We start from the raw sequence: 103,312 nt of genomic DNA on the forward strand, positions 1-103,312 counted from the left end.
TTCAAAAACACGATTGTTAATAAAATAAAATCATTGATTGAATGAAAACAATATTTTATGATTCAAAAGAAGATGAAACATCAAACGGGAGGTCATTCGCTTATAAGAATATTACAACACGCTCAACTTTCGTCTGCCAAAAAATTAGACCAAAACTATCAAGTTGTGTATAATTTTTCAAATCAAAAAAGTAATATTATAGAAACAGAAACTATAACTTATAAAAGTGGATCAAAGGGATTGCTAAAAACAAAAATGTTAGAGGGATATTTCATCAATTATTCCTTAGATAATACAATTCACTAACTGTTCTTCTACCACCTATTTATTTTATGAAACCTCCAAAATAAACGAAGTTAGTTAGATCTTTATGTGCTTAGAGAAAGGCGGACAATAAAAGACAATTTTAACTTCTTTTGATTTTTAAAAAATCTAAAAACCTACCATACTAAATTTATTTAATATCAAGCGTAAAAAAGTTTTGTAAATGCTTAAAAAGACAATTACTTTAAGTTAAGCACGCGATATTGATCTGGATGTTCTTGATGTAATTTCATCAAAGTGCTATATAAAGTATGATTTGCTGGAGTAGTATCGTCCATCGGTGTTGCTCCACCAATGACATCATAGTATCCTTTTACACGCAATTGCACTATTTGACCAAAAACATTACTACGATCTTCGTTCGGTCCATCAAAGTAAACTCCACGATAAATTCCTAAAACAAGACTAGGATTATTTGCTTCAAAGAAAGGGCTTCCTGAAGAACCACCACCAACATTCAGATATTGAACCGATTTAGTAACACCAATATGAGCTTCGACTATTGATTGGTCAGTTTTCATGGATTTAGTACCATTTGGATAGTAATCTAAAGTACCAGAAGTATCAGTTCGTTTTCTAGTATTTACAACTGTACTAGTTAATGAATTATGTTGAATCATTTCATCAATTTTATTGATTCTTGTGAACATGTAACCACTACCTATTTGACTATTGTTATCACCAATATAGAATTGCGATTTTGGTGAACCATTATAGTTAAATGACGTTGCTGGATAACCAGCAGTATACCCTAAATGATTTAAATCTGCAGAGGTATGATCTGCTCCATCTACTGGATTGTATGATGTTTGAGCAAATTGTAAATCAGGGAAATTAGCTAACGTATTTTTAGTTAAGTGCTGAATAAATGCAGCGTTTCAAATCCGAATTTTATCTTCATTATGTCCACTCGTAGTCTGGGCATTAGAAATAATGTTATTTGATCATGACTCGATGGAAATATTATTTTGTTTTGCCTTGGCCAAACTGGCTTTTAAATCAGCAGATAAGAAATTAACTTTCATTACGGCAAAATCAACCGCTAATTTTAAGTTGCCCTTTTCGTGATTGATGGTACTAGTAATAGTCGAAGTATTAGTTACCTTGCCTTGAGCATCTTTTGTTCAATGATCAACTTTAGCTGTTAAATCAGTTGCTGAATAAATATAATCAATATCACCTTTAGCGTAGTCAGATCGAGTAGTCCCAATTTGAGTATCGTCTCATTGGCCATCCAAATTTTTCTGCAACATAAAATTTTGTGGCTGATTATATTGCTTAAATGCAGTTCAACTATAATCAATTAAACTACCAGTAACTTGCCGCTGCAAGAAAGCCGTATAAACGTGTAAATTTGTTGCAACATAATACGAATAAAAGTCGGGATTGTACGGATCATCAGTTGCGCTAGCTTTTCCAATTAATCACCCTGTACCACCTACTGATTGAATATTTGGGGCCGTTTCAGTTGATGAACTAGATGAGGAAGCAAATTCTGTTTCTGATGGTTTATTTGATTTGTTTTTAATTTCTTTATTAGAATCGTAATTGACATGTAAAGCAACTACACGATTTGCCATAAAATCAAATGCGGTTTTATCAGGACCGTTATTTTTCAAATCAACATTTGTTGTAATATGCCCCTGAGATTGTGGTGATTGACCAAGTTGAAAATAAGAATACATATTTTGCGAAGGAGATATATTATTTTCTGCAATCGTGTTGGCAAAAGTAATAGTTTTAGGTTTATTTGGATCAATTTTATTAAAGCCAGATAAAGTAATTGTTCGACGTATTATTATTGGATTTTGATTAGTTGAATCACTCTTCAAAAGGACGTTTAATAAGATACTAACAGAGCCAGTCTCTGAATAGTTTGATCTAGGAGATACAGATAATACTGTGTTACGATACACGCCTACTCTAGGGTCAGAAAAAGACAAATTAAAGTATTGTTGATAAATGTTTCCACTAATGGTGGTACTATTTTTAACAAAGGTTTGTACTCCTTTAGGGGTAATCGTTGGTGTGATTGTAACGTTGGTCAAAAGTTGTGAAAGTTGTGTGTCATTTTTAAAATTAGGAATTTTAAAGGTCTTCAAATCCGTTTCTTGCCCTAAACTATTTTTTAATTTGTACTTAAAAGAAATTGTGCTAGTTTTATTGTTTTTCACAAAATCCATATCTAAAAATTCAACACTAGATACCGCTTCATCCACTTCTGGTTTAGGTAAAGTATTTTCTGAAAATTCTAAAGTTTTTTGCAAATCAGAAATGTTAACTTCAGTTGCATATTCTTTGTCAGTAATTAATTTTTTAATACTTTCAGCAGTAAATGTACCTTTGGGATTAAAAGGTCTAAATGCAAGGAAATTTCTAACTGATCCAGTTTTAACTTTTGAAGTAAATCCGTTTTTAGACAAGTTATATTGAAAACTTAAAATTCCATTTTGTTGTTCGGGTTTTAAACTGTCTTCAACAAGAATAAACTTAATATCATCTGGTTTGTTTGTAATAGTTACTTTTGTATTAAAGTTAGCACTATTTACGTTATTAGGTCTCGTTGTTTTATCTGCAGCATTAAAATCTAAATCAATAGAATCTAATTGCATTTGAACTGTTTTGAATCCAGAAACTTCCAATTTATAAATTTGAGACGAAATTTCTTTTGATGAGATATCTTGCAATTTAAACGAAAGAGTCCATGATCCATTAGCATCATTCTGATTAGAAACACTAATTTCAATCATTTCATAGGACTGAGAATCAAAATGAACATCAATGTAAGAATTAAAATTAACGTTTGAGATTGAACTTGGAAAAACATCCTTATTAGTGGCATCAAAAGTTAACGATTCTTGCGAAGGAAATACGACAACTTTAGGTTCTTCTTTTTCTGGAGTAACATCAGGCTTTGGTTCAGGTTGAGGTTCTGGCTTTTTTGGTTCTTCAAGAGCGGGTTTTTGATCTTGATTTGTCGCAGGACCTTTATCGGTTTCTTCTTTAACAGGTGGGTGATCAACAACGGGTTTTTCTTTTTCGGTTTGTTTGTTATCAGGTTCAATATGAGTAGCACTAGCGCATGAAGAAACAATGACAGCTAAAGCAGACATACTACTTAAACTAAGTCATCAATATTTCTTGCGACTTGTTTTTTTATTATTTTTTGTAAACATGAAATTTTAGTAATTTTAAATGAGGGTACACAGTTGCAAGCTGTAACTTGTACATATCTATTTTATTATGTTTTGAATTTTAAAGGCATTTTTGTGAAGAAAACGAGTTTATAATTTTACATTTTTAAGATAATCGTATAAATCTTCTCGAACTGGAGTAATTAATTTGTAATGGATTTTGACAGCCTTTACATTATTGGTATTTGGCATAATAAACTCTTCAAATTTACCGATTGGAACAATTTTTCCTAAGTAATAAAATTCCTTTGAGGAATTTTTGTCTTCTTTGTTCTTACGAATAAATAAATGAATTTGAGTATTATTTTTCGTGGCGTTCTGTATTATTTTGATGTCTTGAGATGTTAGATCTCTTTTCGATTTGGAAATTGCTATTAGATGGTTTGGTGTTATCAAATCGTCTTCATAATTAATGGATGCTTTTAATTCATTATGCTTATCATAATTAATAAATATCGGGAAGGTATTAGTTATTTTGTCATATTTATACCCGCCAATATTTAAGGCAACTTGAGACTGGTTTCAGTCTAATAATCGGGCAACTTCATAATAAGTATATTTCTCATATAATTTAAAAGAAGTTCCTTCATAAAAATCAAAATATTTAGACGAATAACGCATCAATCCAAATTCAATCAAGTCTTTTATTTGATTCTTAAATTCTTGGTCTTCTAAAGATTTCAAAAAAGTTTGAGAAATTCTATAAGTAGAATTTTCTTTTGAAATTAAAACACACTCTTTAAAGGTATCTTTCGATATCCCAGTATCAAATGTATTAGAAAAAATATTAATTAAATTATTAACCGTATTATCTCCAAATTGAACATTAAATCTTTGGAATAATAATTGCTTTAAATCAGAAAAAAGATCTTTAGTCCCATCAATCATAAGTTTTAAAGCTAATAATTCGTGTGGCCTTTTTCCAGATGCAAAACGTTGTGAAATAAAACTTAAAATGTTACTTTTCAAAACATCAAACTTAACATGATAATCTGTTTCGTATTTACTCAAAAAATTATGATAAGAACCTAAAGTCTTATTTTCGAAGATTTTAAGGGGATCAATGGAATTATATGTATCAAAATCTATAATTCTTGGAATTCTACCAATTTTGTTTTTTAGCAAGTTGTAATTATTTTTAATCAAACTAACTTCATTGAAGTTAGCACGATCTATGGACGTTAATATTTGAAATTTGGCTATTTCATCAAATTGAATTGTGGATGATCCCGGAAGAAATTTATAGCCTTCGCAAACGAAATTTCTTAGAAAATCCTTGTTATATGAGCGGTCCCCAGAAAGTGCAAGTGGAATCATAAAATTATTAAGATAATTCCCGACAAAATCTAAAACTACAACATATTCTTTAATTCCATTTTTTGTTTTTCTTAGTCCGCGGCCAAGTTGTTGAACAAATATAATTGGGCTTTGGGTAGGACGAAGCAAAATAATTTGATTAACCTCAGGAATGTCGACACCTTCATTAAAAATATCTACACTAAAAATGTAATCTAAATAATTATTTAAATCATCACTTTCCAATAAATCTATAGCATCGCTTCGTTTTTGATCGCTATCTTCACCACTTAAAGCGACTGTTTTAAATCCAAGCGCATTAAATTTTTTAGATAACTCTTTTGCTTCACTTCGATTTTTGCAAAAGACTAGACCCTTAACTCGGTTACCCCCGTGGCCATAAAATTTTGCTTGCTCTATAATGTGTTTTACTCTTTCATCAGACGCTAATTTCATAAAATCTTTTACGTCATCACCAATATAACTTTTCCCACCTATTTCTAAATCCGTTATTCCAAAATAATGAAAAGTCACCGTCAGGTTTTCTTCAAGGGCTCTTTGTAAAGTGATTTCCAACGATATGTTATTATGAAATAATTTATAAATATCGTATGAATCAGTTCGATCAGGTGTAGCTGACATACCTAATCAAAATTTGGGTTTAAAATATTCCATAATTTTTTCATAACTTTTTGCACCAGCACGATGCACTTCATCAATCACAATAAAATCAAATTGATTTGGAGAAAACTCTTTCAAAACCTCATTTTTAGATAAAGTCTGTATTGTTGAAAAAATATAATCCTTTTTAAAATCTTTAGAAGTTCCGCTCACCAAACCATAACTAAAATTTTGCCCTAAAACATTTTTATAACTTTCTTGAGCATCACGTGCAATACGTTCACGATGAACTACGAACAAAACTTTTTTAAATTGTAATTCTTTTAATGCAAAAGCAGAAGCATATGTTTTCCCTGTGGCTGTAGCTGATATCAAAAGAGCACGTTGTTTTCCTGAATTGATTAATTCCTTTAAATTAGTGATAAATTCAGTCTGCATTTTATTTGGTTTTAAATCTGTCAACAATGGGTATAAAGATAATTTTCTTTGAAATTCAAATTGAGTTTTTGCCAAGTAATCGTTAGTGTAAATTTCAATAAAGTCGCAATATTTTTTTGAATTTGGTGAGTTTCATAGTGACTCAAACTCCTTTTTGACCAAAATGGCAAATTTACCTCTTTTAGACGATGTTATCTTAGCGTTTCACTCTTTGTTTAATGAAAGCGCACTTTCAGTTAAGTTTGAACTACCAATTAAAAATGTAACGGTTTCATCATTATCAAAGATATATCCCTTTGTATGAAACCCAGAAAATTTATTATCAGTTCAAAACATTCTTAATTCAATGTTTTTAAATGAATTTATTTTTTCTAATGCTTTAGGCTGTGTAAAAGTCAAATAGTTGGTTGTCAATATTCTTCCAGGAATTTTTCGTTTTTCAAGATCTTTTAAGATGGTTAACAAGCTTTCTAAACCAGAAGAATTGATAAAAGCAACACTAATGGCAAAACTTTTGCATTTTTTAAGTTCGTCACTTAAAGTTGCCAGAACTTTTTGATTATTTAGAAAATCATTAGAAATTATTTGAAACTGATATTGTGTATCAGAAGATATTTCAGCATCTAATAAAGATGTTTGAATAGATTCAGATAACGATTTTAAAACTTTATTGTTCATCAGATTACCATGCTGTTTTTTTTATTAATTATAACAGCTAGCATTTATATAAGAATATTGGATTGGATTTGAATAAATTTAGTTTATTTTTGATTAATATGATTTATCAGTTTCAAGTCCTCTAATGTTAAACGAATATTCTTTGCTTTTATGTTATTCATAATCCTTAAAGTGTTAACGGATTTAACAATCACTGGTATATTTTGGGAAGTTAAAAAAGATATCAATATACTGGGAATATCTGTACGATATTTCATTGCAATTTGTTTTAATATTGGATTCTGTAAGTTTTTTTCAAGATCACCAAGTGGACTTCAAGCTTGAACTTGAATTCCTAATTCATGATTAAATTTAATTAATTTTGGTCGAAAATAATTTGCAGAAATCTCAATTTGATTAACTCACGGTTTAACACCAGTTCTATTAATCAATAATTTGACATTGTCCTCAGTAAAATTAGACACGCCAATATTTTGTACTAAACCTAATCTTTGACATTCGATTAATTGCCTTCAAGCACTAACATTTACACTATCATCAACATGAGGCACGTGTAAAAGGTAAGATCATAATTGTGTTGTTTTTAAATTTCTTAAAGCTAGTTCTAAAGTTTTTCTCACATTGTGATAATCGCTGCTTCAAATTTTTGATTGAATAGGTAAATCAATATTAATTCCTTGACCTTGCAATTTAAGAATTGCCTCACCTATTAAGTCTTCATTAGAGTAATATGCAGCTGTATCAATATAACTATATCCAGACTTTTGAACAACTGGTAAACACCTAAGAAAATCTTTTAAATTCAAGATTTCTCACGTACCATAACCAAATAAAAATTTCTTGTTCATCATAAGCATCACTTTGCTTTCTTCGCGAGATTATTAAGCAAATCCAATAAAATTTTAGATCAACTTTATTTTATGCGTTATTTATCGCGCTAAAAATTACATCTTCTTTTTTTCTTTATAGCTGTAAAACTTCATTTAATTAATACCTTTTATGCGCAAAAAAGAATTTCAAGATATTAACGAATAATTAATTCCATTCACAATTCAAATAAAATATGAAATCGACAGCTGAGAAAAAATCCCAAAAATAACTCTAACTACAGTATTAATTAACAAAAACTATCGTCGGCTATATAATACAAAGATAAATTCAAAATACTAACCAAAAGATGCTTTATAGTTAAATAAATGGTCAAGTAAGAAACTTCTAATAACTAACGTGATGAATCAAAAAATAGTTTTTTTATTTTTAAATTACGTATCACATTAGTAATATCGACATAAAAAATAATATTTGAATAAACTCATTCCAAAATTCCAGATTTGCAATTCATTATTACTTTTAAAGGTGGCAAACAATAATGCAACTTTTTTGAAAAGTGAAGAGCATAAACTTAATTACATATAATCTGAATTTCAATCTCTTTTCAAAATCCGTTATGGATATTTTGAATTAATTAAAGAAACTCAAAAGCTAATTAAAACAACATACATCTAGTAACTTTGCACTAAAAAGATAAATAAAATGATGTAAGTTATAAGATTTTATCGAATTGACATTCACTAATACAAAATAAAAATCAGGTTCATAAAACCTGACTTCATTTAATTAATTTATTATTCTAGATCAGGTTCAAGCGCGGGATCATAATAAGTCTCAGACGCCTTGTTTGAATACTTATTCAAGACCTTAAGAGATTCGATATCGGTTTTTGTTAGTTTAATTTTAATTGCTTTAGCGTTACTGACTGCCCGTTCGGGTTTTATGGTTTTAACAATTAATGAAATGTTTTGGGAACTTAAAAAAGCAATCAAAATTCCCGCTACATCTGTTTTATACTTTTTGGCCAATTTAATTAATAAGGGATTTTTTAAATTTTCTTTTATTTTTCCCAATGGACTTCAAGCTTGAACAAAAATATCATTATTGTGGTTATAAACAATCCGGTCCTCACGGAAATTATTAACCGATAATTCGATTTGATTACATCACGGTTTTACTCCGGTTCTAGCAATAAGCAAATCCACCATATCTTTATCAAAGTTAGATACACCGATGTTTTCAACTAAACCAAGTTGCTGGCATTTAATCAATTGTTTTCAAGCATTAATATTCACGTTCATATCTAAGTGTGGACGATGAATCAAATAAGATCAAAGTTTTTCTTTTTTTAATTTTTTTAAAGCTTTAACTAAAGCGCCTTTAACGTCGCCAAATTGAGTCACTCAAACTTTTGACTGAATCGGCAAATTAACTGGTTTACCTTTTTTAGCAAGTGTTGCTAAAGCTCTACCTATTTGTGCTTCATTTTTATAAATGTAAGCAGTGTCGATATAATCATATCCAGCTTTTTCAATTACTGCTAAGCAACTAGTTAAATCTTCTGTCGAAAGATTCATTCAAGTTCCATATCCTATACGAATTTTTTTGTTCATTTTAAATCCTTTAGTAATTAGTTATTACTTTATTATATTTTATGAATGTCTGAAAAATACCACAGACCGATTTTCTCACAAAAATGAACACAGAAAAATCAATGATATATCGATAAATTAAATATATCTTCTAATATAAAAGAAACAGATTTTAAACACTTTGTTCAGTTAAATTTTGCACTTCAGGTTGATAATCTAAATTAGGTGTAGTTTTTCAAACCTTGATTGCTACTAACAATGCTGTTATTCCTAGACTTATAGTCCCTAAATTAAGAAGTAGAATTAATTTTTTTGAATTATCGAATTGTTCTTGGTGTTTTTTTAATTCGTCAACTAATTTTAGTTGTAGCAAGAATGCCCATCATGCAAATATATAAACTAACAAAGGAGTTGCGATCACCCCACCAACAAAATCGTCAACAACTGATTTTAAAATACTACTAAAAGACACTATGTTTCCATCCGAATCTTGATACGTAAAATTTCTGTTTGATGGAGCATTATAATTCCCAAATACAACAGGTAATGTAATGATCATTATCAAAAGGGAAACAAAAAGTAAGGGACATACAACCATATAAAGAAGGGTAGTTATTTTGAATTTCTTAAATGATTGAACTATTTGATTACTTTCTAATCCAGAAAAATTGCTATTTGCACCTGAAGAATCAATTGGTTTAAATACTTTTTTTAATATATCGTTAATTTTAATGGCAGCCACTAAAGTCGAAACTCCTAAAGTTAAAAGACCCAACCAACAATACATTGGAAAAAATTTTCCGTTTTCAAAAGAACTTGAGAGTTTATTTGCTTTTGCACCAATAACAAATAATGTAATCAAACAACAAAAACCAAGAGCACCGTAAAGAGAGTATAGTGGTGTTATTGAAGAGTAGCGAATATTTGTACCTCCAACAACATTAAACTCAAATGGCAAAGCAGCAGCAATTGCATAACTTCTGATCGTAGGCACAATCAATGTAAAAAACACTACAATAAAAAATAAAGTGCTAATTGATCATAATACTATGTAGGCCACTGCTGTTTCTTTAAATTGTTTCAATTCATTCTTAGAAGCTATCTTAGAGCCATTTTTAGATTTTGCTCCTTTTCTTGAAGTCGAATTATTTTTTAATGATGATTGCCCATATAAATTTTCAGATGTAGATCTTGCATATGGATTATTATGTACAGCATACGGGTTGTTTTGATTCATAATTTATGTTCCTTCTTAGTTTAATAAAACTTGATTAATTAATAACCTTCAGCATTTAGTCGGTTAACAGTCATGCACGATGCTATAAATGTAAGGAATCCAAGAGTAATAAACAGACCAACTATAGATAAAATAAATCAAGCTGTAGCACCTTTAAATTGATTTCCATATTTATGAATTTTAACTATCTGAACGATGGCAGATACAAATCAAATAAAACCAAAAATGGCTAATATGGCGATTACAACTACTATCCCTCAACTAACATTAAACGCTATTTGCTGCGATAAAGGCAGGTAAATAAGTACAACAACAAAAATAACAGAAAATACAATAGTAATAATTCAAAACGACAAAGCTACTCTAGCTGTAACATTCAAGGTTCTAACTAGTGGCCATGGCGCTTGTTCATCATCATCTACAAAGTTTACTTCTTTATTTTTTTGTGGTTGGTTTGAATTAACTTGAGTGCTATTAACTTGTTTTGGATGGTTGTTGCTAGGAACTCCGTAAAGATTATCTGCTCCTGATCGAGCGTAAGGATTATTCTGATTCATATTCAACTATTTTATTTACCAAATAACTGAAGAGCAAATTCTTTGCTTGCAAAACTTTTTACAGTTTGTTTTTGGAAATGATATTCATTGTACCCTTTTGGCAATAGTGTCCGTGCAAACCAAACTATTGTGTTAGCTTGGGATAATAATTTTTGGATAGTTTTATTATAAATATCAACTTGTCTTTGAACTTCTTCCTTTACTTTTTGCTGTTCATTTATAGCATTCATTTGTTTAGCACGTTGGGCTTTAGAGTATAAACCTAAAGTAAAATTATTTGCCGCATTAAAACCCATCGAAGAAATACCTCTAAGTATATCTGATTTCAATACCTGACCCATTGTTACTTTTCCATCAAATGAATGAAGTTGCTGAAGTTGAAGTGGTAACGGTACATTTAAAATTGCACTATGCAATTGTTCGTACGTTACTTCCAATTCTGTAAGTTTAGATAAATTAGGTAGTTTTAAATCTCTTCTCACTACTAAAGTATATAAAATACTGGGATCATCTGTTGCGGTTGGAATTTTTACACCTATTACCTTTCAGCCAAAACTTGTATAATCTTCGGTTTTCGTTTCATCATATTGACTTGTAACAACAATTTCTCTACTTTCAAAATTTTGAGAATTAATCATGGGTGCGGCAGTGGCATTGGAATTATTCATAATTTTCCTAAAATAAATTGATATCCAACTAATAAAAACCATTTCAAAAAGATATTGTAAAAATCGCTTTCGAAACGAGTTGGCGATTTTATTTTTTTTTTTTTTTTTTTTTTTTTTTTTTTTTTTTTTTTTTTTTTTTTTTTTTTTTTTTTTTTTTTTTTTTTTTTTTTTTTTTGTCAAGGGCTTTTTAAAAATTTTATGATTTTTTATAAAACAAAATTTAAGCAAACAGCTCTAGAAAAAATAATTTTTAATTCATTACAAATAAAAAAGAAGCTTGCGCTTCTTCTTTAGAATACTTAAACATCAATTAACTAACTGGTAACAGCTGTAATCACACCAGCGATAATTAAAGCATCGACGATTGTGTATAACAATGCAATAACCGAAGTAATTCCGATTGTTAAATTCACTCTCGCCAATTTTGTCTGCTTGGCTAATTCCCTCAACTTTAATTTAATAGGTATGGTTGAACCAATAAACTTTTCTGGAGTCAAATTATACTCTTGTACATCATTACGATTTTGCTTATATTTTTTAACAAGTTCAATTGTCCCAATCGAAACATTAAGCAATACGAACAACATCACTCCTCAGGAAATTCCATTAGAAATGGAAATGCTTAGTACTCCAAACATTACAATGAATAAAAGAACTGGTATATCTTCCACTTCTTTTCAGATAAAGTGTCTTAGTTGACCCATCATCATTGATCCAACTAAGACAAGAATTGGACCAGTAATCGGCTGCACCGCACCTGGCGAGGCTACTACCCCAGCCATCTTGCCATCAAGATTACTAGTTAATTGAATAGGAAAAACCACACTAAGAATTGGCCACAAGACAATTGCAATTAAAAAACAAAATCCGGTAACAATTGCACTTAATCCGGTTTTTGCTCCCATTACATGAGCAGTATTAGATTCAATGTAAGCAGTTACTGAAGATTGTAAAAAGAAAGTTGATGTAGTATTAGCAAAACCTTCAGCTCAATTGGCCCGGTTTTGCCAATTCTTCAATCCCTTACGGTTATCACCATCAATTCCTAATGCTTTACCAACCGAAAACATAGTTCCTGAAGCATCAAAGAAATTAACAAATAAGAATGTTAACGACGCAACATAAGCTAACGGATTCTTAAAGGTTGCAGTAAATACTTGTGAAGTTCATACTCCCCTTTGTAGTTGCCCAAATACATTAAAATCTTGGTAAGAGTTCAAATGAAAAATGCGGTCAAATGAACCATATTTACCACCTGATCCACCGTGATCACTGGCAAACACTATTGCCAAGAAAACAATTCCTAAAATAAATCAAATAAAAATTGCAAATGGCACTTTGGCAAGATGCAAGACCATTAACAAAAATATTCCAACAATACCAACGATAACTAAGGGGTTATCAAAAAAAGCACTAAAACCAGTTGGTGCACCGAAAGCACTAGTATTAATGATTCCGATGTTCGAAATTCCAATATATGCAATAAATAATCCAATCATTGTTCCGATTGCAATCTTTATGTTCTCAGGGAATAATTGCATTAACTTCCGACGCAAAGGTGTTAATGCAATTATCATATACAAAATACCAGACAATAATACAGTATAAAGTGCACCTTCAAATCCTAAGCCAAATTGGCCAGCAACAGTAAATGTGAAGAAAACATTAAGTCCCATCCCGGGCGCCATACTAATTGGCACCCGACCAAATAATCCCATAAATACAGTTGCAATAAACGATACTAATGCAACACCTAAAAATAATGCTCCAATTGATTCAGAACCTAACGTTGCGGGTTTACCATTTGAGCCAACTATTCCAGTAGCTGCACTATGAGAAGCTAATTGCAAAAATCCAGGCTGAACAGCAAGGATATATGACATGGCAATGAAAGTCGCTAATCCACCAAAAATTTCTTTTTTAAGGATTGCGTGCTTTGTATCAAATTCGAAATATCGTTTGATATGATTCACTGACTTAGCTCCTATTTTTTAGTAACCTCTTAAAAAGAGTGTTACTGCCAAATTATATATCTAAAAATATGAGAAAAAATTTCAAAATTTAAAGAATTTTAGGGGCCAAAAATCGTTAACTTTTTAAGTAATAATTATTCTATAATTAATTAATTTGTGAATAAAAACCAAACGCTCAATTATCGTTCTATATAACCAAAACCAAGACCAATGCTAACTTCTTTTTGATACTTGATTTTGTTGACTTACCATTGGATAATCTAATCGTTAAAATAATTAAAAAAATTAAAAAAGATAATCAAACCAGAGAATTGACATTTTCACTCGGATTTTTGTGATTCATTATCAAATGGTTTTTTAATATCTAAGTTAAAACAACAGAACTTTTATTGGCCAACCAATTAACTAAATCTATAATTTTAATTCCTTCAAATGAAGATTCACGTGTTCTAGTTCTAGCTAACAAAATTTTAGGATAACCACCTTTTATTTCTAGCAAAGAGCTAAGTTCTCTTTCTTTTGTTTTAAGATCATCAATATTAGCAGCAACTTGAACATAGATGCGTTCGCCGCGTCTTTCGGCTACAAAATCAATCTCTTTGTTATAAAACTTTCCAACATAAATTGAATAACCACGACGTAACAATTCAATCGCTACAATATTTTCGTATATTAACCTGAAATTCCATTTCACTCCAGAAACTGAAAAATTTTAATTTTTCTGGAGTATGTTGCAAAAAGCAACAATCCTACTTTAAAGAAAATTATAACAAGCAATAAAAAGCAAGTTCATAGTGCACTAGCACAAATGAACTTGCTTTTCGTTTTTAAATTGTTGTACTAAAAGGTATAAAAATTACTTTTTAAGTAATAAAGATTTTTCATCCATTTCTTTTGGAGTAACAATTCCCATATAATCTAAAATGGTTGTAGCTACATTACCTAATTTTCCACCAGTCGCAATCTTCACAGTTTTGTCTGTGCAAGAAAAAGGAACTGGATTAACACTATGTTTAGTTACAGGCTTACCATCTTTATCTTTCATAACTTCAGCATTTCCATGATCAGCTGTGAAAAATAAAGTTACTTTATTTTTTTCACAAGCTTCAATAATCCGACCAACTTGGACATCTAAAGCTTCTAAAGCTTTTACGGCAGGTTCATATTTTCCGGTATGACCAACCATATCAGGATTAGCAAAGTTTAAAATAGTGATATCAAATTTACCAAGGGTTGGTAATAATTCATCAGTAATTCCCTTACAAGACATTTCTGGAGCTAAATCATAAGTGGCAACGCTACGGTTAGAAGGAACAAGAATTTTCTTTTCTTTTTTGTATTCAACTTCTTTACCACCATCAAAGAAGAAGGTTACGTGGGCATATTTTTCAGTTTCTGCAATTCTTAATTGCGATAACCCTAAATTAGCAACTACTTCTCCTAATGTGTTTTTAAACATTTCAGGAGGGAAAGCAACGTTACTTGGTTCAATTCCTTCATATTGCATCATTGTTACAAAGAATAAATTCTTACGACGCAATTTTGGGTTAGAATCATAATATTTAGAACCGAAAATATAGTGACTCAATTGACGAGCACGATCAGGACGGAAGTTAGCAAAAACCACAGCATCCTTATCTTGAATGGTAACGTCTTTTAATGGAACGTTTCCGTTAATTGCTGGTTTAAGAAATTCATCTGCTTCTTTGTTTGCGTATGATTGTTTAATGTATTCAACTGGATCTTTGAATTTAGGTCCTGTTCCGTTTAGTAATGTTTCGTATGCTAAATCAATCCGGTCCCAACGTTTGTCACGATCCATCGCATAATAACGACCAGCAATTACACCAACAGTCACATTTAATTTCTTCAATGTTGGCATTAATTTTTTAACATCAGTTAACAATGTTTCAGGAGGGACATCACGACCATCACCAAAAATGTGCAAAACAGTTTTAACACCAGCTTCTGATGCTAATTTCAAAGTTGCAATGATGTGATCTAATAAACTATGAACACCACCATGGGATACTAAACCCATTACATGGAATTTAGTCTTATTTTTCTTGGCGTGAGCAACGGCTTGGTTTAAAGCGACGTTCTTTTTAAATGAGCCATCTGCTATTGCTTTATTAATCAAAGACAATCCAGTATAGATAATTCGCCCAGCACCAATGTTCAAGTGTCCAACTTCAGAATTTCCAATTTGTCCTTTTGGCAAGCCAACAGCTTCTCCAGAAGCTTCAACTAAAACGTTGGGATATGTTTTAGATTGTAGTTTGTTCAAATTTGGGGTTTTTGCATTTAAAACTGCATTCCCTTCTTTAACTTTAGATACGCCATAGCCATCTAAAATCATCAACAATACTTTTTTCTTATTATAAGCCATATAAAACTTATTTAACTCCTAATAAAGCAAGGAAATCCTTTGCTACTAAAGAAGCCCCACCAACTAATGCACCGTCAATGTTTGGTTGTTTCATTAATTCTTCAACATTAGCTGGTTTGACTGATCCACCGTATAAAATTGTAGTCTTTTTCGCTAATTGTGCGTTAGTTAACTTACTTAATTCTTTGCGGATTGTAGCAATTGTGGATTCTGCAATTTCTGGAGTTGCTGTTTTCCCTGTACCAATTGCTCAAATTGGTTCGTAAGCAATGATTAATTTTTCTAATAATTTAACATCAATTCCTGCAATTGCTTTTTTTAATTGGCCAGCAACTACGGTATTAGTTTTTTTAGATTCAAATTCTTTTAATGATTCACCAATACATAGAATTGGTGTCATTTTATTTGATAATAAGACAGCAAGTTTTTTGTTAACAGTTTCATCTGTTTCATTGTAATAAGCTCGACGTTCAGAGTGCCCAATGATAACGTGGTTAATTCCAATATCTTTGAGTTGAGTTCAACTAACAGTTCCAGTATATGCACCTTCTTCAATATAATTAGCATCTTGTGCTGCTACTATCATATTCTTTGATGCTAATGATTTAGCTAAGCCTAAATGAACAAAAACCGGAGCAACCCCATATTTAACAGGTAGTTTTTTGTCTTTTAAGACTTTATTTACTTCTTTGAAAAAAGCTTTTACGTCCGCTTCTTTTTTGTATGTTTTTCAATTTCCGATAATAACTCGTTTTTTCATTTTTAATTCTTCTTTCTTTTTATAAATCTAAAATTTTCTTTAATTGAGTTTGAATTTGTTCAGCTTCTTTTCGTAACCCATCTAAAGAATCACCATATAAATTGTAATACACTTTAAATTTAGGTTCAGTTCCTGACATTCTAAAGCGAAGTCAAGAATCACCATCTAAGATTCAGTCAATACAACCGCCAACATCATTTCACTTAATTTCTTTAATTTCACGGTCACCTATTTTGGTTTCTTTAAAATTAAGCATTTTATCCATCCGGGCTTTTGCTAACTCTTTTCAATTTAATTCTTTAAAGACAAAAGCAACAGTAGCGTTATAGATGTTTCCGAATTCCTTATAAATAATTTTTTCTAAGAAATCAATTAAATCCACGTGATGGAAATTTTTAGCATGATAGAAAATTTCTAATGCTAAAGCAGCTGCTTGAAAACCATCTTTGTCTCGACCAATTAAAGAATTCAAGGCCCCAATTGCTTCTTCAAAACCAACGATGAAATCTTGGCGTTCACCAATTTCATTTACCTTGCCACCAATTAATTTAAATCCAGTTCCGGTTCGGTAAACAACTCCCCCGTATTTTTTAATGATTCGATCGATTAAATTAGTTGATACGTACGAAGAAACAATGAACGGAATTTTTGTCAGTTTTTTCATTTTTAACATATAAAAACTATAAATAATTCCCATTTCATTTCCTGTTAAGAAACGTCATTCTCCTTCATGACGAACTGCAATCGCGAATCGGTCTGCGTCAGGGTCAACTTGAACAATAACATCAGACTTATGGTAATCAGCATATTTTAAAGACAAATCTCAAGCGACACGATTTTCTGGATTGGGCGATTTAGTGTAAGTAAAATTCCCATCATATTGACATTGCTCAACTACCGGAATAATATTTGCATACCCAAGCCGTTTCAAATATTCTGGTAAACGCTTGCTAGCAGTTCCGTGTTGGCCACTGAAAATAATCTTTTCGGTTTTAATTGTTCCAGGTTCTGTATTAATTAAAACCTGGCTCATAGCTTTAAAATATTTTTCAAAAATAGATTCATCTAGGAATGAAATTAAACTATCATTTGGTTTTACTTCTAAATCTAAAATTAAATCGGCTGGTTGCATATATTTAACAATTTCAGCACCATCTTCTTCAGATATTTGACCACCTGTAGAGTTGTACACTTTAAAACCATTATATTCTTTAGGATTATGACTTGCTGTTACAATAACTGCTCCGTGAGCCCCAATTTCCCGAATAGTAAAAGAAACAATTGGTGTTGCTACTAATTGGTTATAGTCATACATAATGACATTAATGCCTAACGATGTTAAAGCATCCACCACGGTGTTTGTAAACAAAACCCCATGATTCCGATTATCGTGCGTTACAACGATGTTGATTCTTTGATTATGGTATTTCTTCTTTAAGAACAATCCGTATCCTAAAGCCATTTGCCGATAGGTAAATTCATTTAGGTATTGCGTACCTGGTCCCATGATATTACGAATTCCAGCAGTCCCAAAAGCCAAAGGCGCCAAATCAAAGGCTCTTTTTCTTTCTTCTTCAGGCATCTTTAAAATAGCCTGTTTTAATTCGTTGCTCACTTTGTTATTATTTAATCAGCGATTTACAATAATTTTATACATCTTAATTTCCTTCTTAAATTTAATAATTATTTCATTGCAGCTTGGTCAAAACCATATGGTAACAAATCACTAACTTTTAAAATTGATTTTTTTCCTTCACTTGAGTAGGTTACAACTTCAGTTGATGCTTTAGCAAATTCACTAATTGCTTGTCGACAAACCCCACAAGCTGTCCCGTTATCTTTTATCGAATCAGTCAAAATTCAAGCTTTAAGAATCTCTTTACCGCCATTAGTTATCATTGCTCCAATCGCATTTCGTTCAGCACATAATGTGACAGGATAAGAAGCATTTTCCACATTAACACCAGAGAACCAACCCTTATCAGTCCATAACAAGCAAGCGACCCGAAATTTAGAATAAGGGGTATATGCGTTTTTAATAATTTCTTTAAGTTTTTGGTAGTAGCGATCTTGGTTATTTGTATTCATAGTTAACTCCCTTAAGAAATTTTGAACATGGTGCTTGCTTTTTTGACAAGAACACTAGAAATTGGTTTAGAACAATACAATGTAAAGACTGGATTATTTTTCTTCACTTTTTCATTGTCTTTAACGTTCAAGTAAATCCCAGCTTGAAAGTCGAGTGGTTGTCCTTTAACTTTACGTCCTGCACCTAAATCAATTCCAAGCTCAGCTAAATCTACGGGGCTATAATAATTCACAATCCCAGACTGTAATGCTTTTATTTCTGCTTTATATTTAGGTTTGAAATAAATGTCTTTTACCAATTTATCAGCGTCTCCGCCTTGACAAGCCACTCACTTGCACAATTGATTAAATGCTTGTTTAGATTTCAAAACTTTATTTAATTGTTCTTTGGCTGTCTGTTCAGTTTTAAACCGCTTGGTTTTAACAAGAATATTCACAACAATTCGTTCCATTAAAGTTTTGAAATCAGTTCCGACTGTAGACTTATTTTGCAAATAATCAGCCGCTTCTTTAAACTCAATGGCATTGCCAATACTACGGCCCAAGACGTGCGACATATCACTTAATTCATAATCCACTTTACGTTTGAATTTTTTTGCAAGTTTAAGCATCAACTCGCCAAGTTCTTGAGCAATTTTTTTGGTCCGACAAAAAGCTCCTTCACCATATTTAATGTCTAAAAAAACGTGGTCTGTTTCAAGAGCAAATTTCTTAGATAAGATTGATGCGGCGATTAATGGTAATGAATCAGTGGTAGCAGTAACGTCGCGAAGCGCATACAAAAATTTATCTGCAGGGGCAATAAAATCAGTTTGACCCATAACAAACATATCGTTCTGAACTAAGATTTTTTTAGCTTGTTCAACTGAAATATTCGTATCAATTTTAAGTGCTTCTAATTTATCTATAGTTCCGCCGGTAAAGCCTAATCCGCGGCCCGATAATTTTGCTACTCCTAAATCAAAACAAGCTAAAATTGGAGCTAAAGCAATTGTTACTTTATCACCGATTCCACCAGTCGAATGCTTATCAACTAAAATTTTTTGGTAAACATCTTTAAACGAAATAATTTTTCCAGAATGCAACATCGCATTAGTTAAAAAATATAATTCGTTGATTGTCATACCATTAAATCAAATGGCCATTAAAAATGCACTGATTTGGTAATCAGGCAATGTTTGAGAAACTACTCCATCCACAAAAAACTGTCATTGTTTTTCTGACAAAACTTTCTTGTGTTTTTTAAGTTCAATTAAATCAATAAAATTCATAATTTCAATTAAGCCTTTCGCAACTTTAATTCTTCCATTAAAGCAACACCACGAGAGGTTCCGATACGATTTGCTCCAGCATTAACTAAAGCAATCATGTCATCTGCTGTTTTAATTCCACCAGCAGCCTTAATTAAAATTTTATCTCCAGCTATCCGTTTCATGATTTTAACGTCTTCTAAACTAGCGCCTCGTGTTGAAAATCCTGTAGATGTTTTAACAAAATCTGCACCAGCTTCAATGACAGTTAGTGTTCCCGCTTCAATTTCTTGCTCAGTCAATAATGCTGTTTCTAAAATTACTTTGAGAATTCGTTTCCCACAAGTTTTTTTAAGTTTACGGATTTCATCTACAACGCAAGCACATTTACTTTTTAATTCAGGAATATTGATAACCATGTCGATTTCATCAGCTCCAGCATGAATGGCACTTCGGGCTTCATAATCTTTTTGTTTAGTAAAAGTTTGTCCTAATGGAAAACCAACTACAGTACAAATTTTAACTGGGGACTTATAAAGTTTTTCTTTAGCTAATGCTATGTAAGAAGGATTAACACATACCGAAAAAAAGTTGTAGCTTAACGCTTCGTTACAAAGTTTTGTAATTTCATCAGGTGAAGCATCTGCGCGTAACAGCGTGTGGTCAATCATTCGATTATATTCAATCATTTTATTTTTTCCCTTTAGCTTTTACAGTCTTTTTAGCTTTTGAAGAAACTTTTTTAGGAGGGCGAATAGCCATTTCTAATGCCAAACTAATCATGTTTCTAAATGATGTTTGCCGTTCTAGTGGACTCATTGAATCTTTAGTTACTAACGAGTCGCTAACAGTTAAAATGGTTAAAGCTTGTTTTTTGTTTCTAATTGCATTAGCATACAAACCAAAGGCTTCCATTTCAACACTAAGAGCATTATGAGCTTTAACCATATCTGCTGCTTTATATATATTTTGATAAAAAGCATCTTCAGAAACAACTGTACCGCTAACAGTTTTTAAATTCAAATTAGCTGCCATTTTTTCTGCGTGGGCAACTCATTCGCTTGAAGCTGGTAATGTATTGTTAGGCGCTTTTACATTGATTAATCGAGCATAAGATGATTCACTATAAGCATCTTTTGCAATTACAACATCACCTAATTTCATTTCTTTTTTTAATGCTGCGCATGATCCAACTCGGATAACAGTATCAACATCATAAAAGCGCATTAATTCATGAGAATAAATTCCAATGGAAGGAATTCCCATTCCGTGTCCCATAACAGTAATTTTTTTTCCTTTGTAGGTTCCTGTAAAACCTAACATTCCACGAACTTCGTTTATACACTTGGCATCTTTTAAAAAGTTTTCAGCAATTCATTTTGCGCGCAGGGGATCGCCTGGCATTAAAACTACTTTAGCGACGTCATTAAGTTTCGCATTAATATGTGGAGTCATTTGTTTTCTTCCTTAAGTTTCTTGTTTCGTATTTAAATCTCAAAATATTATAAAATATTACGTTTTAAATATATTTATATTTATTATACTATCGCACCGCGTTCAAATTAAAACAGGTAACACAATGACCGAAAAAAATAATATTTTGATAATTAGCGAAAATCACCATCTGGTTCCAAAAATTTTACGTGTTATAGAAAATTTAGATGGCAAAAAATCGATCATTTCAGACAAAGACAATCCAGCTTACGAAGGAGCTGAATTAATCAAAACCGATTTTTCTAATCCAGCAGAAATTACACGAGCAGTCACTAATGTCTTCGCACAAACAAAAATCTCCCATGTAATTCTTTCATTAAATCCTCCAAAGCAAACCCCAAATTTAATTAAGGAAGAAGATTTAATGAGCATGCGTGAAGCGATTTTAAGATATAACGATATTATTCAAAGTATCTTACATAATTTTAAAGATAATCAAGTTCACTTAATAGTTAACTTGAACATTGATTTTCAAAACCCATTAACAAATTTAATTTTTAACAATTATGCTTTAGGAATTTTAGAAGGTTTACGAATCGAAATGCATCCGTATAAACCAATAATTAATGCCATCTATGCTAAATTTGATGACTATGATTATGAATACCACCTTAAACGCGTTATAAATTTATCAAAACAATCAAAATTAGTTAATAATCTTTCGAGAAAATTCTATCAACTTCACGTATTAAATAAGAAACCTATAATCAAGAATCGGGATACGAGAGTAACGAGAATCAAATCTCCAGTAGCTATTATTACTGGTGCATCTGGCGGGATTGGAAAAGAAATCGCTTATTTACTAGCAGATAATAATTGAAAAGTTTATTCACTTTCCAGAAAAGCAATTGAAGATTCAAAAATTGTTTTTCTTGAATGTAATGTAAAAGATGCAAACGCAGTAGCTGTAAGGTTTCAAGAAATTTATGAAAAGCATAACTGCATTAATTTAGTTATTAATAATTCTGGATACGGGATTGCTGGATCATTAGAAATGATGAATTCATCTCTCTTTAAAGATATGTTGGATTTAAATACGTTTGCAGCTCTAAGAATTATCAAAATCGCCGTTCCTTACTTATCCAAATGTTCAGGCAGAATTTTTAACATTGGCAGTATTGCTGGTCTTTTTGCAATTCCCTTCCAGGCAGGGTATGCACTAACAAAAACATTAATCGATGCTTATACTGAAATGTTAATGCCAATTTTAAATAAAGAAAACATTCAGATTTGCAATATCATGCCCGGAGATACTAAAACAAACTTTTCAAACACGCGCGCTAAAAATAAATTCTTTAATTTAGAACAAAAGTACGAAGCCAGGGCAAACGCTTCAATCGCCAAAATGGAAAAAGATGAATTACATGGTCATTCACCAGTTAAAGTGGCTAAAACATTATATCGGGAACTTAAAAAACGGAATATGAATATAAAAGTTGCCGTTGGATTAAAATACAAATTATTAGGCTTTTTAGCAACTTTTCTTGATCCAAAAATGATCGAGGATTTATTATATTCAATGTACGCAAAAAATGAATAAATAACAATTCCCGAAAATTTTATTCAGTAACAAATTTTCTGAGATTATTCTCGTTAACTTGAATTTTTACAAAAACAGTTATCACTTATTAAAACCTTCGTTTATTTATTCTTTTCACTATTTAAAATTTAATAAGTCGCTGCAGACTTTAAATACATTTTTAAAATCTAATTTTTTTGAAAGTTTATTATTTGTTTTTGAATACTAATTCATTTGGTATTATTAACGAAAATAAAAAATAAGATAAATAATAACTCGACTAACAACAATGCGCAAAAAATATACTAGGACAAAAAAAACTAACTGATGATGACTTCTAGTCGCTATTTTGATTCTTGGTGCTGCTGCTGGGGTAGCTTATTATTTCATTACAAGAAATAGCCGTGAACAAGATATCCAAAAAGAAATTAGCGAAGATAACAAAATTACCGTGGGTAGTTGAAATACTTTAAATTTTATTGGAGCTACTCCTAACACCATTCGAAATCAAAATAATAATGGAAAAACTAACGCGATAGCAGATATTATCAACTTCTTACAATATGACATCATCGGACTTACTGAAATTAATAAAGATGTTAATGAATCCAATGAACAACTTAACACTTTTATTAACCGCTTAAATTCTAAATCTAAATCATGAATGTTTAATTTAAGTGGAAACCTACCAGCATCGCCAAATACAAATGATGGTCAAATTGAACAAGTTTTATTTCTTTACAATGCTAATAAATTTGAATTTAATACTTCATGAACTTATTCAAACCCCAAAACCCAAGATGGGCTGTATTATGTTCGACCACCATATGGTGCATCATTTACTTATAAACAAGATCGAAGTTTAAAATTAGGGGTAGTTGTTGATCATTTCGATAGTCCTGGAGTATCAGGAAATGGTGCTAATAGGCAAACTCAAGAACAACCAACAGATCTTAATAATCAAGGATCATATGAAGTGAATGATGCCAAAAATATTTTTAATGCAATGAATGAAATGCAAGAACATTTGCAAACAGACAATCTCTTATTTATCGGGGATACAAACATCCGCCTTGGTAACCAAGCACAAGCTTTTAATGAAAACGAACTAACTAATAATGGATATCGTTTTGGTTTTGAAGATAAACCCGAATATCGCTCGACGTTATCTAGTACAATGAATCAATATGCAAACCCATACGATAAAATAATTTATAAAATAAGCAACACTGAATTAACTTCAATAAAGCCGAATAATCAAAACGCAATGAAAGTCATAAATCCAAACTCGCATGCGTTTATATTTGATATTGTTAATGCCAAGAAAAATAATATTATTTCAAGACCAATACAAGACGATAGCGCAAACGATTTTAGCTGGCTAAGACACCGAATTTCAGACCATGCCCCAGTAGGCATTTCCTTTGTTTTCAATTAATTTTATGATTTAATTTTGGCAGCTTATGAAAATAAAATAGATTCCATTATTGCGCTTATAAACATATTTTTCAGTACTCACTATAATTGCACTATAGGTTGCTTTTTTGAGGCCTTCTTTTTTCAATTTTTTTAATAAGTTTTTTAACGTATTTTGTGTCTTCTTCAATTCTTCATCTGAACCTAATTTTATTTCTATTAATCCGTGTCGATTATTATTAGAATGAATAATAACATCACATTCTAATCCATAACAATCTCTCGATAGTAATAAACTTTTCCGTTAAAAGAATCAGCATAAGTTCTTAAATCTCGTACACATAAATTTGCCTCGATAAAGGAACTTAGAAACTTGAAAAAAGATTGGGTTAAAACTGATACCCCTTATAGATCCCAAAATTTTTATAAACGGGGTTTTTGTTGTATTTTGATTTGGTCTATTGTGATTTATTAAAATTTAAAAGTTTGTTATATTGGCGTCGCAAATAAAAATGCCAAGCCAAAGCTTGACATTCAAGAGATATTAAATTTGTGTTTGGGATAATGGTTTATCTTTTTTTCTCCAGAAAGGAACAGGTTTTTGAATCATTTCAAATTTGGTAATCTTTTGGTGAGCTAATTTAGTTTTTAATAAAACGTTATTAACAAACTTGTATATTTCCATTATTGCAGTCGGAATAAATGCAAAACCAATTCCATATCCAAATAAAACTGGATTATTACCTTCATAAATTCTTGGAGTCATATTGAACACTTCAGATAATGGTGGGATTAAAACAACTATCAAAATCATTACAAAACTAAACGTAATTGCAATATATACAAGTTTAAAGTATTTAGGACTACATACAAAGATTGATTTTTCACTCATTAAATTTAGTGAATGAATCGAAGCTGCAATCCCAATTACTAAGAAACCAGGCGTAGAACCAAACTGGTTAATTTGTCTTTGCAATTCACTAATTTCATCTAAGGTTATTCCGGGTTGGTTTTTTACTGCCAAAAAATTTGTAACTTCAATTCCGTAATTCATTCCTAATGAATATGCAAGTAAACCCAAGAATCCAACTAATGCACCTTGTCAAATCAAATCGATTCCCATCCGCCTTGCAAAAATACTTTCATACTTACTGAATGGTCTAACATTCATGACATCATTTTTTGATTTCTGAATTCCTAAAGCAATTGCAGGAAATCCGTGAGTTAATAAATTAATTCACAATAATTGAACTGCACTAAAAACAACAAAACTGTCATTATTAAAATCACGATAGATAGTGTTAAATACAAAGATACCAATTAACACTACTAAAATTTCAGCAACACTGGTAACTAATAAATTTTGGATAACCCGGCGGATTGTTTGATAAATTCTACGGCCACTACTAACAGCCGTAACAATCGTGTTAAAGTTATCGTCCATCAAAATCATATCCGCTGCTTCTTTTGATACGTCTGTCCCAGTGATTCCCATTGCACATCCAATATCTGATGCTTTTAATGCTGGTGCATCATTGACACCATCCCCGGTCATTGCTACAACCTGATGATTTGATTGCCATGCTTTAACAATTCGAATTTTATCAGCTGGACTAACCCGAGCATAAACACTATAATTAGCAATATTAGCATTTAAATCCTGGTCACTGATTTCAGCTAATTGAGCACCTGTTATTGCTAACTCACCATGGTTAAGAATCCCAATCTGTTTAGCAATTGCGCTAGCTGTATCGATGTGATCACCCGTAATCATCACCGGTTTAATTCCAGCACTCTTACATTCTTCGATTGCATTAGCTGATTCGACTCTTGGTGGATCAATCATTGCTAATAACCCGATGAAAGTTAAATTGTTTTCATAATCTTTATGATCTAACGCTGCAGTCGTGCTCGTATCAGTTACTACTTTATATGCTACTGCTAAAGTCCGATAAGCTTGTTTTGCATATCCTTTAATAACAGCAGTAATTGTCTTCTCATCAACATTATTACAGCGACTTAACAAAATATCGGGTGCACCTTTAACAATTAAGATTTCTTGATTACCAATTTTATTTATAACACTCATCATCTTGCGATCTGAATCAAACGGAATACTGTTGATTCTTGGCGAATGCATCATCAACGCATCTTTAAGATAATCATTTTTCAAACCATGAGCGATAATTGCAGTTTCGGTCGGATCACCTACGTGTTCTTCTTTATTATCAACTACATTGACAGAACCTTCAGTACATAAAATTCCGTATTTAAGAAGCTTTTCGTGGCTTTGTTTTAAAACCTCAATGCCTTCACTATCTTGGGGAGTTCAAAGTCCTACAATGGTCATTTTATTTTGGGTTAATGTTCCTGTTTTATCTGAACAAATTACTGCAGTGCTACCAAGGGTTTCAACAGCCGGGAGCTTCTTTATAAGCGCATTCTCTTTTGTCATACTCCAAATTCCGATTGCTAAAATGATTGTTGTAAAAGCAGACAAACCTTCAGGAATAGCAGCTACCGCTAAAGAAATACCCATAACTAAAGAAGTCACTCAAACTGCTTGATCGTTTGCCCGATCTGCAAATCCGCCAAGTAAACCAACTTGAGCAATGAACGAAATAATAAATAAGGCAATTCCAACGTAACCAAATATTTTTGATAACTTATTTAATTTTAATTGCAATGGAGTTAATGTAGCCACTTCATCTGAGATTAATTTAGCAACTTGACCAATTTGACTATTCTTCCCAATGGCATACACTACACCTTGAGCTGTTCCATTAACAACAGCACATCCAGAAAAAATGCGGTTGGCTTGATCAGCAAGTGGAGCGTCTTTAGAAACAATGGCAGATGCGTTCTTTTCAACCGGTAAAGATTCACCAGTTAAAGAGGCTTCAATAACTCGCAAATTTTGAGAGTTTATTAACTTTGCATCGGCTGAAATTTTATCTCCAGATTCTACAAGAATAATATCTCCAAGAACAATATCAGTCGAAGCAATTGATTCAAGTTTTCCATTTCGTAAAACTTTTGAAGTAGAAGCGCTCATAGCTCGCAATGCTTTTACAGACTGTTCTGATTTTATTTCCTGAATGGTTCCCAATAAACTATTTAAAATAACAACAAATAAAATAATGAAAGGCTGAACAAAACTTACCACAAGACTAGTGTGGTTAGCAAAATCCCAATTTAATTGATACCCCTCAATAATAGCAACGACAAAAGAAATAATTGTTGCAACCAACAATAACACAATTAACAAATCTTTAAATTGTGATAAAAAAATCAAAAAAGGATTTTTTGGTTTCCTTTCAGGTAAACGATTAGTTCCGTAAAGTTTGGCACGTTCTTGAACTTGTTCAGTAGTTAATCCTGTACTAGGATTAGTATTTAATAAACTGTCCAAATCTGTCGGATTTGTAGTTTCTTGTTCTATCTGGTTTTTGTTTTTCATTTATTTCCTTAACAAATATAAGTCATACGATATAAGTTTAATTAGTATACTATAAAAAATAATCTAAAATAAATCCACACTAATTCAAACTAATAATTTAAAAGAAAATTATGAGAAGGAAACCAATTAATAGGAAAGTTTCATGAACAAAATAAAAATTAAAAAAGCCGTAATCCCAGCCGCTGGATTAGGAACCCGTTTTTTACCTGCAACTAAAGCAATGCCAAAAGAAATGTTACCAATTGTGGACAAGCCAACAATCCAATATATTGTCGAAGAAGCCGTAGCAAGTGGAATTGAAGAAATTTTGATCATAACATCTTCAAGTAAAAATGCTATTGTTGACCATTTTGACTATTCGTATGAATTAGAAGATCGTTTGCAATCCAAAAACAAAATGAAAGAATTCCAAGAAATTCGCAAAATTGCGGACATGGCTAATATTCAATACATTCGTCAAAAAGAACCAAAGGGTTTGGGACACGCGATTTTATGTGCCAAAAACTTTATTAATTCAGAACCGTTCGCAGTATTGTTAGGTGATGATATTGTTATGACTAACCCTGGAGAAACTCCAGCCTTAAAACAATGTATTGACGCTTTTAATGAAGTTCGTTCAACAATCGTTGGTGTCCAACAAGTTCCACACGAACTCGTTGTGAAATATGGAATTATTAATCCTTCTAAAGACTATAAAAAAGCAATTGAATCAGAAGATATTGTTCCATTAAGAGGGGTTATCGAAAAACCTTTACCAAAAGACGCACCGTCCGACTTTGCTATTTTAGGTCGGTATATTTTGACTCCAGAAATTTTTGATGAATTAGCAAAAACAAAACCCGATATTCGTGATGAAATTGAATTAACAGATGCTATTTTTTCATTGTCAAAATACCAACGTGTTTTTGCCAAAGTGTTTAGCGGGAAACGCTTCGACATTGGTTCAAAAGTTGGTTTCATCCACGCTATTATTGAAGCCGCTTTAAATCATGAAGACATCAAACAAGAAATTGATGTTCTTATCCGCAAATATGCTCATGATTTGGAAAAGAAAAAAGGTTATGACAGTTACATCGCTAAAACAATCAAACAACGCGTAAAAAAATAATAAGAGATATAATTCAAATCAGGTAAAAGCACCTGTAAAGGTGCTTTTTTTGTACAAACAAGAAACAAATTTACACATCTATTAATTTCATAAAAATAGTTTTTTCAAAAAAGCAAGAAAATGACTCAAAAAAAGCACCAAGAGTGGTGCCAAACTACAGTTCAAAAAATCAAACCAAATAAGAACTAACAAGGATATAACAATAAAATATTATTGTTGCATTTGTTGAGTTTATTAAGTACCGTTAAAAACTTTAACATTTGTAAAACCATGAATAACGGAGTTTAATATGAAATTAAAATTAAGTAAAAAGAAATTAACATTAGGCGGATTTGGAATCTTATCTGGACTTGTTATAATTCCAGCAGTTGCTGCTGCTTGTGGAAACAGTGGTACAACAGCACCATCAACTTCCAACCAAGCTAAAATAACAGTTACAATTCCAGCTGTTCAATCAAATACTGCTAAACCAGGATACTTACCAGAAGAATATGGCGCAAATGGGATGCCAGGAAAAGAATCACAAGTTAATAACCCAGAAATTTCTTGAACAGCTGTTGCGGGTGCTCAATCATATGCCTTACTTGTTAGTGACCCCGATTCAATTCCAGTAGTTGGATATGCATTCATTCACTGAGCAGTAGCTAACATTCCTGGAAATATGACTAAAGTCGCTAAGGACAGTTCACACAATCCAGCAGCTCCTGGAACACCAAATCAAAATCCTGGATATAGACAAGCCATCAACGGATTTGCAGCTTTCCCTAGAAGCGCTTCAACTAACGATTCAACTGCGACTAAACCAGAACAAACAGGTGTTTACGGATTTGGATCTGATAATGCTCCAACAAACCCTGATTGAAATACACCTACCGCTTCAAATACACCAGGAGCTACTAACAACGAAAACATCAACAAATCTAATGCAGCTATCTCTATGTACTTTGGACCTGAAGCACCAAATGCTGATCACTCTTATCTTGTTGAAGTTTATGCACTAAATGAAATGTTGCCGCTACTTCCTAACAATGCACCATTCTTCTGAAGCACTGCATTCGATCAAATGCAAGACCACATTATTGGATACGGACGGACAACATTCAAATACGAAAGATGAAATAAAACACCAGCTTCAACTGGTCCATCCACCATGGCAACACAATCATCGGCTGTAACCGCTAAAAAACCTTCATAAATAAAAGTACCATTGTTTGAATATTAAAAATACATTCAATAAAAATTAACTAAAAATATCAACTGCCTATAAAGAGTGACTCTTTAAAAAGTGGTTGGTATTTTTTATGAATCTAAATAGAAAAAAATAATTGATTTTATATTATTGAATAGATTTAATTTGAATTCGATCAAACAATGGAATAGCGTTATTAACTTTGATGTTAATGATTGCTTGGTCATCATTTAAACTTTCTAATGTAGTCACTTCTTTAGAAAAGTTCATTTGTGCATAAGCTTGTTCTGATTTGTTAATAAAAACTGGCTCTAACAAGACAAACACATAGCGAACCGTTTCAGCAGCCAAATACAGGATATTGGCAATTTGTTGTTTATTTCCATCTTTATATAATTGCCATGGTTTTTCATCTTCAATTAACTTGTTAACCCGAATAATAGCTTCAATACAAGCGTTAAATGCAGAATGATATGAATACTCATTAATTTTAGATTCAAACAAACCTGGTAACATTTTAAGCTCGCCTAAAATCCCCTTGTGTTTTTCTGACAAATCTTGTGCTGGTAAGATAATTCCATCTTGATATTTAGTCAACATCCCAATTGTGCGGGATATCAAATTACCAATATTGTTTGCTAAATCGGCATTATAAACACTTTCTAGAAGATTTGATCCACAGCGATTATCTTTAGTCAAATTCATTTCTTTTAAAAGGTAATAACGCATTGCGTCATTTCCGTATTTATCAATTCATTCGTGAGGATTTATAACATTACCAAATGACTTGGACATCTTCGTTCCTTTTTCATCCACAATTCAACCATGTAAAACTAATTGTGAAGGGATTGGAATATCCAAAAATTTTAAAAATAAAGGTCAATAGATACAATGAAAGCGACCAATTTCTTTGGATAATAAATGGATTCTTTCACCACCAGGATTGTTTCAATATTTTTGAAATAAATGATCATCTTCCATCAGTAATCCAATTCCACTGAGATAAGAAAATAACGCATCAAACCAAACATAAATAGTTTGGTTATGATCATTAGGAACGCTAATCCCTCAAGTCATGTTTTCCCGACTAATTGATAAATCTTTTAGTCCGGTTTCAATAAAATTGTTAATTAATTCATTAAAACGATTCTCTGGATAAACATTTAGTTCACGATCATTCAATAACTTACGAACATAATTTTCGTGTTCACTAACTTTAACAAAATAGGTTTTTTCGTGATAATTTTCTAAGAGATGGCCAACCCGACAAAACAATTTTTCATCTTTTTGGATAGCTTGAGTAGAAGTGTAATTTTCTTCACAGTCTACACAATATAATCCTTCTCAATCACCAAGATAAATGTTTCCTTGTTCTTGTAATTTAGCAAAAACTTTTTGAACGACTTTTTCATGTTTGGGATCTGTTGTACGAACGAATCGATCGTAAGCAATTTGCATTTTATCAAATAAATCATGAAAAATTAAATTGTGTTTATCAACAAATTCCTGAGGCATCATATTTGCATTTTGTGCTTTTTGAAATAATTTCTTCCCGTGTTCGTCAGTTCCAGTTAAAAAGAAAACATCATAACCCCGTTGGGTCTTATAACGTTTAATAAAGTCACCTAAAATAGTTGTAAAAGCATGCCCAATATGCGGATTACCTGAAGGATAAAAAATTGGTGTTGTAATAAAACAAGTTTTTTTGGTTGACATAATTAAGTTTTATTCTCCTTGTCTTGTACTGGGCTATCATCTGGACTTTGTGGGCTATCAAGCTGTCCAAATAAACGTTTTCGGGTTTTTTCTAAAAAGCCAGCAGATCTTATTAAAGTATCTGTAATTTCACTAGCCACACTATTAGCGTTGATACTTTCGATCTTGGTTTTTAATTCAGTTAATCGGCTTTCAATATCAGCCCGTTCTTTTGTATCTGCAATTCCTTTAGAAGCATCTAAATAACTTGATAAATCATCTAATAATTCCCGTAATCGGGGTTTAAAGTTTTCGAAATAACCGACCAAAACCTTACGGGTTTTTTTGGTGTCTTCGTTATTATCTTTTAACAACCGATAAAGCGAATAAACAATAGAAGCAGTTAATGCTTTTTTCCAAATAGCCACTTTTATTTAACCCCTTTAATCGAAGATTTCTTAGAAGTGATCATCGGTGGTTTATCTGCTTTTAGTTCATTATCTTCGGACTCATTGTCTTTCTTGGATGATGGCGAACGCAAGAAATCACGAATTTGATTGATGAAAATTAAAATATCATCTTTGTTTTGTGAAACCTTACCCAATAGTTTGCTTCCATCAGCTTTTAAAATGCCATCTAGGGTTTCAATATAATTAGCAAGTTTAATTAACGAATCTAAAGTCGGCGCAAATTTTTCAGATTTATATGATAAATCTTCAACTAAATAGTCTAGTTTTTTAGTAGTAATTCCAATTCTTCTAAAAGCGACAATCATGTAGAGCGCTAAAATAATTACGATAACGACTAAAACGCCTATTAATGCAATCAATCAATCTGGCATATAACGCTCCTTCGCATATTGAATTTTATACTATCAATCATTCACTAAAATATGGCTAATTAGGCCGTTTAAAGATTTACGTGTATGGGTGTAATTATAATTTATATATTATAAAACAAAAACATCTTGAAAAACGGCTACAAATAGCGAATTTTCAAGATGTTGAATTGTCATGGCAAAAATATTATTTAATTTCTAATTCTTTTTTCATAGCCTTTACAAAAGCTTCAACTTCTTCATTTGGACGAACTAACTCTTGAAGTTTCTTGATTTCTTGCTTGTTATAGCGATTAGGAGCCGCATAAGTAACAATAACAATTAAATCTCCGGCACGACTAGATTTAAAAATTCTTCCAGGTTGAGCCGACTTAATTCCTTCTCCAGTTAAAATTATTTGTTCACCATTTCTAGTCCCTGGTTTAATTTCTACTTGTCGCAAGCCATTTAGGGTTGCTACGTAAATTGTTCCGCCAACCATCGCATCCAAAGGATCAATTAAAGCTTTAACCAAAATATCGTTTTGACTTCTTTCAAAGATTCGACTTTCGGCAATATTTGTTCGAACGTATAAATCACCTACTTGATTAAGGAAAGAGTGTCCCTCGCCTTTAACTACGATAACATCTTGATCGTATAGCCCAGGATCAACTTTAACTTTGCTAACTAAAGTTTCACTGATTGTGCGTTGTCCTTTACAAGTTGCACACTTCTCTCGGATAATCTTTCCTTCTCCCCGACAAGAGCCGCAAATCCCTTGTGTTTGGAAGGTTCCAAATGGTGTTCGTTTATTTTGGACGATTACCCCTTCACCGTGACAAGTGCTACATACTTGAATCGCATCAGTAGCCGTGCCTGCTCCAGACCCACTACATGTTGAACAAGTTTTTTGACGGGTATATTCAACGTCTTTAACACATCCTTTTGCAGCTTCGATAAAATTTAAATGCAAATCTACAAGTAAATTAACTTCAAATTGTTGTTCTTGCTGCGCTTGGCGTCGGCCACCGCCGCCAAAAAACGAAGAAAACATATCACCAAAACCGCCACCAAATTCAACACCTTCACTACTAAATCCTGAGAAGCCTTCTCCAAATACACTATTGAAAATATCAAAAGGATTAAATCCTTCTTGGTGAAAGCCGCTTGCATTAAGCCCTTCATGACCATACCGATCATAGACTTTTCGTTTTTCTTCGTCGTTTAAGACTTCATAGGCTTCATTAATTTCTTTAAAACGTTCTTCTGCATCCGGTTCTTTGTTACGATCTGGGTGGTATTTCATAGCCATTTTACGAAATGCCCGTTTAATCTCAGATTGATCAGCACTTTTAGTGATTCCTAAAATTTCGTAGTAATCCCGTTTAGACTGAGCCATAAAAAACCCCCATAATAAATTAGCACTCTTAAGATGAGAGTGACAGCAAATATAATTATATACTATCTTGTCAAAAAATATCTTTTTTTTATTCTAGTAAAACAAACCGCTTTAATTTCTAACGGAAACTAACCTTTACTAGTCTTTTTGGTCTTAACAGATTCAGATAAATTTTTTGTCGGATCTTTATTAGGATCAAACAAATCCACTAAATCATTAATTGATAGCGAAGCCAAAATATTCTTGTCATCATTAATTACTGATTTGCTTAAATGCTTCTTAACATCTTGAATCCGAATAATCCGCTGTTCAATAGAATTATCCACAATGATTCGATAAACTTGAACCGCTTTCTTTTGACCAATTCGGTGAACCCGATCTGTTGCTTGATTTTGAACTGCAATATTTCATCATAAATCATAATGAATTACAACTTCAGCACCTACCAAATTTAAACCAACGCCCCCAGCTCGTAAGGACGCAATAAACACAGGTGTATCATCATTGTTAAAATCGTTCACAGCCGCCATTCTTTCATCCTTTTTGGTTTCGCCACTTAAAACAAAGAAATTAATTTTTCTTTTCTTCAGTTCTTTTTTAAAAAGATCAATCATTCCCAAAAATTGGGTGAAGACCAAAACCTTTTTGTGATTTTCAATGGACTCCTCAATTAATTCTAGACAAGCGTCAAATTTGGTGTTTTCGCCATCAAAATCTGGTTTTTTAATTTTTGGACTACAGCAAATTTGGCGTAGCTCAATAATTAATTTAAGAATTTCAAAACGAATTTGTTTTGTCTTATTGGAATCAATTAAACCTTTAACATATTGGTGTGAAGCGGCTAATCTTTCATCGTATATTTTTCGATGTTCTGGAGATAATTCAACTGTAATATCGGTTTCGGTTTTAGGCGGTAATTCACTTAAAACTTTATCCTTAGTACGGCGCAAAATAAAAGTATTAATTTTTTGTTTTAACCGATCAACAACAGTATTACTATCATCTTTTGTAATTGGTCGTTCATAATCACGAATAAAGTCACGAGAAGAACCAAACAATCCTGGCAAAATAAAATCAAAAATCGATCACAATTCGATGAGTTTATTTTCAATTGGAGTCCCGGTTAAAGCTAAACGATGTTCTGCTTGTAATGTTTTGATAGCTAACGATAAATGGCTGGCGTGATTTTTAATGTTTTGTGCTTCGTCAATAACAACGAACTTATAAATTTTCTTTTGATGCTCTTCAATATCACGACGGAAATATGAATAAGAAGTAATCTCAATTCCTGTTTTGTTTCTTGCTAACAATTGTTGACGTTGCATCGGCAACCCGCGGATTGTCGTTACTTTTAATTTTGGAGCAAATTTTTTAAATTCTGATTGTCAGTTTAGTAATAATGAAGTTGGCACCACTATCAAAGAAGGAATGTCATCGGGAATTGATGCATAAGCTTGAGCAATTACAGAAATTGTTTGAACGGTTTTTCCTAGACCCATATCATCTGCTAAAATTCCACCAAACGAATAACGTTGCAAAGTTCTTAACCAGTAATGACCTTCAGTCTGATATGGTCTAAGCAATTTATCAAAAGGCGGATTAATCGGCATTTTTTCAAATACAAGATCTTTAAATGCTTTAATCAATTCAACCACCGATGGATCTGCATATTGTTCAAATAATTTGCGGTTACCATCAAATGCTAAAAGTAAATCAAAAGCCCTAAATTTTGGAAACTCAAATGTTCCCATGGAATCTGATTTAGCATTATAAAAATCAAATTTTGATCAAAATTTACAGAATAGTTTATTTTCAGGTGTTTGCAATTTATAAAAACAATTTTTTGTGATAATTACATCATTTGTGCCATTAAATTCTTTACAAATATTGCTTATTTCAGAAATTGAAAAATTAACACGATTACAACGAATTAATAAATTGCCTTTTTGGATTGTAATTTTTTTTAAGTCTGAATAATCAAAATTTAAAAAACCTTCATTTAATAAATTATCACTTACTTTATATTGAACCATTTCAGTTTGATAAAAATCACGATAATCTTGATTGATTTTATTCATCAACTCAGAAGTTATTTTCGAACCTGAACTTTTCCTTGCTAACTGTTTAGTTTGAATGGCTGAATCGGCTGCTTCAACGATAAATTGTTCATAAATATATAAACGCTCTTTAGAATGTAAATTCTCTGTGTCTGTTGATAAAACGCTAAATGGCAATCCTTCATTGAAATATAAAAATTTTACCTTTCGTTCAAATGAACGAGTCTTTGGATTATAAGCTAATTCAAATGTGGCCTTGGGCAAAAATTCAAATAGTTTTTTTAACGCATTGTTCTTAGAAAATAAATAATAATCGGTTATCCCCCGGGCATGGTAGAACATATAATTTTCAGCGAATGAAGAACTCGCTATATTAACCACTTCTGAATATTTTCCATGATGTGCAAAATTAGTACTATTCTCTAATAAAAAAAGACGTCTTAAATTATCTGTTCAAGCATCGCGAACAGTCATTCACTCATTATTTACAAAAAACTGGATTTGGGTAATATAAGTATCTAACTTATTATGTTGCAAAACGATCCGCTTGTCGCATTGAGTACTAACAAATCTAAACGCACTAGCTTTTTCATTAACATACTCAATCACAGCTGAAGAAGCATTTTCCAAATTTAGTTCAACTTTAAGAAACTCAAATAATTCGAGAACTAATTTAGGCGAAATTCAAAAAGAATTAGCATCTGTTATTGCATCATAGTCTTTGATTGTTGTAATTTGTTTAGGAGTGTTTTTAAGAAGGAATTTAAGAATTTTTAAATCAACAATATTAAAAGAACTTGCCTTCAATTTGAAACCCGTTCCGTCTAATTCAATCAAATTAATTAAATCAGAACTATTTCCAGAAAAGTTGGCAAACATTTGCAAGCTGGCAGAGACAGGAATTGAGGATTTTTCATCCAAAACAATAGATAAACTAAAACAAGAATAATTCTCTCCTGACAATACTCGATAATTGGTTTTATCAAAAAGTAGACGAGCTTTTTTGCAAGAAATAACTTTAAAATTATCAAGCGATTCTTGTGCTACGCCATCTTTTTTATTTACCTTCTTTTGTTGAGAAGGAAACAATTTGAGTAAACAAGCAGCAAGATGTGAACACTTTTTTTTCTTGTGCGAAAATTCAAAACAATTGCAATTAAATTTTTTTAAATTATTGCTCTCATCAAGTTCAATTGAAACTTTAAAAGATTCAGGACCTCCAAAAACCGTAAACTGTTTAGTTTTGGATGTATCTGACATATTTTTAGTAGAAACCAATTTTCGATTCAATAAATTTAAACCAACTACAAAGATGATTTCATCACCTATAAATTCTTCTATTTCCCGACGCGTCATTATCCCCACACCCTAATAATTAATCGAAAAGACATTATAGCGCATTTTATTTAATGAAAAATATATATTGGCAAACTTTTTAAACATTCTTGGCAACAAAACAAGAAGACGTTTAGAATCCAATTCATTTTTAGATTTCAAAAGTTAAATAAGATAAAAGATTTAAGAAAATAATGCAAATCTTTTTTTATCTGATTATTGAATACAAAAATCTTTTTCGCGTTAAAAATGTAAATGTTTACACAAATTTTTATTAAAAAATATCTTTTATGTTCTAAATAAAAATAATCCGTTATAATTCTAGCGTCAAAAAACTAACCTTTTTCTGCTTTTTTGCTTAATTAACAAAAAAGATCTTTTTCCTAACATACTTAATTTATAAATCAAGAAGGATATCTAATGTTTCAACGCATTAAATTTAATTGGTCTTTTGGACATCACCATAAGCACCATTTTCTGCATTTGCATAGTTTAGGGCACCATCATCATAAGGTTGCCAGTGCTGAATCAAAAAACCCATATTTTTCTGGTGTCATCATGTATACACTATTATTTATAGGGTATTTTGTGTTTGTAATGAGTTGATCTGGAACGCTTTTTGTCCAAAGTTCACATACTACTTTTGACCCACGAAATATTGGTATTACTATTACTGCAAATCAAGCTATCCAACCAGCTGAACCTGTTGGAACATTCAATAACGGATTAATTTATCAAATTTTCCCAAATGGCGTTTCATTAACGATTTCTCGGGCAACTAATTGATCATTAACAATTGGTCGAGGAATTGGAGCAATCTTTTTTGGTTGATTAATTACTAGACTAAATCATAAATATTCTGTTTTGATTGCTCTTGGGTTAATGGTTGCTGCTTTCCCATATTTACTTGCTCCATACGCAATACAAAGAGATGCAAATGGAACAATTACTAATAGTAGTGGTGTTTATGCGATGTTTATTGTTTTCCGAATCTTAATGGCATTAGGAGGAACTACATTAATTTCATACACTAATGGAGTAATTGCTACATACTGCAAAGCAAAAGCTAAAACTTTTTCTAGTTTAAATGTCTTCCCTGCAAATTTAGCATCTATTATTGGTAGCATCTTCTTAACATCATCAACAATTACAGCTGCAATTGGTTTAAATTGACAAGTATTCGGTGGAGTTCTTGAAATTATTATGGGAATTCTATTTGTAAGTTACTCGTTGGTAGGTAAAAAAATTGATTTAACAGCCAAAAAGATCCAGTTAGAACACGATATGAGTCAAAAGAATTTGCGTCCGAAATCTACCAATCCAATGTTAGAAGTGCTACGTAAAAAAGAGGTCTATTTCTTCTTAATTGGAGCTATGTTCTTGAGTTATATTACAGTTGAACCAGGAACAAATATTCTTGCTAACTTCTGAGTATATTCACCTAACAATTCTTTAACCGACAAAAATCTTTCATGAATTTTAGGTGGATTCAACATTGCTTTCTTGGCTGGTGTATTTATTGGCTTATTTACTGTAGGCCGTTGATTAAGAACAAAATATTCTTATAATCATTACACTTCTATTATGTTCTTTTTTGGAACATTATTTATTGCAGCTGGGGTTGCTGTTGGTTATGATGGGTTAGACAGTGTTCATGTCGCATTTGTAATGATTTTGACATTCATTGGTAGTGCAATGTTATTTGGAATAAATGGAATCTTTTATGCGATGCCATACCGCTGGGGTTATACTCCATCACAAATCACTGCTTTAATTGCCTTATTATTTGGGTTTTCGTATGGTGGATACACTATTCTAGATATTATAACTTCAGCTGTTATGGATGCTGGAATCAGTCACGTAAACAGTAACTATCCAAATGAAATTCTACCAGGTAATGGAGTTGGTGCTGTTCCAGCGATTTCAATTATGTTCTTAATGCCATTAATTGGAATTATTGCAGTGGCCTTGATTCCTAAAGAAAAAGATGCCATCAAATTCTCTGTAAAAGATTTCTACCAACGATACATTACTAAAACAATTCAATAATATTTAAACATTATTTAAAGGGTCATAAAATGGCTAATAACATTCAAAAAATTATTAAGAAATACGAAAAAGATTTAGTTTCTTTACGTCATGACTTGCACCAAAATCCTGAAATTGGAATGAAAGAATCAAAAACTGCAGATAAGTTAAAAAAACTTTTGACTTCGTGAGGGTATAGCATTAGCAAAGAAACTTTTGCTAATACAGGGTTTGTAGCAACACTTAAAAATGGAAATTCAAAAAAAGCAATTGGGTTGCGTTGTGAAATGGATGCTTTGCCAATTGAAGAAGTGAACAGTCTACCTTACGCATCAAAAAACAAAGGCATAATGCATGCTTGTGGTCATGACGGCCACATGACTATGGTAATGGGTGCCGCCCGTTATTTGGCGGAAACAAAAAATTGAAATGGAACGCTTCGAATTTTTTGTCAACCAAATGAGGAAGCATCAGGAAATATTAGCGGTGGCTTAAAAATGATCCAAGATGGTGTTTTTAAAAAATATCCAGTTGATCAAATTTTTGCAATTCATAATATGCCAGCTTTCGCAATTCCAAATGGTAAGCCAGGTGGATTGTATTTTTATATGAAAGAAGATGGAATTATGGCAGGCATTGATGTCTATAACATTAAATTAACAGGTAATGGCGGACACGGTTCAGCGCCAGAATTTGCAAAAGACGTAATTACATGTGCTGCAGATATGGTTATGGCTTTACAGTCAATTGTTAGCAGGAATATTCCAGCAAGTGATCGTGCTGTTTTAAATGTGGGATCAATTCATTCTGGAAATGCTGCAAACGTAATTCCTGAAACCGCTGAAATTGCTGTAAGTACTAGAAGTGTTACTCATAAAACACGAGCTAAATTAAAAGAACGAATTTATCAAATTGTTAATTCGATAGCGGCTGCTTATGAAATTAAAGCTGATATTTGAACTGACGGAACAGGACCAACTATTAACGATCCAAAAGCTAATGCATATGCACGAAAAATTGCCGAAAAAGCTTTGGGAAAAGACTTAGTTAATGATGCTATTCAAATGATGGCTTCTGAAGACTTTTCAGCAATGCTAGATGTTATTCCTGGATCATATGCGTTTATTTGTAATGATACTGCAACAATGGTTCATAATGATAAATTTAACTTTGATGACAAAGTTATAGTTAATGGATCGACATACTTTAGCGCCTTAGTTGAAGATTACTTAAAATAAAAATTTTAAGATAAATACAAAGCGTATTGCCTAACGCAAAGCAATACGCTTTTTTTATGGTAGTAATGAAATAACTGTGTAAATTAGACATCGTCTTAAATTCAAATAACTAAAGAAAATTAGCGATGTCTAAAACAAAAAAACTCCAAAATCATCAAAATCTGACAATTACCGATAAACCAATTTAACCAATTTGGTCTTGGATAACCCTGATATTTTTGATCAAAGAAGCGCTTCTAATTTAATTAAGTCAATGACTGAAGTTTTTTCAGAACCATTAAACGCTATTTTAAAAACTAAGATGAAAGAACATTTGGGACGTGATGAACATGAACGATCAAAAGATGCAAATTATCGAAATGGATTTACCAAAAAATAGTGACATCATCAGTAGGTAAAATACAAATCAAGACTCCTCGCGATCAAAATGGTTTATTCAAACCAATCATCATACCAAAAAGACAACGCGATATTCTTGAAATGGAAGAATTGCTAATTCTTTTGTCTTTCTCATAAGAAAAACTTTTTGTTAATTAATTTTTAACAAAAGAGTTCGACACACTTTATACTACACACCCTACTTTTAATAACACGATGTTAATCACTTATTAAAAGTGACGACATTTACACACTTAAATCATTACTTTCTTTTTTATTCATTATATGAATCGCTAAAAGCAAATACTATTTATTGCCAACAAATATTTATAATAGTTTCTATAAATTCTAAGGAAACAAACAATGGGGTTAAGCACAACATTTATATTAATCATTGTGATTACTGCCATCATTATCATTATTCTAAGTCCTTTTACAAAGCGGCTTGCAAATAAATGATGGTTTTGAGCAGTAATTGGTTTAATTGCGTTTGCTTATGCTTTTTTAGGAAGGCAATTACAATACCTGGTTCCCGAATTTAGAGGCCAAATATACGTTGCCTTAGGAAGATTGGAACCACCAAATCAAAATCTTCCCGATCAAATAAGTTTAAATTACAGCCGTTTATTCCTTTTGGATTTATGTCCTTTTTATATTATTTTTGGATCTTTAGCATTAACTTTTAAAAATAAGACGGCCGCTCAAGTAATGGCACCATTTGGATTGTTTGGTGCTGGCATTACATTATTTGGTGAAATTATTCACGATGTAAATAATATTTCGAATCTGCCAAACGGCGTTTGATTTTATATTTTTGTTGGCTCGCCTCAAGGTGAATTGTATTTCATGATTCATTATTTATCGATGATAGTAAGTTTAATGGTTATTTGCTGAACTCGCAATTGAAGAAAAATAATATTTGCATACATGCATGGTTTTGCGCTATTTTATTTTTCTTGAGTTCTAATCATTGTTTCAGTAATTCCACAAATTATAGGAAATAGTACTGGAGTCATTCGTGGTGATTGAATTGGTGGTGAATATGATGCAGTAGGTAAATTTTTAAATATTCCCGACTGACCACGAGTAATGATTGTCGGGTATATAATTTCTTATATAGTAATTAACGCGGTTATTTTAATCCGCATTGGAATTCAAACATGAAGCACAAAATGAAGATTTTTGGTTCATAATAAAATGTTAAAACATAGATGATATGTTTCATCTGCGCAAAAATATTTAAAACACAAAAAACAAACTAAAAAAGTTTTATCTGTAGTTAAAATTAAGATTGTTTATTTTTTAAGACCAAGAAAACAGAAACTAATTTAATGGCAAGTTAAAACGTGAAGCGGACGCTTTAATAATTTCCAAGACCTTAATTTGATTACGAACACATTTTTCATATGAACCGCGATTATACATTTCCTGTATTTCATTCAAACGTTTTTCAATTTCTTCACTTTCGCGCCGATATTTATTTAGAAATAAAAATGTTGAGCGGGCAATTTCTTTTAAAGATGCTAAATCAACTACGGCATATAAGGTGTCAATGAAAGTCTTATTAGCTCGTTTTGAGAATTCATCAAAATTAGCAATAGCAAGATTATAATCAGAATATAAAGCTTTGTCTTTTAAATTAACTTCTTGTTTTACAGTCAAGAATTCGTCTGCAATTAATTGCTCAGGATAAAATTTATTTTGCATCATGATAGTTTCAAGTTGCGAGTATTTTAATTTCAGATTATTTATTCCATGAATTACGCTTTTATAAACATTCATTTTTTCATCCGCAACTTTAATTAGATCTTCTAAGTCATTATGCAAATTAGATATTGAACTAATAATCATTGTTATTTTTTCAAGCAGAACACTATAGTTTTGTTGACGTTGTTCTTTTTCTTCTTGAATAAAATGAATTGCGTTGCGAATATCAGTCAAACTAGTTTGAATTTTTGTAGTTCGATCAGTGATATCTTTATCGCGTCGGAAATTTTCACCAACATTATTGATAGCTTGGATTAATTCTTGGTGCTTCTTTTCAAACATGTCTGCACTCTTAACAAAATTATCAAATCCCAAACTAACAATTTCACGAGCCTCATTTTCATCATATAATCGTTTTTTAAGTGGTAACAAAACATTCAATAAATCTACTAAAGCGTTTTCAGAATCTTTGAACTGTAATAAATGTAATTTTTCGTCCACTCTTTTTACCGAAGTGGATGATTCATCAATAATTCGATAAATTTCATTCAATTGTGAAGGTTGTAAAAGATTAGGATCTTTACGCGAACGTTGATATTGTTGATTAATTTCCTTAATAAGATAACGCACGTAGTCTGCTTTCTTATCTAAAAAATAAAGATTATTAGTACATAATAGCAACGAATGGATAACTTTTCTTAAACTTTCCATATCGTGAATAAAGACATCATTTTTTAATGAATTATAAGAATAATCCGCATCGGCGAAATACTGAGAGATGTTATTTAAAAAATCTTTGAAAACGATACTGTCATACTTTTGTAAAATATGATGTTTTAAAAACAAGGATAATTTATCAATCAAATTTCGATAAGTAATAATTAATCTAGATGCACTATTTTGGTAGATAGAAGAATTAACTGTCAGATCATCAAAATGCTTTTTTAACAAAGACAAAGAAACAAAATAGTTTTCAATTTGTTTAGAAGTGTATTTAGTAAACTTTAAATCAAAATGATTTTTTAAAACTGTCAATTCATTAATCGGGAGCAAAGTTTGATTTAATTGTTTTTTATAATAGGCATCAAACTCTTTCATGTATGCTACTACTGGCTTTAGATATGACTTGTTACGAGATAAAAGTTCAAATGGCTTTACAGCACTAACAAATGAATTAGCTGCAAATTCATTATATCGTTCTTGATTAATATAAATCTGGTTAACACTTTTACGAATTCGTACAAAAATGGTTGCGTATACGATATACGCAACAACTGCAATTAGAAAAAGAATAGCTAAAACAATAACTAAAATTTGTGAGACCGAGAACATCTAATCATTTTCCTTTGTTAGATATTTTAATATACACAGCAAAATAAAGCGATTGTTTTTAGGCATAGTTTGAAAGTAGAAGAAAAAGTAATCCTTATAAATATTTTGATTAATTAATTTCTTGATCTAATAAATCTGCTTGTGATGGTTTCTTCTTTTTTTGCGGGCATAACGAATCAAATATAACAAATACCCAATTGCCATAAAACCAATATAAGCCACAATTATTATTGTCTTTTGAACCTGTCAAGGTTCATTTGTAATTGGTGGAAAAAGAAAAATTAAAAGCGAAATAGCAATTAAAACCATGGAAACAATATAAACGACCTTTTCCAAGAAAGGAATGTGTTCAATTTTTTTAGTTTTTTCTAACACCAAAGCACTCATCATCGTAAAAAAATACTGAACTAAAAAAGCGATTGTGCCTAATTGAATTACATCATTAAAAAATGATTCTAAATGTAATTCCAGCGGAATAACAAAAAAGATAATTAAAGAAATAATTGTGAGCCCACCGGCAAACAAAATGGCATTACGAAGTTCTCCTTTTTTACTTTTCATCCCCAAAGCGCGTGGCAAGAGTCCATCTTCTGCTAATGGTGCAATCGTACGTGCTCCGATAATACTACTTGTAAGACGAGAAGAAATATTGTTAAAAACTAATCCAACAACAAAAATTATTACACCAGTAAGGCCAATTAATCCTTGGTATATTTGGCTAAAGTTTTTTATTTCTGGCGCTATTTTTAGGCCGTTAAGAATGATATATACGACAAAATAAAGAGTAAGAATAAAAGCAAAAGCAAACATTAGTATTTTCCGAAAATTTTTGGTTTTTACGTCAGATGAAATCGCTGCAACACCTTCCATTCCACCAAAAGCAAACATAAAGGAAATAACATTAGAAAAAATCATTAAAGAAGAAACTCGGTTGGCAGATGTGAAATTAGTAGTATATGCTCCTTCGCGAATGGACAAAATCAAAGCAATAACAATTCCAAGAGCCAAAACTAGTCATTTAACTAAAGCAGATAAAAAGATTAAGTGTTTACTGACCCGAATGCCAATAGTCGATATAAAAACAAGAGCTATAAAAAATAAAACTGAGCCAACTCGAATGCCAATTACGGCTTGAGGATTTTCTCGAACTACATCAACAATTGTTAAAGCGCTAGCTAAAAATAAAGGTGCAGTAGCGTCCAATATCGGACCTTGAATAAATTGATTTCAGCCTACAAAAAATGCAGCCTTCCGTCCGTAGGCCTGTTTTGCGTAATGATATGATCCACCATAACTTCCTGGAAACTTAGCAGCTAAACGCGAAAAACATAAAGCGACTCCTAGCGTAATTAAAGACGTTAAAACAATAACAATTAGCCCATATTGACCAAGATTAATAACCCCAGAAATAGTAGCAATAAATCCAAAACCAACAATGTGATTCACAACAAACAATGAAAATTGTTTGCCAGTTAACTTATTGTCTTTAACTTTCTTCATGAAACAATGCTCTTTAGTTTTTCGTAGTAGTAATATTTAATGCTAAAAGTATATTACAAAATTTATCGGTCATAAGAGTAATAATGAAAAATCGATATTACAACTGATGTAAAAATTTAACTAACAAAATAATAATCTGCTCCTTACTAGGTTTGTATGGAATCTAGGGTGCAAATTAAAACAAAAAATATTACGTTGTTTTTATTAAGCCAAATAGAAAAAAAACTCAATAAGATATTTTCAGTTACAACAAACTTACGCACATCATTAAACGTAAGCAAAACAAAACATCAAGATAAGTTTCTAGGAACCTAATCGCTAGAGAAATTCTTGATGTTTTTGTCAATAATTGAATAAATTAAAAGTTCTATTTTATTTAGAAAAAACGTTTAATGAACTTTGAATGTTTACTTGTTTGAAGGTTTTTGCTTTAAGAAAATATTTGAAATCTTTTTATATAAGCTATCTTCGTCAAGCCCAAAGTGTTTCATAACATCTTCAGGTTTTCCTGAAACTCCATATGAATCTAAACCGATTTTGTGTTTAAAGAATTCTCCCCACAAAGAAGATGAACCATTTTCTAATAAAACACTAAATGGAGATAATTTTGAAAACGTTTGTAAGAAAGCAATAGATGAATCTCTGAAAGCAGTCATCGTTGGAATAGATAACACCCCAACTGCAACATTGTCTTTAGCAAATCGATCTGCCAAGTTAAGTGCTGTTCCAACTTCACTACCAGTTGCAAAAATCAAAAATTTCGGTTTACTTGGTTCAAGTACAAAATAGGGTTGAGAAGGGTTCACTTTTGGACCTACTGGATGAGATTGCTTAAATGCTGCTCGTGAAGTAATAATGGCAGTTGGATGGTTACTTGTAAAAGCAGAAACAAAAGCATTACACATTTCAAATAAATTTGCTGGCCGATAAACTTCCATTTTGGGCATTGAACGCAGCATTGTAAGTTGTTCAACTGGTTGGTGGGTTGGGCCATCTTCTCCAACTGATATTGAGTCGTGGCTAAAAACACAAACGGTGGGAATGCCATTAATAGCGGCCAAGCGTAAAGCTGGTTTACAATAATCAGCAAAGCTCATAAACGTTGAAGTTACAGCTAATAATCCTTTATGGGCAATAATTCCAGTTGTAATTGCTGTGGCTGCAAATTCACGAACCCCAACATTAATATTTTGGCCAGTGTAATCATTAACATCAAATTGTTTACCACTAGCTGGTTTAATTTTTGTTGATCCAGATAAATCAATATTAACAACCATAATATTTTTGTTTAAATCGCTAAGAACCTTGAAGACTTCTCCTGCTAAATTTCTTGATGCTTCGAAATCTTTTAGTTTGATTGCTGCAAAAGCTTCTTTGGATAAATTCAACTTATTATTTAATTCATTAACGTAAGTTTTATAAATTTCAGGCTTTTTAGTTTTTAATGAAGCAAGATTTTTTTCGTATTTTTTGAAACTAGATTCGCCACGAGTTCACATTGCTTTAAAGTGACCTTTAAGTTTTTTGGAAATCGTAAATGGTTTTTCTTCATAGTTTAAGTTCTTGCGCAAAATTGCAATATTATCAGATCCAAGTGGAGCACCATGGCAATTATGTGAATCAGCAAATGGGCTTTCATAACCAATTACGGTTTTACATTCAATAAAAGTTGGTTTTTTATTAGTTTTTGCTTTAGCAATTGCTTTGCTAACTGCATTGTAATCCATCCCATCTTCTACACAAATATAATCCCATCCATGAGCTTTCACAAGTTGACTATAATCTGTTATTGTCGAATCTGAAACTTTACCATCTAATTGGATTCGGTTCGAATCAAACAACCAAATTAATTTGTTTAATTTGTAACGTCCTGCAATAGCTAAAGATTCATGGATTACACCTTCTTGCATACAACCATCACCTAATAAACAGTATGTATAGTGATTAATCAAAGACGGATATCTAGCATTCATGTTAGCTTCAGCAATTGCAAAACCAACACTAGTGGCTGCTCCTTGACCTAAAGGTCCTGTTCCGTAATCAACCCCTTTTAATAATTCCATTTCAGGGTGTCCAGAAGTTTTTGAATTAATTTGTCTGAACGCTTTAACATCTTCCATTTTAATTGAAGGATATTCACTCACTAACATTGTTGCGTATAACAGTGCACTTCCATGACCAGCGCTTAATATAAAACGATCGCGATTAACATAATTTAAATCTTTTTGATTAACACTTAAGTGGTTTTTAAACAAGGCATAAATAATTGATGATGCTCCTAAAACAATTCCGGGATGTCCTGAATTTGCTTTTTGAATCATCTCAACACCTAGTACTCTAATAGTATTAACAGCCAATTCATCTAGACTAACTTTTTTACTTGTAATTTCTTTTTTCATACTTAATCCTAAATTAAATCATATGATTAAATTATAGTAGTAGGATTCAAAAAAATTCTTTTTATTTTTAATCTTATACTTTTATAATTTACTTAACAAAAAACAATAAAAGGATTTTTAAAATGATTGAAATATATATCGGTGAAAATAAAACCGGAAAAAGTCTTCACTTAAGCGAAAGAAGGGATGCTTCAAAATTAGCTTTTTATGTCGAATCAGACATGCGTGAAGCAGAATTTTTAAACTATTTTAAAAAAGTTTTGAAATCTGAAGAAGATTTTTATGTTCCTTTTCTTTGTGAATTAGTTAACTTTATTGAAGATTTTTTTAAATTAATAAAAAACAATCTGCAAAACCAACAACCCCTTTCATTAAGATGAAAAGAATTTGTTCATGATTTAAAAATTAAATATGAAAATGAAACAAGTTTTGAAAAGTGCATTATTAATAGCATGGATTGCGATGACAATGGTATTGTTACTTTTAATAACATGAAAGATGTTTTTGGCGAAACTAGTACAGGGACAAGATCATTTACAATTTTAGCCATCCTATCACATTTACTTGAAGTCTTTTTAAAAAATGAAAAGCGCACCGAGATGGCAGTAATCTTAGATATTCCCGAACATATTCTTCACCCAGAATTAATGTATAAAGTGTCTAAATTGATTTGTAAAATTGGCGAAAGAATCAACGTTTACATGGCAACATTTTCACCACTAGTATTAAAATCAATTTATGCTGAAAACGAAAGATATCATTACACCAAAATACATTATTACTACTGTTTTAAACGTGGTGATGATGGATATTTTGAAATGAATTTACACGAAGTTTTGAAACGCAATAATACTCGCCGAGTAAATTTGATAACCCAAATTTTATTTAGCAAGAAAGCTATTTTAGTTGAAGGGATAAACGATACAACTTTCTTTTTAGATATTATTGATCGTTATTTCCCAGAACAATATATTTCAATCATAGATTGTGGCGGAAAAGGTGAAGTTCACTCAGTCTTTAGTGAACTTGAATGTTTGCAAGTTGATAAATATATCAAGATCGTTAAAGTCTTTGATGACGACAAAGCTGGTGAAAATGAAAACCAGGAAGAAAATTCAATTATTTTTTATCCAAACATTGAATCAAGTTTCTTCTTGACATATGGACACGGAAATAAAACCTGAGTAAAAACTAAAAAAGGTAGAATTGGAAAGTCTGAAATCGACTTCCGTGTAGATTTTGTATTAAGTAATGCCACCATCCCAAACGCGCAAGAAAAATTCCAACACATTATTAATCGTTTACATAAATTCTTAGGAATGTAAAAAAATTAAAAACTAGTTTTGAAGTTTATTAACAACCAGCATCAAAATGAAACTAATTTTTATTTTGATGTTCTAATCAGAGCAAATAACAAATATATAAAGAACTCAATTTAACGGCTTTTTCGTCTAAAAGAATTTTACGAAGTTGTTCTTCATTTAATCACACGTTATCTGCAATTTGTTCAAAAAAAGATCCATCTGTTTTTGGAATTTCTTGAGGAACATTAGTAACTTCAAAAAGAAAATGAAAGACCTGTTCATTCATTTGTGTTGAAGCTATTGCTTTAGTACTTGCAATAAAATGGGATTCGTTGACGTGCAATCCACCTTCTTCATACACCTCTCGCATGGCACATTCCAAAGGCGACTCATTACCATCAAAACCTCCAGTTATCGGACATGGGTACATGTCGTCAATATAATGTTTTTCAACAATTTGAGGCATTGGTTGGTAATGAACAAAAAACTCAACAGTTAAATCGGGTTTATAGCGAAAACATAGGGCCGCAATGCTATTAACGTTTTTTCTTTGTGAATAGAAAAAACCTCTAGCAGATTGAAACATATCCAAAAAAGGTGTGTGATACAACAATTTGTTATTTTTTTTATCGTTTATATGATTTTCTGGTTTTTTCATTTTTAAAGCTCAAACTTTCAAATTGACTTCATAAACTTCCCTGTTTTACGCGTTGCTTTGTCATTATAAGAATAACTCATAGAACTACTTCAGTTTTGATTTATTTTTTTATTAGTTGATCTAGAAGCGTAGTATTCAGCGAAAATTTGATCATATTTATCAACTTCTGTTTGCAATTCTTGGCGGTTGTATTTTTCAAAAAAGAGTTTATTCATCTTGGGTTTGATTTCGTTTTTTTCAGCAGCATAGCCAAAAGTCATTCCAATCATTGGGATTGCTCGACCACTAATATTTAATAACTTAATTAACCCCGCTAAGTTAGCACGCACTAAACCAATAAAACAAGTTGATACGTTCAAAGAAAGCGCAACGTCTTGCGCCATTGTTGCTGCTATAAAAGCATCACCGGTGCCAACTAAAAGTTGATCCAAATCATTAGTTACTAAATTTAAATTATTTTTGGTATCAGCATAATCAATCCGATTTCAGTCCGCACAAAATAAAACAAATAAAGGCGCTTGTTTAATTTGTTGCTGGTGAGGTAAATCTCCCGCAATTAAATCTCTTGTAACTTGATCTTTAATAACTATGGCACTAAAATCATGGCCATTACTAAATGTTGGCGCGCTATTGATAATATCCAAAATTGCCTTTTCGTGTTCAGGCTTTAAAGGGGTTTTTTCATAAGAGCGAACAGAAGTTCTTGTAAAAAAATTATGTAGATTTTCGTTTATCATTTTTTGAAGTTTCCTTTTTTTGGTTTCATCTTTCAAGATGTTTTTTTAAATATACTGCAGTATGTGAAACATCAGTTAATTTAATTAATTGCTCGGGTGTTCCGCGAGCAATAATTTTTCCACCTGCATCACCACCATTAGGGCCTAAATCTATTATGTAATCAGCCACTTGAATCAAATCTAAATTATGTTCAATTACAATTACAGTGTCTCCATGGTCGACGATTCGATTTAACACAGCAATCAATTTTTTAATGTCATGACTATGTAATCCGGTTGTTGGTTCATCTAAAACATAAATTGTTTTTCCAGTAGCTCGCTTTTGCAAATGCTTCGCCAGTTTAATTCGCTGAGCTTCCCCACCAGATAAAACTGTTGCATTTGTGCCTAATTGCAAATAATCTAAACCAACATCGCAAATTAATTGTAATTTACGGTTAATATTTGGGACATTTTTGAAGAATTCTAGAGCTTCGCTTGTAGACATTCTCAAGACATCATAAATAGATTTCCCTTTATATTTAATTTCTAAAGTTGCGTCATTATATTTTTTACCATTACATTCTTCACATTTAACATAAACATCAGGCAAAAAATGCATCTCTATTCTTAAAACCCCATCACCACCACAGCGTTCGCAGCGCCCACCTGAGACGTTAAATGAAAATCTACCACGTTCGTAACCACGAGCTTTAGCTTCAGGAATTAGTGAGAATAGATCTCGAATATCATCAAAAACCCCAACATAAGTTGCTGGGTTAGAACGGGGAGTTCGCCCAATAGGATCTTGAGAAATGGTAACAATCTTATCTACATTCATAATTCCATCTAATGTTTTATAGGGTTGCGGCTTAACAAATTTATTAAGGATTAAACGTTCAATAGCAGGAACTAAAGTTTGGTTAACAAGGGTTGATTTCCCGCTTCCCGAAACTCCTGTAACCACAACTAATTTGTTTAACGGAAACTCAACATCAATATTTTTTAAATTATTGCCGGTAGCACCTTTTAAAGCAATTTTTTTGTTGTTTCCACCCCTCCGGGATTTCGGAACTTCAATTGCTTCTTTTCCGCTTAAATATCTTCCGGTAATTGATTTAGAATTATCCGCCACTTCTTGTGGAGTTCCTTGTGCAACTAAGGTACCTCCGTTTTCGCCAGCACCTGGACCAATATCGATTAAATGGTCTGCAGCTCACATTGTATCTTCATCATGTTCAACTACAAGTAAAGTATTACCTAAATCACGCATTGATTTTAAAGTATCAATCAAACGATCATTATCTTTTTGATGCAAACCAATCGATGGTTCATCTAAAACGTACAAAACGCCTGTTAAATGTGATCCAATTTGAGTGGCTAATCTAATCCGTTGGCTTTCGCCCCCAGATAAAGTAGCGGCACTTCGAGCCAACGTTAAGTACTCTAATCCCACGTTTTGTAAAAAACTCAAACGATCAATTATCTCTTTTAAGGCCAGACGAGATATTTGCTTTTGTTCGTTTGTTAATTCTAATGCTAGCAGATATTCAATTGACTTATTGATAGACAATTCAGTGAAGTTAATAATATCTAAATTACCAACCCTTACACTAAGGGCACTAGGTGACAATTTTTTACCTTTACAAGTATCACATTTTTTTTCGGCCATATATTTAGAATAATACTCGCGAGCCATTTGACTGCTAGTTTCAATATGTCTTCTTTTAATTAAAGCAGCCACGCCCTCAACCATTTCAACCTTATCATAACCACGCCCTGATGCAGACAATAAACGAACTTCAATTGGTTCATCACTTCCGTCTAAAATAATTTTTAATTGTTTCTTAGACAAATCTTGTAAAGCAACATCTAAAGGAATGGCATAGTGTTTTAATAAGGCACTAAAGCGTTGTCAATCTAAAGATGTAGTATTAACAATATTTTTGAAATAATCTATCCCACCTTCTAAGATTGATAAAGACTTGTTTGGCATCATTCGTTCTTCATCTGGTTCATAAGTAAACCCTAGTCCTTTACAGTAAGAACACGCTCCGATAGGAGAGTTAAACGAAAATAACCTTGGTTCTAATTCAGGAATATTAAATCCACATTTTTCACACGAGTGATGTTGACTAAAAGTAAACAACTCGTTATCACTCAAAATATTAACATTCCCTTTACCAGCTTGAGCCGCTGTTTCAATGGCATCATTAAGCCGGGTTTTGGTTAAATTATCATGGTGCAAAACTATTCGGTCAATAACAACACTGATATCATGACGGTTATTTTTATCTAATTCTATTTTATCGTCTAAAGAATAGACTGTTCCATCAACAAAAACTCGCAAAAAACCTTTTTGGCGAAGTTTTTCAAATTCATTTTTAAAGGTCCCTTTTTGATTACGGACTATAGGTGCTAATACTTGCAATTTTTTATCTTCATCTTGAGCATAGATTTGGTCGGTAATCTGTTTAATGGTTTGGGTTTTAATAAGCCCATGACCATTGGGACAATAAGGCAATCCAATACGTGCTCATAAAACGCGCAAATAATCATAAATTTCAGTTACAGTACCAACTGTTGAACGAGGATTGTGAGACGTTGATTTCTGGTCAATAGAAATTGCAGGAGACAATCCATCGATTGAATCAACATCAGGTTTTTCATTTCCACCTAAAAATTGCCGGGCATAAGATGATAAAGATTCTAAATAACGTCTTTGACCTTCAGCATAAATAGTGTCAAAGGCTAATGAAGATTTTCCAGATCCTGATAATCCTGTAATTACTACCAATTGATTTTTAGGAATATCTATGTTCAGATTTTTTAAATTATTTTCACGAGCTCCTCTAACACTTATAATTTCGTGACTGTTTAACTTAACTGGTTTATTCATTATTTATTCCTTATTAAAATTTTGGCAAAGTTCAAGTACACACTTTTTTACTTTCGGGCTCTGTAGATTCTAAAAAAATCATCGCAAAACCTTGTTGATTTTGCTCACCTACTAATAATCCCTTAACAAAGTTTTTTTCGTGCTGGCTATTAAGCGGTAAACCACAATAAATAAGAACTTTGGGATTTACCAGAAATTGAATCCCTAGATATAACCTTAAAAAATCAGAATTATCAAACGTTTCGGGAGACGTAAATAAATAAAATTCATTTAGTCCGACATCAATCAATTTTTTACTAACTTCAAATTGATTAAAATACTCTAAACATCTTTGCTGATTGAAAAACCACTTTAGAGAGGTTGCCTTGTTTAAAAACTGCATCAATCACAAATGGCGTTTAAGAATATAAATATTGGTTTCAAACGTCCGAGTAAATTCACTTTCGTTAATCGCTTTTTTGTTCACAACCATATTCGTTTTTAAAGCAACCTGGTTTACAATCTGAATATTTTTCAATAGTTTCATGCTATTTTTTTTAAAAATATTATACAGAAGACGAATCTTACTTATTAAATCTTTAAATTTATTTTTGGCAATATTTTGCTGTAGTCGAATATCCTTTTTATACGATTTAACACGACATTTTAAGTCATTCTTTTGATGAATTAAATTAGTTAATTTTGAGGACAAAAATTCACAGTACATTTTTTTAGATTCGTATTGTTTATATGGATCAAAAGAAATAATATTTTTTGATCAATTATCATCATTTAATTCTTCCAAATTATTATTTTCTGCAAACAACTTAGCAATAAAGTTATCTTTTGAAGAAATTAAGGATGTATTGAAATGTTCACGAATCTTACGGCGTCAACCTAAAGCAATTTTTTTGCGCGTCGTTCGAAGGCTTGGAAAATGAACAATCCCCTTAACAAAAAGTTTCATTTCTTCTAAAGCTACTTGATACCGCTTATTAATAATTTCGTTTACTAAAGTAAAACGACTTGCCATACTAAAATAGGGTTTTGGTAAACCGTTCGCTGTACGTTTTTTAAAATCTAATTCACTATAAGTTAAACTAATTTCTTTTCAATTCAAAATTTTTGTATAAGCAGTTGAAAATACTAAGACGTTGTTCGAACGTAAAAAAAGATTTTGATAGTGTTTAATAAAATATGTTGTTTGACTATGATAAAACTTTTCCAGCAATTGGATTGCTTTAATCATATGAATTGATTTTTCTAATCTTGTTTTTGCAAAAGGTATACAAGCAAATTTAGATTTTGAAATTCTACTTAGATGCTCTTTTTTAAAGTGCTCTTGAAGGTCAATCGAAACGGATATCTGATGTTTAATAACGGCTTCTTCATACAATAACTTACTTACGTTTTTTAAATGTTGGTCATAAATATTTTTTAAAAAAATACTCGCTTTGATTTCTCGATTAAAAATTGATTGTTTCGTCTTATTTCTAAAAACGTTTTCCATATCCTTATAAAAAATAGCCAGTTTTGATGGGTCATCTGTACTTGGAGGATTTGCTATTAAGGCTTCAAGAGAACTATAATGCTGGTCAACTAATTTTTTCGTGTCAGCGATAATCTCGTGACACATTCGCGGAGAACACAATTTAAGCCGATAAATCTTCTTAGCTATTTTTAATTGGTCTTGCCGTTTTCGCAAAGATATTTTTGCATCAATTCGACTCACCTTGTCAGTCATCACAAACTGAACAAAAATATTTCTAAGTTTTCTTGCTTTTAATAAACGGATTCAACTGGCAATAATAACTTTACAATCATGGGTATCTTTTTTCAAACGTTTTTCAAAGTCACTTTGATGAGCACGCAGTTGAAAAGTATTTTTAGCCGCATCATAAGCTGATATCCCATTAACTGAATCGTATTTTGCTGCAGTTATTCTCTCATCAATATTTTTTAATCTTTGCAAATAATTGTTTATTGGCAAAACAACTGGAAAATATAAGTAGTTTTCAATCAATTTTTGTGTCTGCAAAGAAAGCGAAATCAAATCGTTATCAAAAGCACGATTGTTTTCAGAAACCGATAACGATTCACGAATTAGTAATAGTAAATGAGTTAAGTTTACTTGATGGACGTTATAAAATTGGGAATTCAAAGTTTTAAAGGATTGGTTAATAAGTAATAACCTTTTTTCTGCATATGTCCGAACGTTCTTCAATATTTCCAAACTCATATTAAAACGTTCAAATGATTGCAAATTCTTAATTTGATTTAATCGATTTAATAAGAAGTTTTTCTTTATTGGGTTGTTATTAAAATGGCTCAAATGTTTCGCATAAATCTCGTGAGGATTTTGCTTGAAAAATTCAAAATAATTACTATCTATTATTCGTACTCGCTCGTAAGCATTTTTAGATGACAATAGACGTGTTTTACGAGCCGCGACTCACGATTCACCAATTTTAGCAACTCCGGCATAAGGCTTAGTGCTACGTTGCAAAACTGAAGCAATTTCGCGCCACAATCGATCACTTCCATTAGGCGAAAGATAACGGTCATATTCATATAATTTTAAATGCGGAGACAAATGCATAGTCATTGGATCACTATGCAAATCTCCAACGATTGAAAGCAGCAAAAAATCAAACTCAATAATAGGAGATTTTTTTGTATCTTCAGTTAAAAAATCTTTTAAAATTCGTCTCATAATATTTTTGCTTCACAAGTGATTAAATCAAGTATGTAAAATTTTAATTTAACTTTTCTTGGTTGAGTGCTTTAAGTATTTTATTTAACTCGTTATTATCTACATAACAAGACAACCCACGAACTAATTCCTTAGAATTTTTGCTGACCATAACAAAATCACCACGACCATAAAGTTTAGCTAAATAATTTTTGTTCAATAATAATTGGCTTTCTTCAGGTGATTGAGCTTTAAAAGCAAAAATTAAATCAAAATGGTTTTGGGTATCTTCATTAAACAATAAACCATCGATTTCAGTTGCAACAAGAATCAAATGAACACTTAAACGCAAAGCGTATTGATGAACTGTAGATAAAAATTTATAAATATAATCACTATCTGATTCTAACAAATCTTGAAAATCATTAATAACTAAAACAAGCGGCTTTATTGGTTCGCTAATATCGGGTAATTTATTATATTCACTAATTGTATCTACTCCGTATTTACGTAAAAGTTTAACCCGGTATTTCAATTCTACTAAAGCTTCTTCAAATAAATTAAATCCACTATTAACTGTATTAGCAACAGGTGTAACTAAATGAGGAACCTGTCCAAATCTAGATAAGTGTCCTGAACGCGTATCAATGATAGATAACATCAGCTGTGATGGACTATTATTAATAACCAAAGAAAGAACTAACGATGTTAATAACATCCCCTTTCCAGACCCTAAGATTCCGGTTAATAAAACAACTGGATATTTTTGCAAAGGCAAAGTTCAAGATTGATTGTATTGATTTTTGCCAATCGCACAGTGCAAACCAATGGAATTTGCTATTAATTCGTTAATTTCTTTAAAACTTATCTGATTGGTGTTTGGAACCGGAATTTGAACTTCTAAAACGTTGGCCTTAAGGTAAATATCAAATTGTTTAACCTTTAACGCAGCTTGAATTTCATCTTTATATTTAGTAAACTCTTTCACTACTGAAGGATCATCAAGCTCATATCAGATACTAATCATGCTAGGACCACAAGCGAAGTTTTTAGGAAAAACCTTAATTGAGCGAATAACAAAGAAATCAGTCAAATTAAGCATGGCGGTTTTTGCATATTCATAGTTTTTATCGTAATTGTTTATTCCAATATTATTAATTGGACCATCGTAAGTTAAATCGCTATAAATTTTCTGTCGTAAACTGAAAGGGATAATTGTTTGGGTTTGTAATTGTTCTGTTGAATTAAGGTTTTGTTGATGTTGAGTTACCTCTTGTGATGGTATGACAACATCGGTGGCTGATCGAACGATATGCGAAGGTATCTCGTTTGACTTCGATAAGTCTGATGTATCAATTTTGATTGTGTATGGATTGACAAACTCTTCTTCAACAATATTTGCTTTGGTAACGGTTTTCTTATTAAACCCACCAAACCAAACAACAATGCGTTCTTTTAGCCATTGCAACTTTTTTCATTTCAATTTAAAACCAATAATTAAGACAATAATAAGAATTAAAATAATCAATAAAATAAAAAATAAGACAATAGGAACTTGTGCATTAATGGCTACAAGTAAAGTTCATCACAATCCACCATTAACCAAAATATTGTGTGCCCAAACAAAAGAGCCTGTAACAAAAACATCGGCCTTTCAACTATTAAAATAATTTCCTAAAAAAATTCTGATGTTAATTGGGTTAACATTAGCTCAACGTTGGAAATAATTAGCTATTGCAAAAATTAATGCTAAAAAAATCATGACAATAACAAAGCTAATAATCCATCTTTTAGAAATTAATACTCGTCAATAATTTTTTTGAATAATTAAAAAAATCACCCCTGCAGCAATTAACATAACATAGGCGAAATATTTAGCAGTTCCAAAAAATAAAAGATCGAAAAAAACTCCATCAAAGAATTCACCAAAATACGGAACACGTACTAAAAACACAATTGGAAAAACAATTAGTCCAATCCCGGCTAATAACCGTCAGACTAATTGTTTAGTATTTTTATTATCAGCGGTTGTTGTTAACCTTTGAGTAACCAAATTATTTTTTGTCATACAACCAACCCTATTATTGAACAATTATATTAATTATAAATCAATTATCGTGGGCAAAATAATTGGTTTCTTATCAACAGATTTTTCAAATAGTTTGGTAATCCCTTTTTTCATATTAATTTTGAATTCGCGCATCTCACTCATTCCAATTTTGAAATTCTCTGATTTGCTTTTAATTTTTTCTAGATCTGCTATTGAAAGGCGAATGTAATGTTCCATTTTTTCTTCTACTTCAGCCATTTTCTTAGAGTCATCAGAAATTCCTAAAATATTACTTTTAAACTCCTTCAAAAATTTACCGGTTTTTGCATTATAAAATAAAGCAATTGTAATAACTCCATTTTCAGCCATTTGTTCGCGTTCAAATAAGATGCTTGCACCAACATCTTGAATTCCGGCAGAATCAACACATTTTTCTTGTAAAGAAATTTCTTTTGCGCCTTTATTAATGGTGCCGTTTAAAATGCTAATAATTTCCCCATTGTAGAGAATTTTTACCTGCTCTGTACTAATTCCTGTATGTTTAGCAACGGCAGTATACTTTAAAAAGTCTTTATATAACCCGCTGATTGGAATAACGTATTTAGGCTTCAACAAGTTTAGTAAATGTTTGTGATCTTCATCTGAGGCTTGCATTGGGAAAACTTCATTAGTTAATTTAAAGTAATTTACATCATGCCGTGCAACATCATCCAGAATTCTTGCTTCAACAGCTTCATATCCGGCTACCCGAGGGGTAATGAAAACAAATGTATCTTTTTGATTATAATGAATCTTTTCGTCTTCGTTGTTAGCTATCTTACTTAATTTTGCATAAAGTCTATATGGATTAGAAGTAATACAAATAATGGCATTATCAGATTTATCAATCTCACCAATTGGTAAAGTTAATAAATTTCGATTATTAAAAATTTTATTACGAATTGTAGCTACAAAAATATTAATAAACGTGTGTGAATAGATAATAAAAGGACGTTGTTTTTGACGAGCCAATTGCCCTGCTGTCAAGATTGTATAAGCGTTAGAATCATAGCAAGCAATAAATACGCGACCTTTAGCGGAACTTACAATACGCTCCAAAATTGCTTTGGATTTATGGTTTGGGGCAGTAAAACCGGTATTCTTTCCAACTGCTCCAACCGCAACGATCAACAATAAAATATTAGTTCCTATTTTAGCTACAAGATCGTTTAATTGGCTTTCAAAAGCAAAGTTTTTATCATTAATAGTAATGAAGTCATCAATATAAACAACATGACCATCCTTCGTTTTAAAAGCAAAACCATATGATCAAGGCATAGATGAACATACTTTGAATGGTAATACTTCAACATTACCGATTTTGAAATATTCCATAGCATCAAGAACAACAATCTTGATATTTTTCCCTGACATGTTTTGGGTTTTCTTTTCAATAATTGTTTCAATTACTGTTTTTCCGATGATGCTAGTGTAGATTGGAATGCTACCTAAAGCTTGGAAAAGGTATTCAAGAGCACCAATATTATCATAAGTTGGATATCCAATCATGATTCCTCGAATGCGTTTTTTATTTTTTAACAATCAATCAAAATCAGGGATTAATTGTTTAACTCCAAGTAATGACGTTGTTGGTACTAATGTTCCAGAATTAAAAATAAAAAGATCATCGCCAATTTCCAAGACGGAACAGTTTTTACCTCGTTCGTCTTGACCACCTAAAGCGAAAAAGTTGACTTTAGACATTTAATTACTCCTATTAAATTTAGCTACGGTATGCAAAATTTTTGATATTGTGTTTGTTTAAACGCAATCAGAGTAGTTCATATTAATAAACAAAGCACATGCGATTTAGCATGTGCATTGGTAAAAAATTAGCGGCGAATATTTAGACGTTTAATTAAATCACGATATGCTTCAAGATCGCGTTCTTGCAAATAAGCAAGCAATCGCTTTCTTTTTGAAACTTTACTGTACAAACCACGTTTAGAAATAAAATCTTTTTTATTTGAAGCGAGATGTTCGGTAATTTGTTTGATTTCATTAGTTAAAATTGAAACTTGAACAAAAACACTTCCAACATCTTTATCGTTGATTTTGTACTGATTAATTAAATCGGCTTTTTGAGTTTTAGTTAAAGCCATATTGCCTCCACATAATTTATATAAATAAAATTCGTCGTATAAACTACTGCGTTTAAATGCTTTAACATTATACTTAAAAAAGGCGAATTATTTGAAAATAAGTTGCTTTCTGTAAAGATTTTTGAAAATAATATGACTAAAAAATTATTTTAGAATATTCAAATTTGACAGTTTTTATAGATTAATATTTCATGAAATTACTTCTTTTTTAACAAAACTTTTGCTTGACACATCTTAAATCTTAAAGTGAACTCAAAGGAATTGCATAAATATTTTTATCTATGGGATATATGGAGTCAGTAATACATACTAATCCACAATTGCCTATTTGATACTGTTTGGACTGTAAAACATTAAATGCTTTTACATCTTTCAGATCATATTTAATTCCAGCTTTTACTTCAATAAAATGAAGTTTAGCATCTTTTAAGATAATTAAATCTATTTCGTTGAAATTATGATCTCTGTAATAATAAAAATTAGCACTTACCCCATAAGCATTTGTATGGGTTTTAATTATTTCGTTCACAGCAAATGTTTCAATTAAACTACCAAATTGATTCGATTTAAGCAATGTTTTATGATTATCAAATTTATTTAAAAAACAAGCTAGTCCTGTATCTGTAAAATATATTTTTTGTCTTTTTGTTAAACGTTTTATAGCCGAAGAATCTATTCAGGGAGATAAAAGCATAATTAATCCTGAGGCTTCTAAAATTTGAACTCAACTTGAAATGGTTTTTAAATCTACCCCTATCTTCGATGCGATGTTAGCATATACTAATTCATTACCTGTTTGTGCTGCAAGAATTTCAATAAATTTATAAAACAAATTTTCATTTTTAACTTTAGTAATTTCGTGTAAATCCTTACTAATGAAAGTTTCTACATAACTTGTATAAAATTCTTTAGTATTTAATAGGGCATTTTTATGCAGTTCTGGATAAGATCCTTTATAAATAAGTTTAGCTAAACTATCTTGAGATAATGGTAATATTCTTTTAGTGTTTACTATAGGGTTTATCTCAAAGGGAATTTCTTCGCGTTCATTAATTTCGCTAAATGACAAGCCGCTCATTTTTATGATTGCAATTCTTCCCGCAAGAGATTCGCTAACTCCTTTCATCAATGAAAATTGATGCGATCCAGTTAATATAAACATTCCATTTGCATTTTGATTTTTATAACGGTTTTCATTTACTAATGGGGCAATGTATTCGAAAAGTATTGGAGCTTTTTGAATTTCGTCAATAATTAAAGGAAAAGAATTAATTTTTAAAAAAAGTTCTGGGTCCTTAGTTGCTAATTCATAATTTGATCTAATTTCAAGAGAAACATATTTTCACTTTAGAGATTTATTCAATTCTAAACATAATGAAGACTTGCCAACTTGTCTTGGACCAGTAACCAAAACAACAGGGAATGTTTTCGTGCATTCAGTTATTCTCTTAGAAATTGTTCGTTTATACATAGTAATTCCAATCTGACTGAATGGAATAATTATAAATCATATTTGGGAAAATATGGAATTCAATTCCAGATTTTACGGAATTCAATTCCGGATTTTACTGAATAGAATATTTATCGAATATTCAATTAATGTGTTCTAAAAGTATTAGAAAACATTTATTTATTAACAATAAGACTTCTTTTTTTTTATATAGTCCCGAAAACTAAAAAGGCCATAAATCAACTCAAGCGGGACGTGTGAACTCTTTTTTATTTTGGGGGGATTTGTTTTGGGTAGTGTAAAAATACACGGCACACGTTAGGGACCCGAATACGAGGATCACTCTTTTCTGGGAACCACTTCTTCTTATTCTCAAGCTACAATACGGAGCACTTCTGTTTTGCTTGGGGGTAAGGGGGGAGCGGCTCCCAAGCCGAGAATATCTTATTCGAAACTTATAAGAAACTAATTAAACTAGATAACTATTAAATGAAATATCTCCTTATATCAATGTATAAATGTTTCCATCGTTTAGTTCACAGCGTACAGATTAATTATTCAAATATATACCTGTTTCTTACCCATACACCATCATAGTTGATTTTGAAGTTTAGCAACTATGCCTCACAACACAGAGTTTAATTTTCTGTACTTATCTTTTTTCTTTAAAAGGTAGTCTGCTTAATATGTGTTCGCATCTTATGGGTTTATATAATAAACCCCATAAGTATTCGAAACACGATATGATAACGCAGAACGATACCATAATTAATTAAACAAGAATATAGATAACGATAAAGTTACTCTTTATGTTGTGAGGCACTTGTGAGAATATAAGCCACAAGATTCATTAAACGCTTCGGGACTATATTTAGATATATTCCCAAATTCGGTCATTTTGTGCATTGATTTCCAAAACCCAATCGCAAACCCGCTGCCGTAATTCAATCTGTGTATTTATTAAAATTTTTATTCTAGAAAAAAATTATCCCCCTTATTTATTTAATCTATGACCTTAATTCGATTTCAATGAGAAAGACCAACAGATAGTTCTAAAGTGTTAATTTTTAAAAGAACATTTTTTAAATGAATTTATAAGTTGATTTTTAAATTTAACAAAAATCGAGTTTTTGTTTTTCGGCTTAAAGATAAATTCGGAACAGTTTATTGTCTAGCTAAAATTAAAGAAATCAAAAAACATATTATCGAAATGATTTATTGAAATGAATAAAATTCAAAGAAAAAATGCTGCTGATTCAGGAATTTCTCCAAAACTTTTTCGGATATTACGTTTGTTCTATATGCAAGTTTATTACTATTCGAAAATTAGGAAAATAACAATCGGAAATTTTGACAATTCTTTTGATTGAGGAATTGCAGCTGAAATAGAGTTAGAAAACGGTGAAAATCATTTTCACTGATTAGATCATAAAGACGATTGTTTTTCTATTCTTAAATGATGGATTGATGGTGATGCAACAGTTATTACTAAAGTTCGCAAATTTCAAAAAGAACTCAACATGGAAAAAAACTAATATGAATGATAAAGTTAAAAAATTGCTTACTAATTATTCTTTAGGACGTGCTCCTTATATCGGAGCAAACCCAAATGACAATTGAGAATTAATCTACATATCGCTTTATCGTGCTTTTCGAAATGAAAATAAAGAAGGTTCATCCAGAAATTATCATTTGTATATTAGACAAAATTACATAAATTCAAAAATTTCTGATTATTACAAAAGAAAGAGAATATTAGATGATGATTAAAAATATAACGTAAAGTTATTTTCAACCGAACAAGAAGACAACAAGATGAAACTGTTGAAGTACTTTGACAAAGAATTAGCTAATTGCCAAAATAAACAAATTAAAGCTGAAAAAAACTAGCTGAAATAGAAGCAAAAGAAAAATGAATTCAATCAATAATTGTTTCTTTAGAATCTCAAAATAAAAAATAAACATTAATTGATCAATGACAAAAAAAATAAATAAACCACCAAAATTTACTGAAGAAAAACTAGCTGAGATATTGCACTACACAGATTTAGCTGCAAATCCAACTTTTGAAGCTTATAAATCAAAGGCTTTTTTCAAAATTTATTCTGGTGCAAAGGGTGTATCTAAATCTTTTGGAAATGCTGTCGAAACTATTTATCGAATAGTCAATGAAAAAAACTTCTGTTCTGTATGATGTCGAAATCAATATAACCATATTAAAAATACTTTATTGCCTATGTTTGACAAAGTTCTAGATTTTTTAGCTTCGGTTCACGGTCTAGACTTTAATCCATTTTTTGAAAAGTATACGAGTGGATTATATTGAACTTACAACGATGGCGGCCAAGGACGTGCAATCTTTTTCCAAAATTGGGAATCAGTTCAAGCTTTTCAAGGAATTACTTTAAAAAAACAAAATCATATTTTTGGAGAACTTGTAATTGATGAACCTATTGAAGACCCAAGCGATACAAAAACTCATTTATCAAAACTTCTTGAAATCTATGAAATTCAAAAAGATAAATTGCCACTTTTATTAGCTAACACTGTTTTGCGTCTGAAACCACCGGAAGGATTTAAACGTAATGTTAAATTTTTGTACAACATATTTACGACAGACCATTTTTTAATCCAGGAATACCATAACAAAATAATTAATCTAATTGACAAATCTGGTCAAATTAACAAAAAGAATTTGAATGATCTAATTAAAAACAAGTATTTACAAGAGTATGATTCTGAATTTAATAACGGCCAAGGAATTATCGTAACTATGTATTCAAAGATGTTTCTGCCAAATTCAAGTTTAGATGAAATGCAAATTAAAAATTCTGAAATACTAAAGAAAAATAATTTTAGATTGTGAAGTATTACTGTTGCAGGGTTTGCATTTAAAGAGCAAAATGATTATTTTAATTATTACCTACAGAACTTCATTTTTAAACCGAACGGAAAGATAATAGATAGAACGCTTCCTAGAAATACCGATTTTGCAAAAATATATGATTTAGGACAAATTAAATATGTACTAGATGGATTTGATGCTGGAGTCAGTGATAATGCTTCTTGAGTTCGTGTTCTGTTGACAGCAACAGGTTCTATCGTAGTATATGATTTAGTAGAAAATTTGAATTCCAAGAAATTTTCCAAAAAATTTAGACGAACAATAATTAACGAATCGTTACTTAATCACATTCAAGAATCAAATCACAGTTTGAATTTACCTAGTGATTTTGAAACTAACATTTTTACAGATAACGATATTATTGCGGAAAACATAAATCATTTAATGATTGCAAAAAATATTCCAGGAAGATGCTCGCTAGCTATTCGTAAGGATACAAACTCTGATTTTTTCGGAATTATTAATCGGCAAAATTGACAAAAATGAATCTTAGAAAACAATTTACTTTTTTTTAGAAAAGGAACTGAATTATTGCTTCATCATTTAGCGAAACAGGTGATTGTTAAAGGAGAAGAAAAAAGAGATGAAACACTTAATAGAACTATTTACGACTTAATTAATGCTTTTGAAATGGCTTGCAGTAATATTTATAAATTTCAATTTGCAATTAAAAGAAAGGAATTAGCTAATGTCTAATATTCAAGATCAACCAAAAGAGCAAAAACAACCAGATTATAATTTTGCAGCTGCATTTGGAAATGCTGAACAAATTATGAAAGCACAAGAGCAAAATCATTTTGATAATAGAAACAAAGATTTTGCAAAAGATATTGTAAAGCCTAATCTGAAGAAAACTTTTGAAAATTATGCAGCCAGTATTCAGACTTTTTCAATTGCAACTAAACAACCTACTTTTAAAATTGGCGAAATCAATAAACAAAAAGAATTCGAACAGTTTTTATTTGAAAATCAATTTTTAAGAAACTTCCAAAGCTTGGAAACCAATTTATTTAAATTAGGGAAATATGCTTTTGGAATTCGCAAAAACGAAAACGGAACGTTTAAAATTCAATCCGGAATAGTAATTAATTATCAGTATGACTCGAATATGAATTTGTCGAAATTGTTGGTTCAAGTTGATACTGCAACAAACAATAGCATAAATTATGCAATAGTAGAAGATTGAGATTTAACAAGAAAAGACAGCTACGTTCAAAAGTATGCAATTGAGAAAGGAACAAACAATGGTAAAGAATTAAATTCAATAAATTACCGAAATAATTTTTTGGAATTGAATTCTTATAAGCAAATACCGTACATCATTTTTTTCAATCGGTGGAATGATTCAAATGAACTAAATGATATAGATGAGTCTTTTTTTAAAGTCTTAAATTCAAATATGAGATTTTTAGATTTAGATATGAGATTTTCTTCACCGATTTTTTATGCTAATGAAGATGAAAAAGAAGCTTTTAACTTTGCTTTGTTTTCTGATGAAAATCGTGTAGTTTCTCAAACGATGCAATCGCAATTTTTAAGAGGAGCACCAGCAAATCTTTTCCAGGGAAATCCGCAATCGACTTTTTTAGTTCAAAAAATGGATAAACTGTTTGCGTGAATTAAAGATTTTGGATTATTGAAAAAAGACAGCTCATCATTAGGATCTAAAAATTTACAAACGACAGAAGCAATGAGTTTGTCAAGTAACTATGAAGATAACATTGAATCAAAAGCGAATTTGCGTGAGATTGATTTAATTAGATGGGTTTATTTGTGATGCAATTTGAAAAACTACAAAATGAAAATAACTGATATTGATGTAATTGTCGCTGGATCAACAAAGTGATTGCAATCTGAAGCTGTTAAATATCTGGGAACACAAGATGGGAATACCAAAAAACTAGCTAGCGAATCAAAGGAAGAAATTAATGGCACTAACATCAACCAAGAAAAACAAGATGTGAAAGATTAGTGCATTAACAAGTTTGTCTGTAGTTGCTGCTGCAATTATTGCGGTGTTTTATGTAGATTCGTTTTCTGACGACATTAATTGATTTAATACTAAACAAGATGTAGCAATCGCATTTACTGTAGGTCTTGGGTTAGGAATAACATTAATCATTTGATACCCAATAAGAATATTATTAAGATGAAATAAAAAAAGAAAACTTGTAAATAAAAATCTTGATCTAGATATTAAGCTTAAAGAAATTCAGCTTGAACAAACAGAAGCTTTAAATCAACAAAAAAAGGAATAAATGATGAATCAATTAGAAGTAATAAACATAGCGGATATGTATCCAACAAAAGAATCGATGGATAAACTGTATATGTATGAAATTACAAACAGAGATTTGTCTACTTTACAAATTGAAGAATCATCTATTAATTTTTTTGAATTAGGAAACGAAAAAATTATATATGGTCATTTCTCTTCTAATGTTGTTTCAATGAATGTTACTACACCGAGCGACGATCAGATTGTTAGAGCTGCAGAAGTAAACTATAAAACAAGCTTGCAATTTGTTACTAATGATGATTTGGTCGAGTCGAGTAATTTGCATAGATATGTTTTCACAAAAAAACAGTTTACAAAAGATGATATTAAAGAAAATGTTCAACGACAATTCTTTATTTTAGGAAATGATAATGCTGTAATTTTCACACCAGTAAATAATGAAAAAATGTGGACACTGAATTTTATCGAATTTAAAAGCTTGGAGGTTTTTAAAAATTCCAGAAGTGTCTTTATTTCAAAAAACGACAACACTTTTCAAAACTTTCAAAAAGCTATTATTTCTTTTGACAATTCATCTCTAATAAACAGTTTAAATTTATTTGGAATATGAACTAACAATTCAAATGAATTAAAAAAAATTAGGATTCCTATATCAGATACTTCAAATTTTTTTATTAATTTTTTATGTAATCCAATAGAAGTAGAAAATAATAATTTAAGAATATATACACCATGGTTTAATAAAAATTACACATTATTGTTAGGAGAAATTCTGAAAAATATAAATGTCAATAACTCAATTAGAATAACGGATATTCTTAACAAAGAAGCAGAATCGTTAATATTTGATTTGCTGCATGTGACAACTACGCTACTGAGTGGATATTCAAATCTTTCAAATGGCGGACAAATGGATGAAACAATAAAAAAATTTAAAAATGAAGTTTATAACGGAACGGATCCTAAAGATTATTGTGATTTTAAAATAGATAACTATTTAAACACCGAAACAAACGAGGATAAAAAAAGAATATTTAAAAATATTATTTTAGGAAGTAGTCAATATTTATCCAGTAAATATTGTTGAAAAAATGGATTAACTTCAGAACACAAGTTAGGTTTGCCATTTTATATAGATTGAATCCCAAAAGATGGTGATATAAATGGACTAGAAAAAGTAGCACTTTTAAAAAGTTCTTTTTACGATTTGAAAATAAATAATTCTATTCCAGACATTGATTGAAAAGCTAAAGGGTATTTATTTGAAAATATTTTCAACATTGATTTTAATGTTGTAACAATGCCTAAAATACCTAAAATAGTTGAATCGCAAAATATTTCAAACACTCCATTGGATTTTAATGAGAACTCTTATAATTTTAATTATCAAACATATATGTTTTTTAATAGTAAAAAATACATTAATTTACTCTTGGGGAATTATTTAATAGATGACGATAACGAGACAAAAGTATCCTATAATTCTCAATTAAGTTTATCATCCGTGTCACGAGGCAATAAAGGATATTTCTTTACTGCTAGTTGAGAATCAGATATTTATCCAGATAATAATAAAGTTCGAGCTCTTAAAATAAATTTTTGAATACATAAATGAAATGACAAAGGGGACGGTAATAGCATAATTAAAACTTATACGTATTATCATCCTCTTCCAGGAAATTCGGCATTACTAGATGATTACATAAAAGCGGCAGCTCAAGGCGTGACTATAGAAATACCAGATGATTATTTATCTGAGTTAAAAGAAGAAATTAGCAAGCTAATAAATCTAGACTCATTTTTTAGAAAAAATAATCTTTCTATAGGTTCTAATTCGAGATATTCTAATTTCAAAATAAAAAATATTTTTTTTAAATGAGCTTATCGACCAGCATTAAAAAATAACACATCTGGCGTTATGGATATTTATCCAAACTTAGAGGGTGACTATTTAGTTCCAGTTAAAATCACTAAGCAAAATGAATTAAATTTTGTATTTAATTATTACGAATGAAAAAATTTCTTAGAAAAGAACAATTATTTGGAAAAAATAGAATTAAGTTTAATACCTAGCTTGTTAAACGGAAAAATTAAAAAGGTAGAAAAAATGATACTTTCAGGTTTTTTTGTTAAGGATTTAAGTATCAAACTATTTTTTGAAAATTCAGATGAACCTTTAATTTACAAAATAGAAGCTTTTGATAAATCTAATGAATCATATACGCAAACAATAATTAATTTTTAAGCATGAAGCTCGAACTATGCGAGCCTAAATAAAGTTAGATTAAAAATCCCAAACGAATTATCGCGTTTATAAAAAAAGGAAAAAACATGCTTAAAGATTTAGTCAAAAAACTAGCTGATAAATTGGAATTAAAAACAGATGACGTAATGAATAAATTAGGTTTTACTGAAGAAAGCAAAATTGACGACTTTAAAAAGGCTTTTGACATATATTCGATTTTTGAAACAAAAGACGAACATCAAAAATACTTTAACGAAAAAACAGCTAATCAAAATCAAAAGATTGTTGAATTAGAAAATATCAAAAAGTCTTATGAAGAAGAAAAAAACAAGCTATCTGAAGCACTTAAAAATAATTCGGAACGTTTATCAAAAATTGTAAATGGAGAATGAACTTCATTAGGTGGAAAAAAACAGTTAGATCTAAATAATCTTCCGGATGATTTTGATTTTACTGACATTAATAAATCTTTACTTAAATATGCTGATGAAAATCAAATCGGTTTGCCTAAAATGAATTCAATTCCAAAGAATGATAACAAAGAAAACAAAACAACAAGTAATTTAACGGTGTTTGGAAACACTGTAATTTAAAGGAAAAAAAATGGCATTAAATTTTGAAAAAATGGTTTCTATGTTTGCGACTGCCGCAAATGGAACCGACAAGCTTCAATTACCTGATAATCAATTAGGTATATTGATGTCTGATATTGTTGATGGTTCAACACTTAAAACTTTATCATCACGATCTGTAACGAGTTCAGTTGATTCTGGATCTATTACATATTTAAAAATTATCAGAACTGATAAAAAAGAAAAAACAAAAATTGGAATTTCTGATATTCCAGCATCAAGTTACAACCCAATCACTTTGACTTGAGATAAAGCATATTACAATTCTGTAGGATTTACAGCTTCAGATTTAGCAAAAGGGATTCCAAATGCAACTGCTCAATATATGATGCTGTTTGCAGACGATTACGCTAAAGACCTCGAAGTCGATGGATGAAAGAAAATTGAAGAAAACATTTTAACAAACAAAGTGACCCAAGCACCTTATTTGACATTACCAGATAAAAATAAAGTAAATTATATTGTTTCCAAATTGACAAACAAACTTCTTTATCTAGTCGATAAAAAAGAAGGAATTAGATATGTTAATCGAAATTCAATAGTTGTTCACATGAAGCCAGAACTGTTGGATGAATTATCTACTCAAAATATTATTGGAAACCGTGCAGATGTTTCTTTTGCTGGTGGTAGATATTCCATCGGAACTTTCATGGGCTACACAGTAGTAAGCAATCAATTCTTGGATAAATATGACATTGTAGTAGCAACAAATTATTCTATTGGAACTGCTAATCGATTACTAGCTACAAATGTTGGTCCTGTCGGAAATACTAACGATATTCAAGTATATTATGAACATCAGTCACTAATGGGAATTATTTATCCAACAACAATTTTTGGATACTCAATTTCTACTGCAGCAAATAATGCAGATGCTCCTAAATCTAGTCAATAATGATTGTTTTTTCCGCAAGTAAAAAACCTGTACGAAATTTCAACATTATTGATCAAGTTGGCAATGGATTAGTTTACAAAGTTGATTTATTGAAAAAGAAAGAGCAAGCTAAGATTCAAGCAAGTTTGCCTTGATGGGCTAGATTGTTTATATCTATAGGTTCACAATTCGTTTCTTCAGCTATTGTTGGACTTCTAGCGTTTTTTACTGGAGGAATTGCTGCACCACTTGCGTTCTTAATTGAATTTGGAATAAACGCTGGAATCGATTTAGCCATTGACATTGCAACCGGACAAACTGATGGCTTAACAATTGCTTTTGATGTCTTGTTAAATTTCATACCAACTTTTACTAAATATAAAGGCGGAATATTTTCTGGTCTAAATTCGAAAGTTGCAAGAATTGGTAACAGTATTGATGACTTGCACGATTCAACTATTTTTAAGCAATTAAGTGAGCAATTAGATACTTTTGGAAAAAATGGCGTAAACAAAATAAGCCGGAACTATTACCAAACTGATGCTTTAATAGATTCATTAAAATTCGAAGGTTTAGGAAGCAAAGTTCTTTCCTCTTCTCGAAAAGCTACGTATTCAAAAATTTCAAATGGAATCAGAGTTTACAACAAAACTTTAGGACTTGTTTCCAAAGTTTCAGCAATTGTTACTTCACCAAATTACGCAATTAAAAAAGCAACTCAATTCATATTTAAAAAGCCGATTGCTTTTATTAACAAAAAGATTAATGGTCAAATTGATAAGATTGTTGATTTCTTTAAGTCCGGAACAAAACTGACTCGTAAAACTGCAGAAAAATTAAAAAATCGATTTTATTTTAATTCCCGTTGAATTGACTATATTCAATTCATGCCAAGCAGTTATGGAGTTGGTTTTGTAAATGCTGTAGTTAGATTTAAACCCGAAGCTACAAACAATAAAAAGCCTGTTGTTTTATTTAACAAAAACATAAATGACATTGCTCAATTCATTTCTTCACCAAGACCTGGACATCACTATCTTGAGAATTTTTGTTGAGGCTGAAAAATAAGTAGAATTCTAGATTTTAATAAACAACTTGCCACGTTATCTTTCATTCCTTTATTTTCAAATCTAATTACGCCTACAATAACAACGTTTAATACAATTCGCAGAATCCAAAAGCAAATTGAAGAAAAACAAAAAATAGGTTGATTAGATCAAAATATGATAAGAGAAGCTTTGACTGGAGCAGGACAAGCTGTATTAAACGGAATCAGTTTTAAAGGTTTGGGCTGAATTAAAGCTGGAGCAAAAACAATACTGAATAAAGACCCAAGATATTTAGCAAATTATGGTGCAAGAAAAATTACATCATACGCTAAGAAAAAAATAAAAACTGCAAACATTGCAAAGTTAAGGAGAAAATCAAATGGATTCAATAACGGACTTTCTTAAGTCCTATGGAATAAGCAAAGAAGACTATGAAAACAATTTTGGAGGTTTAATAGGAAAGTTTAGTATTCCTAATGCAATCGTACGTTATAACCCGGATTTAGAGAATCAACCTGACAAAGTATTTTATTTAATTGCGAATACTATTTTTGGAGTAATTAATTCAATTGTCAAAAATCGTTTGGTCTTGTATAAGCAAGACAATTATGAGAATTTCAAAATTGTTGTTGGACAAACTCGAGCAGATAACCTAAAAATGGCTGTATATGAAGAATTAAAGCAACGTACGCTCAGTAATTACTTCCCGGAATTAAGTAATCAGTCCACACTAATTTCAAACGCTGTAACACTTAATACAAATCAACCTACAATTGACACAACTGTTCAGCTTGTTAATTCAACAGCTTTGAATTTAGTAATAGATTCGAAATGGGAAGATTTACCGTTAAAACGAGAGAATTTTTATGACAATGCATTAAAGTATTTTGCAACATCTAACTTTGCTAACGTTTCGTTTGGGAAAGAAAATGCTAATAAGTATTTGAAAGTCCAGGACGATGGAATATTAATGCCATCCGAAATAGTTGATCCTGCACTTGTCAACTACGTAACAAACGATAAATTTTCGCAAGCTCAAAGTGAAATTGCAATCAAAGCTAATAAAGCACAGCTGGAAGACTATGTTAGTAGATCTTTACTTGATCAAATTATCAGTGCTAAAGCTGATAAAAATGTAATTGCTGATTTATTAAAAGAAAAATCTACGGTATGAGATGCAAACACAATTTATTTTAAAAACCAAGTTGTATGGAAAATTATTGAAACAAATGGAGATGCATCTAAAAACCAGGATAAAGAGCTTCTTTCTTATATTTCTAAAGTTGATAATAATTTGAACCATGAGCCGGTAAATAAAACTGACAATGAGTTTTGAGACTATATATCGACAATGCCTTACACGATGGATGAAATCAAAGCAGCAATCAAACCGGCATTTGATTCTGATGTAGATGTAAAACTAGCAAATAAATCTGATAAAAACAAAACTATTCTATTTTGAAAAAATGAGATTCGTTTTTTCTCAACACAAACTGAATTCGTATCGTTAGTAACCGAAAACAATTTGAATCTTGTTCAAAATACAGATTATCAAATTTATGATTCCGGAAATTATTTAATTACAGGAAATGATGGAAGTAAAGGTGGGAATAATTTAATCAATAAAAATAATTTACCTACAGAATTATTTATCGGAAAAATGCCTTATTATTACGGAATGATTGCTGGCGGATCTACACAGCCTATTAAAAGCATAGATATAAATCATGGTAAAAAGGCAGACCTATCTAATGAATTAATAGGCAACCAGATTACAACGAGTACTTGTTGGCTAACATATTGAGCTGGAAATAATGTAATTCCTCAACAAGCGAATTTGAAAAATAACGCAACAACAGACTCGTCTATATCGCCAAATGGAACTTTAACATTATATCGTTGATGATCCAGTGACGATTGCAATAAAGTTATTAATTCTCCACGTGGATTTATGACGACATCTGTTTATATGTATTTAAATCCGTCAACTCAAACCGAATTCAAACCAAAATACCAAACTGTTTTTGCTGTCAAATTTTTAAGAAACATAACCCCAACATAGGAGAAACACAATATGACCGGATTTGCTGTATGACTGATTAATTTATTTAATGTTGACCCTAGCAAATGAGCAACAACTGATTGAGCATTATTTTCTGTTCTTGCAATCTTAACACTTGTATTCATTATTGGGCTGTTCTCAACAATCTTTGGATTGTTTAGAAGCTTAATTAAAAAAAATCAAAAAGTTAAGATTAGTAAACAGCAAGAAGACCTGCTGAAATACGGTAAAGGAATTTGTACTTTCACCGTAACTAACAAGAAAGAACAAAAGACTGGAATAGTATTAAATGATGCTCACAAAGTTTGATACTTTAATCCTAAAACAAAACACTATGTAGCAGTAGCTATTGATGATCATGAAAGATTTGATAATTCACCGGACTGAGAAAGAGTCCAAATTAAGGAGGCTACAAATGCAAAACTTTAAAAAGTACGGCTTAAATTTTATTGGAACTTTAATCAATTTGATTACAAATTTAATCTTGCCTTTTTTTCAAATAGCCACAATGATTGTTGCAGTCTTTTCACCAAAAGCTACAAAAGTAATGGAAAAAGCATCTTGCTTTATTAAACTTGCCGGAAAGAAATTTCAAAAGCTTGAATTATCGATTCTAAACATTCCTGATCCCGAACCAGTTGCAAAAACTTATTCAGAAAAAGATGTGAATAAAATTGTTGAACAAAAAATTAAAGAAGCTTTAGGGCAAGTTAAATCTGCTATAAACACTGTTGCAGTAAAACCAAAAGAAGCTAAGCCTGAAAAAGTATCCGAAACAAAATCTGTAGCTTTAGTTAAATTAGAAAATACTGCAAAGGTGACAAAAGTTGATTTAAACGGTCTGACTGTTGAACCTAATGAAGAAGATTCTAAAGTAACTGTTAAAGAAATTGAAAAGCCAAAAGAAACTGAAGAAACAAAACCAAGTTTATAAAAGAAAATCAGCCAATAAAAGGGCTGATTTTTTTGTTTGAATTTCTCCGGACAAAAGATTTAAGACTTTAAGAATCCCGGACTGATTTTAGACAATAAAAAAACCAACATTGGGAGTTGTTGGCTGGTGTCCTATAGGATGGGAATATTATATATTATTTTGTTGCGAATTGTTATTTATTTGTTTAATAATTAAAGATGCCTTTTTTAAGATTTCATTAATCCTATTATCTAACTCATCAGATTTTTTTACGTATATTGGCATGTCTATATTATTTCATTTTTTTTCTAAAGGATAAATTATACACGTGTATATTAACCCAGGAATCGCTCCTAGCAACATCAAAGCAAAAAGAACAATTAAAGAAAATGGATTTTTAGGAACAATTAAATTATTGTACTGTTTAAACAGATTATCTAATTCTTTTTCTAACATTTTAAGATTTTCGTTTTTATTAATATTTTCGTTTTTGTAAAAAACAATACTTTTATTACACGGATATTCGCTAGAATCGCATATTAATTCTTCAATAAATTCTCAACCAAATGTTTTATAAATATTTTTCACAGATTCTAAAGTAATATTTTCATCGTTAAAACTAATTATCTTACTTTCCAAAACTATATCTCCAAAAATTTCTATATTATGATAATATTATAACATTAGGAAAAATGATAAGAGCATTTTTTCGTTACTTAATATCTTTATTAGTAGGAAAAAATTATAAGTCTTTTTTCATAAACGGAAAATGACTTTTTATTTTTCTCTAACACTGTAAAGCACAAAAAAACCACCATGATAAGAGCATGGCGGTTAGATAGGGGACAAAAGTCCGCAAATCTAGCCATAATTATAGCATTTTAAGCCTATATAAGCCATTCTTTTATCTTGGTAGTATCAAGAACTATAGAATGGCTTTTTTGTCGTTCTATAGTCACTAAAACAAAAATAAGGAACATTTATGACTAAGAAACAATTCGCTTTGCAACGGAATGATAAAAAATATTTGAATGATTTTATAATCAAATTTTTAAAAGACATTAACAAAACAAGCAAAAAAAAGATAATGGAAGATAAAAATGACTAACTATAAATACCTCCCACAATTTTGAAAATTGTTCAAAAGTTCAAAAGCATTATCAGATATTGACAAGCTAGAAATTATGCTTGTACTTAAAAAATTAGCTCGTAAAGCTATTGATAACAAAGAAATAAAAATTGAAAACAAATATTTTGAATTTGTTTCAAAAATTGCAAATGGTAAACAACAAATTAATAAAGAAACAAAGCAAGCTTATTTTCAGTTTGCGGACTAGGAATTAAAATGGAATTAAAAGATATAGACTTAAAAACTGAAATTGATTATTACACAAAGTACTTGAATGAAAATGCAAGAAATTCAGCAATCTATCATTTATCAAAACTTCTTGACAAATTCAAAAATCTGCAAGAATTAAAAAACGTTGATGAAATAAGAGCTATAGCAATAAACAAAAATAAATGAAACAACAATACTAAAAATTTATTTTTGCAAATTGTCAAATCATTTTTAAATCACATTTCTAGAAAATTTTCAAATGTATTGGGATCGTATTTCAATACAAAAGTTCCACAATTCAAAAAATTTAACAAGATTAAAAGCTTTCGTTTGGCTTACAGTGAATCAGATTTACAGAAAATTGACATTTGTCTAAATGAGTTTGGAAATGATAAATTTAAATTTCTTTTTAATGTGCAAAAGGAAAATGGATTAAGAATAGCTGAATTTTGTGAACTTAATTGAAACGATTTCAATGAGAAAAACAATTATTCAATTACTATTGTTTCTAAAAAAGGCGGTAATGAAAGACCTGTTGCAATCCCAATTAATTTAATTAATGATTTAAAAAAATATCGAGATTTAAAAATAACTCGTAAAACTTTTTTAAATTTGTTTGGTCTTTTTCAAAAATTTGCAGCTGAAAAATATCCAGAGGAATTCGATCCATCATATAATCCAACGAGTGCTAAAAAAATACATTTTCATGGACTAAGAAGAACATTAATAACTAACATGTATTATGAGTGAGGTTATAACGTTGAAGAAATTTCAAGAATTATTGGTCATTCTAGTGTTTTGATGGTTACTAAAACTTACATCACTACAGATCCTAGAGTTTCAATTCAACTGTTGACAGATTATCAAAAAAACAATCTTGAAACAGTTGTTAAAAGAAATGATGCGGAGTATGTTAAATTACTGCAAAAGAAAATAAGAATATTAGAGTACGTGAACACAAAATTAATTAAACAAGCAAAAGAAATTAATCAAGGAGGTATTTATATTAATGAACTTGAAAGAATCTCTAATCATTCAAATTTCGCGAGAATTGAAACTGACAAATCTAATATGAAAAAGTTGTCCTAAAAATTACAAAGAATGGACTGATATTCTTAAAATAAATGATGTATATAAAACTGTTTCAAATTTTCTTTATTCGAAAAAATACCAGCATTTATTTAAAGATGTATGCGATGTTATTGCATATCAAAACTTTCAAAATTTTAAAAGCGAATTCAGAGCTAAAAAGTATCTTGAGAAAATAGGCTACACCGTAACTAAATCTACAGTATTACTAGATTCGATGTTTTATGTTGATTTATTAGCCGAAAAAGAAGCTACAAGATTAGCAATTCAAGTAAAGAAAGCTAAACATAATGATTTAAACTTAAATAAGTTGATTTCTTGAAGCTACAAGAATAAGTACAAACCGGTTCTTTTGATAGTTTATCCTAACAAAATTATTTGAAAAAATCTATAAAATGAATAAATAAATTGAAATTATACTATTACTATGTAATAGTATTTTTTATTTATATGAGCCTTTTAATTCTATTTTGCAATTATGAATTACAATAAAGGCATAAACAAATTTGAGTTTTTTCTTTGGCTCAATTAGTTATTTCGGGACTATATTTTTATAAATTTTCAAAAATGTTAAGTTAAAAAACCATTAATTTCAAATTTCTTCTAATAACACTTTTATACCTAAAGATTTTGCTTTTTCGACTTTACTAGAAGTAGCATTAACTCCAGCCAAAACAAAATCAGTTTTAGCTGATAACGACCCCATTACTTTAGCATCAAATTTAATTTCTAAATTTTTTTTAATTTCATTTCGACTAATTGAAAATGAACCCGTAATCAAAAAAGATTTTTGATAATATGGAGAATCAGAAATGATTTTTGTGGTATCAATTTTTTCAATAACTGATACATTAGAATTAACTAATTTTTCAAGAATATTCCGGTTGGTTTCTAAAGCAAATCAATCCACAATAGATTGCGCAACAACTGGACCTACGTCATTAATGTTTTGCAAAATCTCTAAATCTGCTTCCTGCAAAGTTTTTAAGTTAATAAATTTCTTTGCCAAAACTTTTGCAGTTGTTGCTCCCACGTGACGGATTCCTAAGGCAAAAATCAGATTTGATAATTGGTTGTTTTTTGAATTTTCGATGGAAGATAAAATATTATTAAGGCTTTTTTGCTTGATTTTAAAATCGCCAGCCAAAATTTCTTGCTGCTTATTTTTTAATTCGTATAAATCAGTAATACTTAATAATAATCTTGCATCATAAAGCTTCTCGATGATTTTTTCAGAAACACCTTCAACATTCATAGCAGCTCGTGAGCAATAATGAATAATGCTTTGTACAACCCGTGATGGACAATTAGTATTTATACAGTACTGATCAACTTCACCATCGCTTTGTTCTAAAACTTGATGGCACTCAGGACAATGGGTGGCCTTTGGGAAAATTCTTATTTTTTTGGAATCCCGTTTAGACAATTCTACACACAAAACTTTTGGAATAATATCTCCAGCTTTATAAATTTGGACATAATCATTAATTTGAATATCTTTTTCTTTAATGTAATCAAAATTATGCAAAGTTGCAGAACTAACAAAAGAACCATCGACATTAACCCGATCTAATTTAGCAACGTAATTAACTCTTCCTGTTCTACCTACGGTTGTTAAAATATCAGTTAACCTTGTAAGTACTTTTGTGGCCGGAAATTTGTAAGCAATTGCTCACCTAGGGAATTTTGAAGTTGCCCCTAATTCATCATATCAACTTAAATCATTCAACTTTAAAACTACTCCGTCAATTGCATACGATAAGTGTTCTCGTTTCTCCCTAAATAAAGAAACTTCTTTTAAAGCTTCGTGAATAGATTTAACTAATTTAATTTCGTTAGCCGTATTAAATCCCCATTTTTTCATTTGCTGTAAAACTTCGTTATGCGTTTTAAACCCTTTATCAATGGCATCTGGAAGATAATATATAAAAGCACTTAGTTTTCGTTTAGCAGCAATTTTAGAATCTAAATTTCTTAAAGATCCAGCGGCTGCATTGCGGGGATTAGCAAAACGCTTTTCCTCAGGTAAGTTATTATTTAACTCTAAAAAATCCGGTTTACTAATAAAGACTTCTCCGCGAACTGTCAAAGTATCAAATTCACAATCAATTTTCAAAGGAATTGTTTTAATGGTTCTTACATTTTGAGTAACGTCTTCTCCAACGACGCCATCACCACGTGTCAATGCTTGAACCAATATTCCTTTTTCATATTTTAAAGAAATACTTAAACCATCTATTTTTGGTTCTACAACATATGAATTTTCCTTTTTTAAAATTACATCACAAATCTGTTTATCAAAATGTAATAAATCATTTTCATCAAAAGCGTTGCCCAATGAAAGCATTGGAAAATCATGAGCGACTTTAGTAAATTTATCAAGAATTACTCCACCAACACGCGTTGATGGAGAGTTAGGGTCTTTATATTGGGGATATTGGGTTTCTAAAGCTATTAATTCCCTTAATGTTTGATCGTAAATTGCATCAGAAACACTAGGATTATCTAAACCATAATACTCGTATTCTCATTGTTCCAATTTAGCAATCAATTCTTGCATCTTCTTTTTAACATCCATAAAAAAAACTCCTAAATTGTATTAAAAAAATAATTTCCAAATCCCAATGCAACATTTAAACCAATCCCAACTAATAGGATCAAAATCGTTAATATCGTTTTAAAAGCTTTCGACTTTGGCAAAGCATAAGTAAACAGTGAAGGGACAATAGCTAAAAAGAATAATCAAGACAAATCAAATGGCAGTCGTGCAGCAATACGGTTCATCAAATTAGTAGATAACGGATTTCAAACCAATAGCATAACTAACAATGAGAAAAGACCATAATAATTTTTGTCTGTCCCGCGTTGTAAATAAGGACTGTCTGATTTATTATAAGAGTTCAATAAATTTCCATGCTCACCGATTTCAATCGTTGTTCGTGTTGGAATAACCCGAATTGTTTTGTGCACAAACGCACGACTTCTTTTTTGAATGAAACCCAAAATCATATTGTAAGTATTAAACTGACGCAATAACGTAGAAGAAAAGTAAAACAAAAAAATAACAATCGTAATCACTCAAAAACCAACGTTTAAAACAATTTGTAAACTTTGATTGAAATTAACAATGTTCGATGTATCTAAAAAAGGATTAGGCAAGATAATTCATGGCCTAGAATCGAATTCAAAACGTCCTCCAGAAAACATTAAAATGACTGAAACAATGTAAATCAAAGAAATAAAAACAATTAAAAATCAACTAATTTTTCGATGCATCCAATTTTCGTAAATAACAACTCGTTCTTTAAACCACAAGCGTGAAATTAAAATAAATCACAAGATATAAAAACAAATCAATAAAACACTAAAGACAATTGAACCAACAATTGAAAAGGATTGAACCACCAGGATTAAGGGAAAAATCACTCCTAAAGAAAAGATGATTGAACTAGTCGTCGTATGAGGCGATTTATTTAAAAAACTTAACAAGACTTTTAAAACCACAATTGTGAAATTAAAAATTATTAACGAAACACTTAAGGTATGACCAGAAATTAACAATACTGCACAAATTAAATCTAGGCGATAGTTTCATGAAGTTGTAATAGAGTCAAACATTAAACGAATTATTAAAATGGACAAAGGCACAATTCAAGCAACTCCATTAACTGGTGTTTTTGTTAATAAAAACATTGGCGCGTTAATAATAATCATGATGGCTCAAATTGAAAATATTCGAAAGAAATCACGACGTAAAATATAGTCATTAAAAACACCAACAACAATAGCACTAGTAATAATTGAATAAATTGCTAATAAACCGTAAGTGGTAAAAATCCCACCAATTAAATTACTAGTTTCACCAATATTTGTTGCATTGATATTGAACATAAAAATTCAAGATAAATTAATTGCATTCCATGCAACATATTGACCTGATTCTGAATCTGTCAGTGGATTAAAAACTATTGAATTTAAAGAAACTGGTTTTTGCAAGTAAGTAATCAAAGAGCTAAATTGATTAATATTTTGACCTTCAACTGTTAAGTTAATTTCCTGGCTTAAATTATTAGACAAAAATCATGTTCCAGTTAAAGTGATCGCCAAAATAACAAAAAAACTAAATGACAATAAATTGAATTCGCTAATTGAAAAACTATATCTTCAGTTTAATGCATAAGCAATTATCAAAAGTCCTTGGGTAATAGCCAACAAAACTAAATAACCCAAAAAATTGACCGGAACAACATATACAGGTAATGTCAAAATAAAAATAATCATCAACATTACAAAAAAACCCAGACCTGTAAGCGTAAAACTAGTTAGCTGGGGATAAAAACGTTTTAAAAAGCGACCGATGAAGTAACTATTAAATAAATAAATCAAGGGAATTACGACAGCACCGATAATAGTCAGCACAATCATACCCCCTTGACTACTTATATAATAATCAGATTTAAATTAAATCTGAGGTAGTAATAATGGAGCAGATGACGAGAATCGGACTCGCGTCTCGACCTTGGCAAGGTCACGTTCTACCATTGAACTACATCTGCATGACGAGGGCTAAAGCCCTGAAAATTTAAGGCTATGGAGCAGATGACGAGAATCGGACTCGCGTGTCAACCTTGGGAAGGTTGCATTCTACCATTGAATTACATCTGCATCTCAAAACGCTTTAATATTATAGCATAGAGAAATTTTTGAAGGTCAATGACTTACCTTAAAATGTAATTATAAAGCCCGTCTTCTGAATTCTTATACTATAGGCCGAGTGTTGAATTCATTATCGAACAAGATAAAAACAAAAATCATTTTTAATTGTTTTTGGTTCTGTCAATTGAATAGGTTTAATCTCTTTTAGTTAAAAAAGATCTTCTGTTTTTTACAATAAGTCTATAATGCACGAATACACAATTAATAAAAGCCGTTTCTTGGCCGAACTTTATGATGTTACAAGTAAGCAAGAAGTAACATCCATTTTAACAGATTTACGTAAACAACATAAAAAAGCAATTCATGTTGTTTACGCTTATATGATTAACTCCAAAGAAACCGGATTCTTGGCTGCATCTAGCGATGATGGAGAACCAAAAGGTACAGCATCAAAACCATTGTTAAACTTATTAAATTTAAAGCAGGTTGTAAATAAACTTTTAGTTGTAATTCGTTACAAAAGTGGGCCTAACCTTGGTGCTGGGTTATTAATGCGGTCTTATTTAAAGGCTGCATCTTTGTGCTTCAAAGATGATTCCAAAAATTAAATCTGAAAAAAGGGATTGAAGCTTAAGAAAATTTTTTAAATAAAATAATAGAAAATAGAAAAATTAAACGTCGTCATCTAAATTCAAGATTTCTTCACTATCATTTACTTCCTCAATAGCAGCTACATCCTCGGAGTCGATCAATCTTATTAATTCAGGATCATCAGGTAATTTATCAACAAAATGATAGCGTTCACTGCAAATACCACATAATACTTTCGTACCCACTTTAGCTTTAATTTTAACTTTGTGTGTCGGACAACTATATGAAAACAAATATTTTTTAGCAGGTGCTGGTGCTGGTTTAGCTCGTGAAAAATTTGGCAGTCTTGCTTCCAAATTTAAGTCCTGAATGATCTTTTTTAAAATATTTTCTAAAGCTTCGGTAGGATCGCTTGAACTCCATCCGTCTTTAGCTGTTTTAGTTGTGCATAAAATTCCCCGATTTTCAGCTAAAAGCTTAAACTTATCATTATGAAAAACCCCATTACGAGAAGTTGTTTCCATATTCAAAAGATGCCCTTCATAATGAACTAATTCGTGGACAATAATACACAACATTTTCAAGACACTATTATAAGAAGCAAAGCTTTCTGCGACTAGAGAAATTTCATTATAAGAATCTTCTTTTATTTTTCAGGCATTTGCTTGAAATCAAGCAAGAACAGTTGATCGTGGGCTTTTCCCTTTTTGAATAACTAAAACATAGTTTTTAAAAATACCATTAAAGACGCGTTCATTAATTTCTTGAACAGCTTGATTTAAAACCGTATAAATATCTTCTAAAGCGTTCACTATTTTATTTTCTTTCATATTATCTCCTTAAATCCAAACCACTAATTCCATTATAAGAAATGAAATTAAATTAAGATGATTTTAAATGTACGTTCTAGAAAAATAGGGGATATTGTTGTGGGCCAGCACCCAGGAAGTTAAAATGAGAATCTAGCACTTTGTATAAATATATCTCTGGAATAAAAGTATTATAAACAAACAAAGTTTAAGATTGCAAATAAATTTTAAGGAACAAACAAAAATTGTGCATTGGGAAAAATTAAATTAGACATTTTTACAAATTTCTTAGATGCAAGTAAAATTAGGAAAATCCTAAAACTGAACTAATAATAATTGGTTTAAATTATTAACTAACTGGTCTTTGATACTATTTTGATAAGAAGTATCAGTAGCAAATTTTGAAATATCTATGGTTAAATTTTGAGTCTTAGATACAGTTCTGATTAAATCAGATCAGTAATATCCACTCGAACTTTGAATTTTGTAATTAACATTTACTGAAATATTATTGTTGCTAAGATTCTTGTTAGCATCGGCTTGGGAAATTGTGAAATCAATTGAAGCAGTTACCACTCCATCAGAAGACTGATGAACTGAAGTACCATAAAGCATGGCATTTGTTAAATTGTATTGATATTGGAAGGAGATTCCGTTTGCAATAGATACAGATGAATTAGATGAAAATACCTTATTCAATGCATCGCGAACATCATTATCGCGCAAAGTAGTTCCGAAAACATTTGTATATTTCTGCCCCAGTAAATAACTAAACGATCAAGCTCGACCTTGACGAGTATGTCAACCATTAATAGCGCTATTAACGACCTGTTGTTGAATAACTCCTTTACTCGTGTTGAAAATGCCATTCAATGCATTTACGCCTTGAGTTAATTTTTCTAGTCGATTATTCTTTAATCCAGTAAATGTAATTTGCTTGCCTGTGGCACCATCAACTAATACTTGACCATCGATACCAATTGATTTTCCATCTGCAACTAAACTGATTCCTAATTGAATTGAACCTGTTGTATCATCGAATGAAAGAACTTGAATATTTAAAGAGAAACCATCTGGAAGTTTAGGCAAATTAGTTGAAGGGCGCAATAAGTTATTAAAGCTATCAACATCGCTTACCGTACCAATAATTCCTTGTACTTGACTAGGCAATTGGGTATTGTCTGCACTTATACCAGATTCAACACCAGCATAGAAATTTTTAACAATGTTTGTAAAACCAGTAATATTGATAGCAACACCAGAATTTGCATTCGTGGATGGTAAACCATCTAGTCCATAAATAATCGAACCATCTGCATTAGTAATGAAAACTCTAGTTGATAAAATTCCCAATAAGTCATTTGCGCTTGCGCTAAATTCAAGTTTAAATTTTGTCGAATCTAAATTAGTTAATAAAGGGATTTGAGTTGAGTTTGTCAAATGTTCATTCAAAGTTGATACTTCAGTAGATTTATTTAAGTTTGTTAAAACTTCACTTGGTAGTTTTGCTGTATCAGTTGTCGTGTAATTAACTTCTTTAGCAAAATCTTTGTAATACGTTTGAATGGCTGCTTGATTATTTGCTTCTTGTTGGGTTAAAAACCCGCCAATAATAATTTGCTTGCCTGCTGCTTGATCATTTGTTATCAAACCATTAACATCGTAGTATTGACCATCCTTAGTTAAAACAACATTAAGTGATAGTGTGCCATCAGAATTCGCTGTTGCTTCAAATTTTAAACCAAAGCCTGGCAATTTATTAGTGTTTGGAACTTGCACAGCTCCCGAATCGATTCCCAACAATTGATTTATTTCAGATACTGAAGTAAGATCATTGATTTGGTCTACCAGAGTTTGCGGTAAAACATTAGTTTTCCCGACAGCAATAACATTTGTCAATGATTGATAATAATCTTTAATAGCATTTTGTGTCTGCCGTTGTGCTTTTGTTTGAAAGCCTTGAATCGTAATTAATTTACCAACTTTAGACTGATTATCTTCAACGTTACCATTAACATCATATAAAGAACTTTCATCTAAATTAGCAACAGTAACATAAATAGAAATTGTGCCAAAAGCGTTATCAAAATTACTCGAAATAACTAATTTGTAATCTTTTAAAGAATTAGGCAGTGACGGAACACTAACTGACTGTGTTAAATTATTAACTTCTTCAACTGATGGGTTAGATGGTAAATTTAATTCACTTGGAAGTTTGTTAGAATTTTCAGTCTTAGCAATTGCATCTTTAAGACTTTGGTAATATGCAGCAATAATTCGCGAATTGTCAACTACTGGTTGAGTTGGGGGATTCTTATCACTTGTATCTGGGGTAGGATTAGTATTTGGAGCAGTGCCTGGTTTTTGTGATGGGTCAGTGTTAGGTGTTTTATCAGATGCGCCATGAGAAGGCTTAGTACCTGGAGTAGTATCTGGTTTATAAGGTGTATCCTGAATAGGCTTAGGAGCAGAAGTTTGATCTGAAGCTTTGTCTTTAGAAGAATCCTTAGCTACATCTTTTTGTGTACCGCCAGGTGATACTTGCTTCTCATTGGATTTGTTATTGTCTGGACTAGTTTGAAAAGAAACTGAAGGAGCAGAACACGCCCCGACAATAATCGGAACAGCAGCTAACAAAGGTGATAAGAGCGTAATTATTTTGCGCTTTCGTGATCATTTTATATTTGCCATAAAAATCCTAACTTTTCACGTAGATGTTTAATATTTAAAAATGATAACAAAATATTTTATAAAGTCAGTGTATTTCTGTTTGTCGACTTAGTTAAAAACAGATGACAAAAAATCCTGACACTAAGAATTATTCAACTATCTATCTTTTTAAAATTCTACTTTTGAATCTATTTAAAATAAACTCTCAAATAACCATTAAATCGTTATATCAATAATCTGCATCAATTTATAAAAAGATTTGTGATTAAATTACTTTTTACAAAAACTAGCGTCTCTTGAAACAGCTATCGTGGCTTCTATCTCTTTATTAGTAAAGCCAAGCGTTTCATAATTTTCTTTAACATGTCCATTAAAAATAAAGCCATCACTACAGATTGTATATAAAGTATTATTATCGCGTAATTGCTCAATTATTTTATGAAGAGATTCTTCTGACTCTAATCCAGAATTAATATTTGAATTTGGACAAATTTCAAAAACTATTTGTGGGTTATACTTCATAACATACTTCAGCTTTTTAGGATTCGTACAAATCTGTACCCCATGACCAATTCGGTCTACTAATCGAATAATGGCTGGATTAAAGAAATCTTCTTCTAGTTGTAGTTCGTTAGTATGTAAAGAAATCCCTAGGCCACCTTCTTTTGCTGTTTTTAAAGCTTCGAAATGCTCCATCAAATTAAATTTCTTTTTGTAACCCGAAATATCCAAGCCAACTATTCCTCGATCTTGAAATTTTAAAGCTTTTTGAGCTAGTACTAAAGACTGCTTGCCTGAAAAAGTTCGATCACTTTCAATAATAATTCCACAACGCACTTTATTAAAAATTGTTTTCGCTTTTTGCAGTCCATCACAAGCTGCTGAAATAATGGAATCTAGATCATAAATTCCTTCCTCATTTCGTAACATTGGATTTAACTTAATTTCCAATAAATCTACTTGACCTTCCAAATAAGCATTTCTAACCGTTTCAAAAACTGACTGATAAATCGCGATTGGAGAAGAAGCAATTTTTTGGATTAAGGTGTAACGACTTAAATAGTTTTTGAATTGTGACTCACGAATTTTTTTATCAACTAAATTTTGATTATCAGATTGAGACAATTCTAAAACACTAGGCTTTTCATTAAAACGAATAAATTTCTCAAATTCTTTATAGTCTTTAGGACTTATTTTCAATCCTCGATCATAAGCAATACTTTTCAAAACTTCAGGTGGTGTACATCCACCTAAATGGCAATGCAAATCTGTAAAGTACATATAAAAACCATCCATTATTTTCTGTATCTTTAAATTAATTATAGAAAGGGAAATGGAGAAGTTACATTATTTATGTACTTTTATTAAAAACGGAAACTATATTTCTTGGATTAAAGTGTTAATTAAAGGATTTCGTTTTTTATTTCTTCAAATGTAATAGTTTGCAACATTTCGTGTTGCCTTACAAATAGCTTCTTCATGAACGCCATTTGAGAAATCGGTTTGGTTTCTTAATTCTTCATTAACTGATTGCTTAATTGCATGACTCATTTTGGTAATTAAAGGACCAGATTCTTTAGCAAAGAAACATCCTCTGGTAACAATAATTGGCAATCCTAAGACTTCGTGCTTAAGTTTATCAATAGCAAGAATTACTGTAAAGACACCATCTTCACTTAAAATCCGCCGTTCTTTTAAAATTTGCGCAGAACTTTTCGAAGTTTTGCGTCCTTCAATATATACAGGATCTGCAAAAAAGCTTTGATCAGTGTAAAATAATTCGCCTTCTACTAAATGCAAAATGTCACCATTTTTGACAATCACAACATTGTCTTTATCAAAACCAATTTCTTCTGCTAGTTTTTGAACAGAACGAAACATTTTAAATTCACCATGAATTGGTAATAAGTATTTAGGTCCTAATAAACGTAACATTAATTGCAATTCTTGTTTGGTTGCATGACCCGAAGCATGTAAACGATTAGATGGTGAATTTTCAAAAATGGTTACACCATGTTTAGAAAGTTCATTAATTAAATATTCAACATTTGCGTAGTTTCCAGGAATAGGATTAGAGGACATAATAATTGTGTCTTCAGGTTTCAACGATACTCAAGGATGTTTACCACGAGACATTACATTTAATGCGGCTAATTCTTCACCTTGAGATCCCGTACAAAAAATCATAATGGTTTCATCTGGATGTTTTTTCAAATCTCTAGCTGCAATCAAATCACTATCTTTAATGTTGATATATCCAACTTTGCGTGATGTAGCAACATTGGCTTCCATTGATTTTCCTAAAAGACAAACCTTCCGACCTAAATTTAAGGCTAATTCTACGACTTCATTAATTCTTGTAGTATTAGATGCAAAAGTGGTCATAATTACTCGGCCTTGGGCTTCTTTAATAATTTTGTTGATATTAGAATAAATTTTTTGCTCACTCGGACTAAATCCAGGAATTTCTGAATTTGTTGTTTCACTCATAAATAGAGCAACACCACGTTTTGCAATTTCAACAACTTTATGCATGTTAAGCTCATCACCCTTAGCTTCAAAATCAAAACGATAATCTCCACTTTCTACAATGTTGCCGTTTGGGGTTTGCACACAAATTCCAAAAGCATCAGGTATCGAGTGATTTACCCGATAAAAATCAACTGTAAAATATTCTGTTTTAACCACAGTATCATCATTATAGACTTCAATTTTAGTTGGCTTAGCATCTTTATGTTCTTGTAGTTTTCGCAAAATGAATTCTGATGCAATTTTTGGTGCATAAATTACTGGAACATCAAATTCTTTTAATAAATAAGGAACTCCACCGATGTGATCTTCGTGACCATGAGTAATAAATACCGCTTTTAATTTATGAGCATTTTCTCGTAGGTAACTAAAATTAGCTACAATTCCATCGATCCCCAATAATTCATTGTTAGCAAATTTAATACCACAGTCAATAATAATTAATTCGTCTTTATACTCAATTCCATACATGTTCTTGCCAATTTCTTCAAGACCACCAAAGGCAAAAATTTTGGTTGGTTCTTTTCCTGGAATTGGCTTTGTTATTTCGCTAATCATAAAATAATGCTCCTGAAAGGTTAAGTGATTAAGTTATCTAAGATAATTCGAATATTTGTGAAATCACAAAATGTAATCATTATTGTATATAAATATCTAAAAATATGTCAACATAATTAATTGAAGTTTGCATTTTTTTACACCATAAATAATAAAATTATTTTAACTAAATATCTTGTTGTTAATTTTGCATTAACATTATCAAATCTCATTTCTTTGTATTTTAAACACGGTATCAAAATTTGAAAAAATCAAGTTTGAATTTCATAAGAATGATTTTTTGCATTAATAATTTTGCTAACTGAGTTTGTTTCAAGTTTTCAAAAATAAAAAATACAAGGTCGTTAAACCTTGTATATTTGTGTGTTTGGCACATGACTATTGTAGTATAAGATTTGGAAAAAAATAAAAACTCCAAACTTAAGATGAATATCACCTGAAAATAATAAAAACAAAAACCGTTAATTAAAACATTAGTATTTAATATAAAATGAAGCCATAACAGTAAATATAAGGAGATACTAAATGAATAATTTAAACAAAAATTCTCCCTGAAGTAATTTTGGTAATGCTGTTAAAAAACCTTGACCAAAAAAGAAAGATATTGTCTTCCATGACAGCGATAATTACCATTACAAAACATTTTATAGAATGAAACTATCCAAGTGAATTTATATTCCAATTTTTGGCGTTTTATTATTTTGGTGATTATGAAAAAATTGCTGCGAATGTAATTTGATTGACCGAACTCGTTCATATTGAATTAGAGTAAAATTTGGAATATCTATATTCTGACCACCACTTTTTTTAGCACTATGTTTAATTTACATATTTATGGGATTATTTTTGTCTGATTGAGCACAACTAAATGGCACAGGAATAGCAATTGCAATCGGATTAACACCATTATATGCTCTACTACTCTTTCAACCTATTTCGACTTGAGCAACCAAAAAATATCTGTTATATAAATTGTTCCAATTAAAAAATAATCCTACTAATACAGATGTAAAAGTTTATTACAATTCTAAAATTACAGACCAAAACAAATACTTTCAAGACTTATCTAAAAAATGTAATAAACCAATCCAAGAAAATTTTTATAGTGACGATATGGAAAGTGTAAATTATCCGGAATTTACAACTAATTATGTGGGCACAAGAATTCAACAGATGAAAGAATACGGCAAAACGCAAGCGGCTCAAGTTCGCAATTATGGATGGTTTATTCCATTCTTTTGACCCTTGGTATTTGGGCAATATTTTGACTACGTCTTTTTTGGTGTTTTACTTTCTCAAAAAGCAAAGTTAGATAAAAAACTAAAATTATCAAAAAAAATCAATTTAGCTTTAGTATTCAGTTGATTATTATCCTTAATAATATGGGCGGGTTTTGTTATTTTTGCTGTATCAATACTAACGTCATTTTCATACATCCCTTCGTTTGAGGAATTTGTAAAACAAAATTCTGCAATTATTGATTTCCGAATTGTTGATGCGTACAAAAACTTAGTTGGACTGCATTATCTTTGATCGTTTATCTATCTTTTTGTTTTTGCATTAATTTCACTAGGAAGGGCTCAAATGATTAAAAAAGTTATAGTGAAATGATGCCAAAAAGATTATTGCAATAACTACTAGTTATTTCCATTTAAATATTTTTCAAGTAATTAGACCAAAAATAACAGCTTCAGCCACTGGAATAATAATTCCTAATCAATCTACTTTTCAATCTATTTGAGAAAAGCCGAAAGTATCTTGCAATATAATATTCTGCGAAAAATAAGCTGCACCACCGACCGGTTCTAAAAATTGTACGTACTTAAACCAAACTCCATTAGGGTCAATTGAAAACGCGGGAATAGAATTACCACTTAAAAATAAAATTGGGTAAAAAACTACGGTTCCGATCAAATTAATTGAACGGTCGGTCTTTCCAAATTGCGAAAGAAACAACGCTAAAAATAGCATTAAAATGAATGCAAATAAATCTAAAAAGAAAATGGAAAAGAAAGTGCTTGCTGATAAATTTAATTCAAATGCAAAATTGGAAATCAATAACTGAACTAAGAAAACAAATAAAAAGACAGAGAAATTGACAATACAATGAGTAAAAATATATTGGGTTCTATTGATGTTTAAAGTTCTGAAAATTTTGACCCGATTATATATTCGATCGGCTGCAATTGTATTGGGAACGTTAGCTAAAGAAATGGAAGTTGCAGCCATTAAAAAATAACCTGGTGCTGTAAAAATAAAAAAATTAGCATTACCAGAAAAACCATTAATGCCTTCTTGAAACCCTCGTCCTCAAGCAAAATAACTAATGATAATTCAAGCAATCGGTCACAAAACACTAAAAACAATATTTAAAGGGTTTTTTACAAACTTATATGAATAAAGTAATAGTAATGGTTTCATATTAAACCCTTCTTTCAAACAAATTATCGATGTCATCAATCTTATTTATTTTTTGGTCTTTAACCAAATAATATTTGTTACATAAGGCTCGAATCTCAACAGGGTCATGAGAAACTAGTAATAAAATACTATGAGGATTAAGTTTTAAATAATCTTCAATTTTATCAACAATATCCATTCTTCATTGATAATCTAATGAAGTCGTTAATTCATCTAAAATAATTAAAGACGGGTTAAACTCCATACATAAAAGCAACTTAAATTTCTGTTTTTCCCCACCAGATAATTGTTTAAAAATTTTATTTTTAACATGTCCTAGTTCATATTTATCAAAAACTGAATTGTCAAACTTTTTAGTTTTCGAAATCATGCCATAAAAATAAAGCAATTCTTTTAAAGTTAATTCAGCATCATATCCAATGTCTTGAAAAACGGCTTTCATATGGGAAGCTAATTCGGGAGCAATTTTAATTGAACCAGAAGTTGGTTTGTTTAATCCCATAATTGTTTCAATGAAAGTTGTTTTGCCAGAACCATTTTTCCCCAGAATGGCAATTCGATCACCATAATCAAATTGCAAATTAACATCATCAAGAATAGTTCGGTGACCAAACTTCACAGTTAAGTTATTAATTTTAATCATGAGCTACTCCTATTTTTTAAATAAATAAATAATATTAATGTATAGATTATAGCAGCATTAAAACCTGTTCAAAAATTAAAATGCGTTATGAACAGATAAAGCTATTAAGTAAGAAGAAAAATACCGTTTCAGATATTTCTATTATATTTTGGGTTTTAGGTATTAATTACGAATTGGTGCTGAGAAAACTTGAAAGGTAGCAATTTGAACCCAGTTACGATGCCCAACAGTCGCCACAATTCGAACGTATTGAGCATTTATCGGACTAGTAAAATTGATAACCATATTGCCTGGTGCTGTTGCATGAATTACAAAATCTTTATCAATGATTGTAGTTGTTGGATTTTCTGAAATAGAAATATTTTTGTTTGTTGTCCAATTACTACCATCAGTTGATGTGTCAACTTTAAAATCATGTCAGAAATCTGTTGTGGTTCGAGTTGATCCGTTGTAAAAATTAATTTTTTCCAGACTTCTGAGACTTCCCATATTAATTCCAAAGAAGTTTCCGGCATCATAACCGCTAGCGCCTCCATTAGGACTATAAAAGACGTATGAACCAGCATCAGTATTATTGAGTACACCTACGTCTCTAGTACTGCCTGGGTTGGTACTGTCATTGAAAAAAACACTTCAGCCATTAGGAACAAGAATATTAGAAGCAGTAACTGCAGTTGCCGTTGCCGGTATTCTAAATCCACTAAGCGTCAAGGTAATACCTGTTTTATCATCTGTTACATTTCCGTTGGCATCAAAGTTTTGGTTATTTCTAGACAATAAAGCATTAATTGTCAAAGTTCCTTTTTCGCGATCTGCAATCCCTTTAGTAAAACTCAGACTAAAACCATTACTTGCCAAAGTATCAGGAACCGAAGGTAACGTCGTTGCTAAGATGTTGTTTAAGTCACTAAATGACAGTGTATCACCAAGTTTAACTTCATCTGAAAAAACATTTTGATTAGCTGTTGAAACAACAACATTAGCAGACAAAAGAGCTTGATAATAACTTTTTATATCTTGATCAAATTTTTTTAAATCCAGTGATATTTAAAGGTAATCCAACCGCAGTTTGAATCGGGGTTCCGTTAATATCAAATTTTTGATCGTTCTTCATAACAATTATGTTCACTATCAATGAACCATTAACAGGGTTTAAAGTTCCTTTAACAAAACTAACACTATAGCCATTAGAAGCTAAACCTTCTGGCAAAGCAGGCAGAGGTGATGACAAAATGTTATTGACGTCTGTCAAAGAAGGAGTGTTTGATAAAGTCGTATTATTAGCAAAAACATTCTGGTTAGCTGCAGATACTGTTAATTGCAATTGTTGAAGGGATTGATAATAATGTTTAATCAAAACCCCAAATTGATTAAACCCAGATAAAACGATATTCTTCCCTGCTTGATCGCTTTGTGTTGTAGCAGATCCATTTTGATTAAACATTTGATCATTGCTTACGATGTTTACATGAAAAGTGATTGTTCCTTCGCCATCATCAGCACTCGCACTAAATTGTAATTGGTAAGCACTGGACAAACCACTTGTTTGTAAATCCGGAATTTGATAACCACTATCTTTTAAAATCTCGTTGACTTTTGCTAAATCAATTGGATTTTGAAAAGATTTGATAACCTCACTAGGAAGAGTTTGTACTTGGGATTTTAGGCTTGGGTTAACATTTAAATTAGAAAAAAATTTGGCAACATTTGTTTGTTGTTCGTTTCGTTGCTTATCTTGCAGTTGTGGAACCGTATTAACTTGATAATTAATAGTCGGGCCAACAAGCAAAACAATTCCAACAGCACCCAAAGTTGCTCAGGTCGCAATTCAGCCTTTAACATTAAATTTCTTTAAACGTTTAGGATCATTCTTTTTGTCAGTTGAATCAGACTGTTGCTTCTTTTTGTTTATTAGATTAGCATTTTCCATGTTGATAACTCCAAAGGATAGAATTTCTATTATTTTACAATGGCAACTACATTTTGCGCAGTTATCTATTGTTTCAAACAAATTTTGATAACTATTAACAAGTTATCAACATAATTAATGTTACTATGAAATAAAAACGAACACCGAAGTGCTCATTATTACAATGTTGGGTATTTACTTGGACACTTGGGGAATAACCACATCTGGGTTTCTAAAATTTCAGTTCTTAAGTGAAAAAGGAGACCAGTTTTTGGTAAATTCACAGAATTGCCCGTTAACATCGTGGTATCCGCTCTTAGGTAAAAAGAAACTAAGGATAGTTGTAGTCAAAAGAGCTAACGTGAATAAAACAATCATCACGATAGTACCGATTGTTTCATTATTTTTAGCAATCGAACTTATCGTACCTGTTACTGGGTTATTACTTGCGTCTAACAAAATCCCTCCATCCGGATTAGTTATCAATAAATTCCCTTGGTCATACAACGAAGCAACATTATCATAGTTTAACCCACCGTTGTTTTGGGCTGCAAACCTTAACGTGTTACCAATTGTAGACACAGAAGCCCCAAACCCGCCAACTGATGTTTTTAGTGGATCAGCATATGAAACAATTAAACTTAGCACTGCTTCGTTAATAGTGTAACCAAAATAGCCAACTCCTCAAATTATTCCTGCAGCAATCCCGATAAAAGCAGGGGAGGATTTTTTTAATTGTTGGGGAACAGTCAAAATAATTGACTGAACCCCTCACAAAAACATTCCTGAAAAGAAAATAAAAATAAACATTAAAACTAAAGCAGCATGATTATCAAATCCAGCAAAATGACCTAACATTAATGCAATTAAAGCAAAGATACTACCTGCTGAAAAACAGAAGGCAATAAAATTATTACGATGAAAAATCGTATTATTAATTACTGGAATAAAATACATGCCTGCAAATAAACCAACCACAAATAAGGATACGAAAAGTGGTCATACCCAATAATATGATGTTTCGCTAATACTTTCTAGTGAGTCAACGCCTGCAACTCCATACAGGGCATCTTGGATGGCAATTACTCTGAAATTTGCTGGTGATTGCTCAATAAACGCTCGAATTGTTCCTGATGTCATAAAAATAGCAGCAATTACTCATGAAGTATATACTCCCGCAATTCTTCAAACTTCTTTATCTTTTAAAACTGTTTTAAATGTAACAGCATTTGGTGCATCCCGTAAATTTTTAATTTTGTTATTAGGTTTTTTAGGAACAACTTCTTTTGCAAAAACTAAATAACCAATTAGCAAAACAAAAACAAGAATTACAAAACCACTCACCACCCCAGTTCAGATTGCTTGATTAACCGCTATATTATTAATTCCTTCATATATTGGAATCACAAAGAAAATATTAGCTAAAAAAGCACCACCATTAAAACCAATGGTATTAGCGGTTAAATGAAGCGGTTTTTTGTTTGCGGGCATGCTTCCAATAATCGAATTGGTATAAGTAATTAAGCAAGTTCCACCAATTCCTAAAAGAATACGAAAAAGAACAAAGCCAGCAAATCCGCCAGCTGCAATCCCATCAGGATCACCGCTGCCACCTGCGATTGATGCACTATTCCAACTTTGATTTTGTCCTAAAATAATGAAAGGGAAAGCACACACCATTAAAGCCATCACAGCAATCACCGCATACTTGTGACCAATTTTTACAATTAATCAGCCCGCTAAAAACGATCCAATTGAACGCCCTAAAGTAATCATCCAATTAGGTACACCAGTAATAAACGGTGGTTGTAAAACCCCCGGCTTAAAAAAGGCCGCACCCCATCCTGATCCAAAGCTCAACATTTGAAAATTTGAAATTGAGTATCATTGGATAACAAACAAAAAATAACCAAATAAAACCATGGCTCATAAAAAAACCAAATGTGGGTATGTAAGTTCAGTTGAAGTGGAAATTCTCTTTTGTTTTTTATTTGTCGTATACAACGGTGTAGTTACGAATCCAGAAGCACTTGTGGCTTGATTAAATGTAGCTTTTAAGCGATTAGTTTTTTTCGAAAATAATTTAGTCATATTCAAATTTACTTTTATTTTAAGGCAGTGATAATCCAGTGTTGAAAATCACTTATATTTTGCAAAATTATAAATAAGAAAACTTTAGTCTGATAACTTATTTTCAAATAAAATTCAAATCTTAACTAGATTGATGTTTATTAAAAAATGGCTATGCAAAGAAAAAATAATAACAAATAGATTTATATAAGTTTCTTTTCTCCGTTTAAAATTTTTACATATTAAACACGAAAAATATTGAAGATATTTTTGCGATTAATCAAGTATTAATTAAATTGCCGAAACTGGGACAATGTAAACATCTTTTTTTATTGGATACAAGTCAAAAGCATTACAAATTAATGCATTCGACCCCATTATGTAATTGGTAGACTTAATTAAGCTAAAGGCTTTTACAGCGCTCGGATTATATCTAGTACCTGATTTTATTTCAATTAGGTTTAATTTCCCATCTTTAACCATAATCAAATCAATTTCATTTTGATTGCCATCGCGATAATAATAAAAACTAGCGGAACCAGATAATGAGTTATTATATGTTTTCAGAATTTCTGTAATTACATAAGTTTCCATTAAAAACCCTTTATTAACATGATTTTTCAAAGTTTGAATGTCTTTAATTCCGTTCAAAAAACAAGCTAAACCAGTATCATTAAAGTAAATTTTAGGCCGTTTTATGATCCGATTCACCACAGAAAATTCGAAATAAGGCTCAAGCGTGTAAATCAAATTAGATGTTTTCAAAATACTAATCCAACTTTGAATTGTCTTATAACTAACTCCAACTCCTCTTGCAATTAAACTAAAATTTAATTCTTTACCAGTTTCAGCAGCCAAAATTTTTAAAAATTGTCGAAATGAATCTTTTTCTTTAATATCAAGGATGTCAGTTATATCTTTTTCAATATAAGAATGTGTGTAATTATCAAAGAAATTAAATACATTCATTGTTTTTTTAATGTTTAATTCTGGATATCCACCTCGCAAAATATTATTTAAAAGAGTCGTTTCAGAATAATCTTTTTGAACTCTTTTTATTAAAAATTCCGGATTTACTTCAAAAACTTTTTCTTCCCGACCAATAATTTCACTATTGGAAAAAGGAGATACCGTAATAATGCTAATTCTGCCAGCAAGTGACTCTGTAACATTTTTCATTAAATCATATTGATGCGATCCTGTTAATACGTACATACCATCAGCTGTCCCGTTTTCTAGTCTAGCAGTATTTACAATTGGAGCAATATATGAAAACAGTTCAGGGGCCTTTTGAACTTCATCAATAATTAAAGGCGGCTTGTTTTCTTTCAAAAAAAGTTGTGGATCATCTAAAGCTAATCTTAAATTTGCCGCATTATCTAGCGAAACATAAGTAAAACCCATTAAATTTTTTAATTCATAACAAATTGTTGATTTGCCAACCTGTCTTGCGCCTGTTACTAACGTTATAGGATAAGTTTTGATACTTTCTATAATTTTTTCTTGAATGGTTCTTTTAATCATAATCTAATTATAGTATAACACAATAAAAAGTCCTATTTCTAAAAAACAGAAGTACAACTTCTAATTTATAGAAGTACAACTTCTAATTTACATTGTTAAAACTTCAATTTATTACTTTTCAAAACATAATCAACAAATACATTCAACACTATCAAAATAATATCTTTCTAATATCATTAGTTTATGGTATTAAAAAACCTCTAGGTTTCCCTAAAGGTTAGTGAGTTAATTTGCGTGGTACTTTCCTACTCTCAGTTGCCCTACCATTGGCTCCATCGTGCTTAACTGCTGGGTTCGGAAAGGGACCAGGTGTTTCCACGACGATATCTGTACCACACGTGATGGTTCTAGAAAACTAAATACAACTTTTCTTTCTATTAATTAGATAATGCGGATCTAATAAGTCCTCGAACGATTAGTATCACTCACCTGAATGCCTCGCGGCACTTGCAGCTGTGACCTATCAACGTCATGGTCTATAACGGTTCTTACTCCCTTGCGGGATGGGAAGATTATTCTCAGAGTTAGTTTCACGCTTAGATGCTTTCAGCGTTTATCTATTCGATACGTTGCTACCCAGCGGTGCACCTGGCGGTACAACTGGAGCACAAGTGGTATCTTCATTCCGGTCCTCTCGTACTAAGAATAAATCTCTTCAATCTTCCTGCGGGCACAATAGATAGGGACCAACCTGTCTCACGACGGTTTGAACCCAACTCACGTATCTCTTTAATCGGCGAACAGCCGAACCCTTCGAACCTGCTTCAGCTCGAGGATGAGATGAGTCGACATCGAGGTGCCAAACACTGCCGTCGATGTGAACTCTTGGGCAGTATCAGCCTGTTATCCCCAGAGTAGCTTTTATCCGTTGAGCGATGGCCATTCCATACTGAACCACCGGATCACTATGACCTGATTTCTCACCTGTTCGACTTGTAAGTCTCACAGTCAAGCACCCTTATACCATTACACTCTATACACGATTTCCAACCGTGCTGAGGGTACCGTTGCGCGCCTCCGTTACATTTTAGGAGGCGACCGCCCCAGTCAAACTGCCCACCTAACACTGTCCCGCTGGTGGATGACACCAGCCGGTTAGAGAAAAGTTTAATCAAGGGTAGTATTCCACAGTTGACTCCGTGAATCCTAGCGAACTCACTTCAAAGTCTCCTACCTATGCTCTACATGATCAAACTCTGCCCAATATTAAGCTACAGTAAAGCTTCATGGGGTCTTTCCGTCCCGTTGCGCCTAACGGGTGTCTTCACCCGTACCTGGATTTCACCGAGTCGATAGTCGAGACAGTCAAGAGATGGTTACACCATTCAAGCGGGACGGAATTTACCCGACAAGGAATTTCGCTACCTTAGGACCGTTATAGTTACGGCCGCCGTTCACTGGGGCTTCAGTTAAGAGCTTCGCTTGCGCTAACCCCCTTCTTTAACCTTCCAGCACTGGGCAGGTGTCACCTCATATACATCGGCTTGCGCCTTAGCATAAAGCTGTGTTTTAGTTAAACAGTCCCCCCTCGTTCTTCACTGCGGCTCAACTTTCATTGAGCACCCCTTCTCCCGAAGTTACGGGGCTAATTTGCAGAGTTCCTTAACTATCGTTAACTCGCTAACCTTAGGATATTCTCCTTGACTACGTGTGTTCGTTCTCGGTACTGGAAACAATATAATTAACCCTAGAAGCTTTTCTTGGAAGCGTGATATATGACTCTTCGCTACTTGCCGAAGCGTTCGCTCGTGTTCATAACTTGATCTTAAATGTGGCGGATTTGCCAACCACAAAATCTTGTTATTTAACCCTCAATCCGTTAAGAGGGAATCATTAACCTTCTCCGTTACTCCATCAGTTATATTGTTTGTACAGGAATATTAACCTGTTGTCCATCGATTACGCCTTTCGGCCTCACCTTAGGTCCAGACTAACCCTGGAAGGACGACCCTGGTCCAGGAAACCTTAGTCAATCGGTTTGAAAGATTCTCACTCTCATGCGTTACTTACACCGGCATTCTCACTTGTATACAGTCCACCAATCCTCACGATTTGGCTTCAATCCATATACAACGCTCGTCTACCACGATATTTTCATATCATCCATAAATTCGGTAATATGCTTAGCCCCGTTACATCTTAGGCGCAGAAACACTCGACAAGTGAGCTGTTACGCACTCTTTAAACGATGGCTGCTTCTAAGCCAACATACTTGCTGTTTAAGTATTTCAACATCCTTCTCCACTTAGCATATTTTGGGGACCTTATTTAATGATCTGGGCTCTTCCCCTCGTGACAATGAAGCTTATCCCCCACTGTCTGACTGCAAGAGTAGATAGACTGGCATTCGGAGTTTAATTGTAATCAGTACATCAAGGCGACGCCATCATACATTCAGTAGCTCTACCTCCAGCCTATCGTGATCTTACGCTAGTCTTAAAACTATTTCGACGAGAACCAGCTATCACGGGTTTCGATTGGAATTTCACCCCTAGACACAGGTCATCCGCTGTCGTTTCAACGAAAGTCGGTTCGGTCCTCCAGCAGATGTTACTCTACCTTCAACCTGCCCATGCCTAGCTCAACCCGTTTCGGGTCTATGAAGACAAACATTAATGTCGCTATATTTCAAACTCGCTTTCGCTTTAGCTACCCTTCTATCGGTTAACTTGCTTGCCTTCATAACTCGCCGGCTCATACTTCAAAACGCACGCCATCACACATTAATGTGCTCTGACACGTTGTAGGCATATGGTTTCAGAATCTATTTCACTCCCATCTCTGGGTTCTTTTCACCTTTCCCTCACGGTACTTGTTCACTATCGGTCACTAGATTAGTATTTAGGCTTACCCAATGGTTTGGGCAAATTCCGTCAAAATAACATTTTTCGACGTACTCAGGATCCTGCTAGGTATGAAATTGATTTCGAATACGGGACTATCACCCTGTTTTGTGCTGCTTTCCAACAGCTTCTTCTATCAATTTCAAGTCCATGTCGCAGTCCTATAACCCCGGATTTCTCCGGTTTGGCCTGTTCCGCTTTCGCTCGCCGCTACACACGGAATCACTTTCGTTTTCTTTTCCTGTTGTTACTGAGATGTTTCACTTCACAACGTTTCGCTTTTTATTCCTATGAATTCAGAATAAAATAACATGGATCTCGCCATGCTGGGTTGCCCCATTCGGATACCTGCGGATTAGCGTTTCCAACCAACTCCCCGCAGCTTTTCGCAGATTTGCACGTCCTTCATCGCCTTCTAGTGCCTAGGCATCCACCATAAGCCCTTAGTAACTTATTTTATGTAATCCATTAGCATTTTTAATTGTTTTGCAAGATAAAATTTGCATTTTATCTTACGAGAACTAGAAAGATTTGTTGTATTCAGTTTTCAAAGAACCATCTAATGATTCTGGGCCACTCAAGGCCCAGATTCATTGAGAGAATGAATTCTCTCAGAACTGGATAAAATCATGACCAACAAATACTATACTCAAATTGCTTTGGATGGGTGATAAGTATTTTAGTTGGATTTTAAAAAGCACCATTTTTGTAAAAGGTGTATAAAACTTGTTTATACTCCATAGAAAGGAGGTGATCCACCCCCACGTTCTCGTAGGGGTACCTTGTTACGACTTAACTCCAATCACCGATCTTGCCCTAGACATGCGCTTCCTTACGGTTAGCAACACGGTTTTAGACACTATCAGCTCTCATAGTTTGACGGGCGGTGTGTACAAGACCCGAGAACGTATTCACCGCGACATAGCTGATTCGCGATTACTAGTGATTCCGACTTCATGAGGGCGAATTGCAGCCCTCAATCCGAACTGAGACCATCTTTACAGATTAGCTCCACCTTACGGTTTGGCAACTGTTTGTAATGGCCATTGTAGCACGTTTGCAGCCCTAGACATAAGGGGCATGATGATTTGACGTCATCCCCACCTTCCTCCAACTTACGTTGGCAGTCTCGCTAGACAAAGTAACTAGCAATAAGGGTTGCGCTCGTTGCGGGACTTAACCCAACATCTCACGACACGAGCTGACGACAACCATGCACCACCTGTCTCTCGGTTAACCTCCGCTATATTTCTATAGCTTTGCCAAGGATGTCAAGTCTAGGTAAGGTTTTTCGTGTACCGTCGAATTAAGCAACATGCTCCACCACTTGTGCGGGTCCCCGTCAATTCCGTTTGAGTTTCATTCTTGCGAATGTACTACCCAGGCAGGATGTTTAATGTGTTAACTTCAGCACCGAGGTGATCGCCCCGACACTTAACATCCATCGTTTACAGTGTGGACTACTAGGGTATCTAATCCTATTTGCTCCCCACACTTTCAAGCCTAAGCGTCAGTAGTGGCCTAAGTTCTCGCCTTCGCAACTGGTGTTCTTCCATATATCTACGCATTCCACCGCTCCACATGGAGTTCCAGAACTCTCTACCATACTCTAGACTAGAAGTTTCCAATGCATTCAACCGTTAAGCAGTTGATTTTAACACCAGACTTTCTAATCCGCCTGCGCTTGTTTTACGCCCAATAAATCCGGATAACGCTTGCAACCTATGTATTACCGCGACTGCTGGCACATAGTTAGTCGTTACTTATTCAAATGGTACGGTCAAACTAGCAACATTTCCTTTGCTAATCATTCATCCCAAATAAAAGAACTTTACAATCCATAAAGACCTTCATCGTTCACGCGGCATTGCTCCATCAGACTTTCGTCCATTGTGAAAAATTCCCTACTGCTGCCTCCCGTAGGAGTATGGGCCGTGTCTCAGTCCCATTGTGGTTATTCTACCTCTCAGCATAACTACACGTCATAGCCTTGGTGGGCCGTTACCTCACCAACTAGCTGATATGCCGCACCCTCATCCTATAGTGGTCCAAACGGACCTTTAAAGTAATTCTCATGCGATAAGTTACTTGTTATGCGGTATTAGCTAATCTTTCGACTAGTTGTCCCCCGCTATAGGGCAGATTGGATACGTGTTACTCACCCGTTCGCCTCTGGTGTATTGCTACACCCGATCGACTTGCATGTATTAGGCATGCCGCCAGCGTTAATCCTGAGCCAGGATCAAACTCTCAGAAAATGACAGATTTTATCCAGTTTTCAAAGAACATTCTGCTAATTTTTCTCGCTTGAAAAAAGCCTGGCCTCGATCCACTTGTTTTAAGAGTGAATACCAGGATGGGTCGTCAAACACATCCAGAGCAAAACTTCACGAGATTTTAGCGACTATAATTATAACGGATTTTTTTTAAATGTCAACACTATTTAACAAATATTTCAATTTTTTTTAAATATTTGCATTTTTTTATAGTTTTCCACATTTTTGAACATTTCTTCACGCATATGTAATATTGTTATGACAAATGGTCTTTTGAGACTGTAAAATTATCTTAAGAACTTTCCTTCTGAACGTTGGTTTTGGAAGTAATGATTTAAGTGTGTTAATGTCTAGATTTCTTTGAAACCATTGACATCGTGTTATTAAAAGTATACTAAAAAACGGAAACGCTTTCGCAATTTTCCGTTTTTATCATTATTTAAACGCGCAAATCTTTGACTCTTGGTCAAGATTGAACAATAAATTAAGTGTTTGTATTTATTCTGGTTGCAAATCTATATCAAATAGAATTTCGAGTTGCTGAATTATACTTTGCCAATTACGAACTTTCATTTGCCTATCGTCGCGTTCGTAATTCATGATGCCTAAA

General features: G+C 31.6%; 75 protein-coding genes, 2 tRNA genes and 3 rRNA genes. 29 read left to right on the forward strand and 51 right to left on the reverse strand.

Annotated elements, in window-relative coordinates:
- Window positions 1-306: hypothetical protein (locus tag T384_RS05950; protein ID WP_027119710.1), on the forward strand; the 306-nt coding region annotated here is incomplete at its 5' end.
- A gap of 197 nt (window positions 307-503) precedes the next feature.
- Here the strand turns inward: T384_RS05950 and T384_RS0100510 are convergent.
- From T384_RS0100510 to deoD, 16 genes are all read right to left on the reverse strand, one after another.
- Complete coding sequence (locus tag T384_RS0100510; protein WP_156933094.1) at window positions 504-3,500, reverse strand: DUF31 family putative serine protease; 2,997 nt, start codon at window positions 3,498-3,500, stop codon at window positions 504-506.
- A 108-nt stretch (window positions 3,501-3,608) separates the two neighbouring features.
- Window positions 3,609-6,551 (reverse strand): DEAD/DEAH box helicase, encoded by a 2,943-nt coding sequence (locus tag T384_RS05955; RefSeq protein ID WP_036498629.1) that lies wholly within the window; start codon window positions 6,549-6,551, stop codon window positions 3,609-3,611.
- 83 nt (window positions 6,552-6,634) lie between these two features.
- Complete coding sequence (locus T384_RS0100520; protein WP_027119395.1) at window positions 6,635-7,402, reverse strand: aldo/keto reductase family protein; 768 nt, start codon at window positions 7,400-7,402, stop codon at window positions 6,635-6,637.
- A gap of 774 nt (window positions 7,403-8,176) precedes the next feature.
- Window positions 8,177-8,995 (reverse strand): aldo/keto reductase family protein, encoded by an 819-nt coding sequence (locus tag T384_RS05960; RefSeq protein WP_052663376.1) that lies wholly within the window; start codon window positions 8,993-8,995, stop codon window positions 8,177-8,179.
- Between the two features lie 151 nt (window positions 8,996-9,146).
- Window positions 9,147-10,211, reverse strand: coding sequence for a hypothetical protein (locus tag T384_RS0100530; protein ID WP_027119396.1), 1,065 nt, complete (start codon window positions 10,209-10,211; stop codon window positions 9,147-9,149).
- A 38-nt stretch (window positions 10,212-10,249) separates the two neighbouring features.
- Complete coding sequence (locus tag T384_RS0100535) at window positions 10,250-10,768, reverse strand: hypothetical protein (RefSeq protein WP_027119397.1); 519 nt, start codon at window positions 10,766-10,768, stop codon at window positions 10,250-10,252.
- A gap of 11 nt (window positions 10,769-10,779) precedes the next feature.
- Window positions 10,780-11,436, reverse strand: coding sequence for a hypothetical protein (locus T384_RS05965; RefSeq protein WP_084266085.1), 657 nt, complete (start codon window positions 11,434-11,436; stop codon window positions 10,780-10,782).
- Window positions 11,437-11,750: 314 nt separating this feature from the next.
- Window positions 11,751-13,409 carry an NCS2 family permease gene (locus T384_RS0100545; RefSeq protein ID WP_027119398.1) on the reverse strand — a complete coding sequence of 553 codons (1,659 nt, stop codon included), beginning with the start codon at window positions 13,407-13,409 and terminating at the stop codon, window positions 11,751-11,753.
- A gap of 364 nt (window positions 13,410-13,773) precedes the next feature.
- Window positions 13,774-14,103 (reverse strand): ATP-binding protein, encoded by a 330-nt coding sequence (locus T384_RS05970; RefSeq protein ID WP_052663377.1) that lies wholly within the window; start codon window positions 14,101-14,103, stop codon window positions 13,774-13,776.
- Window positions 14,104-14,265: 162 nt separating this feature from the next.
- On the reverse strand, window positions 14,266-15,798 hold the full coding sequence (gene gpmI / locus T384_RS0100555) for a 2,3-bisphosphoglycerate-independent phosphoglycerate mutase (RefSeq protein ID WP_027119399.1): 1,533 nt from the start codon (window positions 15,796-15,798) through the stop codon (window positions 14,266-14,268).
- A gap of 7 nt (window positions 15,799-15,805) precedes the next feature.
- Window positions 15,806-16,558, reverse strand: a complete 753-nt coding sequence (tpiA, locus tag T384_RS0100560) for a triose-phosphate isomerase (protein WP_027119400.1) — start codon at window positions 16,556-16,558, stop codon at window positions 15,806-15,808.
- 19 nt (window positions 16,559-16,577) lie between these two features.
- The gene (locus tag T384_RS0100565) at window positions 16,578-18,215 is read right to left on the reverse strand and encodes a phospho-sugar mutase (protein ID WP_027119401.1); all 1,638 of its coding nucleotides are present in this window, start codon (window positions 18,213-18,215) and stop codon (window positions 16,578-16,580) included.
- Between the two features lie 26 nt (window positions 18,216-18,241).
- Complete coding sequence (gene cdd / locus T384_RS0100570; protein ID WP_027119402.1) at window positions 18,242-18,646, reverse strand: cytidine deaminase; 405 nt, start codon at window positions 18,644-18,646, stop codon at window positions 18,242-18,244.
- An 11-nt stretch (window positions 18,647-18,657) separates the two neighbouring features.
- Window positions 18,658-19,917, reverse strand: coding sequence for a thymidine phosphorylase (locus tag T384_RS0100575; RefSeq protein ID WP_027119403.1), 1,260 nt, complete (start codon window positions 19,915-19,917; stop codon window positions 18,658-18,660).
- 8 nt (window positions 19,918-19,925) lie between these two features.
- The gene (gene deoC, locus T384_RS0100580; RefSeq protein ID WP_036498635.1) at window positions 19,926-20,585 is read right to left on the reverse strand and encodes a deoxyribose-phosphate aldolase; all 660 of its coding nucleotides are present in this window, start codon (window positions 20,583-20,585) and stop codon (window positions 19,926-19,928) included.
- 1 nt (window position 20,586) lies between these two features.
- On the reverse strand, window positions 20,587-21,351 hold the full coding sequence (gene deoD, locus T384_RS05975) for a purine-nucleoside phosphorylase (RefSeq protein ID WP_052663378.1): 765 nt from the start codon (window positions 21,349-21,351) through the stop codon (window positions 20,587-20,589).
- A gap of 124 nt (window positions 21,352-21,475) precedes the next feature.
- Here deoD and T384_RS0100590 point away from each other — a divergent pair, with 124 nt between their 5' ends.
- On the forward strand, window positions 21,476-22,930 hold the full coding sequence (locus T384_RS0100590) for an SDR family NAD(P)-dependent oxidoreductase (protein WP_027119405.1): 1,455 nt from the start codon (window positions 21,476-21,478) through the stop codon (window positions 22,928-22,930).
- Window positions 22,931-23,198: 268 nt separating this feature from the next.
- The gene (locus T384_RS0100595) at window positions 23,199-24,347 is read left to right on the forward strand and encodes an endonuclease/exonuclease/phosphatase family protein (protein WP_027119406.1); all 1,149 of its coding nucleotides are present in this window, start codon (window positions 23,199-23,201) and stop codon (window positions 24,345-24,347) included.
- 522 nt (window positions 24,348-24,869) lie between these two features.
- On the opposite strand, the gene T384_RS0100600 is transcribed toward T384_RS0100595, so the two are convergent.
- Entirely contained in the window at window positions 24,870-27,785 is a 2,916-nt protein-coding gene (locus T384_RS0100600; protein ID WP_052663379.1) for a cation-translocating P-type ATPase, read from the reverse strand.
- Window positions 27,786-27,927: 142 nt separating this feature from the next.
- On the opposite strand from T384_RS0100600, the gene galU reads away from it, so the two are divergent.
- Window positions 27,928-28,893 (forward strand): UTP--glucose-1-phosphate uridylyltransferase GalU, encoded by a 966-nt coding sequence (gene galU / locus T384_RS0100605; protein WP_027119408.1) that lies wholly within the window; start codon window positions 27,928-27,930, stop codon window positions 28,891-28,893.
- A gap of 289 nt (window positions 28,894-29,182) precedes the next feature.
- Window positions 29,183-30,088 (forward strand): YbhB/YbcL family Raf kinase inhibitor-like protein, encoded by a 906-nt coding sequence (locus tag T384_RS0100610; protein WP_027119409.1) that lies wholly within the window; start codon window positions 29,183-29,185, stop codon window positions 30,086-30,088.
- A 141-nt stretch (window positions 30,089-30,229) separates the two neighbouring features.
- On the opposite strand, the gene metG is transcribed toward T384_RS0100610, so the two are convergent.
- From metG to T384_RS06865, 5 genes are all read right to left on the reverse strand, one after another.
- Complete coding sequence (gene metG, locus T384_RS0100615; RefSeq protein ID WP_027119410.1) at window positions 30,230-31,798, reverse strand: methionine--tRNA ligase; 1,569 nt, start codon at window positions 31,796-31,798, stop codon at window positions 30,230-30,232.
- A gap of 2 nt (window positions 31,799-31,800) precedes the next feature.
- A complete protein-coding gene (locus T384_RS0100620; RefSeq protein ID WP_027119411.1) occupies window positions 31,801-32,205 on the reverse strand; it encodes a hypothetical protein in 405 nt (134 codons plus the stop codon).
- A 2-nt stretch (window positions 32,206-32,207) separates the two neighbouring features.
- On the reverse strand, window positions 32,208-32,618 hold the full coding sequence (locus T384_RS0100625; RefSeq protein ID WP_027119412.1) for a hypothetical protein: 411 nt from the start codon (window positions 32,616-32,618) through the stop codon (window positions 32,208-32,210).
- A gap of 184 nt (window positions 32,619-32,802) precedes the next feature.
- Window positions 32,803-33,993 (reverse strand): molecular chaperone DnaJ, encoded by a 1,191-nt coding sequence (dnaJ, locus tag T384_RS0100630; protein ID WP_027119413.1) that lies wholly within the window; start codon window positions 33,991-33,993, stop codon window positions 32,803-32,805.
- 128 nt (window positions 33,994-34,121) lie between these two features.
- Entirely contained in the window at window positions 34,122-37,406 is a 3,285-nt protein-coding gene (locus T384_RS06865; protein ID WP_052663380.1) for a DEAD/DEAH box helicase, read from the reverse strand.
- 399 nt (window positions 37,407-37,805) lie between these two features.
- Here T384_RS06865 and T384_RS0100640 point away from each other — a divergent pair, with 399 nt between their 5' ends.
- From T384_RS0100640 to T384_RS05985, 5 genes are all read left to right on the forward strand, one after another.
- The gene (locus tag T384_RS0100640; protein WP_027119414.1) at window positions 37,806-39,434 is read left to right on the forward strand and encodes a hypothetical protein; all 1,629 of its coding nucleotides are present in this window, start codon (window positions 37,806-37,808) and stop codon (window positions 39,432-39,434) included.
- Window positions 39,435-39,463: 29 nt separating this feature from the next.
- Window positions 39,464-40,651, forward strand: a complete 1,188-nt coding sequence (locus T384_RS0100645; protein WP_036498638.1) for a M20 metallopeptidase family protein — start codon at window positions 39,464-39,466, stop codon at window positions 40,649-40,651.
- A gap of 199 nt (window positions 40,652-40,850) precedes the next feature.
- Window positions 40,851-41,030, forward strand: a complete 180-nt coding sequence (locus T384_RS0100650) for a hypothetical protein (protein ID WP_027119416.1) — start codon at window positions 40,851-40,853, stop codon at window positions 41,028-41,030.
- Window positions 41,030-41,167 (forward strand): transposase, encoded by a 138-nt coding sequence (locus T384_RS07620; protein ID WP_169734570.1) that lies wholly within the window; start codon window positions 41,030-41,032, stop codon window positions 41,165-41,167. Before T384_RS0100650 ends, T384_RS07620 begins: the two co-directional genes overlap by 1 nt.
- A 225-nt stretch (window positions 41,168-41,392) precedes the next feature.
- Window positions 41,393-42,361 carry a DUF5378 family protein gene (locus T384_RS05985; RefSeq protein ID WP_052663381.1) on the forward strand — a complete coding sequence of 323 codons (969 nt, stop codon included), beginning with the start codon at window positions 41,393-41,395 and terminating at the stop codon, window positions 42,359-42,361.
- On the opposite strand, the gene T384_RS0100660 is transcribed toward T384_RS05985, so the two are convergent.
- From T384_RS0100660 to T384_RS0100670, 3 genes are all read right to left on the reverse strand, one after another.
- Window positions 42,353-44,068 (reverse strand): hypothetical protein, encoded by a 1,716-nt coding sequence (locus T384_RS0100660; RefSeq protein WP_027119417.1) that lies wholly within the window; start codon window positions 44,066-44,068, stop codon window positions 42,353-42,355. The genes T384_RS05985 and T384_RS0100660 overlap by 9 nt on opposite strands.
- 126 nt (window positions 44,069-44,194) lie before the next feature.
- Complete coding sequence (locus T384_RS0100665; protein ID WP_027119418.1) at window positions 44,195-45,568, reverse strand: APC family permease; 1,374 nt, start codon at window positions 45,566-45,568, stop codon at window positions 44,195-44,197.
- A gap of 407 nt (window positions 45,569-45,975) precedes the next feature.
- Window positions 45,976-47,967 carry a transketolase-like TK C-terminal-containing protein gene (locus T384_RS0100670; protein ID WP_052663382.1) on the reverse strand — a complete coding sequence of 664 codons (1,992 nt, stop codon included), beginning with the start codon at window positions 47,965-47,967 and terminating at the stop codon, window positions 45,976-45,978.
- Between the two features lie 122 nt (window positions 47,968-48,089).
- On the opposite strand from T384_RS0100670, the gene T384_RS0100675 reads away from it, so the two are divergent.
- Window positions 48,090-49,292, forward strand: a complete 1,203-nt coding sequence (locus T384_RS0100675) for an ATP-dependent nuclease (protein WP_027119420.1) — start codon at window positions 48,090-48,092, stop codon at window positions 49,290-49,292.
- Window positions 49,293-49,344: 52 nt separating this feature from the next.
- Here T384_RS0100675 and T384_RS07220 read toward each other — a convergent pair whose 3' ends face one another.
- The 8 genes from T384_RS07220 to T384_RS0100715 all read right to left on the reverse strand — a co-directional run bounded on the left by T384_RS07220 (window position 49,345) and on the right by T384_RS0100715 (window position 61,877).
- Window positions 49,345-49,929, reverse strand: coding sequence for an NUDIX hydrolase (locus T384_RS07220; RefSeq protein WP_036498661.1), 585 nt, complete (start codon window positions 49,927-49,929; stop codon window positions 49,345-49,347).
- 2 nt (window positions 49,930-49,931) lie between these two features.
- The gene (locus T384_RS0100685) at window positions 49,932-50,666 is read right to left on the reverse strand and encodes a nitroreductase family protein (RefSeq protein ID WP_027119422.1); all 735 of its coding nucleotides are present in this window, start codon (window positions 50,664-50,666) and stop codon (window positions 49,932-49,934) included.
- On the reverse strand, window positions 50,644-53,544 hold the full coding sequence (gene uvrA, locus T384_RS05990; RefSeq protein ID WP_052663384.1) for an excinuclease ABC subunit UvrA: 2,901 nt from the start codon (window positions 53,542-53,544) through the stop codon (window positions 50,644-50,646). The genes T384_RS0100685 and uvrA overlap by 23 nt, the downstream gene beginning before the upstream one ends.
- A gap of 13 nt (window positions 53,545-53,557) precedes the next feature.
- Window positions 53,558-56,236, reverse strand: a complete 2,679-nt coding sequence (locus tag T384_RS0100695) for a hypothetical protein (protein ID WP_027119423.1) — start codon at window positions 56,234-56,236, stop codon at window positions 53,558-53,560.
- A 43-nt stretch (window positions 56,237-56,279) separates the two neighbouring features.
- Complete coding sequence (locus tag T384_RS0100700; protein ID WP_027119424.1) at window positions 56,280-58,283, reverse strand: FtsK/SpoIIIE domain-containing protein; 2,004 nt, start codon at window positions 58,281-58,283, stop codon at window positions 56,280-56,282.
- 33 nt (window positions 58,284-58,316) lie between these two features.
- Complete coding sequence (locus T384_RS0100705; RefSeq protein ID WP_027119425.1) at window positions 58,317-60,008, reverse strand: ribonuclease J; 1,692 nt, start codon at window positions 60,006-60,008, stop codon at window positions 58,317-58,319.
- A 128-nt stretch (window positions 60,009-60,136) separates the two neighbouring features.
- A complete protein-coding gene (rpsO, locus tag T384_RS0100710; RefSeq protein WP_027119426.1) occupies window positions 60,137-60,406 on the reverse strand; it encodes a 30S ribosomal protein S15 in 270 nt (89 codons plus the stop codon).
- Window positions 60,407-60,647: 241 nt separating this feature from the next.
- Complete coding sequence (locus T384_RS0100715; RefSeq protein WP_027119427.1) at window positions 60,648-61,877, reverse strand: ATP-binding protein; 1,230 nt, start codon at window positions 61,875-61,877, stop codon at window positions 60,648-60,650.
- 1,202 nt (window positions 61,878-63,079) lie between these two features.
- Between T384_RS0100715 and T384_RS0100725 the strand changes: the two genes are divergently transcribed.
- From T384_RS0100725 to T384_RS0100780, 12 genes are all read left to right on the forward strand, one after another.
- A complete protein-coding gene (locus tag T384_RS0100725) occupies window positions 63,080-63,391 on the forward strand; it encodes a hypothetical protein (RefSeq protein WP_027119429.1) in 312 nt (103 codons plus the stop codon).
- 1 nt (window position 63,392) lies between these two features.
- On the forward strand, window positions 63,393-63,626 hold the full coding sequence (locus T384_RS0100730; protein WP_027119430.1) for a hypothetical protein: 234 nt from the start codon (window positions 63,393-63,395) through the stop codon (window positions 63,624-63,626).
- 205 nt (window positions 63,627-63,831) lie between these two features.
- The gene (locus T384_RS0100735; RefSeq protein ID WP_027119431.1) at window positions 63,832-65,457 is read left to right on the forward strand and encodes a hypothetical protein; all 1,626 of its coding nucleotides are present in this window, start codon (window positions 63,832-63,834) and stop codon (window positions 65,455-65,457) included.
- Entirely contained in the window at window positions 65,450-66,733 is a 1,284-nt protein-coding gene (locus T384_RS0100740) for a hypothetical protein (protein WP_027119432.1), read from the forward strand. The genes T384_RS0100735 and T384_RS0100740 overlap by 8 nt, the downstream gene beginning before the upstream one ends.
- Window positions 66,690-67,019: a hypothetical protein gene (locus T384_RS0100745; RefSeq protein ID WP_027119433.1), complete on the forward strand. Its 330-nt coding sequence runs from the start codon at window positions 66,690-66,692 to the stop codon at window positions 67,017-67,019. The genes T384_RS0100740 and T384_RS0100745 overlap by 44 nt, the downstream gene beginning before the upstream one ends.
- Before the next feature lie 3 nt (window positions 67,020-67,022).
- Window positions 67,023-69,245 (forward strand): hypothetical protein, encoded by a 2,223-nt coding sequence (locus T384_RS0100750; RefSeq protein ID WP_027119434.1) that lies wholly within the window; start codon window positions 67,023-67,025, stop codon window positions 69,243-69,245.
- A gap of 86 nt (window positions 69,246-69,331) precedes the next feature.
- A complete protein-coding gene (locus T384_RS0100755) occupies window positions 69,332-69,838 on the forward strand; it encodes a hypothetical protein (protein ID WP_027119435.1) in 507 nt (168 codons plus the stop codon).
- 10 nt (window positions 69,839-69,848) lie between these two features.
- On the forward strand, window positions 69,849-70,772 hold the full coding sequence (locus T384_RS0100760; protein ID WP_027119436.1) for a hypothetical protein: 924 nt from the start codon (window positions 69,849-69,851) through the stop codon (window positions 70,770-70,772).
- Window positions 70,772-72,205 carry a hypothetical protein gene (locus T384_RS0100765; protein WP_027119437.1) on the forward strand — a complete coding sequence of 478 codons (1,434 nt, stop codon included), beginning with the start codon at window positions 70,772-70,774 and terminating at the stop codon, window positions 72,203-72,205. Before T384_RS0100760 ends, T384_RS0100765 begins: the two co-directional genes overlap by 1 nt.
- Entirely contained in the window at window positions 72,180-73,862 is a 1,683-nt protein-coding gene (locus T384_RS0100770; RefSeq protein ID WP_027119438.1) for a hypothetical protein, read from the forward strand. Before T384_RS0100765 ends, T384_RS0100770 begins: the two co-directional genes overlap by 26 nt.
- A gap of 12 nt (window positions 73,863-73,874) precedes the next feature.
- Window positions 73,875-74,291, forward strand: a complete 417-nt coding sequence (locus tag T384_RS0100775) for a hypothetical protein (RefSeq protein ID WP_027119439.1) — start codon at window positions 73,875-73,877, stop codon at window positions 74,289-74,291.
- On the forward strand, window positions 74,278-74,796 hold the full coding sequence (locus T384_RS0100780) for a hypothetical protein (RefSeq protein WP_027119440.1): 519 nt from the start codon (window positions 74,278-74,280) through the stop codon (window positions 74,794-74,796). The genes T384_RS0100775 and T384_RS0100780 overlap by 14 nt, the downstream gene beginning before the upstream one ends.
- Window positions 74,797-74,943: 147 nt before the next feature.
- Here T384_RS0100780 and T384_RS0100785 read toward each other — a convergent pair whose 3' ends face one another.
- Window positions 74,944-75,414: a hypothetical protein gene (locus tag T384_RS0100785; RefSeq protein WP_027119441.1), complete on the reverse strand. Its 471-nt coding sequence runs from the start codon at window positions 75,412-75,414 to the stop codon at window positions 74,944-74,946.
- Window positions 75,415-75,757: 343 nt separating this feature from the next.
- Between T384_RS0100785 and T384_RS07580 the strand changes: the two genes are divergently transcribed.
- Genes T384_RS07580 through T384_RS0100805 form a run of 4 tightly spaced genes read left to right on the forward strand, consistent with a single transcriptional unit; the run spans window position 75,758 to window position 77,597 of the window.
- Window positions 75,758-75,883 (forward strand): hypothetical protein, encoded by a 126-nt coding sequence (locus tag T384_RS07580; protein ID WP_281171246.1) that lies wholly within the window; start codon window positions 75,758-75,760, stop codon window positions 75,881-75,883.
- Window positions 75,876-76,112, forward strand: a complete 237-nt coding sequence (locus T384_RS0100795) for a hypothetical protein (RefSeq protein WP_027119442.1) — start codon at window positions 75,876-75,878, stop codon at window positions 76,110-76,112. Before T384_RS07580 ends, T384_RS0100795 begins: the two co-directional genes overlap by 8 nt.
- Window positions 76,113-76,120: 8 nt before the next feature.
- A complete protein-coding gene (locus T384_RS0100800) occupies window positions 76,121-77,203 on the forward strand; it encodes a site-specific integrase (protein ID WP_027119443.1) in 1,083 nt (360 codons plus the stop codon).
- A complete protein-coding gene (locus tag T384_RS0100805) occupies window positions 77,124-77,597 on the forward strand; it encodes a hypothetical protein (protein ID WP_027119444.1) in 474 nt (157 codons plus the stop codon). The genes T384_RS0100800 and T384_RS0100805 overlap by 80 nt, the downstream gene beginning before the upstream one ends.
- A gap of 192 nt (window positions 77,598-77,789) precedes the next feature.
- Here T384_RS0100805 and ligA read toward each other — a convergent pair whose 3' ends face one another.
- The 4 genes from ligA to T384_RS0100825 all read right to left on the reverse strand — a co-directional run bounded on the left by ligA (window position 77,790) and on the right by T384_RS0100825 (window position 81,868).
- Entirely contained in the window at window positions 77,790-79,781 is a 1,992-nt protein-coding gene (gene ligA, locus T384_RS0100810) for an NAD-dependent DNA ligase LigA (protein WP_027119445.1), read from the reverse strand.
- A gap of 11 nt (window positions 79,782-79,792) precedes the next feature.
- Window positions 79,793-81,628, reverse strand: a complete 1,836-nt coding sequence (locus T384_RS0100815) for a hypothetical protein (protein ID WP_027119446.1) — start codon at window positions 81,626-81,628, stop codon at window positions 79,793-79,795.
- A 57-nt stretch (window positions 81,629-81,685) separates the two neighbouring features.
- Window positions 81,686-81,759: transfer RNA gene (locus T384_RS0100820), tRNA-Gly, on the reverse strand.
- Between the two features lie 35 nt (window positions 81,760-81,794).
- Window positions 81,795-81,868: transfer RNA gene (locus tag T384_RS0100825), tRNA-Gly, on the reverse strand.
- Window positions 81,869-82,104: 236 nt separating this feature from the next.
- Between T384_RS0100825 and T384_RS0100830 the strand changes: the two genes are divergently transcribed.
- Complete coding sequence (locus T384_RS0100830; RefSeq protein WP_027119447.1) at window positions 82,105-82,467, forward strand: YigZ family protein; 363 nt, start codon at window positions 82,105-82,107, stop codon at window positions 82,465-82,467.
- Between the two features lie 63 nt (window positions 82,468-82,530).
- Here the strand turns inward: T384_RS0100830 and T384_RS06870 are convergent, their stop codons facing one another.
- The 4 genes from T384_RS06870 to T384_RS0100850 all read right to left on the reverse strand — a co-directional run bounded on the left by T384_RS06870 (window position 82,531) and on the right by T384_RS0100850 (window position 89,016).
- Entirely contained in the window at window positions 82,531-83,280 is a 750-nt protein-coding gene (locus tag T384_RS06870) for a hypothetical protein (protein ID WP_027119448.1), read from the reverse strand.
- Window positions 83,281-83,574: 294 nt separating this feature from the next.
- On the reverse strand, window positions 83,575-85,950 hold the full coding sequence (locus T384_RS0100840; protein ID WP_027119449.1) for a lipoprotein 17-related variable surface protein: 2,376 nt from the start codon (window positions 85,948-85,950) through the stop codon (window positions 83,575-83,577).
- Between the two features lie 249 nt (window positions 85,951-86,199).
- On the reverse strand, window positions 86,200-87,210 hold the full coding sequence (locus T384_RS0100845; protein WP_036498642.1) for an amidohydrolase family protein: 1,011 nt from the start codon (window positions 87,208-87,210) through the stop codon (window positions 86,200-86,202).
- A gap of 96 nt (window positions 87,211-87,306) precedes the next feature.
- Window positions 87,307-89,016, reverse strand: coding sequence for a ribonuclease J (locus tag T384_RS0100850; protein ID WP_027119451.1), 1,710 nt, complete (start codon window positions 89,014-89,016; stop codon window positions 87,307-87,309).
- A gap of 525 nt (window positions 89,017-89,541) precedes the next feature.
- Between T384_RS0100850 and T384_RS0100855 the strand changes: the two genes are divergently transcribed.
- Window positions 89,542-90,657, forward strand: a complete 1,116-nt coding sequence (locus tag T384_RS0100855; protein WP_027119452.1) for a hypothetical protein — start codon at window positions 89,542-89,544, stop codon at window positions 90,655-90,657.
- On the opposite strand, the gene T384_RS0100860 is transcribed toward T384_RS0100855, so the two are convergent.
- The 9 genes from T384_RS0100860 to T384_RS0100900 form a co-directional block, all read right to left on the reverse strand.
- Window positions 90,658-91,437: an ABC transporter permease gene (locus T384_RS0100860; protein ID WP_027119453.1), complete on the reverse strand. Its 780-nt coding sequence runs from the start codon at window positions 91,435-91,437 to the stop codon at window positions 90,658-90,660.
- Window position 91,438: 1 nt separating this feature from the next.
- Entirely contained in the window at window positions 91,439-92,080 is a 642-nt protein-coding gene (locus T384_RS0100865) for an ATP-binding cassette domain-containing protein (protein WP_027119454.1), read from the reverse strand.
- A gap of 162 nt (window positions 92,081-92,242) precedes the next feature.
- Complete coding sequence (locus T384_RS0100870) at window positions 92,243-93,070, reverse strand: discoidin domain-containing protein (protein ID WP_027119455.1); 828 nt, start codon at window positions 93,068-93,070, stop codon at window positions 92,243-92,245.
- Entirely contained in the window at window positions 93,060-94,010 is a 951-nt protein-coding gene (locus tag T384_RS0100875) for a hypothetical protein (protein ID WP_027119456.1), read from the reverse strand. Before T384_RS0100875 ends, T384_RS0100870 begins: the two co-directional genes overlap by 11 nt.
- Before the next feature lie 174 nt (window positions 94,011-94,184).
- Window positions 94,185-96,080 carry a hypothetical protein gene (locus tag T384_RS0100880; RefSeq protein WP_027119457.1) on the reverse strand — a complete coding sequence of 632 codons (1,896 nt, stop codon included), beginning with the start codon at window positions 96,078-96,080 and terminating at the stop codon, window positions 94,185-94,187.
- Window positions 96,081-96,350: 270 nt separating this feature from the next.
- Window positions 96,351-97,583: an ATP-binding protein gene (locus T384_RS0100885; protein WP_027119458.1), complete on the reverse strand. Its 1,233-nt coding sequence runs from the start codon at window positions 97,581-97,583 to the stop codon at window positions 96,351-96,353.
- A 232-nt stretch (window positions 97,584-97,815) separates the two neighbouring features.
- Window positions 97,816-97,920, reverse strand: a 5S ribosomal RNA gene (gene rrf, locus T384_RS0100890).
- Between the two features lie 58 nt (window positions 97,921-97,978).
- Window positions 97,979-100,883 (reverse strand): 23S ribosomal RNA (locus T384_RS0100895).
- Between the two features lie 286 nt (window positions 100,884-101,169).
- A 16S ribosomal RNA gene (locus T384_RS0100900) occupies window positions 101,170-102,684 on the reverse strand.
- Together the 16S, 23S and 5S rRNA genes form the textbook arrangement of a ribosomal RNA operon.
- Window positions 102,685-103,312 lie beyond the last annotated feature (628 nt).

It is taken from the genome of Mycoplasma testudinis ATCC 43263, assembly GCF_000687795.1.
Taxonomy (GTDB): domain Bacteria; phylum Bacillota_I; class Bacilli_A; order Mycoplasmatales; family Mycoplasmoidaceae; genus Mycoplasmoides; species Mycoplasmoides testudinis.